Consider the following 115343-nt stretch of genomic DNA (forward strand, 5'->3'; position numbering starts at 1 on the left):
TCAGGGTTCATATCGGCCTGGAGAATGTTGATGATCTCATAGCCGACCTGGAAGCCGGTTTTGTCCGTATCAGGGAGGCGGGTTGATCGCTCAATCACTGAAAGAGGTCTAAAATAGTTTATTAAAATTATCCGATCGGGCGGGCTGTCTAAGACAAGCCGATCTTTTGACGATAAGCTGTAGTGATAAGTTGCAGTACTAAAACGAGATGAGCAGGTTCGAATGGGTGTATTACATGAGATTGTCCGCGCACTTTGGCAACAGGATTTTGCCGCACTAGCCAACCCGCGGGTGATTGGGGTGGTCTATTGCGTGATGTTCACGATGTTGTTTTTAGAAAACGGATTACTGCCGGCCTCATTTTTACCTGGTGACAGTTTATTATTACTTTCCGGCGCCATGGTGGCGAAAGGGGTAATGAGTTTTGTCCCCACGCTGCTGGTTCTTACCGCCGCCGCCGGTCTGGGTTGTTGGTTCAGCTACCTGCAGGGTCGCTGGCTGGGGGATACCCGCATTGTCAGGAGTTGGTTGCTGCATCTGCCTGCACATTATCATCAACGCGCCTATACCATGTTCAACCGCCACGGGCTGATGGCGCTGCTGGTGGGACGCTTTTTGGCTTTTGTCCGTACTCTGCTGCCGACGATTGCCGGTATATCAGGCCTGAGCAATACCCGCTTTCAACTCTTCAACTGGCTGAGCGCGCTGATATGGGTCAGCACCCTGCTGACGCTGGGTTATTCCTTAAGCCATATGCCGCTGCTGAAACACCATGAAGATCAGGTCATGATGATCCTGATGGTGCTGCCGCTGGTATTGCTCTGCAGCGGCCTGGTGGGAACGCTGCTTTTGCTGTGGCGTAAGCGTAAAATCAAAGACACCGCCTGAAATGATTAAATTTGCAGGGAGGGATTGGGACCGGGAGTCCGGATCCGCGCCACGTCGTCCCGGGGCGAAACGCCGAAGTAGCGTTTAAATTCCCGGCTGAACTGAGACGGGCTCTCATACCCCACCCGCATGGCGGCGGTGCCGGCATTCAAACCGTCGTGGAGCATCAGTACCCGCGCCTTATGCAGCCGATAGGTTTTGAGATACTGCAGCGGCGAGGTGCTGGTCACCGCCTTGAAATTATGATGGAACGCCGACAGGCTCATGTTGACATCGGCGGCCAGCTGTTCAATGGTCAGGTTATCGGCGAATTGTCTTTCGATTTTTTTGAGTATCTTGGCAATCTGATTAAAATGCGTTTGCCGATTCGCCAGCGCAAACAGCGCATCGCCGCAGATGTCCTGCAACAGGTAATAGATAATTTCCCGCACGATATTCGGACCCAGCACCCGGGCGTCCATCGGCTTATCCATAATATCCAGCAGGCGCTCCGCCGCGCAGAATAACTCCTCGGTCAATGGCGCCGCATTGATGCCGCTGGAGCGGTGGGTTACCGGCCGAAATTGCGCGTCATCCCCCATATCGATAATCAAATCCTGTAGCATCAGGGTATCCACCCCAATCGCCAACCCCACCAGGGGTTCCTCAGCCGAGGCGAATGTTTCGCACTCAAACGGCAGCGGCACGCTCAGCAATAAATACTTGCTGGCGTTATAATCGAAAATCTTGTTGCCGAGATAGCCGGTTTTACGCCCCTGGAACAGAATGACGATACCCGGCTCGTACATCACCGGCGTCCTGGCACAATAGGCATCGGCAAACAGCAGCCTGACATGGGGTATGGCGACCCGGTTCTTTTGCTGCAGTAATTCCATGGCGCGTATCGATAACCGGGTACAAATGGAGTGGTTCTCTGTCATCGTACGAATTCTCTCTATTGAATGATCCAGCACTTATTTTGCCATTTATAGCAATTTTTCTATAACCTTTAGGATAAATAGGCAAATAGCACGCAGGAATATGCATTGAATCACGACGCAGGGTTAACCACAATAGATGTTAATCACATCGGACGTTAATCAAATAGAAAGCAGGGACTTCTACCCCCTCTCACGGCTTCTACTAGACTAGTGGATACAGATTACCTTCCTGCCGGCCCCTTACCCGCCGGCAACCGGACATAAAGGAGATACCATGTCAACGCAACCTATCGTCACTTTTCATGATGGACGGACCATGCCGCAGTTTGGATTAGGCGTCTGGCAGGCCAGCAATGAAGAGGCCTCGTCATCGGTTCATGAAGCATTAAGACTCGGTTACCGCTCCATTGATACCGCGGCCATTTATCGTAATGAAGTGGGCGTTGGCCAAGGGCTGAAAGCCGCGGCGCTGCCTCGTGAAGAGCTGTTTATCACCACTAAGCTTTGGAATGCGGACCAAACCGTCGCGCCTAAAGCTTTGGAAGAGAGCCTGAAAAAATTACAGCTAGAGTATGTGGATCTCTATTTGATGCACTGGCCGGTGCCGTCGCAGGATACCTATGTCCGGGCCTGGCGGGATATGGTGAAGCTAAAGGAGGAAGGGCTGGCCAAGAGTATCGGGGTGTGTAACTTCCATGCTCCCCACCTGCAACGGCTGTTTGATGAAACCGGTGTGGTACCTGTTATCAATCAAATAGAACTCCATCCGCTGCTGCAACAGCGCGAACTGAGCAAATTCAACGCCGCGCATAATATTATTACCGAAGCCTGGAGTCCGCTGGCCCAAGGCGGCAAAGGGGTATTTGATCAGGCGATTATTCGCCAACTGGCGGAAAAGTACGGTAAGACCCCGGCGCAAATCGTCATCCGCTGGCATTTGGATTCCCATCGGGTGGTGATTCCGAAATCCGTCACGCCTTCGCGCATCAAAGAAAACGCCGAGGTGTTTGATTTCAAGCTGGAACAAAGCGAACTGGACGCCATCGACCGGTTGGATAGCGGCAAGCGCCTTGGGCCGAACCCGGATACCTTTGTAAAACCCTAACAGCATGCTGAATTTCCAAGGAGCAAGGTCGGGACAGGATGCAAGATCGTAAACACGCCGTAAACCCTTCCCTGGGGACTCGATCCGCGCCATCCCTGGCGCGGACGGATTACTCTTCCCGCACCCTGTCCCACCCTTATAGGCTCCGAGTAGTCTGTGCATGCCCAGCCACGGCGTTTGTTTTTATGAGGCAGTTTGCACTGTAAATTGGCCGGCGCAGCCGCGATCAGCCATTTCCAGGATCTGGTTATAATACATAAAGGGAAAATGATCCGAGGAGATCTGGGGATACCACACCATCAGTTCTATTTCCGTTTCCACCCAGACCGTATCTTTCCAGCCCTGGTCTTCCGGCAGCGGCGGATTACCGTTAACGCGTTTAATTAGAAACGCCACGCCCTGGATATGAAAGGGTTGGGGCGTATCGGCATAAATGATCCAACGTTCAAAACTGCCCTGCAACGCATGGAAATCCGTGCGGTTCATATCCCACAGGGCGCCGTTGATTCCCGGCAGGCTTCCCCCCAGGCGAAACTCGCGTGTCCGGCTGATATTGCCGTCGACAAACTGATCCGGCAATAACCGCATGGGCAGATTATCCGTCACCAGCGGCAGCAAGCCGGTTGGCTTTAAGGTCAATACCACAGCGGATATCAGGATGGTGGAAGGCTCGAAAAACCCTCTCACCCTGTCCATCAGTCCCGCCGAGGCGCCGACGGTAAGGGATACTTCTTCCCCCTTGGACATATCAATCAGGATTTCACGGCGTTCGCCCGGCACCAACAACAATTGGGTCACCGCAACCGGCGCCGGTAAAAATCCCTGGTCACCGGACACCACCTGCATTGAGCGGCCGTCGCTGAGCTGCAGTCGGTAATTGCGGGCATTGGAGGCATTAAGCAACCGCAGCCGCACCCAGCCGCGGGAAACTTCGACAAACGGGCTCTGCACGCCGTTGGTCAATAAGGTATCGCCGAGAAAACCGCCGCTGGACGGCGGGTCATATACCGGCGCGCCGAAATTATCCAGACGTTTATCCTGGATAATGACCGGAAAATCATCCACCCCGTAATGATTGGGCAGCGGCAGCGCCTTGCTCACCTCGTCTTCCACCAGCCACAGGCCGGCCAGGCCGTTATAAACGTGCGCCGCCATGCGGTTAGGGGTATTGGCATGATACCAGCAGGTCGCCGCCGGTTGGCGAATAGGCAATACCGGGGACCAGTCGACATTGGGAGACATCATGCGAGGCGCTCCGCCCATTAGCGAGCCGGGTACCTGCAAGCCGCTGACGGTCATGGCCACCGGCTCGTTGAGGCGGTTGTTATAGATAAGTTTGACGTCGTCGCCGTTATACACTCGCACCGTGGGGCCAAGATAACCGCCGTTGATGCCCCAGGTTGCGGTCCTCCGTCCCGGGATAAATTCCCAATGCGCCTGCTGCAGGGTCAAAAACAGCGGCTGGCCTCGACGTGACTCCAGCAACGGCGGCACGGGTAAGGCGGCCGGTTGTCCGGATGCCCCTGCCCTCAGCGGTATGGCGCCGGAACAAAGCGCGATGCCCGAAGCCTGAATGAACTGACGTCGACTGAGTGACATATCTACTCCACAAAAACCCAACTACCCTTGGCAAATTTATCCCGGTCGTCATTGACCATGGGGATAATCCATCCCTTACAGCGTACTTTTACCCGCCTATTTTGCCCGCGCTTCGCGTTCCGCCACTTCCGCATCCAGTTCCGCCAGTTTGGCCGCCATGATGTTGCGGCAATCCTCCGTCAGCACCCGTACCTTATCGCGGCTATAAGCAGCGGTATCCACCGGCGGCAATACTTCAATTATCACCAGCCCGTTCGACCAACGGTTAAGACTGATTTTGTTGGAGGTATTCGACACGCAAATCGGCACAATCGGCACCCCGGCGGCGATGGCGGCATGGAAAGCGCCGGTCTTGAACGGCAGTAACCCGCGGCCCCGGCTGCGGGTCCCTTCCGGAAACATCCAGATGGAGATGTTTTTCTTTTTGATCTGGCGGACAACTTCGTTGATCGTGCCGTGTGCCTTGGAACGGTTTTCACGGTCTATCAACAAGTTACCCGCAATCCAATACAGCTGGCCGAATAAAGGGATCCACAGCAGGCTTTTTTTCCCCACCGTGACGGTTCTCGGCTGCACGGCGCTCGCGGCGGTCACCATATCATAATTATTTTGATGATTAGCAATATAAATGCAGTTTTGCCGGGTCAGCCTGGATGAGGGATAACGTATCTCGACTTTCAGCCCCAACAGCGGCGCCAGGCGTCCAAACATATGACCGAAGGTGGCGACATGGCGAGGATTTCTCGGACTGAAAAGACAATAAATCAACCCAAATACGCAGATACAAATAGACAGCAACACCACCAGAATAGTGCGAATAATCGCTAACATATTAACCTCTTAACCACCAGCCAACGCCAGTATACCGGCTTGATGACAAATTACACGGTTATTACCGGCTCGGATCCGGCCGGCCAGGCCGGACCCACGGTTTTTATTTTTATCCCCGTCATAGGGTATATGCAGTGCGACATGCCCGGCCGCGTCACGGACGGGCATGTCATTCTTAACGTTCCGGCGCGTCCCCCGCCGGCAGGGTCGAGGCAGCCAGCGGATCATCAAGCTCGATGCGATCGATACGCTGCAGGCCGCGGGGCAACAGAGTGCCCTTACGGCCGCGTTCGGCCCGGTATTTCTGTAAATCCTCGGGACGCAAGGTGAGCTTGCGTTTACCCACATAGAAGGTCACCGACGCCTTGGTTGACAGCAACAAAAGCCAGGTCATGCGATCTTTTCCCGCCGCCGCATCCGCCGCCGCAATGGAAATGATTTTATTCCCTTTGCCTTTCGAGAGCTGCGGCAAATCTCCCACCGGGAATAACAGCAGCCGGCCGGCCTCGGTTATCACCAGCAGCAGGGAATCGGCGTCATCGTTAACCCACAGCGGCGCCATGACTTTGGCATTTTCCGGCAGGGCCAGCATGGTTTTGCCGGCCCGGTTGCGGGCCACCAGATCTTCGAAAGTACACAGGAATCCATAGCCCGCATCCGATGCCAGCAGCAGCTTCTGCTCGCCGGCGGCGGTGAGCATCCGATCCACGGTGGCGCCCGGCGGCAGGGTGAGTTTGCCGGTTAACGGCTCGCCCTGTCCCCTGGCGGACGGCATGGTGGAAGGATCAAGCGCATAGCTGCGGCCGGTTGAATCAATAAAGACCACCGGCTGGTTGCTGATACCCCGCACGGCGGAGAGGAACGTGTCGCCGGACTTGTAGTTCAACGAACCCGGATCGATATCATGGCCTTTGGCGCTGCGCACCCACCCCATGGTGGACAGGACAATAGTCACCGGCTCGGAGGGGATCAGTTCATGCTCGCTCAGGGCCTTGGCCTCATCGCGCGCCACCAGCGGCGAACGGCGGGGGTCGCCATAGGCGGCGACATCAGCCTCGATTTCCTTTTTCAGCAGATTGCTGAGCTTGCGTTCAGAAGCCAGAATACCCTGGAGTTTTTCACGCTCTTTCTCCAATTCCGCCTGTTCGCCGCGGATTTTCATCTCTTCCAGCTTGGCCAAATGACGCAGTTTCAACTCCAGTATGGCATCGCCCTGGGTGTCGCTCAGCGCGAAGCGCTGCATTAATACCTGCTTTGGCTCATCCTCGGTACGGATGATGTGAATGACTTCATCAAGGTTGAGATAGGCCACCAGCAGCCCTTCAAGGATATGCAGGCGGCGCAGCACTTTTTCCAGCCGGAAGTTCAGGCGGCGGCGGACCGTATCGCGACGGTAAACCAGCCATTCAGTGAGGATTTCCAATAGGTTCTTCACTGCCGGACGGGCATCCAGGCCTATCATATTCATGTTGATACGATAGCTGCGTTCCAAATCGGTGGTGGCGAACAGGTGGTTCATTACCTGTTCCAAATCGATTCGATTTGAACGGGGCACCACCACCAGGCGGGTGGGATTTTCATGATCCGATTCATCCCGCAGGTCTTCCACCATCGGCAGTTTTTTCGCCCGCATCTGCCCGGCGATTTGCTCCAGTACCTTCGCCCCAGACACCTGGTGTGGCAACGCGGTGATCACCGCATCGCCATCCTCGATATGCCATAAAGCGCGCATGCGCACCGATCCGCGTCCGCTTTGGTAGATCTTAAGGATTTCATCACGGGGGGTAATGATTTCCGCGTCGGTGGGGAAATCCGGGCCCTTCACATGATTGAGCAGTTCTTCCAGGGTGGCGTCGGGATTATTCAGCAGCGCGATGATGGCGCCGCCCACCTCGGCGATGTTGTGAGGCGGAATATCGGTGGCCATGCCGACGGCAATGCCGGTGGTGCCGTTCAACAGGATGTTGGGCAACCGCGCCGGCAGCGTTTTCGGCTCCTGCAGCGTCCCGTCGAAGTTAGGGGCGTAATCCACCGTCCCCTGCCCCAGTTCGCTCAGCAGCAGTTCCGCGTACTTGGAAAGACGGGACTCGGTATAACGCATGGCGGCAAAGGATTTTGGATCGTCCGGCGCGCCCCAGTTTCCCTGGCCGTCCACCAGCGTATAGCGGTAAGAAAAGGGCTGGGCCATCAGCACCATGGCTTCGTAGCAGGCGCTGTCGCCGTGGGGATGGTATTTACCCAATACGTCGCCGACGGTGCGGGCGGATTTTTTGTATTTCGCGTTGGCGTTCAGCCCCAGCTCCGACATTGCATAGACAATGCGCCGCTGTACCGGCTTCAGCCCGTCGCCGATAAAGGGTAAGGCGCGGTCCATGATGACGTACATGGAATAGTTAAGGTACGCATTTTCGGTGAATTTATGCAGCGCCAGGCGTTCCGCGCCGTCATGAGCCAAATCACTCATTGATTGTTCTTCCTCTTACCGCGGTGTGTTCGTGGGCAGATTGTCACACCCTAGGGTATGTTGGTTTCAAGCCAATGATAGTACCTTATCCGGCCTATGGCTGTCACAGGGGTTAATTGCCGTGCCGCCGGCCTTCATATGCAATCATGTCGGAAAGCAACCCCAAATCGAGCAAGACATTATAAAATATCGCGAGCATCTAAGCCGCGTCTTTGGTTAACTAGTGGGCGCCCCCATTTTTATCCAAAGACAGAGGAAGTAATGATCACGGTAATTGCAGAAATCAAGGTGAAACCGGGACGAAGAGAAGCGGTTTTGGCTGCCATCCAGGCACTGCGGCCCAACGTGTTGGCCGAAGATGGCTGCGGTGAATATACTTTGCTGACAGACTACAAAGCGCAAGTGCCGTGGCGCAAAACCGCCCCTGACTCCATCTTCATGCTGGAGCAGTGGAAAAGCATACGTCATCTTGAACAGCATCAACAGGCGCCGCACATGGATGCGCATCGCGCCCACATCAGGAACGACGTTATGGATGTCACTTTTCATATCCTGGAGAAGCGTACCGATTGATTAACGCATGAACCCATAGGCGTTTGCCATACCTAACACTTCCGGCAATCACCCGCACTTTTCCAGGTGATTGCCGGATTATCCCGGGGCAAATAAGATCACATTCATTGATGTGATCATGTTCCAAGAGCAACATCAAAGGCTTTCAATTATATTGAGCTATTTCCAGAATATAGAAAACTATTCTTCATTGACTTATATCATTAACCCTCGCGCGGAATATCAAGAGGATATATCTTGCCAAAAATATTAAAAATATAATTATTTCCTGTGCAAATAGCTTTGATCTACCGTCCATCGCAAGCATTTACTGGCTATTTAAAAAATTTAGCGCTTCGATAATTTACATCATGCCGGCCTCATTGTATTGTTGTGTAGCTGACGCCATGACAGGTTCTCTGTTATTAAGCATTTCAAATTATTGGCATGGATTCATTTCAATAGATACCGTCAGCTTATTGTATAATTCCACCGATGTTGATAATGCAGGTAACGATTAAGATGAAGAGATCCCTAATTTCCAAAAAATAGAAAACAATGATTAAGGATCCCATGCCCATGAATATCGCACGACTCATGACCTGTTATTACACCGAACCTGCGGAAAATAACGAGCGTTTGGGATTACTCAACAGCCCTAAAGCCGACGCATGGCGTAGTTGGGAAAAACAGGCGGCTCATGGCAGCGGTGAATTACGGCAAATAGCCGTCAGTTTGGTGGAGGAGTGCTGGGATAATGACGATAAACATTTATCCCTGGCCTCTCTTAAACTCACCAGTCTTCCCCCCTATTTACCTGATGTTCTGGAAACACTGGATATCCACGATAATAATCTGAAATCGCTGCCCAACGATTTGCCTCCGCTCCTGACAATACTGGACATCCACGACAATAATCTGGAATCACTGCCCAACGATTTGCCGTCACGCTTGCGAAAGCTCGATGTCTGCCATAACCGGCTAAAAAAAATACCGGCGTGGAAGCTTACCGAACTGCGGGAATTGAACGCCGCCGACAATCAATTACACCGGCTGACAAAGCACCTACCCGACTCACTGCGCATCCTCAACGTGCAAAATAATCGTCTAAAGTGCTTACCGAATAATCCGCCGTCTTCATTATGCACGCTTCGCATCAATAACAATTTGCTGAATGAATTGCCGGCGACGTGGGCTTCCCTGCGCGCCGACGTCCTCTCTCCCGTGGCATCCCCGGCGGTGTCCGCCGCACACCGGCATGAACCCGGTGAACATAGCGGGAAAACCGCTGCTTCCTCATCAGCGGTTTCCCCGGATGCGGCTTCGGACAATTCGCGGCGGAAACGCTCCCGCCGCGGCTGGTCGCTGACCTTAGGCGCCGGATGTGCTCCCGATTATTTCAGAATATTTTACAGAAAAATTTAACCTCCCCCGAATCATCGGCGACGTTTTTTTTCCAGGACGGCGATGTCGCTGTTTTATCACTTAGCTTATGCTTTTTACGTCATTGCTAAAGCCGGCGCCATGATGAAATATTCACGATGTCCACTACCCCGCGAATCCTGTTTGAAAGAGAGCTCTTGCGCCAATGGCTACACTACCCCCCCGTCTTGAAATGCGCCGGATATCCATCTCGTTTGCCGGTTTTCAGGCGCTGAAAGACGTTGATTTCGCGCTGGAAGGCGGTTCTATCCATGCATTGGTGGGCGCCAACGGCGCCGGCAAATCCACCCTGATGGCCATTTTGTCCGGCACCTATGGACACTATCAGGGCGACATCATGATTGACGGCGAGCCGGTGGCGATCCGCTCCCCCCGCCAGGCGAAAATGCTGGGTATTCATTTGGTACAGCAGGAGGTGGACGTGGCGCTGGTGCCTACCCTCACCGTGGGGGAAAACATTATGCTGGATCACCTGGCGGATAGGGGGCATATCCTGCGCTGGCCTGCGCTGTATCGGCAGGCGGAAACGTTGCTGGCGCAGTTGCGGGTACGGCTGGACGTCCGCCGGCATATCCAGCGCTGTACGTTGGCGGAAAAACAGCAAATCCTGTTGGCGCGCGCGTTGTCCCATCACTGCCGGTTTTTGATTCTCGATGAACCCACCGCGCCGCTGGACCGGGAAGAGTCCGCGCGCTTGTTTGACGTAACGCGCCGGTTGCGCGACGAAGGTATCGGCGTGGTATTCATTTCCCACCGCATCCATGAGCTGGCTGCCACCTGCGATCGGCTGACGGTGATGCGGGAAGGAAGGCGCGTGAGCGAAGGGGCCATGAAGGGTTTAAACAGCGGCCACATCATCGAGAAAATGCTGGGTCATCCGCTGGCGGCCATCTTTCCGCCGCCCCGCCCGCCCGCTGGCCGGGAAATCCTGCTGCAGGTGGCGGGACTACATGATGCCGCCTTGCTAAAAGATGTCGCCCTCACCTTGCACCAGGGGGAGATCCTGGGTATCGCGGGCCTGGCGGGCGCGGGTAAAAGCGAACTCTGCAAAGCCCTGTTCGGCGCCGCCCCGTCGCGCATCGGCAAGGGCATACTGGCGGGAAAGCCGTGGCGCCCCGGCGCGCCCTATGAACAGGTGAAACTGGGGATGGCGCTGGTGCCCGAGGAGCGCCGGAAAGAAGGCATTTTTATCGATGAAGCCATCCCGATGAACCTGTGCGTCAGCGCCGACGATACGTTTTCCCATTGGGGCTGGTTTAACCGGCGCAGGGCGCGAGATTGGGCGCAACAGGTGGTGTCACGCCTCGGTGTGCGCAGCGCCGGACTGCAGCAGAAACTGTCGCGTCTTTCCGGCGGCAACCAGCAAAAAGTAGCGGTAGGCAAATGGCTACGGGGCCAGGCAAGGATATTCATTTTTGACGAACCCACCAAAGGAGTGGATATCAAAGCCAAACAAGACCTGTTTGCACTGATAAATACCCTCGCGCTGCAAGGGAAAGGCATTATCTATGCCTCGGGGGAGTTTTCCGAGCTGTTGGGCCTGTGCGATCGGATATGTGTCATGTGGGACGGGCGGATCGTCGCGGAGGTAGATGCCCACACCGCCGATGAGGAGACGCTGTTATTGTATGCCACCGGAGGAGCGCCCGCGTGAGTAAAGATCTTTACCTTAAAACCGCCGTGCTGCCCTGGCGCCACCGCCTGTTTGATTTCCTCTACCGCTGGGGCATGCCCCTTACCGTGGTGGCGCTGGTGGCCCTGTTCGGCCTGGCCTCCGATAATTTCCTCGATGCGAACAACATTATTAATATCCTGCGCTCCATCGCCATCGTTACGGTGATTGCAATCGGCGTTTCCCTTTCCCTTGCGGTGGGCGGCTTTGATCTGTCGGTGGGGTCCACCGCGTCGCTGGCCAATGCGCTGGTGATTTCACTCTTTGTCTGGTACGGCTTCGGCACCGTCCAGGCCATCCTGTTAACGCTGCTGCTTTGCACTTTGGTGGGCCTGTTCAATGCCTTTCTGATCGTTGTGTTGAAAATCCCGGACATGCTGGCAACCCTGGCGTCGTTATTCGTGGTGCAGGGGGTGGCGATGACCTACAGTTTTGGCGGTTCCATTACCCAAAATATGGTATTGCCCGACGGCGATATGGCACAAGGCAATATCCCCGCCGTTTTCGCCACCTTGGGTCAGGTGCCGACCATCGTGGTGATTATGCTGGCGGTGACGGTGGTGGTGCAGCTTTACCTGTCCCTGACTAAACATGGCCGCCGGATGTATGCCATCGGCGGCAACCCCGAGGCGGCGAGACTGGCGGGGATCCGCACCGCTCGCTACCGTATGCTGGCCTATGTCTTCTCTTCCCTGCTGGCGGGACTGGGGGGCATTTTACTGGCGTCGCGCATCGGTTCTTCACAGGTAAACGCCGGTGGCGGTTATCTGATGGATGCGGTGGCGGCAGCCTATATCGGCTTTTCCCTGGCCGGTTCCGGCAAACCCAACGCGTTGGGCACGCTGGTGGGCGCGGTAATCCTGGGCGTCTTGCAAAACGGTTTGGTGATGTTGTCGGTGCCCTATTACGCCATGGACATTATCAAAGGTTCGGTGCTGGCCGCCGCGCTGGCTGTGACCTATATCCAGCGGCGCTGACCGACGCCGATAGCCGTCATACTTCAAGCTGCAGGCGCGTTGGCTTTACTCGCTCACCCTAGTCACTTACTACAGTAAGCTCCTAGGGATTGATGAACCTCATCCCTGAGGTTCACCCTGCGGGCCAGCGCAAGCGCTGTTCAAATCTGTTCCAAACAGATTTGTCGCTGCGTTGCCGCCTTCCTGCAACTTGAATTATTTAGGCTATATTTCCCTATCTTTTATAGAGTTGTTGTCAGATTAGGGCAAATTCCTGTCATATATTGAATTCAGCCCCCTTTTGACATCACAGAAGAGGGGTCTTCCCGCGACATGACTTATTTCAACGTTCATACTCCTGCCGACTGGAACCCGCGGGTAGCCCATACTACGACCATACCGGAGATAAGATGTTAAGTTTGTTCAAACCCGCCGCCCACCGGCCAAGGGTATCGGATCAGATAATAGATCCTCTTTATCGCCGTTTGCGCCGGCAATTGTTTATCGGCATTTTTTTTGGCTATGCCGCATATTATCTGGTGCGTAAAAATTTTACCCTGGCGATGCCCCACTTGGTGGAACAAGGATTTTCCAAAGGGGATCTTGGCATGGCCCTGTCCGGCGTTTCCCTGGCTTACGGTATTTCCAAATTTGTTATGGGATCGGTTTCCGATCGATCCAATGCCCGCCTGTTTTTACCCACCGGCCTGTTTCTCGCCGGGGCGGTGATGCTGTTCATGGGCCTGGTGCCCTGGGCGACCTCCAGTATCGCCATCATGTATGTTCTGCTGTTCATTTGCGGCTGGTTTCAGGGCATGGGCTGGCCCGCCTGCGGCAGGGTGATGGTGCATTGGTGGTCCCATAAGGAGCGGGGGCCGGTTGTCTCGGTATGGAACTGCGCCCACAATGTCGGCGGCGGCATCCCGCCATTATTGGCCATGCTGGGCATGGCCTGGATTGGTGATTGGCACAGCAAACTTTATCTGCCGGCGCTGGCGGCCATGGCCATGTCGCTGGTGGCATGGCTGATGGTGCGCGATACCCCTCAATCCTGCGGGCTGCCGCCTGTGGAAGAGTACAAAAATGATTTTCCCGACGGCTACCAGGGTCAAAACACCGAGCGGGAGCTCACCACCCGGGAGATTCTGGTGAAATACGTCTTGCCCAATAAGCTGTTGTGGTATATCGCGCTGGCGAACGTCTTTATCTACTTGCTGCGCTACGGCATCCTCGACTGGTCCCCCACCTATCTGAAAGAAGTGAAACACTTCACCCTGGAAAAGTCGTCCTGGACCTATTTTCTCTATGAATACGCCGGCATTCCCGGTACGTTGCTGTGCGGCTGGATGTCCGATAAGGTCTTTAAAAGAAACCGCGGCGCCACCGGTGTATTTTTCATGGTACTGGTGACCCTCGCCACGGTGGTGTACTGGATGAATCCGCCAGGCAACCCCGGTGTGGACATGCTGTGCATGCTGGTGATCGGTTTCCTGATTTACGGCCCGGTCATGCTGATTGGCCTGCATGCATTGGAACTGGCGCCGAAAAAAGCCGCCGGTACCGCCGCCGGTTTTACCGGCCTGTTCGGTTATCTGGGCGGTTCGATGGCCGCCAGCGCCATTATCGGCTATACCGTGGATTCCTTTGGCTGGGACGGCGGTTTCATTATCATGGTAGGCGGCTGTATTCTTGCGATACTGCTATTGTGTTTGACCATGTTCAGCGAAAAAAGCCCGTGCGAATTTTCCACCACGGCGGCGGAATAGCGCGCCACACCCCGACGGCCATGGCGTAAAACCATGGCCGCGTTATCCAGACAGTCCCTTGCTCCCCGTCTTCCGATTCCATGCCATCCTCTTTCCGGATTTCCTACCTCCTTTTTCTATGTGCATAAATGACTTAAGTTCGCCTAAAATGTCATAAGTGAATATATTCCTTCTCCCCCACCGTCTGGCTATGATGCTGTACAGAGCAAACAGACATCCAGACATAAAACCTCTCCCCGATTCTCATATTGTGAATATTGCCCACCTGACGGAGCCGTTGATGAAAACATGTTTATCCCTGTGGCCGGCGTTGAGCCTGGCTTTTAGCCTGGCGGCTTCCGCCGCCGCGCCCGCGCCGATCCCCGCCGCCATCGCCCACCACAAGGGTCCGATTCGCATCGCGGTTATCCGCAATTTGGGATCCGATGACAACACCACTCAATTTGTTTCCGGCGTCATTGAAGAAGGCAAAAAGCTGGGATTCAAGATCAGCACCTTTCTCAGCAATGGCGACGACGCCCGTTTTCAGGATTTTGTCAATCAGGCCATCAGCCAGAAATATGACGGTATCATCTTATCCCAGGGGCGCGATCCCTATTCCACCGATTTGGTTAAACGCATCACCGCACAAGGTATAGCGGTATCGGTATTCGACACGGCGGTGAACGGCACCGTGCCCGGCGTTACCGTGACCCAGCAGGACGATGCGTCCCTCACCGACGCCTCCGTCGGACAGTTGATCAAGGATTTCAACGGTAAGGCCAATATTATCAAGTTATGGGTGGCGGGCTTCCCGCCCATGGAACGCCGCCAGGCGGCCTATCAGAAGCTGCTCCACGACAACCCGGGCATCCATGAACTGGAATCCATTGGCGCCGTGTCGTCCGATGTGCAGGGGGATACCGCCAACAAGCTGGGGGCGGTGCTGGCAAAATACCCGAAAGGTAAAATCGACGCCATCTGGGGAACCTGGGATGCGTTTAGCCAGGGTGCCTATAAGGCGCTGAAAGAAAACGGCCGTACCGAAATAAAACTCTACAGCATCGATATATCCAATCAAGATCTCCAGTTGATGCGTGAGTCGGACAGTCCCTGGAAAGTCAGCGTGGCGGTGGATCCCAAGCTTATCGGCAAGATAAACCTGCGGCTGGTGGCCAATAAGATTGCCGGTGAGCCGACGCCGGACCACTATGATTTCCACGCCGCCACCATCCCCCAGGCGCTGGTGGTCAGCCAGCCGGGGCCGGTGAATATGGCGTCTCTGGTTAAGATTATTCCCGGCTGGGGCCAGACGGATGATTTTGTCGCCCCTTGGTTCGCCACGTTGGAAGCCGCGCGCGGCGCCAAATAAAATAAGGTCTCTCCCATGACGTCTCGGTTATTGCCCACGCCCGATTACAGCCGCAATATGCGGTTGATTGGCTATAGCGATCAGGGCGGCAAACCTGACGGTGTGCAGATTATGGTGCACCGGGGTTATGCCTATATCGGCCATATGGTGTCTCAGGGGGTCTCCATCGTGGATGTCCGCGATGTGAAACATCCGACACCGGCGGGTTTTATCCCCGCGCCGCCCGGAACCTGGAATGTGCATTTGCAGGCCCATGACGATCTGTTGCTGGTGGTGAATGCCCGGGATTTATTTGCCGATGCGCGTTTCGCCGATGAGAAAGTCTATTATACCCGTTCGGTAACGGATACCGTGGGGGATGAATCCGATCGACGGGGCTGGAGCGCCGGTCTGCGCATCTTTGATATCTCGGTGCCGGACCGGCCCCGGGAGATAGGTTTCCTCAAGCTCAGCGGCATCGGCGTGCATCGCATCTGGTATGTGGGGGGACGTTGGGCCTATGTCTCGGCGCTGCTGGACGGTTTTAGCGATTATATTTTCCTCACCGTTGATTTGTCCGATCCCGCCAAACCGGCGGTGGCCGGACGCTACTGGCTGCCGGGTATGTACAGTGCGGGGGGTGAACAACCGGATTGGCCGGAGGGTAAACGTTACGCGCTGCACCATGCCATTATCAGCGGCAATACCGCCTACGGCAGCTGGCGCGACGGCGGGCTGACCCTGCTGGATATTACCGATCGCACTCGTCCCGCCCTGATAAGCCACCGGAACTGGAGTCCGCCTTTCGGCGGCGGCACGCACACTGCCCTGCCCTTGCCGGATCGTGATTTATTGATAGTCCTGGATGAGGCGGTGCTGGACAATCAGCAGGACGGAGAGAAACTGATCTGGCTGTTTGATATCCGCACGCCGGAAAACCCGGTGAGCATCGCCACTTTTCCGCAGCCCGCCGAAGCGGATTATAAGAATAAGGGCGCACATTTCGGCCCGCATAATCTGCATGAGAACCGGCCGGGCAGTTTTGTCAGTTCCACGCTGATTTTCGCCACCTATCAAAATGCCGGGGTACGGGCCTACGATATCAGCGATCCCTATCGGCCGAGAGAAACCGGGGCGCTGGTGCCCGCCGCCCCGGCCGTGATGATGGATAAACGTCCGGGGCGGCCAAGGGTGATCCAGTCCTGCGATGTATTTGTGGATGCCGGCGGGATTATCTACAGCACCGACTATAACGGCGGCCTGTCGATTATTGAATACCGCGGTTAGTTTAAGGCTGCCGGCGGCCAACCGATTATTGAATAACGCGGTTGGTTTTAGGCTGCCACGGCCTGCCGATTATCGACTGACTGGGATGAATACGCCTGGCAGCCTGAGGGCGTCCGTTTTGTCCTAGAAAATTAATTTAAATACGCCGGTAATGGTCAGCAGGCCGACAATAAAGATAATCGCGATAATCCAGAGAAATATTTTCATTCCGTTTCCTTCTTGTTAGGGGTAGTCATCATCAAAGCGGAGGTAAGTTGATGATATCTCTAAATGAGTATAGAAGAAGAAAATGAAATTGACAGGCGGGGCCGCAGAAAGCGTCCCCGGACCTAACCTTAGCCATTCTGCCGGATACGGGCGATCAACGCCGACGAATCATCAATGTGCGGCGCCGCCAGAATCAACATTTTGCCGAGATTCAAGGCATGATGCTGGCATTCATGGCGCATGGCTGCATCGGCCACGGTATCCAGATCCGTCACATGGGCCAGGCCGATGGTGCGGCGAATCAATTCGGTGCCGCAATAGCCCAGGGCATCGGTCCAGACCTTCCGTAGAAAACGGTGCGCATAACCCGGCGCGGCAAGGGTAAGATCCCGGGTGTTTTCCGCCGCCAGCGCCTGGAAGCCCTCGGCAAAGGCCTGCCATAACTCGCGGATATCCTGTAGCCGCTGTTCCCGTCCGGCGGCGGCCTCGCGCAGTCCCAGCAATCCCGGCAGGCCACAATAGTTCAGCAGCAGATTACCGATGGCGGTACCGATATCAAAACCGATGGGACCGTAAAAACCGAATTCCGCATCGATAACCTTTAATTGACTTGCGGCGACGAAGATCGAGCCGGTATGGATATCACCATGGAGCAACGCTTCCGCTTTGGTGAGAAAAGTATGTTTAAGCGCCGCCACCGCCAGCCTGAGATCCGGATCCGTCCGCAATCCCGCCACCGCATCCTCAAGCGCCGTCTCGTAGGAATTGCGGTCATGGCCGCTGTAGGGATCGGTGAAAAACAGATCTTCGGTTATCTGGCACATTTCCGGGTTGCTGAACCGGCCCACTTCGGCCTTTTTCTCGTGGGGATGCTGGTAAAAATCCGAGGTATAAAACAGAGTCCTGGACAGGTATTCCCCCAGTTGGCGCGCGGCCTGGGGATAATAACGCCCGGCAAGCAGCTCCCGCCGCCAGATGGACATGGCTGACAAATCCTCCTGGATCATCACCGCCAGCCCGGCATCGTGGTGCAGGATTTTGACGGTATGCTGGGGACAATAACGTTCGTGCACCAACAGGGTTTCCGCCTCGATACGGGCGCGATCGAGAGTCAGCGGCCAGCTTTCTCCGACGCAGCGTACGTAGGGCAACGCCTGTTTTACCACCACCCGGCTGATACCGCGGCCGTCGAGGATTTTAAAGACCAGATTGAGATTGCCGTCGCCTACCTCCTCGGCGTTTATCAACGTTTCCGGGTCGCTGAGCCCGGCATAACGGCGGGCATAATCAACGGCATCGGCGGCGGTCAGCGTACGGTAAGCGGACATTTTTCAGCACCTCAAATTAAACGTTTAGACGTCTATACATCTTTACGTCATGTTGGCAGAATAGCCATTTTGATGCAATAACCTAAAAGGATTTAACAAGCGATGCAGAACATTAACGCCACCAGTATGCGGGTGCTGGACAACCGGTTATGGATTTTGGACCAGCAGGCGCTGCCGCAGCAAAAAAACTGGTATCCGGTCTTAACGGCGCAGGAGCTGATTGATCATATACGCGCCCTGCGGGTGCGCGGGGCGCCGCTAATCGGCTTAACCGCCAGCCTGCTGCTGGCCTTGCTGGCTGCCGAGGGCATGTCCCGTGCGGAGCTGACGTCGGCGCTGGCGCACCTGCTGGCGGCACGCCCCACCGCCGTAAATCTGATGAATAACCTGGCGCGGATGCGGGAAGCCCTGGCAACGGCGGATTATATCGATGCCATGGGGCGGGAAGCGCTGCGGCTGGTGGAGGAAGATCGGGGGCTGTGCGATGCCATCGCCGCCCATGGCGCCACGCTGGTAGGTCCCGGCAGCCGCCTGCTGACGCATTGCAATACCGGCGGTCTGGCTACCGCCGGCATCGGCACCGCCCTGGGGGTGATACGCCGGGCGCATCAGCAGGGCAATGTGCGGCGGGTATGGGTAGATGAGACCCGGCCTTTGCTGCAGGGCGGACGCCTCACCGCCTGGGAGCTGGGGGAGCTGTCCATACCCTATATCCTGATCTGTGACGCCATGGCCGCCGGCCTGATGGCCCGTGGCGAGGTTGATGCCGTTTGGGTGGGGGCGGATCGCATCGCCGCCAACGGCGATGTGGCCAATAAAATCGGCACCTATAGCCTGGCGGTGCTGGCGCGTTATCACGGCGTTCCGTTTTATGTCGCCGCGCCCCATACCACCCATGATGCGGCCTGCGCCAACGGCGACGGGATCCCCATCGAGCAGCGGGATGCGGGGGAAGTCACCGGCGTGAGCGGCGGTTTCGGCAGCTGCCGCTGGGCGCCGGAAAACGCCGAGGTTTATAATCCGGCGTTTGATGTGACCCCCGCGGCCTTGATCAGCGCCTGGGTGCTGGATACCGGTGTTATTACCTCCGATCAGGTGGCAGCTGGGGTATTCAGGCAATCGTTGGTTAGCTAATGGCTTATTTAACACCCGAATACCTTGCCGCTTCTCCCTTTAACACGTTTGTTGCACGATCGGTGTTAGCGGGCCTAGCGTGCCATGAGGCGCTCCGGCGGGCGGAAAAACCACGCCCGCTTCGACCTCATTGGCGCGCTCTCCCTTTAACAGGCTCGTTGTACACTCGATGATAGCGGGCCTAGCGGGCCATGTGGCGCTCGGTCGGGCGGAAAAACCACGCCCGATTCGACCCCATTGGCACGGTCTCCCTTTAACACGTTTATTGCACGATCGGTGATCGCGGGCCTACCGTGCCATGTGGCGCTCGGTCGGGCAGAAAAACCATGCCCGATTCGACCCCATTGGCACGGTCTCCCTTTAACACGTTTGTTGCACGACCGGTGATCGCGGGCCTGACGTGCCGGGTCTTAGCGTTCGAGGCGCGGATAGTTATCGGCGATGGTATCGCCGGTAAAGCGGGCTATCCAGCCCTCGGGATTATCGAACAGCCTGATGGCGGTGAAATGCGGCGCGGCGCCCATATCGAACCAGTGGGGGGTGCCCGCCGGTACGGAGATCAAGTCACTTTTTTCGCACAAAATTTGCATGATTTTTCCCGCGATATGGAGGCAAAACAACCCGGAGCCTTCAACAAAAAACCGCACCTCGTCTTCGCCGTGGGTATGCTCGGAAAGAAATTTAGCGCGCAGAGCCTCCCGCTGGGGATGATCGGCGCGCATGCTGATAACGTCCCAGGTTTGATAGCCCTTTTCCGCCACCAGCCGTTGGATGGCGTGTTGGTACGCGGCAATAACCTCTTCCGGTTGTGGGTCGCTGCCCAGTTCGCCGTCCGCCCGCCAGCGTTCGAAACGCACGCCGACCGCATTCAGCTGTTCGCGAATGGCATCGGCGTCATGGCTTTGCCAGAGGGGCCGGCTTGCATCGGAATCGGTGTAAATCGTTAATGCGCTCATAAGGCAAGCTCCTGTAAATCAATCTGCTGAAAATGATTAACCTGGGGATGCAGCCGGGGGCAATTTACCGGATCCCGAATCAGCTGGCAGGTGCGCCAGCCCGCCTCCCGTGCGGCATCAAGCTCTTGGCAAAGGTCGGATAAAAAGAGTATTTCTTGAGGCAAGCACTGCAACCGGGCGGCAATGTTCCGGTAAGATGCCGCCTGTCTCTTGGCGCCTACCCTGGTGTCGAAATAGCCGTCGAACAGGGGACGCAAATCTCCCGACTCGCTGTAGCCAAACAACAGCTGCTGCGCTTCAACCGAGCCGGAAGAGTAGACATAAAGCGAGATCCCCCGCTGCCGCCATTCCGCCAGTTGGGGAGCGACGTCGGGATAGAGATGGCCTTGGAAATCTCCCTTCAGGTAGCCCTCCCGCCAAATCATCCCCTGTATCGTTTTCAGGGCGGTGGATTTACGATCTTCATCCATAAAACCGAACAATGCGGCAATCAGATCGGCGATGGTGGCGCCGGGACGTGCTATTTCCAGGCGCAGCTCCGCCAGGGCCGCCGCCACTTCCGGTTTATGTTCACGCTGGCGCAGGAATTCGGACAACCGTTCCCGGGCATAAGGGAACAAGACCTGGTGCACGAAGCGGATATCGCTGGTGGTGCCTTCGATATCGGTAACGACGGTCTTGATCATTTCGCCTCCAGCAAACGGCGCTGCAACTCGCACTGAAACAGGAATTCCAACCCTTCCAGATGTCGGCTGGCCTCTTTAACATCCCGCCCCCAGCAATAGAGGCCGTGGCCGCGCACCAGAAAACCATGGCGCAGGCCATCCCGCTCGTCCCGGGCCGCCACTCGTTCCGCCAGGGCGGCGATATCCTGATCGTTATCGAATATGGCGATGGATACCGGGGTTAAATGACTTTGCTCGCCGCTGAGGGATTTTTGCATCTCATACCCCTCCAGGATCAGCCAATCACGCGGTTCCACTCGTGAAAGCACGGTGGCATTCACCGAATGGGTGTGCAATATTGCGCCCACGTCCGGATAGCGACGATACATCAGCGCGTGCAGGCCGGTTTCCGCCGATGGCCTGCGGTGGTCCTGCGCCCGTTGGCTCAGGATATCCACCGTCAGAAACTGACCGGCCTCCAGGCTGCCTTTATCCTGGCCCGATTCGCTGATTAAGCAGGTTTGCCCGTCAAGGCGTACCGACATATTACCGCCGGTAGCCGGGCACCAGCCTTTTGCGCCGATCCAATGGCATGCGGCCACCAGCTCGGCTAATTGCTGAGTCACTATCATAAGTATCCTTTCTCCTGAAGCGGGCTGTCTCTCAGTCTGGGGAAATTTAGCCGTTTAACCGTCCGTATGTCTTGACAGCCAGATAGTAACATTGGGCTAACGGGGCGGCAACAGCGTAGCTAAGTATAACCGTGCTTAACTAAACGCTATCGAGAGACAGCGGGCAAAAAGGTTATGATATTTGTATGACAATTAATGCGGAGGGGGGTAAATACGTTATGTCGTCGAGATGACGAGCCACGAAAAAGAACGTTTAGCGCCTGACAAAAGCCGGGCGCGAGAGAGTTATCACACGTCGATTTCAGCTTCGTCGCCTTTTTCCTGCAGCCAGTTGCGCCGGTCTTCCGAGCGTTTCTTCGCTAACAGCATGTCCATCATCAGCAGCGTCTGCTCCACGTCCTCATCATCAATGGTCAGTTGCACCAGCCGGCGGGTGTTGGGATCAAGGGTGGTCTCGCGCAATTGCAGCGGATTCATTTCCCCCAGCCCTTTAAAACGCTGCACGTTGGGCGTGCCTTTTTTGCGTTTAAGCTGTTCGAGCACGCCGGCTTTCTCGCTCTCATCCAAGGCGTAATAGACCTCTTTACCGAGGTCGATACGATAGAGCGGCGGCATGGCGACGTAGATATGTCCGCCTTTGACCACCGAGCGGAAATGCCGCACGAACAGCGCGCACAGCAGGGTGGCGATATGCAAACCGTCCGAGTCGGCATCCGCCAGGATACAAATCTTGCCGTAGCGCAGTTGGCTTAAATCGTCGCTATCGGGATCGATGCCGATGGCCACCGAAATATCATGCACCTCCTGGGACGCCAGAACCTCATCGGAAGAGACTTCCCAGGTATTCAGGATCTTGCCCTTCAGCGGCATGATGGCCTGGTATTCACGATCCCGCGCCTGTTTGGCCGAACCGCCCGCCGAGTCCCCTTCCACCAGGAACAGTTCGGTACGGGCCAGGTCCTGGGCGGTGCAATCCGCCAGTTTGCCCGGCAAAGCCGGTCCGCTGGTGAGCTTTTTACGCACGACTTTTTTCGAGGCCCGCAAGCGCCGCTGGGCGCTGGAAATCGCCAGTTCCGCCAGCTGCTCGGCGATGTGGATATTCTGATTCAGCCACAGGCTGAACGCATCTTTCACCACGCCGGAAACAAAGGCGGCGCACTGCCTGGATGAGAGCCTTTCCTTGGTTTGGCCGGCAAACTGCGGATCCTGCATCTTCACCGACAGCACATAGGCGCAGCGCTCCCAGATATCCTCCGCCGACAGCTTGACGCCGCGGGGCAGGATATTGCGGTATTCGCAAAAATCACGCATGGCGTCCAACAGTCCCTGCCGCAGCCCGTTAACGTGGGTGCCGCCCTGGGGAGTGGGGATCAGGTTGACATAACTTTCGGTTAACAGCTCCCCGCCCTCCGGCAGCCAAAGCAGTGCCCAATCCACCGTTTCGGTATCGCTGGCGAAGCTGCCGACAAACGGTGCTTCGGGCAGGGTAATCAGGCCATTGATCGCCTGATTGAGGTAATCGGTCAGACCGGACTGGTAGCACCAGCTTTGTTCCGTATTATTCACCCGGTCGATAAAAACAATTTCAACGCCGGGACAGAGCACCGCTTTCGCTTTCAGCAAATGGGTCAGGCGCGAGGCGGAAAATCGCGGACTGTCGAAGAACTGCGGATCGGGCCAAAAATGCACGCTGGTGCCGGTATTGCGTTTGGGGCCGGTGCCTTTTATCGACAGATCTTCAACTTTATCGCCGTTCTCGAAGGCGATGCCGTAAATATTGCCGTCACGACGAACCGTCACATCCACCCGGGTGGACAGGGCATTCACCACCGAGATGCCGACGCCGTGCAAGCCGCCGGAAAACTGGTAACTTTTGTTGGAAAATTTACCGCCCGCATGCAGGCGGCACATGATCAGTTCCACCGCCGGCACACCCTCTTCCGTATGAATGTCCACGGGCATACCGCGGCCGTCATCGATCACTTCGAGGGATTGATCGGCATACAAAATCACTTCAATGCGCTTGGCATGGCCGGCTAACGCCTCGTCGACGCTGTTATCAACGACTTCTTGTCCCAGATGGTTGGGGCGCGTGGTATCGGTATACATGCCGGGACGGCGGCGCACCGGCTCAAGCCCGCTGAGCACTTCTATCGCGTCGGCGTTATAGGTTTCTTGTGTCATGGTTTAATCGACTATCGTAACAAATTGTTGGAGAGCCTACCGCAAAGGGCACCGGTTCGGAAAGACTTAATTCGCGTTATGCGGCACACGGGGGATTCAGACAGCGGCGAGCCCGAGGAAATCCACAATGGGTGAGAAATAATGTTCGAACCCGATAAACGCATGATTTCCGCCTGACTCCACTGTTTGACGACAATGAGTGTAGTACTCCTGCGCCTGACGGTAATCAAGGATCTCGTCGCCCGTTTGCTGCAGCAGCCAGATAAGGTCCGGCGATGCCGGTTTTTCAACCAGCATGGACTTCAAGTCGTAGACATGGCGAGACTCTAGCACATAACGTTGACCGGTGTAGGGATTCTCGTTAACGCCTAAAAAACCCGTTAAAAGCTCATAAGGACGTACCGCCGGATTGACCACCACGGCGGGCAGCTTGAAGGTTTGCGATAGCCAGGTGGCATAATAACCGCCCAGGGACGAGCCCACCAGGCCCAGCGGTTCGCCGGCTTTCTCCAGCACCAGCCTTTCGAGCAATTCCGCGGTTTCGGCGGGATACACCGGCAGCTGCGGCACGATCATTTCAATGGCGGGATGGTGTTGACGCAACCAGGCCATCAGGGAAGTCGCCTTGGCGGATAAAGGGGAGCTGTTGAAACCGTGCAGATAGAGCAGAACGGCCATTAATAGCCTTCCGAATCCGTATCCGGCAAATACTCTATGCCCGATAAACGATGGACTTCGGTTTCAAGCCGGCCGTCCGGGTAGAGATCAAGATAACGCCAGCCCGGCCCGACGGAATCGATGGTGAAGTTGGTGCAATGGGGTTTGAACTGCACGCAGGTGGAGGGGGAAGCCAGTACGCGCCGGCCTTGCCAGTCCAAATCAAGCTCCTGGTGGATATGCCCGCATAATAAGGTTTTAACCCGCGGGAAATGACTCAGCACCGCCGACAGCATATGAGCATTGCGCAAGCTGTGTTGATCCAGCCAGATGCATCCCGAGGCGGACGGATGATGGTGCAGGAGCAGCAAGGTATGGCGATCCGGCTGCATCCTGAGGGTTTTATCCAGCCATTCCAATTGGTATTCGCTCAGCTCGCCGTGGGGCACGCCGAATACCTGGCTATCCAGTAAAATCAACTGCCAGTTGTCCCCCAACAGCACATGCTTGGAGGGCGAGATCCCGCACTCTTCAAGCGCCTTGACCATGGCCGGCTGAAAATCATGGTTACCCGGCAGCCAGACGCAGGGCGCGGGCAGACGCGAAATTCCCTCGGCGAAATGCTGATACGCTTCAAGTGAATGATCCTGCGCCAGATCCCCGGTAGCCACCACCAAATCATACCGATGCCGTTCCGCCTCAATCGCGTCCAGTACCGCGCAATAGCTACGGTAGGTATTCACCCCAAGCAGCGCCTCATCCTCACCGGCAAACAGATGAGTGTCTGTGATTTGTAAAATCCTGATTATGGCCCCATTCGCCACAGGAAGTCTCAACAGGCTTTCCAAAGGGTATCCTTGGTTATTAAAATCTGCCTAACAAGCTGGAATCGCCATCGCCCCGTACGCTAAACAATAGCGTAGCCAATCCGCAAGGAATTGGTTGATTTGATGTTTTTCGTCACGTTGATGTAACTTTTTATTAGGGTAATCATACCGTGCCTTGAAACGATAGATCTGCTGACTGGAACACACTTCCGCAACCATGGCGTCGTGATACAGCCGGACGCTCATGGACGGCAGGCTCCAGAAACTGACCAACGGCTCGGTCTGGATAATTTGCACCAGGGTGGTGTAACGGGTCGCTTCCAGAATGGTCAGGCGATAACTGGCGCCGTTCACCTGATAGGCTATCATCTCTCCCACTTCATTGGCACGGGGCAATAGCCGGCGCAGCTGGGCGAAGTTCGTTTCGCACAGGCGCATCATTTCCGGGAAATCAGGGGTATAGCGCTTGGTCATTAATCCGCCCACTCTTTTCGTAAGGATGCATGGTGTAAGGCCAGCCATTGCAGGGCAATGACGGAGGCCGCGTTATCGATAATGCCTTCTTCCACCCAGCGGTAAGCCTGCTCGCGACTCACCACGTGAAGACGTATATCTTCGTTTTCTTCCACCAATCCATGGATACCTTCAGCCAGCCCGGCATTCACTTCGCCCACCATAATGGTCAGGCGTTCACTGGTACCGCCCGGGCTTGCCAAATAGCTTAGCATCCGTTTACAGCGCCCAACTTCAAGCCCCGATTCCTCAACCGACTCGCGGCGCGCCACCTGTTCGAGGGTCTCGCCGGGCTCGATCATACCGGCTACCAGCTCTAACAGCCAGGGGGTCGGACTGCTATCATAAGAGGCAATGCGAATTTGTTCCAATAATACAACTTCGTCACGTATTGGATCATAAGGCAGAAGGACCACGGCGTGCCCGCGCTCAAAAATTTCCCGGGTGACTTCTTCACTCATTTCGCCGTTAAACAGGCGATGGCGGAACCGATACAGCTCCAAAGAAAAAAAACCTTTGTAAAGTTTATCCCGTGCAATAATTTCTACATCTTCTTTACCGAATGTAACGGGTGTGGGTTCGGTTAATGCCATTTTAACGACTCCTAGTCTGTATAATCGGCCATTTCGTGGTTGCTAAAGCAATCACTGTGCCGCAAAGTGCAGGTTTGTGATAAATTTTGTGATACAGAGACAAGATGGCACGTTCAGCCACCTCATACACTCCGCTGACTCTGATAGAATCGGGCGATATTTATCTGTCGACAGCGCTACCATAGCAATTTTGCTGTATCAAAAGGAATGCAAATGAAGAAACTGCTCCCCCTTCTTATTGGACTGAGCCTCGGAGGCTTCAGTACTTTAAGTCAGGCAGAAAATCTGCTTCAAGTGTATCAGCAGGCACGGCTATCCAATCCGGATCTTCGCGCATCGGCAGCTGATCGCGACGCGGCATTTGAAAAGATCAACGAAGCCCGCAGCCCCTTGCTGCCGCAGCTTGGACTCGCGGTGGGTTATAATTATACCAATGGCTTTCGCGATCAAAGGGATATCAATTCCAATCAGGGCAGCGGTTCGTTGCAGCTCACCCAGACCATTTTCGATATGTCAAAATGGCGTGAGCTGACATTGCAGGAAAAAACCGCCGGCGTGCAGGATGTCACTTACCAGACCGCGCAGCAGACGTTGATCCTTAATACCGCTACCGCTTATTTTAACGTATTAAGCGCCATCGACGCACTTTCTTATACCGAGGCGCAAAAGCAATCGATTTATCGGGAGCTGGACCAAACCACCCAGCGCTTTAACGTCGGACTGGTGGCCATTACCGACGTACAAAACGCCCGCTCCAACTATGATACCGTACTGGCCGCCGAAGTGAGCGCCCGCAACACGGTGGATAACGCCCTGGAAAGCCTGCGCCAGATAAGCGGCAGCTTTTATCCGCAGCTGGCCTCCCTAAATATAGAGCATTTTGATGCCGCCCAGCCGCAACCGGTCAACTCGCTGTTGAAAGAAGCGGAAATGCGCAACCTGAGCCTGCTCAGCGCCCGTTTGTCGCAGGATGTGGCGCGGGAAGAGATTCGTTTGGAAGAAACCGGCCATTACCCGACTCTGGCATTAACCGCGTCCTCGACGTTGACCAACACCGATTATAACGGTTCAAGAACCAACGGTAATGCCAATTATACCAATTCAAATATCGGCCAGAACGCCGTCGGTCTGACCCTGAGCGTGCCGATTTATTCCGGCGGCCAGGTGACTTCACAGGTCAAGCAGGCGCAGTACAGCTTTGTCAGCGCCAGCGAACAGTTGGAAAGCGCCCATCGCAGCGTGGTGCAAACCGTGCGGTCGTCATTTAACAACATATCCGCCTCCATCAGCAGCATCGATGCCTATCGCCAGGCGGTGATTTCGGCGCAAAGCTCTCTGGACGCCTCGGAAGCCGGTTATGAAGTGGGCACCCGCACCATTGTCGATGTGTTGGACGCCACCACCACCCTGTATGACGCCAAACGCAATCTTTCCACCGCCCGCTATACGTACGTAATCAATCAGCTGACGCTTAAGAATGCCTTGGGCACTCTTAATGAGGATGATATCCGGACGCTGAACGCCTCCCTTGGGGAACCCATTGCCACCAATCCAGAACAAGTGGCGCCGGTGAATCCCAATCAGGACGCCAACGCCCAGGGCGCTAACCCGGGCCAGACCTCCCGGGTGCCCCGCGGTAATTCGTCCGACGCCGCCCATTCGGCCAGGCAGACGGCCACCCCGGTGAGCGCCACCGTGCCGGCCTCTTCTTCGGTGAAAAAACGCAATCCCTTCCAGCAATAAGCCATATCCAGGCGGGCCCGTTCCCGCCTGGCTTGTTCTCCCTTACATCTCCCTGTCCCCCCTCTCATCGTTATGTATAACTTTGTAAAGTTGTTTCATAAGCGTGGCCGATGCTTCTTATTTGTACGTTTTTCCCCTATCCTTAAGGGGAACTCTGGGTAAGTTAAAACATTAATAAAGCAGGAAAATAATGAAACGGACAAAAGAAATTAACCACGCCGGCTTTCGCAAGCGCTGGCGGGTTTATCGTATGGCGCCGGTCGCGCTGGCGGTCGGCGCGGTATTCGTCCTTGCCGGTTGTGAAAAAAGCGACGAGAACGTGACCTTATATCAAAACAGCGACGACTGTTCCCGCGCCAATCCGTCCATGAGCGAACAGTGCACCACGGCCTATAAGAACGCCTTGCAGGATGCCAAGAAAACCGCCCCCAAATACACTTCCCGCGCCGATTGCGTGGCGGAGTTCGGCGAGGATCAGTGCACCCAGGTGCCGGCCCAGGCGGGCACGGCGGCTGAACCGCAGCAAAGCGGCAGTTTCTGGATGCCGCTGATGGCCGGTTATATGATGGGCCGGATGATGGGCGGCGGCTATTCCCAGCAGCCCCTGTTCACCTCCAGGGCGCCCAATAGCCCGGCCAACGGCAAATTTGTCGATGCCAGCGGCCGTAATTACGGTCCGGTGGCCAGCGGTCGCAGCATGAATGTGCCAAAAACCGCGATGGCGCCCAAACCCCCCACCACCAACACCGTGACCCGCGGCGGCTTTGGCGAAACCGTGGCCAAACAGAACACCATGATGCAGCGCAGTTCCGCCGCCCCCATGCCCCGCCGCAGTATGGGCGGCTAATCGATGAAACGGGTCACTCTGTATGAACGGCCGGACTGGCGTGAAAAAGCCGCCGAATATGGCTTTGATTTCCATACCATGTACGGCGAGCCCTATTGGTGTGAGGACGCCTATTATCAATTTACGCTGGCGCAGATCGACCAGCTGGAGGACGCCACCGCCGATATCCACCGCATGTGCCTGAAGGTGGTTGAAAAGGTGGTGGCCAGCGATGCGCTGATGACCAAGTTCCGCATCCCAAAGCATACCTGGCAATTTGTCCGCAACGCCTGGCACAGCGGCCAGCCCTCCCTTTATTCCCGTCTAGACCTGATTTACGACGGCCGGCAGCCGCCCAAGCTGCTGGAAAATAACGCCGATACCCCCACGTCCCTGTTTGAATCGGCGTTTTTCCAATGGATTTGGCTGGAAGATCAAATCAAAGCCGGACAGCTGCCCCCCGGGGCCGATCAGTACAACAGCCTGCAGGAAAAATTGATCGACCGTTTCCGTGATCTGAAAGAGCGGCATGGCTTCGGCCTGCTGCATTTCGCCTGTTGCCGGGATACCGATGAAGATCGCGGCACGGTGCAATATCTGCAGGATTGCGCGCTGGAAGCCGGACTGGCCAACGAGTTCCTGTTTATCGAGGAGATCGGTCTGGGTGAAAAGGGGCAGTTTACCGACACACAAAACCAGGTGATCGGCAATATGTTCAAGCTATATCCCTGGGAATTCATGCTGAAGGAAATCTTTTCAACCAAGCTGGAAGATGCCGGGGTGCGCTGGCTGGAACCGGCCTGGAAAGCCATCCTGTCCAATAAAGCGCTGCTGCCGATGCTGTGGGAAATGTTCCCCGGCCACCCTAACCTGCTGCCGGCGTATTTCAGCGAAGACAACCCGCCGCCCATGGACAGCTATGTGGTGAAACCTCTGTTCTCACGGGAAGGGGCCAATATCCGCATTGTGGAAAACGGTCAGGAAACCGCCCGCGTGGACGGTCCTTATGGCGAGGAAGGGTATATTATCCAGCAATACTGCCCGCTGCCGCTCTTTGGCGACAGTTATACCGTCATCGGCAGCTGGCTGGTGGACGGCCAGCCCTGCGGCATCGGTATCCGCGAGGATAAAGAGCGTATCACCCAGGATCTGTCGCGGTTTTATCCCCACATCATACTCGGCTGACCGGGTGCGTGGTCCGTTAGCGAGCACCTTATATCCTGGCCCTTTCAGGCGGGTGGGATATCAACCCACCTGGACCGACAGCATGCTCAGCGAGGCCATTTCGATGCCGTCCACCGGGATCGAGATAGGTTCTTTACCGTCCCAGCTCCCCAGAATATAGAGTAACGGCAGGTAATGGTCCGGGGTGGGATTTGACAACGCCGCGCTTTCGTGGCGCATAAAGTCCACCAGCGGGTGCTGCCCCTCACCTTGCCAGGCAACATTGTCACGGACAAATTGATTGAATGACTCTGCCCAGGGATACGGCTCGGCCGTGCCCTGCCAGTTTATCATGCGCAAGTTATGCACCACATTGCCGCTGGCGATAATCATTACGCCCTGGTCACGCAGGGCTGACAGTTCGCGTCCCAGCCGGTAGTGATATTCGGCGGGTTTAGTCCCGTCGATGCTCAGCTGCACCATGGGAATATCCGCCGCGGGATACATTTTTTTCACCACGCCCCAGGAGCCGTGATCAAATCCCCAGGATTGATCGGCGGTCACTTCCACCGGTAACAAAAGTTCCTGAATGGTTTTCGCCAGCGCCGGCGAGCCGGGTGCCGGATAACGTATATCGAACAGCGCCTGGGGAAATCCGCCGAAATCATGGATGGTGCGCGGATTTTCCATGGCGGTCACCGCGGTCCCCCGGGTATACCAATGGGCCGAAACCGCCACAATGGCGCGGGGACGCGGCAGGGTTTGCCCCAGCTGTTCCCAGGCTCGGGTATAACGATTATCTTCCAATACGTTCATCGGACTGCCGTGACCGAGAAACAGCGCGGGCATACGGGATTCGCTCATGGTAATTCCTTAAGGGTATGGCGCTTCTGGCGCTTCATAACCATTAAGGTACGCGATTCGCCCCCCTAATGAACCCGGATAAGCATGATAAAGACATTCAATAAATTTGAATGCTATTCATTTAACGCCAAGCCGTTTCGCCAGCCGATGTAAATTGCCAGGGTCCATGGCCAGTTGGCGTGCGCAGGCTGACCAGTTGTGTCCACAACTGTCCAGCGTCAGGCGGATCAACCGCCGTTGGTAATCATCGGTTCCCTGGCGCAGGCTGACCAGATCAATTGGTTTTAAAAGATACTGTTGATGGTCCACCGCCGGGTGCGGGTGCGCCGCGTCCAGGGCAAAATGCTGCGGTTTTAACAGAATATCGCCGCTACCCTGTTCCGCCCGCGCCAAGACCGTGGCACGATAAATAGCATGCTCCAGTTCCCGCACATTGCCCGGCCAGCGGTTAGCGGTAAGCACAGCCAGCGTGGCAGGGGTCAGTACCAGGCTGCTCAGCCCCATGGCGACCCGGCTGCGCTCGCAAAAAAAACCCGCCAGCAGAGTGATATCCAGCTCCCGTTCCCGTAACGGCGGCACATGCAGCGGGAACACGCTCAGACGATGGAAAAGATCGGCGCGAAACTCACCGGCCACCACCGCATCTTTCAGTACCCGGTTGGTGGCGGCCAGCACACGGACATTGACCCGCAGGTTTTGATCGTCTCCCACTCGCTGCAGGTCGCCATATTGCAGCACTCGCAGCAATTTCGCCTGCAACGTCAGAGATAATTCGCCAATTTCATCTAAAAACAGCGTGCCGTTATCCGCCAATTCGAATTTTCCGATACGATGGTGTATAGCGCCGGTAAACGCGCCTTTTACATGACCGAACAGCTCGCTCTCTGCCACCGACTCCGGCAACGCCGCGCAATTAAGGTAAATCAACGGTTTAGCCGCCCGGGGCGATCCCTGATGGATGGCCCGAGCCACCAGTTCCTTGCCAACACCGGTTTCACCGGTGATCAACACATTCAGATCGGAATTGGCGACGATATCGAGCTCTTTTTTCAGTTGCTGCATCACCGACGACAAGCCGATCATTTCGTCGCCGTCAACCGCCGGAGATAACCTGCCGGTGCTCACCGGCGCGATGACCTGCCTTTCCAGCCGTTCCACCAACAGGGCATTACTGAGCGCCACCGAGGATAACGCCGCCACCAGACGCAGCTCCTCATCGCTGAAATGATCCAACTGATGAGGATCCATGCCGTCGAGTGTCAGCGCGCCGATCAGATTCTGATCGGTAAACAGCGGCAGGCCGATACAGGCATGGACCTTGAACTGCTGGTGGCCTGGAACCAAACCGTCGTAGGGATCCGGCAATTGACTGTCCGCTGGGAAGCGCACCACATCACCGGCACGGGCGATAGCTTCAAGGCGCGGATGTTCGGACAAACGGAACCGCCGACCCAATACATCGGGCGATAACCCGGCGGTGGCAAGCGGCCGGAACAATTGCTGTTCATAACCTAACAACGCCAAGGCGTCGCAGCACAGCAGCCGCCGCAGGCCGTTAATCAACCGCGCAAACCGGTCCTGGCTGGAAATTCCCGACTGCAGCTCAATGGCGATATGACTGAGAGTCTCAATAGATAAGGACATAAAATTTACCGTTATCTGCGTCATTGTCATTATGACATTAATGCTGTCTTATAGACAAATTAATAGCTGAGTCAATTTAACAAAAATTTTTTAAAAAACTCGTAAAAACATACAGATAATGACTGGCACGCTATATGCAGTTTCTTTTCCATCGTTTAAGCCATTGGATCAGGAACCGCTATGAGCATACAGGTAAAAAATAATATTTATTGGGTGGGACAACGGGATTGGGAAGTACGGGATTTTCACGGCACCGAATACAAGACGCTTAAAGGCAGCAGTTATAATAGTTATCTTATCCGTGAAGAGAAAACCGTACTCATAGATACGGTGGATCATAAATTCAGCCATGAATTCGTCCAAAATCTCGCAGCGGAAATCAGCCTGAACGAAATCGATTACATTATCATTAATCATGCCGAGGAAGATCACGCCGGCGCCTTGAGCGAATTGATGGCAAGGATCCCGGACACGCCGATTTATTGCACCTTCAATGCCATTGATTCCATTAATGGCCATCATCACCATCCCGAATGGGACTTTCACGTTGTCAAAACCGGCGACCGCTTGGAGATAGGTAACGGCAAGCAGTTGGTTTTTGTCGAAACGCCCATGCTGCATTGGCCGGACAGCATGATGACCTATATCAGCGGCGATGCGGTACTGTTCAGCAATGACGCTTTTGGCCAACATTACTGCGACGAACATTTGTTTAATGATGAAGTGGATCAAAACGAATTATTTGAGCAATGCTCGCGGTATTTTGCCAATATCTTGACGCCTTTCAGCCGCCTGGTCACCGCCAAGATCAACGAGATCCTCGGCTTCAAGCTGCCGTTATCCATGATCGCCACCTCTCACGGCGTGGTCTGGCGCGACGACCCGACGCAAATCGTCGCTAAATATTTGCAATGGGCGGACAGTTATCAGGAAGACCGGATTACTCTGTTTTACGATACCATGTCCAACAACACCCGCATGATGGCCGACGCCATCGCCCAGGGGATCAATGAAATCGATCCCGGCGTCGCGGTGAAAATCTATAACGTGGCCCGTCATGATAAGAATGAAGTCCTGACGCAAATCTTCCGCTCCAAAGGCGTGCTGGCAGGATCCTCCACCATGAACAACGTCATGATGCCGAAAGTGGCCGCCCTGCTGGAAGAGCTGACCGGCTTGCGTTTTCGCGACAAGAAAGCCTCAGCGTTCGGCAGCTACGGCTGGAATGGCGGCGCGGTGGATCGGGTGCAAACCAGGCTGATGGACGCTGGATTCGACACTACCCTGGCCCTTAAGCTGAAGTGGCGCCCCGATGGCGAAGCCCTGGATATCTGTCGCGAGCACGGCAGAGAGATAGGCCGCCAGTGGGCCTTGCACCCTCTTGATGCCACTGCGGCGAATGACAAGACAGCTAAAATGCCTCCGGCCATTGTCGATGTAGCGATCGGAACCAATGTATCCCTCCCGGTTGCCGCATCAGCGGTAAAGTCCTCCTTCTCCCCGGATACCGCAACCGGCATGCTTTTAACAAACGAAGCCACGACCCTACTCGCGGTAGCCGACGCCGAAACGGGCACAAAGATGCAGTGCAGCGTTTGCCAATGGATTTACATTCCAGCCCTCGGCGAATCGATGCAGGGGATTGAGCCCGGCACACCCTGGTCCGCGGTACCCGACACCTTCCTGTGCCCCGAATGCGGCCTGGGCAAAGATGTGTTTGATGAACTGAAATAAGGACCCATGATGAATCAGGACATTATTATCATCGGCTCCGGTTTCGCCGCACGGCAATTGGTGAAAAATCTGCGTAAGCTGGATGAGGCCCTGCCGATCCGGCTTATCGCCGACGACAGCTGCGACGAATACAATAAACCGGAATTGAGCCATGCCATCAGCCAACAGCAAAGCGCCGACGATCTGACCCGATCTACCGCGGCGCAATTCGCCGAGCAATACCGGCTGGCGCTCCACCGACATTCCCGGGTAAGCCGGATTGATGCCGCCGCTCGCGAGGTCTATTGCGGGGAGACTGTCTATCCCTATCGCCGGCTGATTCTGGCGACCGGCGCCCAAGCTGCTATCCCGGCAATCGAAGGCGGTCATTTATTATTGACGCTCAACAGCCAGCAGGAGTATCGCCGGATAGACTCACAACTACGCCGGGCCCGGCGGATTTTGTTGCTGGGGGCGGGTTTAATCGGCACCGAACTGGCGATGGACCTCACCCAGGCGGGTAAGCAGGTCACGCTGGTGGATAAAGCCGCCAGTATCCTGGCTTCACTGATGCCGGCCGAAGTCAGCGCGCGTTTACAGCACCGACTGGTACAACAAGGCGTAGAATTGATCCTGAATACCGATCTGCTCAGCCTGTATCAAACCACCACGGGCATTGTCGCCGCGCTATCGCGGGGTCGACTTCTGGAGGTGGATGCCGCCATCGTCGTTATCGGCCTTAAACCGAATACCGCCCTGGCGTCGGCGGCGGGCCTGGCAACCGCCAGAGGCATCAAAGTCGACGATCGCCTGCGCACCAGCGATCCCCATATCCATGCCCTGGGGGATTGCGCGGAAATCAACGGCAAAGTGCTCCCATTTTTACAACCGATACAAATGAGTGCCGCCGTACTGGCTAAAAATGTGCTCGGAGGCAGCGCCAATCTGGCATTGACGCCGATGCTGATAAAGGTAAAAACGCCGGATTTACCGTTGCATCTGGCCGGGGAAACCCAGAGAACCGATCTGCAGTGGCAGGTCAATTTCGATTCACAAGGCATGTTGGCCAAAGGCCGTGATGACCAGCAGCGGCTATGCGCTTTTGTCGCCGGCGAAGCACGCATGCAGGAGGCGTTTAAACTGTTACGCCAACTGGGCAATCAATAACGGAGAGTCAAATGCAGGAACTATTGTGTTATCAAACCATGCCGATCTGGACTCGCGAGACTATCCCGACGGCTTTCCGTGAACGTCATAATACCAAAGAAGGTGTGTGGGCCCGGTTGACCGTGCTGCAAGGCAGCTTGACCTTTGACCTGATGAACGAGAACAACGATATTGTGCAAAGCGGGGAATTTTCCGCCGGACGACAGCCGCCGCAGGTGGAACCGCAGCAATGGCACCGCATCGCCGCCGTTTCCGATGATATACAATGCCGGTTGGCTTTTTATTGCCGCCCGGAGGAGTTTTATCATTTCAAATACGGGTTAACCCGCACCCATTCTGAAGTCATCAATGCCGTCAGCTTTTTATCACCCGATATCTCGTTATCGCCCGGTAAAACGTTGGACCTGGGCTGCGGCGGCGGTCGCAATGCGTTATACCTCGATCTGCTGGGCTTCAGCGTAACCGCCCATGATAAAAACCCGCAAAGCATCGCCGCCCTCAATGAGATCATTGCGGCCGAAGAGTTGAAAAATATCAGCGCCTCGACGCTGGATATCAGTGAAGTGTCCATCAGCGGGGAGTATCAGTTTATTCTCTCTACGGTGGTGATGATGTTTTTACCGGCCGACTGTATCAGCCGCCTGATAGGCGATATGCAGCGCAGCACCCTGCCGGGGGGCATCAACCTGATTGTCGCCGCCATGTCGACGCCGGACTTCCCCTGCCCGATTCCGTTTCCATTTACCTTTGGTCCCGGCGAGCTGAAGCGGTATTACGAGGGATGGGAAATTATCAAGTACAACGAAGACCCGGGAGAACTGCATAAAACCGACGCCGACGGCAACCGCATCAAGCTGCGGTTCGCCACCCTGCTGGCCAGAAAGCGCCCACTGGCAGTTTAGTCTCACAATACATCGGGTTGTAACGGTGCCCGGTCGGGACAAGGAGATAGATCGTAAACACGCCGTGAATCCATCCATGGAGGCTCGATCCGCGCCGTCCTGGCGCGGACGGTTTACTCCCTATCACCCTGCCCCTCCCAATTGACTCCAGGCTCGTTTGTTAGCAGTCCTTATTCGAGCTAAATAGCCAAACAGCGTGAGAGCGCGCCGATGTGGTCGAAGCGGGCGTGGATTTTCCGCCCGCCAGAGCGCCACACGGCACGCTAGATACCGCCAACACGAAATCTGAACCGAGCGTGTTCAAGGGAGAGCGCCCCATGGCAGTCCAGGCCCGCTGCGCCCGGGCCGAAATTCAGCTTGCCCGCTGGGCCAAGGCCTGCCGGTAGGCCACCAGGTCATCAATGGTCACTACCGTCATGTCGTGTTCCTTGGCGAACTCAATGATTTCCGGCGCATGGGCCATGCTGCCGTCCTCGTTGGTCACTTCGCACAATACACCCATGGGTTTCAGCCCCGCCAGGGTACATAAATCGATACTGGCCTCGGTATGCCCGCCACGGGTCAATACGCCGCCCGGCTGCGCCCGCAGCGGGAAGACATGGCCGGGACGATTGAGATCGCCAGGTTTGGCGTCATCTTTAATGGCGGCGCGGATCGTGGTCAGGCGATCGGCGGCGGAAACGCCGGTGGTCACCCCTTCCGCCGCTTCAATGGTCACGGTGAAAGCGGTCTGGTAATGGCTGGAATTACGCTCCACCATCATTGGCAATTCCAATTGTTGACGCCGTTCTTCCGTCAGACACAAACAAACGATACCGCTGCCATGGCGAATGGCCAACGCCATTTGCGCAACCGTCATGTTCTCGGCGGCAAAAATCATGTCGCCTTCGTTTTCACGATCTTCATTATCAAGCACCAACACACCGCGGCCATCGCGCAGTGAAGTGAGTGCGTTTTCCACGCGTTCCATCGGTGTACCGAATTTGGAGAGAAGCGTCTGATTCATGGTAAATAAAACCTCATAAAGTATATGGATTACCAGAACCAGGGCGGACTTAGGAGCGAGCCATTTAAGGCTGAAAAATAACGAGAATGGGCGCAAACCCATAGTAAGCCGTTACTCTCTCCCGTCCGGACTATAACCGTCGGCCCCGGAATTACACCGGGTCTGCTGACCTCAAATCAACCAACAACCTGAGCGCTCGCGGGCTTCCCCTGACTATTGCGTGCAATAGTTGCAGAGGTTTACCGCCGGTGGGGAGTTTCGCCCCGCCCTGAGAATAAGCTAAATAACTATAGCGCCAATGAAATAGCAGGGCAATAACGACGAGGGACAAACCGGAAAATTAGCGGTTGTAGGGATATATAATTATTGTGTTGCTGTTTTAGTTTCTTCTCCATCGAACTGGCATTACACTTAACCCTATCTTACGCGCTAGGAAACCACCGATGATCGATACCAAAAAAATTGAACAGCTTGCCCGTCAAATCCATGAATCCCTGCCCAAAGGCATTCGTGAACTGGGTGATGATGTCGAGAAGAAAATCCGTCAGGTGTTGCAAAGCCAGTTTAGCCGCATGGATCTTGTCAGCCGGCAGGAGTTTGATGTGCAGACGCAGGTATTACTGCGCACCCGGGAAAAGCTGAGCCAGCTGGAATTGCGGATCAATGCCCTGGAGACGATGCCGGGAAACGCCGTGGCCCCGACGGTGGCGGCCGACACGGCACCCGCAGTCGCCAAGACGGACATTGATGAGCCGGAAGCCGGCGACGTGGCGGACGACAGGCCGGCCAAACCGAAAAAATGATATACAACCAAACCAACCAGGCAATCGCTGATTGCCGGGTTTTTCACACCTGCACTCCGCTTCAGCCCCGCTTGCCGCTTTTGATCGAATTGATGATGTTGGTGGTGGAACAGCCGTCCTCAAAATTCAGCACCCGCACATCGCCGCCATTGGCCCAGACCTCTTTACTGCCGGCGATTTCCTCGGGTTTATAATCTCCCCCCTTAACCAGCAAATCCGGCAGGATTTCGGCAATCAGGCGCTGCGGCGTATCCTCTTCGAACGGCACCACCCAATCCACCGCCTCCAATGCGCTCAGCACGATCATCCGCTGGGCTAAAGGATTCACCGGCCGGTGTTCGCCTTTCAGCCGTTGGGTGGAGGCGTCGCTGTTAACCGCGACAATCAGCCGGTCCCCCAGCCGCCGGGCATTGGCCAAATAAGAGACGTGGCCGGCATGCAGAATATCGAAGATTCCGTTGGTCATGACCACTTTCTCGCCGCGCTGGCGGGCCTGTGCCACCACCTGCGCCAGCTCCGCTTCGGTCATGATGCCGAAACCGGCATCGGCCCGGCCGTGGATGGCGTTTTCCAGCTCAACGGGGCTGACGGTGGAGGTCCCCAGCTTGCCCACCACCACACCGGCGGCGGCATTGGCCAGGAAACAGCTTTCCTCCAGGGAATTGCCCGCCGCCAGCGCTGCCGCCAGCACACCGATAACCGTGTCGCCCGCGCCGGTTACATCGTACACTTCCTGCGCCTGGGTCGGTAGATGCAATGGCTCCTTGCCGGGTTGCAGCAGGGTCATGCCCTGTTCCGAACGGGTGATGAGCAAGGCCGACAGATCATAATCGGCAATCAGCTTCATGCCCCGGCTCACCAGTTCGCCCTCGTCCCGGCACTGTCCGGCCACCGCCTCGAATTCGGAGAGGTTGGGCGTCAGCATGGTGGCGCCGCGATAGCGGGTAAAATCGGTGCCCTTGGGATCCACCAGGACCGGCACCCCCGCATCCCGAGCCAGGCGAATGATATCCTGCACCCGCGCCAGCGCGCCTTTGGCGTAATCCGACAACACCAGGGCGCCGGCGGCGGGCAACGCCTGGCGGATACGCTCCAGCATCGGAGCGGCGTCAACCCCGTCGAAGCCCTGTTCGAAATCCAGGCGGATCAATTGCTGATTGCGCGACAGTATCCGCAGCTTGGTAATGGTGGGATGGGTGGAGACCGCGACGAAATCACAGGTAACGCTGACCTCGCCCAGTTTATCCGCCAGCGCGCGGGCGGCGTCATCTATGCCGGTCAATCCCACCAGTCGCGTGCCTGCCCCCAGCGCGGCGATATTCATGGCAACGTTGGCGGCGCCGCCGGGCCGTTCTTCGATCGTCTCGACTTTCACTACCGGCACCGGCGCTTCCGGCGAGATACGGTTGGTGGGACCGTACCAATATCTGTCTAGCATCACATCACCCACCACCAACACGCCCGCCCGGCGAAAATCAGGCAACGTTACTTTCATCCATTCGCTCCAGCTTTAACAATTTATTGCGCCGGATAGTAGCATAGGCGGCTTAATTTCTCTCCCCTCCCCGCCGGCGAAAAGCGTTTTTCGGCCGGTGAAAAAAGTCAGTCCAGCCACGTTCGCCAACTGGCGGTAATCAGGGCGCGTTCCTTAAGGAACCGGTCGGCCGGCACCTTGCCCGGCAGGGCCTGCAATGCCAAATGATGAATTTCATCCCGCAGGGTGATATAGGATTGGCTTAATGCCTCCGCCGTCTGCGGGTCGAGGATATCGTGACGGGCCATCAGTTCAAAAATGCGGACATTATCTGACCAGCGGGTCAGATCGGGTATGGCGGCGGCATAACGCAGCACCAGATATTGCGCCAGGAACTCGATATCGGTAATGCCGCCTTCATCCACTTTGATATCGAACATATCGCCGCTTTTGCCGGCCAAATGGTGACGCATCTTCCCGCGCATCTCGCTGACATCGGTGCGTAACGCCGCCGGTGAGCGCTCCCGGCACAACACCGCCCGGCGGATATCGGCAAAGCGCGCGCCCAACGCCGGATCGCCATAGACCATCCTGGCCCGCACCAGCGCCTGATGTTCCCAGGTCCAGGCTTCATTAGCCTGATAATCCTCGAAGGCATCCAGGGTGCTTACCAGCATACCGGCCGCGCCGGAGGGGCGAAGCCTCGGATCGACCTCATACAGAATGCCGTTGGCTGTCCGGGTGCCGAACAGATGCATGACGCGCTGGGCCAGCCGCAGATAAAATTGCCGCCCGTCGATCCGGCGTTCGCCGCCGGTCATGACATCGGGCGGGCAATCATGTAAAAAAACCAAATCGAGATCGGACCCGTAACCCAGCTCCCATCCTCCCAGCTTGCCGTAGCCGATCACCGCGAAGCCCTGCCCGCCCTGCCCGTCCAGATGCTGTGGCCGGCCATAGCGTGAGACCATGGTCCGCCAGGCCTGCCGAACCACGGCGGCAATGATGGCCTCCGCCAGATAGGTGAGATGATCGCTCACCCGCATCACGGGCAGCACGCCGGTAATATCACCGGCGGCGATGCGCAGGTGCTGCGCCTGCTTGAATTGCCGCAGCGCGTCCATTTGTTGCTCTTCATCCTCGTCGGGCACCCGCATCAAATACTGGCGCAGCTCATCGGCATAGGCCCGGGGCGCCGGCGGATTGTACAGCGTGGCGGGATCAAGCAATTCATCCAGCAGCAGGGGATGGAGCGCCAGCTGGCTGGCGATCATTTCCGAGGCGGCGCACAGGCGGATCAAATGCACCAGCGCCTTGGGATACTCCAGCAGCAATTCGAGATAGGTGGTGCGGGAAACGATGCTGAGCAGCAGGGGCGCCAAACGGCTGAAGGCGGTATCGGCGTCCGGGCGCGGGCAGATTTCCCCCAGCAAACGCGGCATCAGTTGATCAAGCACCTCGCGACCGCGCGGTCCGATGGTCCGTTTCGCCACGTCGCGACGAAAGCCGGATAAATGTTCCAGCAGCCGCAGGCGACAGGACGCCGTCAACTGGGGTTCCCAGAAATCCGGTTCCGGTTCTTGCCCCTCATCCACCCACAGAGTACCGTAACGGCCGAAATCCGCCGGATCCGCCGGGTCCGGCGCATCGTCGCCGATGAGTTCGTCAAAAATGTGGCGCACCTGCCGCATATGCGTTCCGAGGGTGCGGTACAACGCCGGCCAATCCGCCTCGTTCATGCCATAGGCCAGGCGGCTTCTGTTCAGTTCATCGGTGGGTAACGTTTGGGTCTGTTCATCGTTGATGGCCTGCAACAGATTTTCCAGCCGGCGCAGATAAAGATAGGCGTGGCTCAATCGTTCGATTTGACCGGAATCCAGCAAACCCAGCTCGCCGATAGCGCTCAGGGTGGGCAATAAGGCGCGGCCTTGCAGACGCGGCTCCCGGCCGCCGCGAATCAATTGAAAAACCTGGGTAATAAATTCAATCTCGCGGATACCGCCGGCGCCCAGCTTGATATTATCCGTCAAGCCCCGGCGCCGCACCTCACGGGCAATCATGCTTTTCATGTTGCGTAATGACTGGATCACGCTGAAATCGATATAACGCCGAAAGACAAACGGGCGCAGCATCCGGTGCAGTTCCCGGCTGTAGGCATCGTCGCCATTGCCCAGCAGCCGGGCCTTGACCATGGCGTAACGCTCCCAGTCGCGACCCTGCTCCTGATAATAATCCTCCAGGGCTGGGAAACTGAGCACCAGGGGTCCGCTATCGCCGAACGGACGCAGCCGCATATCCACCCGGTAGACGAATCCGTCGACGGTGGTCTGATCAAGCACCTTGATCAGGCGCTGTCCCAGGCGGGTAAAAAATTGGGCATTGTCCAGCTCCCGTCGCCCGTCCCGGGTAAGGCCGTTTTCCGGATAAGCAAAAATCAAATCGATATCGGAGGAGAAATTCAGTTCGCCGCCGCCCAGTTTGCCCATGCCCAACACCAGCAGAGGTTGCGGGACGCCATCCTCATTGCAGGGCGTGCCCCAATCCCGGCAGCAGGCTTGATAAAGCCAGTCCCGCGCCGCGCTTACCAGCACTTCCGCCAGTTGGCTGAGCTGTTTCAGTGTCTGCGGGGTGTCGCTGGTGAGCAGCGCCTGCGACCAACCGATACGCACCAGGGCACGGCGGCGAAACAGCCGCAGTTCCCGCATCAGGCCAGCTTCATCCTTCACCGCCGCCAGCCGCTGCTCCAACAATGCCGGATAATGCCGCCACTCATCGGCCTCCGGCGGCTGGCGTCGCAGCTCTTCATACCACTCGGGACGGGCCATCAGCGCCTGGGCGATAAAATCGCTGCCGGCCAACACCGCCTGCCCCTCGTCATCCGCCGCCACGGGAAACGGCATCCCGGCGAGAATGATCTGTACCTGACGGTGTAATATCGGCGGTAACGGCAACGCCATGGTTCTTCTCCCTATATGTGCCTTGAGCATTCAGCGTATTGGAGCGGAACATACCCTAAATACTTCAAGTTGCAGGAAAGCCAACGCATCTGCAGCTTGAAGTATGACGGGTATACAACATTTTACCCGCATCCCGGGATGCCCGGCAGTAAATCATCGCCGGTTCACACTGCGCCAGAATCCTGGTTGTGTGACCGCCTGACGCCGCATATGTTCCACATCGTTGGTGCCGGGCAGCAAAATCGCCTGTTCCAGCGCCTGCCAGTGCAGGATATAGGATAAGACCTTTTGGGTGGGATAGGCACCGGACAAGAGATGAAAGGCCATGATTCTTCGTTCCAGGCGCGGCAACTGCTGAAGATATTCCTCCGGCGACAGCGCGCGACCGAACGCCACCTTCAGCTCGGCGGCACAGCGCGACAGGGTGATATCCGAAAAACGCTTGAATGAACCATTCAATTTCCGGCGGCCGTCGTCGTCAATGCTCTTTTGCCAGCCGGACAGGATAAGCCATGAGGTCAGGGCCAGCTTGCACTGAAGATAGGCGGCCTCGTAACACAAGACCTGGGGATCGCAATCGGCCCGGGCGATAAGGGGCGAGAGATCCGCCAACAAAGCCCGCAGATGAGTGGTGGCCTTGCGCGGAATCATATTACCCATCACCACAAAGGTTTCACGAATCAGGGTAAAGGCGGTGAGGATGGCATCCCGCGACGGCGCCACGCCCCGCAGCCAAATCTCCTCATGATATTGCCAGTGCGCCAGCGCCAGTGAAAGCGCTTCGCTTAACCCCTGCTCTACGGTGGCTTTGGGGTTGGCGCGCAGCAGCGGCAGGGCGCGCACCTCCCGCGGCGGGTTACCCTCGGCGAGATGATATCCCCGCGCCGCTTTGCTCAGGCTGCCCAGCCGCAGGCCACCCTCGGCGGTGAGCGTTTGCGCGTAGGCCAGCAAATCCGCCGTATTGCCTTGCAGCAATTCCAGCTCCAGTTCACAGATGGGTTCCAATAACTCCCCGGCGACAACGTCGCCCCGATCAAAAGCCACTTCAATCTCGCTATCGCCAAACTCCACCACCCATTTTTCACGCCGGTAATCAGTACGAAACAGCGGTTTGAGCTGGTTTTGCAGGTCCTTGATGTCCGTCCCCACGGGCCAGATTTCCGCCGGCAGCAGAGACAGATTCAATTCGGGACCGGATACCGGAATATTATATTCAGGGTGCTGATGCAACCCGCCGATAACTTTGCCGGCGGTTTTGGCGGTCATTTCATAGCGATCATTATTGCCGCGGATACGCAGGCCGATACCATGATGACGCAAATCCAGACCGGCGGTTTCAAAATAGATATTGATCAGACGTTGCGGAGGAGTATGAACACCGCCGCCGGCGGACACCCTTTCCGCCAGCGTGGATACCGCCCCGGAATGAACGATAAATTTTATTTCTATTTCTTCACTCATAGCTTCGGCCACACCCATAGTTTGATGTATGACGTCCGGCGACGCCGCTGGAAAAGGTAAACCCGCCGAAGTCATCATGTTGAAGAGCGTAATCATCACCTTAAAGCATAATTTGAACAAGTATGCTTATAATTTAAATGAAAATTTATGACAAAAAATTAATGGGAAATGGCCCATTTACGCTTCCTTTCACGGGTTATGCCGCCACAAAGCGTTCAAAGCAGTAAAATTATTAACGCTATTCTCTCCACCGGCATTTTTCCCCGGGCTTAACGGCTGAAAATGCAGTAGGCAAAGCCAGACGCGGCCTGATAGTAAGATAGTTCCCATTTTTGTTTAAGCATTGCGCCGTCAAACTTAACCCTTTACTATCCAGCGACATTTGCTGAAAAGACGACGGAACTATGCACAAATTACGCCATATCTGCTTCGCGTTATTGAGTCTAAGCTTCGCCGCTAGTACTCATGCTGATGAGACACGTTACATATCCGATGATCTCACTACCTATATTCATAGCGGGCCGGGCAATCAATTCCGCATTGTCGGCACGCTGAACTCGGGAGAGCAAGTCGCTCTGCTGGGTGTCAATGACAGCACCAATTACGGTCAGATCCGCGACACCAAAGGCCGAACCGCCTGGATCCCGCTGGATCAATTGAGCGACCAGCCCAGCCTGCGCGTGAAAGTCCCGTCCCTGGAACAACAGGTGAAAACCCTGACACAAAAACTCTCCTCCATCGATGCGGACTGGAATCACCGCACCGCCGATATGCAGAAAAAAGTGGCCGAAAACGACAGCGTGCTCCAGGGCCTGCGGAATGAAAACCAGGGGTTGAAAGACCAGTTGACGGTAGCCCGGAAAAAAGCGGACGCCGACGCCCTGCAGCTGGATGACAAGCAGCGGGCCATCATTATGCAGTGGTTTTTGTACGGCGGCGGCGTCGCCGGGGTCGGCCTGATCCTCGGATTGTTGTTGCCTCATATTATTCCCCGCCGCAAAAAGGACAACCGCTGGATGAACTGACCCTCCTTGGGCTTATCCCCCGGGCGCAGCACAATGGGCGGAAACAGTATTGCGTATGCGGCTACAATTAAGACATGATGCCAAGACCGACATTGTCAGGAGTGGATTGTGAAAAAATATCTGGTCGGCGGCGCTGTTCGCGACAGGTTATTACATTTGCCGGTACAGGAAAAAGACTGGGTCGTGGTGGGCGCCGTCCCCGATGAGCTCATTGCGCAAGGTTATCAGCAGGTGGGCAAGGATTTTCCGGTCTTCCTGCATCCGCAATCCCGGGAAGAGTACGCGCTGGCGCGCACCGAACGCAAATCAGGACAGGGTTATACCGGCTTTACCTGTTATTCGGCGCCGGACGTCACCCTCGAGCAAGACCTGCTGCGCCGGGATCTGACCATCAACGCCATCGCGCAAGATGAAGACGGCGAACTTATCGATCCGTTTCAAGGGCGCAGGGATATCGAACAACGCTTATTGCGCCATGTCTCCGACGCCTTCGGGGAGGACCCTTTGCGGGTATTGCGGGTCGCCCGCTTCGCCGCCCGTTTCGCCCATCTGAATTTCCGCATTGCCCCGGAAACCCTGGCATTAATGCGGCAAATGACACTGGCGGGCGAATTGCCGCTTATTTCGACCGAACGGGTATGGAAAGAAACGGAAAAAGCGCTCACCACCCGCAACCCGCAGGTCTATTTTCAGGTCCTGCGCGACTGCGGTGCGCTGGCGGCGCTGTTTCCGGAAATCGATAATCTGTTCGGTGTGCCCGCTCCGGCCAAATGGCATCCGGAAATCGACACCGGTATCCATACACTGATGACCCTCACGGTCGTAGCGCAACTGACCGCCGATGTGGGAGTGCGGTTCGCCACGCTGTGCCACGATTTGGGCAAGGGCCTGACCCCGCGGGAGCAGTGGCCGCATCACCACGGACATGGTCCGGCGGGGGTCAAGCTGGTGCAGGCACTGTGCGAACGCCTGCGGGTACCCAACCAGATACGGGAACTGGCGAAAATCGTCGCCGAATATCATGATTTGATCCATACCGTGGACCGTTTAACGCCCAAGACGCTGATGAAATTATTTCTTGCCATCGACGTCTGGCGCAAGCCGCAACGCCTGGAGTATATGATCATGGCCAGCGAAGCCGATGCCCGCGGCCGCACCGGTTTTGAAAACAATGCTTATCCGCAGGGGGATTATTTGCGGGAAGCGTACCGGGTGGCCGCATCGGTCACCAACCGGGAAGTGATCGAAGACGGCTTCGCAGGCGCCGCTATCGGCGAAGAAATACGCCTGCGCCGCCTGCGCGTCCTGACCTCATGGAAACAGCAAAAGGAACATTCCCGCACGGCGGTCATCGAGGACTAGGCTCACTTCCCCCCGGTGAAATCCGCCGTTGGCCCGTTACATCATCACCCAGTAGACCACCGCCGCCAGAATAAACCGGTAGATGGCAAAGGGCACAAACGAAATACGCTTGATGACTTGCAAAAAGAGTTTGATGGCCAGCAGGGCGACGACAAACGCCGTGACAAAACCCACCGCGAACATCGGAAAGTCATGCCAGGACAGGAACGGCAGGCTTTTATACAAATCCAGCGCGGTGGCGCCGATCATCATCGGCACCGCCAGAATAAAGGAAAATTCGGACGCTGCGTAGCGGCTGACGCCCATCAGCAAACCGCCGCTGATGGTGGCCCCTGAGCGGGAAAACCCCGGCCAGAGCGCCAGACATTGGAAACAGCCGATCAAAAAGGCCTGCAAATAGGTAATATCATCGATACCCTGCGCCCGGGGCAGCTTGGGTTTCAGCCACTCACCGAGCAGTAGCAGCACACCGCCCACCACCAGGGCATACATGACATATTTCGCTTCAAACAGCGCCTTGATTTGCTCATGCAGCACCAGGCCCAGGATCACCGCCGGTACCATGCCGAGGATGATATGCACCAAGGTCAGCCGCCCCTGGCCGATGCCTTCATGTTTGACTTCGCCGAAATGGATACCGATCAAACCAAACAACCGTCGCCAGAACATCACCACCACCGCCAGAATTGACCCCAGCTGGATGATCACTTCAAAGGTCTTAGCCCTGTCATCGGTAAACCCCAGCAACGTGCCCGCCAGAATCATATGTCCCGTGGAAGAGACCGGCAAAAATTCTGTTAACCCCTCAACTATCCCTAGAATAAACGCGACAATTAAATCATGCAGGTCTGTCATACAAAACCGTCCCCTCAATCAACCGACAACAAAAAAGCGGCAGTTCAAAGAACTCAGGCCGCTAACAATTCGGAAAATGAGAGATAACATACGGTATCCCCGTGTCCGTTGCATGAATATTAGCTTAAGAAACCTTTTTTTCAGACTTTTCAGCGATGACGCTCGATAATGACGCCGACGCTCTCGGCCTGGGGAACCGCCCCCGGTTTGCTAAGGGTAATCCGCACCCAGGGCAGGGCAAAACGCTGTTGCAGCAGGTCGGCCACCTCCTCCGCCACCCGTTCCACCAGGGCGAAGCGGCCGTCGGCGACATAGGTCAGCACCGCTTCGCTGACATCGGCGTAGCTCAGGCAATCCGCCACATCGTCGCTGCGGGCCGCCGAGCGGTTATCCCATCCCATTTCAATATCGAAAACCAGTTTTTGTCGGCGCTGCTGCTCCCAATCGTAAACGCCGATAAACGCCATCACCGTTAATGCTTTTATGAATACAATGTCCATGTGCCATACTCGGTTTTTGTGGATGTCGGATATCACTTATCACGGAATATGCGTATTATCCACAGTTAGTCCATGAAAAACGATGATGACGGGATGGAACTTGGTTATGAATGCTCATTCGATCGGCATGATAATCTTCGCCTATCTTTGCGGCTCGGTGTCCAGCGCGATCTTGATCTGCAGGATTGCCCGCTTGCCCGATCCCCGCACTCACGGCTCCGGCAATCCGGGGGCCACCAATGTCTTGCGCCTGGGCGGCCGCCTTGCCGCCGCCGGCGTCATGGTGTTCGACGTGCTGAAAGGGATGCTGCCGGTTTGGCTGGGTTATCACTTGGGGATACAGCCGTTTTACCTGGGATTGGTGGCCATTGCCGCCTGTGTCGGGCATATCTATCCGGTCTTCTTTCACTTCCAGGGCGGCAAAGGCGTCGCCACGGCGTTCGGCGCCATCGCCCCCATCGGCTGGGACCTGACCGGGCTGATGGCCGGTACCTGGCTGCTGACGGTGCTGTTAAGCGGCTATTCATCCCTCGGCGCCATTATCAGCGCCCTGATAGCGCCGTTTTATGTCTGGTGGTTCAAACCGCAGTTCACCTTCCCGGTGTCCATGTTGTCGTGCCTGGTATTGCTACGCCATCACGACAATATCCAGCGCTTGTGGCGTGGCCAGGAAAGCCGCCTGTGGCGCAAGCGCAAAAAGGATCTGGACATCGATGATAAGCAAAATCATAAAAACGATCGGCAGGATCATAAAAGCTGAGAACGGAGCTTGTTGACAAAGTACCCGGTCGTGACAGGCTGCCAGATCGTAAACACGCCGTGAATCCATCCATGGAGGCTCGATCCGCGCCATCCTTGGCGCGGACGGTTTACTCTTCTGGCAGCCTGTCCCTCCTTATTGGCTCCGAGTACGTTTGTCAGCAGTCTGACGGCGGTTATAGCGCCGGTAATTCCGCCAGCGGCCAGCGCGGCCGTACGGTAATCGCCAGATCCCCCATGATCCCGCTTTGCAGACGCACCATCCCGGCATAAGCGATCATGGCGCCGTTATCGGTACAAAATTCCGGACGCGCATAAAACACCTGGCCGCCCCGGCTTTGCATCATCGCCGCCAGGCGTTCGCGCAGGGTCTGGTTGGCGCTGACCCCTCCGGCGATCACCAGCCGTTTCAGCCCGGTCTGCTCCAGCGCCCGCCGGCATTTGATAAGCAGCGTATCCACCACCGCGTCCTCAAACGCCCTGGCGATATCCGCCCGGGTCTGGGCATCACCCTCATTGGCGCGCACGGTATTGGCGGCAAAGGTTTTCAAGCCGGAGAAGCTGAAATCCAGTCCGGGGCGATCGGTCATCGGGCGGGGAAAGGTAAAACGCCCGGCAATGCCCTGCCGCGCCAGCCGCGACAACAGCGGACCGCCGGGATAATCCAGTCCCAGCAGCTTGGCGGTTTTATCAAATGCCTCGCCGGCGGCATCGTCGATGGACTCCCCCAGCAGTGTGTATTGGCCGATGCCCGCTACCTGAATCAGTTGGGTATGGCCGCCGGACACCAATAACGCGACAAAGGGGAACGCCGGCGGATTCGCTTCCAGCATCGGCGCCAGCAAATGGCCTTCCATATGATGTACCTCAATGGCCGGCACGCCCCAGGCATAGGCCAGCGCTCGTCCCACCGTGGCGCCCACCATCAGCGCACCCACCAGGCCGGGACCGGCGGTATAGGCCACGCCGTCAATATCCTTGGCTCCCATGCCGGCTTCCCGCAGCGCCGCCTGGATCAGCGGGACGGTTTTGCGCACGTGATCACGGGAGGCAAGCTCGGGTACCACGCCGCCGTAGTCGGCATGCAGCTTCACCTGGCTGTATAACTGATTGGCCAGCAAGCCCGCCTGTTGGTCATAAATCGCCACACCGGTTTCGTCGCAGGACGTTTCAATACCCAATACACGCATAATTTTTTACCAGCTCCACTCAAAGCGGCGCACAGTCTATCATAATCTCCGCCCGCGGGAGGTCGCCCTGCCGGTCCCCCGATGAAAATTCAGTGTCTTTCTTGCCCGCGCCATGCTACAAGTATGCCCCTTGCTTTCCGTAACGATCCCGGATCGGCCTGCAGGATCCTAATTTGCAAGGTCCAGCCGCTTAATGTTACCTTCTTTGATTGCCAAGACCAATCAAATGCGGCAATTTTGAGCTATTTGCGCTATAATGCTGTGTATGAAATAGCCGGATACGCGGCGGATGAAGCATTCTCCGTAAGAGAGTTGTCCGTGGCGCTTTACAAAGCAGCTGTGCTTGAAGTAAAATTCCGCACCATTTTGAAATGGCTGACAACAGGTCAGCAGCAAAAACCGAATTCTATCGAGGTGAGAGTTACATGCCGGTAATTAAAGTACGTGAAAACGAGCCGTTCGACGTAGCACTGCGTCGCTTTAAACGTTCCTGTGAAAAAGCAGGTGTTCTGGCCGAAGTTCGTCGTCGTGAGTTCTATGAAAAACCGACTACCGAACGCAAACGCGCCAAAGCGTCCGCAGTAAAACGTCATGCTAAAAAATTGGCTCGCGAAAACGCACGCCGCACTCGTCTGTATTAATATTTCGGGGTGAAAACCCCAATCGCGTGATTAATCCGCAGACTTTGAAGTTGCATACGACTTAGTAGTTTCATACCAAGAGTTGCATACGAAGGCCGTGCGATCCGGAAGGATCTCACGGCTTGTTCTCGTTTATAGGCTAACCAATCAGGGCTTATGGCTGGACGAATCCCACGCGTATTTATCAATGACTTGCTGGCGCGCACCGACATTATCGACTTGGTCGATGCCCGCGTGAAGCTGAAAAAGCAAGGCAAAAATTATCACGCCTGTTGTCCGTTTCACCATGAAAAAACCCCGTCATTTACCGTCAATGGCGAAAAGCAGTTCTATCATTGCTTCGGCTGCGGGGCACACGGTAACGCAATTGATTTTTTGATGAATTTCGACCGGCTGGAGTTTGTCGAATCCATCGAAGAACTGGCGACCATGCACGGTCTGGAGGTTCCCTATGAAGCGGGAGCCGGCCCCAACCAGCAGGAACGTCACCAGCGCCAGAGCCTTTATCAGGTCATGGAGCAGTTGAGCGCTTATTACGCGCAGGCCCTTAAGCAGAACACCGCCACGGCCCCGCAGCAATATCTGGCCAACCGCGGATTGAGCGCGGAGGTCATCGGTCATTTCGCCATCGGCTACGCCCCGCCGGGCTGGGACAATGTTCTAAAGCGTTTCGGCCGCTCGGCGGAAGAAAAAGAAGCATTGAACGATGCCGGAATGTTGGTGACTAACGATCAGGGAAGAACCTATGATCGCTTTCGCGAACGGGTGATGTTCCCCATTCGCGACCGCCGGGGTCGGGTTATCGCCTTCGGCGGGCGTATTCTGGGCGAGGGCCAGCCCAAATACCTGAACTCGCCGGAAACAGAGATTTTCCATAAGGGCCGCCAGCTGTACGGCCTTTATGAGGCGCAGCAGCAGCATCCGGAACTCTCGCGTTTGCTGGTGGTGGAAGGGTACATGGATGTCGTGGCGCTGGCGCAGTTCGGCATCGATTATGCCGTGGCCTCGCTGGGTACCGCCACTACCGCCGAGCATATCCAGCTGTTATACCGTGCCACCGAGCAGGTCATTTGCTGTTACGACGGCGACCGCGCCGGCCGCGAAGCCGCCTGGCGGGCGCTGGAAACGGCATTGCCTTATCTCAGCGACGGGCGCCAGCTGCGTTTTATGTTTTTGCCGGACGGAGAAGACCCGGATACCCTGGTACGCCAGATTGGCAAAGAAGCGTTCGAACAGCTTATCGAGCAGGCGCAACCCCTGTCGGTTTTCTTGTTCGAAACGCTGATGCCGCAGGTGGATCTGAGCAGCCAGGACGGGCGCGCCAAGTTAAGCACCCTGGCCCTGCCCCTTATCGGACAAGTGCCGGGAGAAACACTGCGTATGTACCTGCGCCAGCAATTAGGCAATAAATTGGGCATTTTGGACGATAGCCAGTTGGAAAAGCTGCTACCCCAACAAGCGGGCAATACAAATATTTCGCCCCAGCCCCGGATAAAACGCACAACCATGCGTATACTTATAGGATTGCTGGTACAAAACCCGCGCCTCAGTGCGCTTATCCCGCCTATTGCGGGTTTAGAGCAGGCAAATCAGCCGGGTGTACCTTTATTTATCGAGTTAGTACAGACCTGTCAGGCACAACCAGGCATCACCACGGGACAGCTGCTCGAGCATTATCGGGATAATAAATCCAGCCGACAGCTTGAAACCCTGGCAACCTGGAACCACATGATCATAGATGATATGGTCGAAGCGCAATTTATCGATACCCTGACGAGCCTGTACGACTCCATACTTGAACAGCGTCTGGACACGTTGATTGCACGCGAAAGAACGCACGGTTTAACGGCCGAAGAACGAAAAGAAGTTTCGTCTTTGAATACGGCTTTGGCTAAAAAAAAATGAATGACGAGGCTTTAATGCCTATAAATGTCAGGGCAATGCCCTGTGCGATGCCGTAGTAGGCTGCGGCGTTAAATAATGGCCTGATCTCTTGTTGGTGATGAAATTTCACCGACCAACACCGAAATTACTCTGAAGTGTGGATACCGTCTTATGGAGCAAAACCCGCAGTCACAGCTCAAGCTACTTGTCACTCGTGGTAAGGAGCAAGGCTATTTGACCTTTGCCGAGGTCAATGACCATCTGCCGGAGGATATCGTCGACTCCGATCAGATCGAAGACATCATCCAGATGATAAATGACATGGGCATCCAGGTGATGGAAGAAGCACCCGATGCCGATGATCTCCTGTTGGCGGAAAATACCTCCGACACCGACGAAGACGCCGCCGAAGCGGCAGCCCAAGTGCTATCGAGTGTCGAATCCGAAATAGGACGCACCACCGATCCGGTGCGCATGTACATGCGTGAAATGGGCACAGTGGAACTGCTGACCCGTGAAGGCGAAATCGACATCGCCAAGCGCATCGAGGACGGGATTAATCAGGTTCAATGCTCCGTTGCGGAGTATCCTGAGGCTATCACCTACCTGCTGGAACAGTACGACCGCGTCGAAGCGGGGGAAGCTCGCCTGTCGGATTTGATCACCGGCTTTGTCGATCCCAACGCCGAAGAAGATTTGGCCCCCACCGCTACCCATATCGGTTCCGAGTTAACCACTGAAGAGCTGGCGAACGACGACGACGACGACGAGGAAGACGACGAAGACAGCAGCGACGATGACAACAGCATCGATCCCGAGCTGGCCCGCCAGAAATTCGTCGAGCTGCGCGAGCAGTATGAAGCGACGCGTACCGTGATTAAAACCAACGGTCGCAGCCACGCCAAATCAACGGATGAAATTCTGAAGTTGTCCGAGGTGTTCAAGCAGTTCCGACTGGTGCCCAAGCAGTTCGATTACCTGGTGAACAACATGCGTTCCATGATGGACCGCGTGCGTACCCAGGAACGCTTGATCATGAAGCTGTGCGTCGAAATCTGCAAAATGCCGAAGAAAAACTTCGTCACGCTGTTCTCCGGCAATGAAACCAGTGAAGCCTGGTTCAAGGCCGCGCTGGCCATGAACAAGCCCTGGTCGGAAAAACTGCGTGAAGTGGACGAAGACGTCCATCGCAACCTGCAGAAGCTCCGTCAGATCGAAGAAGAAACCGGTCTGACCATCGAGCAGGTGAAGGATATCAACCGCCGGATGTCCATTGGCGAAGCCAAAGCCCGTCGCGCCAAGAAAGAGATGGTGGAAGCGAACCTGCGTCTGGTGATATCCATTGCCAAAAAATACACCAACCGCGGCCTGCAATTCCTGGATTTGATCCAGGAAGGCAACATCGGTTTGATGAAAGCGGTAGACAAGTTTGAATACCGCCGCGGCTATAAGTTCTCCACCTATGCCACCTGGTGGATACGGCAGGCCATCACCCGTTCTATCGCCGACCAGGCGCGTACCATCCGTATACCGGTGCATATGATTGAGACCATCAACAAGCTCAACCGTATCTCCCGTCAAATGCTGCAGGAAATGGGCCGCGAGCCCACCCCTGAAGAACTGGCGGAACGTATGCTGATGCCGGAAGATAAAATCCGTAAAGTGCTGAAAATCGCTAAAGAGCCGATTTCCATGGAAACCCCCATCGGCGACGATGAAGATTCCCATTTAGGTGATTTTATCGAAGATACCACCCTGGAGTTGCCGCTGGATTCCGCCACATCGGAAAGCCTGCGTTCGGCAACCCATGACGTATTGGCCGGTTTGACCGCCCGTGAAGCGAAAGTGCTGCGCATGCGTTTCGGTATCGATATGAATACCGACCATACGCTGGAAGAAGTGGGTAAACAGTTCGATGTCACCCGCGAACGTATCCGTCAGATAGAAGCGAAGGCGCTGCGCAAGCTGCGTCATCCTAGCCGCTCCGAAGTGCTGCGCAGCTTCCTGGACGACTAGTTAGACGTTGTGGCCCGAACGTTCTTGCCTTATTGATGTCATGAATGAGGCGAGGACGTAACCGCCGTTTAGATGCTTTTATCATAAAAGCCCCGCTATACCAGCGGGACTTTTTTATGCCCGACAAACCCCGGGGCAGACTCAATTTATATAGACCTTGATGTTCCCGCGACCCCCAGGCTTTTAAATGCCTTCAATCCTCCGTGGCGCCGGCCGGCTTTTCCAAGCCTAAATCCTTCGCGGTACCGACGGGCTTCTCCAAGCGTGCATCCTTTTTCGCTTCGGCGGACTTCTCCATGCCTGCATACTTTGTCGCGCCGAGGTTTGGTAAGACGGAGTCCCTCAGCGGCGCCAGCGCCATATTCAATTCACGATAGGATTTAAGCAGTGTGCCGAAGCTCATGCGGTTCAGGCCGCTGGGATTGGGCAGCACCCAGATTTCGGTATTACCGATGGTGGTATCCTGCTTACCCCATATCACGTCACGCACCCGAAAGGCCTGCCGATAGACTTGCTTGCCTAACACCGCCAGCGCCTTAGGCTGATAAAACTCTATTTTTTCAATTAAGCGCGGGCCCCCTTCTCGAATCTCTGATAGCGTTACCTCCGCCGCTTCCACCGTGGGCCGTTCCACCAGCACGGTGAGGCCGCAACCGCTGTCCAATAGCTCAGGCCCCTCCTCCGGCCTGAACTGGCGCTCGGTGAAACCCGCCTGATGGAGGATCTTCCAAAAACGATTATTAGGGTTGGCGAAATGAAGGCCTTTATGGGCGCTGGACAACCCCGGATTGATACCGCAAAACACAACCCTCAACCCTGGCGACAGAATATCCTCAAGCATCTTCTCGGCTCCTTTATGATGCCTCGCTATTGTTATGCAAACATAATAGCTGGGATTTGGCGATAAATCAGCCATCTAGTGCGCCCCCCTATGGATCTGTTTGTGCCGTTCCTCTATAATCAACGCCCACTCGGCCCCTTAGCTCAGTTGGTTAGAGCAGGCGACTCATAATCGCTTGGTCGCTGGTTCAAGTCCAGCAGGGGCCACCAAGAAAAGCCTTTAAAATCAATAATTTAAGACCACCCTTCTCTGCCTCAGTTTTCCCTGTTTTAGCAAAGTGTCGCAAAAGTGTCTCACCAGAAAATTTTGTGACTCATTCGTGACGCATTTTAGGCTTCAAAAATAGGCAAGTTTCAGGCATAAAAAAACCTGCTTTCGCAGGTTGGGTTATCCTAAATCCACATCACTTGCTGTTGGTTTCGGGCTGGATGAGGGGGGGCGGGTTTGACCATTTTTGGCAGGACAATGGAATCGGTCACCGTCTCCAATGTTTTAAATGTATGGCTGCAATTTATATTCTGGCATTGATGATAACGCTCTTTGGTACTTTCACTAAGGTAGCGGCTTGAGCGGGCATGTGCGGCGTTAACCGGTGACCGCCAGATCAAATCTGAGCTAATATATTTCTATTGGTACTCTATCAGCGGGTCCGGCTGTTAGGCCGCGACACTCGCAACCAGCATAATATGCCCCCTACCCACCGTAGCCATCCGCTGCCCGTAGAAACGCGGCACAGTCTGGCTGAGCCCTGGATGTTTAATTATTTTTCACCCGAAGCTCAATATTTTTTTCGTGCAATAAGAAATCTGCCTTGACTGGTTGGTAGATCAAAGCTGAAAACAACAGCATGCATTTTCTGACTGAAATGATGTATACATATTCCATGACATCTCAGGGAAGTGTTGAGAATTGAAAAAATACGCACTGTTTGTCTTTGTTTCTCTTGGTTCTTTTTGTGCCCATGCAGGAAGCCTGGAGGATTGTCGGAATGTTTTTGCTCCCGGCGCGATCTCGGGAAATTCGGAGGTACTTTGCCGGAAGTCAGCAATTGATGGGAATGCCCGGGCACAATACTACCTCGGACTTATGTTCGACGTAGGCAGGGGCGCGAAGCAAGATGTCGGCAAGGCAGTGGAATGGTACACCTTGGCCGCAAAGAATGGAGATGCTTACGCGCAGGCAAACCTCGGCTTGATGTACGCCAATGGTAGAGGTTTGAGTCGAGATGATCGTAAAGCGGTAGAGTGGTTCACCCCGGCCGCCGGTCAGGGACTCGCACCTGCACAGTTCATGCTTGGTTTTATGTACGCTGAGGGACGCGGGGTAAGACAGGATGATGGCAAAGCAGTTGAGTGGTACACCCTGGCCGCCAGGCAGGGTCTGACAACTGCACAATACAATCTCGGATTAATGTACGAATATGGACACGGGGTGACGCAGGATGATGGCAAAGCCGCTGAGTGGTACACCTTGGCTGCCAGGCAAGGCGATGCCCAGGCACAGGGACACCTTGGGCTGATGTACACAAAGGGTCGAGGCGTGGAACAAGACGATGGCAAAGCCGTTGAATGGTACACCTTGGCTGCTAAACAAGGCTATGCCCCCGCACAATTTAACCTCGGCTTAGCCTATACACATGGACGCGGAGTGAAGGTGGATCCTGTTGCAGCTGAAAGGTGGTATACCCTTGCGGCTAATCAGGGGCTTTTGGATGCACAGTTTAACCTCGGGCAGATGTATGCAAAGGGTTTAGGGGTGAAACGGGACGATAATAAGGCTGTAGAATGGTTCACTTTGGCGGCAAAGCAAGGAGATGCGTTCGCGCAGGCAAACCTCGGAATGATGTATAACGAGGGACGAGGCGTAAAACAGGATGTTGGTAAAGCGGTGGAGATGTACCGGTTGGCAGCCAGACAGGGCAATGCGGCAGCGCAGTCGAGCCTTGGCTTAATATACGCAGAGGGACGCGGGGTTCAACAAAACCAAGCGTTGGCTAAAGAATGGATTGATAAGGCATGTAAGAATGGAAGTGACAGTGGTTGCAACGAAAAAATCAAATTTAAATTTTGAACGGGAAATTTCCCAAGAAAGCGACACCCTGGTGCTGTGCCTAGTGCAACAGGGCTAAAACTCTTTGCTGGGCTAAGAGAAAGCGGATGACGACTTTATGGCCGATCGCCCGGACATTAAAATAACCTCGGCGGCGGCCGGCATGCTGTTTTGCGTCGCGGGCGGGAGTTGCGACGGTTGTAACGCCATTCTGCGCCGATGTCGATGTCGTGACCCAGACTTTTTGGGCAGCCCTTCATGACCCTGGATGTTTCACCGATATTGTGAGTGCTTATTTCCCACTGTGTCAGAGTAGTTGTCGCCTTATTTTTTCAGGAATAAAGAACGGCTCAAACTGGGCGCGATGTTCCACTACGAATAGCTTAATATGGCGTTCTAAGCATCCCATACTGAGCTAGGCAAGCCCATATTAAAAAAGTATTATTAAGGGAACGTAAATTGATATAGCAGTCGCACCAAATCATTTTTGTTATCGGTTTTAGATATTCAACATAGTTAGCAGTTATATAATGCTACTATCTTTTACATAATTAAATATATGACAATGTGGACGGTTTTTCCCTGAGCTGATCTTTGCTGTGCCGCTGTGAGTAGTATACATTTTAACCACAGAGGTTAACGATTTCTATAACCTAACTATACCTAAAATCGTTAACCAGAACAAATCTTGGCACTCCTTAGACCCTGTAATGTGTTTTCAGTAATCAACTTATCGCACAACTGCTCTGACACAGCGGGTTTCGCAGGCGGCTATAACCTAAATCCACATCACTAGCTGTTGGTGTCGGGCCGGATGCGGCGAGGTAATACGCGGCAATTGGTCCTAAATCGGCCTTGCCGCTTCTTACAGATAAAATGTTGAAACGAAAAATGATACACATTAGGCTTATATAGCCCTGTCACCGCTAAAAATATTAAAGGACAGGCTTCGTCTCTACGGGAGAAGTACACCATGCCTGAGAAGATTAAAGTCCTACTTGCCAGTGATGCACCGCCTCGCATTAAACCGAGTAACTACCCCGAGCCGTTCGCCTCATTAATGGCGGGGAGAGTTAAACGGCCACTAGGCGACCTGTTTTCCTTGACTCATTTTGGCGTCAATCTGACCAGCCTTCCTCCTGGCTCGGTCTCAGCTCTGCATCATCGGCATTCCCGACAAGACGAGTTCATTTATATCATCGAGGGCGAACCTACGTTGCTAACCGACGAAGGCGAGATCCAAATGAGGCCGGGAATGGTCGCTGGCTTCGCCGCGAACGGCACGGCTCATCATCTTGAAAATCGCACCGACAAGGCATGTATTGTCCTGGAGGTAGGGGATCGTTATGAAGGCGATGAGGTCTCTTACCCATCGGATGACATCTCAGCAGCCAGAGGCGCTGACGGGAAATGGCATTTCACACACAAGGACGGAACATCTTACTAGATCGACCTCATATGATTTTGTCATTGTTTCAAAAGATAGATGGCATTGCTAAACCGGGTAGGGTCATTTGGGCAGGCTTTCTCATTTGATCTATAGGCCGGGAATGTCCACGATCCCAGGGGTAAGCGGCATTGCCATGCATCATCCCGATGGCCTTACCCATCCTGGCATCCGCCAACGCGCTGATCCACCCGCAATTATCGCCGTTAACCTGATCCAAAGCAGAGCGCAGCACCTGGACGAGAAGGATGTCGGCAAGCCTGTCGGTGAGGACAGCCGCGCCGATCTGCGTTCCCCTGATTTCAAGGTCGAGGATCTCAAGCGTGGAGCGAATGACGGACGCCGACGGAATGTGCGCCGATATCAGCAGAAAACGCGGCAGTGAGTCGAGAAGCAATGCCGCGTCGGATTCTTCAAAACTGAAGCTGCCGGCAAGCAAAACGGTGTCGTCGCCCTCATGACGCGCCACATCCGACTGCGACCAATCGAATGCCGCTACCCCGTCTTCAGGAGTCGTGTGTTCGTCATTGGCCAGAACATAGGTCGGTGCGTTGGAAGGCAAGGTAATCACCATTACCGGGGCAAGCAGCGACATCAGCGATGCTACCGCCCGGCTTCTCGCGGAGCGGGGAGCTGTCGTTTTACTTGACGCAAGGCGTCCGGACAGGCTCGCGGCGCTGTGCGAAGCGATTGTGGCCAAGGGTGGAAAGGCGTCCTGACTTGTCACCGACGTCAAGCAACGCGACAATGTCAGCCGGCTCGTTGAACACGCGGTTGAACACAACGGGAAGCTGGACGTTTTGATCAATAATGCGATGATCGCCCCGATTTCCCCCCTCGACTCCCTGAGAGTCGGCGACTGGGAGGAAATGATCGATGTGAATGTAAAGGGCAGGAATTGAGATTACGATCGTTGATTTCGGTGATGCCACTCGCGCTTCTTACGTAAATCGGTGTTCGTACTGGGTCCCTTGGCGTCAACACTAATACTACCTACCTCATCAAAAAACTCTTTTACTGAAAGTAAATTTGGCGAATTTCATGTCATATGCTGCAGATTTTTATCAACAGCAGGAAAATCCATGCCAAATACCATCACAACAACACCATTCTCTTTAGCAGCCGGTCTTTATAAAACCAAGGGCTTTTCAGAACCAGAGGAAAAGGACATCTGGTTTGATGCCATTGACCAGGTTGACATGGACGACACCTGGTTTGATGCGAGGAATGAATTCGCATCTGGGCAAATCTCCGCGGAAAAATATGCGGAATCGCTGGTCCCGTTCACGGAAGACTGTCGCCGTTGTATCCAACAGCTGATCAAAGCACTGGGAGAGTATAAGCAGAGCGAATTGCTTTCTACCGGCCTTGCAAGAATGCTTCCCGGACTCCCCGTCAACATAGTAATGGCGGCTGACAGCTTGTACATAGCCATTACTGAAAGACGAAATATCGACAGCGCCGTGTTGCATTCACTCGGGCTGGCATCATGCTGTCTGCCCGATAACCTGAATATGATTGCCCGGCTGGCCGGTTTTATCCGGGAAACGGTTCTCAACTGGACCGACGCTTCTTATCTGAAGCCGAATGAGTGGAGCCCCACCACAGAGTACCTGTTTACGGCCCTGGCTATAACGGCGATAGCCGCCAGGTACTGGATGACTGATGAAGGCGCTCCGCAGCGTGGATTCCTTCGGTTGCCCGCCTTTATGGCAAACCTTTTGATACGTGCCGACAGTTACTGGCGGGCTCTCGGCAATATGGCCCGGAACGAATCTCCCCCGGAAGAACCCGCACCACGAATACCTGCTTTCGAAGTCGATACCTGCATGGAAACGGTGCGGAAAATCTATGGGGGGACGGGCTGTGACATGATGGCAAGCCTTTCAGAACCTTCAATTACCGCCTTTTCATCGAATTCAACAGCTCATCCTGCCGCCTTTACCAAAGCAACGGTACAAAACCGGGCGGTGATGGCACAGCAGAAAAGTCACGGCATCGCTGACAAAGCACACACTCTGGCGACTGAGAGGCTGAAACAGGCAAGCGGGCTGTCAGACCTGCTGTACTGCGTTACACGCAAAACAGAAACCCGGCAGCGTCAGAGCGAAAGGCTTATCACCAGCACATATTTTAATACGAAATGTGATGCCGCGATGTATCCGGCTCCCCTTGAGAAAGCGCATGCATATCCTTCCGCCGTCAATCCGGTGATAGCGTCGCCAGAAGCTCCTGTGTTCCCGGCAGCAGGCCGGCGCGTAGAAAAGGCGGTTCTGTCTGTGGAGGCTTTCGGTCCTGCGGCAGATCATTACGGCATAGTCAATCTGGCTGCTAATGCATTGCATAAAATCGGGCAGTTTATATACCGCTATGACCCGCTTACGCTAAGAATTCCCCTCACAGATGCATTGCCTGCGGGGGGCCGGCAAAATACCAGAGGATTTGCTGAATTAAATCAGCAATCCACGAGTAATAGAAAACACCGTTTGCATCTTCCTCTCGTCATAAGGCGGGCAAATAAAAGGATTATTCGGCATTTTCATAAAAAAAATCTCCTGAATACAACCTCTGCCAGTAAAGAAACACTGCTTTCCGTCCTCGCGGGATATCTATTTGACACAGAGAAGGGTGGCATCGCGGGACACACAAACGAAGTTAAATTAGTAGCCAGGCAAGTCCTCGCGGCGGCAGGACTGTATGGCGCAAAAAAACACGAAGAACTTTCCACCGATCGGGCGGAGTCAATCATCCGTTATTGGGTGTTCAGTAATATTTTGGGAATGAGTCCGGAAGAATACATCGCAAGGAAAGTGGCGGCCGATGCGCATCCTCTTTATTATACCGTGAGCAGTATCCATCATGCCTTGTCATTGCAGAAAATTCATGAAAGTAAATTACTACATTTACCAAACATACCGAACGAACGGTGGGGCGATTTTAATGCAATGTGGTTTTCCTTCCTTATGAAGGAGATGCCCATCCTTAAATTCGAGGAAAAATCAGTTAGAAGCATGACTCTCAGCGACTACAATTTTGCTTCTCTATATACCGGCTCCCGATTTCTGGAGGACGTCAGTCTGGTGGCCTATACCCGGAAAGAAGCAATAAAAGTCGGAAGAAAAATGTGGAAGTTAGCCGCCAATGACGGAATAACAGAAGATAAAATAGTTTATTTCCACGCTCCGTCACTTTTTTTTACGGCCGCTCATTCACCAGACCGAGTTAATCAAGAACGAAATCTCCGGAATATCAGAGTAGAAGTCATCAACGATTATAGTCAATATAGAAAAATGGTTGAGGAAATGCATCAAGTTATAATCCGAAGATATAATGATTACCAGACCTCACTCAGGGCTTGGCTCAGCAAAGGAAAACTGGCTGATAAAATTATAGACCGGTGCCCCACTGTAGAACTCCCCGTACTGGCTGATTTAGCCGATAGCATCCGCTCTAAGGAGCAGCGCCGTGTCAAGGCAGCGTTGAGCGCAAAACAGTATTATCTGAATGGCATGATAAAACCCTGTGACAGCGCACCGGAGAGTTTAAACGATGAATATCAAAAGCTCACTTCAGAGGTTGCCGACCGCTTTTATGAACTCGATAAGTACTTGGTGCGCTCAGCATTCAGTGGATTGACAAAAGATGAATATAACGTGATTTTCACCCCCGATTCCATTATACGTCCCGTACATTTTAGTATGAGAACAAACAGGCCGGTCCATTCTGCATATGGCGTACCCTTTGATAATAACATTCATGTGGAACTGAAAAATACCGATCTCATATCGGTAAATCACAGGGGTGAAGAAAGAATTTATGCCTTGCAGGGTGTTCATGGTAACCGCACGGAAGGATATAAACTGATTCAGGTTGATCGTGATATCCGCAGGTATATAGAAGAGGGGCTTTTGAATTATGAACAGTTCGGTGGTAATTATAAAATTGTGCATAATAAAGTGATGAGCAATGGTGACAATTTTCATTACTCAATAATCAACGATAGAAGTACCGTCATATGTAATGGCGAGAAGGAAAAACCCCTTATTGAATTTTTTGCTCAAATACATCGTGACAACATTTATAATTATCTATACGAATCAGGCAATGACAAATCAAATATCCAGAAGATATGGAGCCTGGTCAAGAACATGATTCCTTTTTATGATTGCATAGATGGGATAATAGATAACAATCCTATAGAGGCAGTTCCTTCATGCCTTATGGATGCTGTTTCATTTATCCCTGTTTTCGGGCAGGCTGCACGTCTGAGCGGGAAGTTTGGTATGAGGATTGCGAGGGGGCTTCATATGGGAAAAATGGCGTTAAATACGGGCTCCCTTGGGTCAGCGGCTAAAACCGCGCTAAAAGAAATCCGCCTTCCTGCTACCTCTGAACTGGCTTCCCTTGGGAAAGATACACTCAGAAGCATTGATCCCGGATTTGAGCTGATGACCGGGCTCAGCAGGAAATTAGGGAATGAATTAATAAACTTTTTGGCATCCAATAAAAAAACAGCTGGTTTAGCCAGGGGGATTATTTCATCCGGTGTAATTGACAAACTGCCTCTTGCACCATCAGGTGTTTTGAAAATGGCCCTTTTACCCCGTACGAATATAAATGTTCCTATAAAAATAATAGGCTATAACAGAGTACAGGAAATTTATGCACGGATTAATCCTGAGACAGGCGAAGCATTCGGAAAACGCTATTTGTTGGACAATGGCAAGCTCACACTTTTGAGGAAAAAGGTTAACAGCATGAATAATCTGTCTAAATTCCCGGATAATCTTTGTGCTCTTGGCAGATTAAAAAGAAGTCCTGGTAATATCTGTATGGTGAACGCGGGTGAGTGGAGAACGGCCCATGATTCCGTTTCCGTGTTGTCTACTGATGGATTGATGGATTGTTCCGCGCTAGCAGTATTATCTGGCTGGAATGGAAATTTTTATGAATATCGCGCCCTTATTCACATTTATGGCAGCAACGTTTCGTCTGGTTTAGTACATTTTCAGGATGCCAGTGAATTGATCTATAAAATTCGACAGCAACTCATCGGTGATAATGCCAAGATCATTTTAGTTGGGGGAATGAACAGTGAATCTGATATTGGATTGAGTCTATTTATAGGCCAATCTCATTTTTCAGGAACAAGGCCCATACTTGAACTCATCAATATGCCGGACGTTTCGACAGTCATTGCCGGCTCCAGTGGAATTTCAATCAAGCCTAATGGCGCTTTCTCACTCAAGGATGATGATGGCTGCAGAGGGGTTTTGACTGAGGAACAAGCGCGTGCCGTAATGTTTGATGCGTAAGGCATTAATTTAAAGAACTTTTAAACAGTCTGCTAGTGTAAAGCTCCGGCATCATTTTGAATGATGGAACAATACGTAATACCATGTTCACCTGGGAGCTGACGCTCCACCCTGCTTCATGTGCGGTTTGGCGTCAAATCCCTAACTATCCCCGCAGGTACGAAACACGCCGTGCTGATTGACATCGCTAATTACCGATATTAAGACCGCTGAAATCCCATGTGTTATATCATGGGGGATGGAACGATCGTTATCATGAGAATGGAACATTTTTTCGACTAAGGGACAACACTTATGCTGCAAATATGGGGAAGAAAAACATCCTCCAATGTCCAGGCGCTGATGTGGTGTATCGGGGAACTGAGTCTGGACTATCAGCGTTACGACATAGGCCACAAGTACGGCGGTAATGATACTCCGGCGTTTTTATCCATGAATCCTAACGGTACCGTTCCCGTGCTTAAGGATAATGACGGTCCGGCGTTATGGGAAACCGGCGCCATACTTCGATATCTGGCTTCACGCTATGGCGATGCGACCTTTTGGCCGCGGGATTTGAACGCGAGAACGCAGGTGGATATGTGGGCGGAGTGGTCAAAAATGAATGTGGCGCTAAGTTTCACCGCCCCGATATTCTGGCGGGTGGTGCGTACTGCCCCTAAAGACCAGGACAAACAAGCGATCGCCGGGGCCGTCCATAGGCTGACCTCAATCTTTGCTATCGCCGAAAAGCAGTTATCCTCTCGCCCCTATTTAGCCGGTGAATATTTTACCCTGGCCGACATTCAGTTCGGCCACCTCCTTTACCGCTATTTTGACATCGATATCACCCGCCCGAAGCTGCCTGTGCTGCAAGATTATTATCGACGATTGAGCCGCCGGCCGGCCTATAAAGAACATGTCATGGTCCCTTATGATGAATTAAGGGTTAAGTGACTAATCCTGCGAAGTATTGTTTGGCTGAAAGATACAAGGAAAATACAAATATCCTTGACACTCTCTTCAGGTAAAGTCCATTATCCGGCTTTCCAAAGGAGGCTATAGTGAGTTTTTAAGGAGAGAGTATGGATCGAGTCAACAAAACGCTTTTACGTTGGAGCGCTATAACATTTATTTCTGCCTGCTATCTCCTGGCTCATCTTTGGTTAGACTTTATGTATTATATGACAAAAAAAGATCTGGAAGAGCAAATTCACGGGGAATCAGCGCCCTCGGCGTCCTGTATTGAAGCTTTGGGAATCCTGGCAAAACAACATGACTATGGGATGGACGTGGGATTTTATGGTTTTTTCATAGGCATACCGCTGATACTGTTACTATTCAAAAATGTAAGGTGACTCCACTAACTCCCCAAGGACTACCCGAGAAAATTTTTTCCCCTTAGGTGTAGCATCAAAGGCATCGGCCAACCGAAAGGCGATAAGAGTAGTGCGTTGACGGGTGGTTTTCTTCTTATACCGACCTCTATTATCTATTGCCAAATCAGCACAGTTTTCTGATAATTACCTAGATCATGCTTTTTTACAAAAAATACATCCATTCGACCACAAATTTCTTTATCTTCTACACCGTACTTTAGCGTGTCTGGTCGGATCTATGGGCCAATAAAGCACAGTTAAAGGACGTATCGAAATAGAAAGTGATGACATAACCTTTTGATTTGTGTCAATTTAAATATCTACCTACCGGGATAGACGGTTGAAATTCGGAGAAGTTATGGGTCAGTCGAAGGTCGTGTTATTGTCTTCAGTTCTTTTTATCGGGGCGCTGCCCTTCGTTTCTTCCGCCCATGCTGAAGATGGACAGGGCGTCGGCGTACCAACGCCGCCTAGCATTTCGTCACAAACACCGCCTACCGGTTCAACACAAAATCCACCTACTGATTCGTCACAAACTCCACCTGCCGGTTCAACACAAAATCCGCCCGCCGATTCGACGCAAAATCCGCCCGCAGGTTCAACACAGAACCCGCCTGCCGTCCATTCCTATGAGATTCAGTCGTTCTATCTTGATTCCAAGCAATACAAGTTAGGCGATATCGTGCCCGACCTGTATCGCACCAAGCCTTATGAGATAGTGCAATGGAATATCAGAAACCTTCCGGCGCCGGAAGAGGGCAGTCATTGGACCTATATGGGTGGGAATTATGTTCTTATCACCAACGATGACGGCAAGATATTAAAAGCCGAGACTGGTGATATCTTCTTCCAGATGTGATGGGATAAAAACGGGAATCTAACTAAGAGTTGATTTCCGTTTTAGTTATTAGAGAATTTAAAAGCAGCCAAACGCAATGGGATTTTATCGCGGCCAAAGAGGAGAACTATGCTATTCCGTGTTGTTTGATACCCTTATGAGCCACAAAAAACTCTAATGTCGTAACACGGCTTAATCCTTCTTGCGTATGTGCATCATTTTGCACTTCCCATATATCCACATTTGTCTGCAAATTCAGCCAGAAATCTACGGTAGTGTCAAAGACAGCCGCCAGCCGGAATGCCATATCCGTAGTAAGTTTGCGATTATTATTAACAAGAGCACTGACCGTGTTTCGATGTACATTTAGCATGTCAGCCAAATCGTTGATTTTAAGACCTAACGGCTCTAAATATTCATATTGTAAAACATCGCCTACAGATGTGGGTTTGCGAGTTGCTTGTTTCATACGCCAGCCTCGGTTACACGTTCAAAAATCATTGTTGACCAGTCATTCCAGACCAGCCTGTTAATTATTATTTTATAATGAATATGAGTGCGGATCTAAGTATAGGTCAACAGCCTTGCTATCCATCCATTTAAAAATCAACCGATATTGAATGTTAACCCTTATTGAACAATAAGCTTCCAAGGGGGAATTCAATGTTTCGTAACGATTCCCAGGCGGCGATCGCAAATCTTTATATGACACCGCCGCATTGATAATATCGAGTTTTCGAGCCAATGCTGCCTCTATATTTGAGGGGATTTTTTTATGCTTTTTATTGTAAAGAAAAAATTCCTCAAGCCACTGATCCCGAAAGCTTTCGATCTTGTTGAGCATCTGCATCCCCGCTGCCCAGAAGCATACTAAGGAGGGATCATACCGCACTCATGCACTGTGCGCAAGTGCATTTAGCATCCTCAGGATCATCATCTATACGATCAGCCTGAAGCAACAGAGGGGACTCGGCTGAGTCCCCCGGCCCTCTTCTCAAATATCTTGAATCTCGTCCATCTTCATCCCATAAATATCCAGAGCGGCACTCAGCGATATCCGGTCTTCCTTAAGATCACGCAACACCAGGGCGCGATCGCGTTGTTTCGGATCGCCGAAACCACCACCGCCGGCGGCAATCATATCCACGCTTTCACCCGGTTGCAGCACGCCGGCGCGGCGGTGCAGCGGCGGAGCGCCTTCCGGCAGGTCGACGCGGGCCGGTAATCCCGACAAGCCGCCCGAAAGGCCGAAGGGTGCAATCAGACTGTTGGTGCCGCCGGCGGAGATGGTGGCGACATGGTCGAGCACCCTGACCCGCCGGCGCATGGTCATGCCGCCGCGAAACTGGCCGGGGCCGCCGGAATCACGCACCAGTTCGTAACGTTCAATCAGGATCGGATGCTCGCTTTCCAGCGCTTCAATGGGCAGGTTGGCGGTATTGGTGATATTCACCTGCACGCCGTCCAGACCGTCTTTGCCGGCGCGGGCGCCCATGCCGCCGCCCTGCATTTCATTGTAAACATAGAAACGTCCGGTGCGGGGATGCATGCCGCTGGTGGTCAGCAGCGTACCGCCGGTGGAACCGGCGGCCACGCGTTCGGGAATCACCGGCGCCAGCGCGGCGAAAATCATATCCACCAGTCGCTGCGCGATATCCGTCCGGCTGTATACGGCGGCGGGCGGCAGGGAATTCAGCACGCTGCCCTCGGCGGCGTTTACGTGAATCGGACGATAAAAGCCTTCATTCACGGCGATATCGGGATCGATAAGGGCTTTAACGGCAAAATAAATGGTGGCCAGCAACGCGGTGTAGACCATGTTGATGGGGGCGGGCATCTGCGGCGGCGCGTCGGGAAACTCAAAGAAGATCTCGTCGCCGCGCACGGCTACCCGTACCTGCAGGTCGAGAATGCCGTCGATAAGGTTGGTGTCGAAATCATGGCGGAATTCATACACGCCGTCGGGGATTTTGGCTATGCCTGCTCGGGTCCGCCGTTCCGTGGACAGTAAAAATTCCCGCGCGGCGTTGGCCATCAGTTCCGAGCCATACTTGTCGCACAGGCTCTGGACCCGTTGCACGCCCAGTCGGTTGGCGGCCATCTGCGCGCGCAAATCGTTAATCCGTTCTCTCGGCACCTGGCAGTTCAGCAAAATCAGGGCCTGGATATCCTGTTGCAATACTCCGGCGCGATAGAGACGCACCGGCGGGATGCGCAGACCTTCCTGGAAGATATGTTTGTGGCTGCGATCAACGAAATCGGAATGGTGGGCCAGGTTCGCCACCCAGGCCACCAGCTTCCCCTTGTGAAATACAGGTTCCATTAACACGAAATCGTTTAGATGCGTGCCGCCGCCGGTATAGGCGTCGTTACCGATAAAAGCATCCCCCGGACGCAGATCCGAGAGATCGTTATGATCGAGCACGTATTTGGCGATACCCAGCAGTGAGCCGAGGTGGATGGGAATATGTTCCGCCAGCGCAATAGTGCGGCCTTCCGGGTCGAAAACCGCGGTGGAGCAGTCCTGGCGTTCCTTGATATTGGTGGAATAGGCGGAACGGATAACCGATTTCCCCATTTCCTCAGCAATGGTGGACAAGGCGCTGGCGATCACCGCCACGGTAATGGGATCGCATGTTCTTTGATACGCTGCCTGCGCCGGTAATGAGACGTTGCTATCGGACATGGCCTAGGCTTCCTCAATAATAATATTCAAATAACTATCGATCGTGGCGTTCTGGCCCGGCAGGATAAGCGTCGTGGAGTCCATCTGCTCGATAATGGCCGGTCCGGAGAGGCAATGGCCTGGCCCCAGGCGCTCGCGATCGTATACCGGACAAAGGGTAAAACCGCCCATTTCCGGTAACCACACCTGCCGCTCCCCTTGCAACGCCGCCGACACGGGGGTGGCGACGTTATCCAGCGGCTTAAGATCCGCTTTAGGCACCCGGCCTATGACCTCCAGGCGGAGGGTGGTGAGATGGATGGGTTCCCCTTCAGCAATGTAGCCGTACATTTGCTGATGATAGGCCGCAAACTCTTTCTTCAGCGCCTCCACGGCGGCGGCGTCAATCACTTTGGCGGGACAGGGAATATTCAGCTCATAGCCTTGTCCGCCGTAACGGAGATCCACGGAACGCATCATGACGCGATTTTCCGGGGCAATCTTCTCATGGGTAAACCACGCGCCGGCCCGTTGCTCCAGGTCAGTGAACGCCGCTTCCATCGCACCGGTGCTGCTCTCTTCCAGGTGCATCAGCCTGGAGGTGGAAAAGTTGGTACGTAAGTCGGTGAGCAGCAGACCGATGGCGCACATAATGCCCGGGTGTTTAGGGATCACCACACGGGGCATATCCAGCGCGCGCGCAAGCCTGGAGGCATGGATCGGGCCTGCGCCGCCAAAGCCGAACAGGGTATAATCCCTGGGATCGTAGCCTCGCTCCACCGATATCACCCGGATGGCTTTGGCCATATTGCTGACGACAACGCTGATAATACCCTGCGCCACCGACATGACATCCATGTTGATGCGCTCGCCGAGCCGCTTTATGGCTTTTTTCGCCTTGGCTTGATCAATGGGCAGACGTCCGTTTAACAGATGGGTCGGATTGAGCACCTGCAACACCACATTGGCGTCGGTGACGGTGGGGTTATCCTCGTTGCCCAGACCGTAGCAAATAGGTCCCGGATCGGCGGCGGCGCTCTGCGGCCCGACCTGCAACAGGCCGCCGGCGTCTATGGAGGCGATGGATCCGCCGCCGGCGCCCACGGCGTGAATATCCAGCATCGGCAATTTCAGCGGGTAGCCGTGCACTACCGATTCGTTCGCCATTTGCGGCCGGCCGTCGGAAATCAGCGAGACATCCGTTGAGGTGCCGCCCATATCGAAGGTAATAATATTATCAAAACCCGATAGCGTGCCGATGGTGGTGGCGCCCATCACCCCCGCCGCCGGTCCGGAAAGGACGGTACGCGCCGGGAATTGCTGCGCCGTATCGGCGGAGATCACGCCGCCGTTGGACTGCGTGAGGTGCGGGTGGGCCGCGATGCCGATGGCCTCCAGACGGGGCTGAAGCCGCTGCAGATAGCGCTGCATGATGGGGCCGAGATAAGCGTTCACTACCGTGGTGGAAAAGCGCTCGTACTCGCGAAACTCCGGGTTCACCTCATGGGAGACGCTGATAAAAGCACCGGGAATCTCCTCCGCCAGGATCGCCTTGATACGCTGTTCATGGCGGGGTTCAAGATAGCTGAACAGACAACACACCGCGATGGCGCGGATACCCTCGCCGCCCAGCCTGCGGGCCGCCGAACGGACTTCCTCCTCGTCCAGGGGGATCATGATGCTGCCGTCGAACAGCACCCGCTCATTCACTTCCAGCCGCTGATTGCGCAGGGCCAGGATGCGCGGTTTTTCGGTTTGCACATCATAAAGGCCGTCACGCTTTTGCCGTCTTAATTCAATAATATCGCGAAAACCCGCCGTGGTAATCATGCCGGTTGCCGCCCCGCTGCCGACGATCAGGGCATTGGTGGCGACGGTGGTGCCGTGTCCGAGATAAGTCACATTGACGGACTCACCGGGCTCCAGCCCTAAGGACGCGATGCCCTGCGCAATGCCGTCGGCGATGCCGATGGAGGGATCCGCCGGCGTACTGCTCACTTTCCAAACGTGAATGGAACCATCGGCCACATCATAGATACAGATGTCCGTAAAGGTACCGCCGGAATCGACGCCGATTCTGACATGACGCTGCGCTACGGCAGTGGAGGCCATAGTCATTCTCTCCGTTAAAAAATCCTGACATCGAATGGGCTGTAGCGTCCCGGGTGCATCACGCGGTATCTACAGACCGTTATGTAATGGCATGGCGCCCGGTGGGACGACATGCGGGGCAAAGCGCCGGACAAGCCGTTAAAGCGGCGTCACATCCATGCCGAAAGTCGCTTCGGACAGTTTTTTAATGGTGCCGTCGGCCTGGGCCTCTTTGATGGCTTTATCGAACATGGCTTTTAGTTCGGTGTCATCTTTACGCAAGCCGACCCCGGAGCCTTCCCCCACGACGCCGCCCTGGAAGCAGGGACCGGAAAGGGCGATATTCTGGCTGCCCTGTTTTTTAATCACCCCCAGCATGGCGTCTTTCGAGCCGACAATCACATCCACCCGATCCGAGACCAAATCAAGATCCCGCGCTTCGGGGGTTTTATACTGGCGAACCTGCACCGCATCTTTCAGGTAAGTATTGACGAAGGTGACGGAGGTGCCGGCGGATAGCGTTCCGATGGTTTTACCTTTAAGGGCGGCAATGACTCTCTTCATGGCATCGGACGACGCGGCGTTGTCATCCAGGGAAATCACCTTGTCTTCCGGCGGCAGAGATTTGGCGATATCGCTGTTCTTGCCGGTGGCGAAGGTATAGCACAGGGAAGCGTAAGGCACGGAGAACGCGATGGCTTCTTTACGCTTAGGCGTAATGGCCACGTCATCGATAATGGCATCGAATTTTCCGGCGTTCAGGGCCGGGATCATGCTATCGAACGCCTGGGCGGTAATGGTGCAGCTCACTCCCATGCGTTTGCAAAGATTATTGGCCAGATCAATTTCAAAGCCACCCAGGCTGCCGTCCGGCTTGGTGTAATTCCACGGGAAGAAGCCGCCTTCCGTGACGATTTTTACATTGGTCCATTTCTTGGCGTCGGCATGGGCGCCGATACATCCCATAAGCGTAATGGCGGTAGCGCAAGCGACCCGGGTAGCAACAGACATCTTCATGTAACTTTTCCTATATGGTTGAATGTTGGCACTGCAAAAGGGAAGTCTAGTTGTGGTCGTACGGAGACTCCTTCAGAATGATATTCACCGGAGGCGGACGCAGATGGGGTGTTAGCCCGTGTTCAATGGCCTGGATAATGCGGGTCAGGATAAAATTGATCAGCAGATAGATAGCCCCGGCGGCGATAAACACCGGGATGGGCCGGTAAGTTTCCGAGGCAATATCGGTGGCGATGCCGGTAATTTCCATTAATGTCACCAGCGATACCAGCGAGGTGGCTTTTATCATGGCAATCACTTCGTTGCTGAACGCGGGCAGGGCCTGGCGAACGGCAATCGGCAGAATAATGCGCCGGTACAACAACAGACCGGACATGCCGCAGGCCCTGGCGGCCTCGATTTCATTTCGGGGCACGGACAGCAGGCCGCCGCGAATGATCTCGGCGGCATATCCCGAGCTGTTGATCAGCAACGCCACCAGCGCGCAATAATAGGGTTCGCGCAGGAACGGCCAAAACATGCTGTGGCGAATGGCCGGAAACTGGCCGGGGCCATAATAAATCAGGAACAGCAATACCAGCAGCGGCGTGCTGCGTATCACCTGAACATAAATCCAGCCGAACGCGGCCACCAACCGATTACCAGACAGGCGGGCAAAGGCAATCAACAACCCCAGCAATGCCCCGCACAGCAGCGAGATGGTGGCCAGCTGCAACGTCAGCGGAACGCCGGCCAGCATGCGCCGCAGACAATCGACAATAAAAGAGAGATCCATTATGTCCTCCTGGTGCCGCGTGAATAGTGGCGTTCAGACAGGTGGACCAGCACACCGGAAAGGGACGCAAGGATGATATACAGCGCGGCGGCCGCCAGAAAGAAGTTGAACGGCAAGCGTGTGGAACCGGACGCCACCTGGGCCTGTCGCATCAGCTCCGCCACCCCGGTGACCGACAATAAAGAGGATTCCTTCAGCAGCCCCAGCCAGACATTACTGATTCCGGGCAGGGCGTGACGCAGGGTCAAGGGGGTGATTATCCGGCGAAACCGCAGGAAAAACCCCATGCCGAACGCCCTGGCCGCCTCCAATTCACCCTTGGATACCGCCTGAAAAGCGCCGCGCAACACTTCGGTACTCAAGGCACCGGCGATGACGGCGATGGCGATGGTGCCCGCAATGAAACCCGGCAAGGCGAAAAAACCCTTGCTGCCGAAGTAACCGGCGATGGCGGTAAGGATGGAGCTGCTGCCGAAATAAAACAGGTAAATCACCAGAAGATCGGGCACCCCCCGCAGCAGAGTGGTATAGGCATCGGCTAAAAATCGGATGGTTTTGCCACCGGAAATTTTGGCCCAGGCCCCGCAAATACCGATGAGCAGTCCGAGCACCAGGCCGCTTACGGCCGCCGCCAGGGTGACCGCTACGCCGGAGAGCAGGATGGCGCCCCAGCCGTTCGCGCTAAAGCCCACCAGCGTAAAAAAACTCTCGTTATTCACTCACCGTCTCCAGCCGTACAAATCTCAACCACTTAAATCAATCTAAAGTATGTGAATAATAAATGCAATAAAAAATTAATAAGAAAAAAGCTATTCATTCCCTGTCAGGAAGGCATTACCGAAGGGGTATGGCAAAGGAAAATCCGGGGAGAAATTGAGGTGAATTAACGCACATCGTCATCCGCTGAGCTTATCCGGCAGACCGCCGCGACGATGACACGGAGTGTGAATGGCCGTACGTTGCCTAGAGGCGATAAAGCTGGATAAAAGATCACGCCGGTTGTTTTCCGGCGTGGTCATTTAGGCGTGAACGTGCGGTCTATGCAGCGGTTCGATAACGGGACGCGGCCTCTGTGCAGCCTGCCAGAGTTCATATTCAGACTGCATATCCACCCACATTTCCGCACTGGTGCCAAGCAGACTGGATAAACGCAGCGCCATGTCAGCAGTAATCGCCGCATGTGCATTCAGGATACGGGACAGTTGCGTGCGCGTTATCTTTAGCGACGCCGCGGCGTCGGTCACGCTAACCCCTTCCAGGTAATCACGCAAAACCTCACCGGGGTGAGGCGGATTAAACATACGCATAATTGCCTCCATTAATGATAGTCACGATAATCGACAAGAACGGCGTCGCCATCAGCATCAAAACGAAACGTCATACGCCAGTTACCGTTAACCGACACAGACCAAACGCCAACCTCGTTCCCTTTCAAGGGATGGAGATCCCATCCCGGAGCGCCCATATCACAAGGCTTTTTAGCCTTGCTTAAGGCAAACAGCTGCCTGCGTAATCGCGAAGTGTGAGCAGTTTGAATGCCGGCGGCAGATCCCGTTTTATAAAACTTTTCCAATCCTTTGTGCTTGAAACTTTTAATCATCTGCGAGCGCACCCTATCCGTATAGCATAACTATACGGAATGATTGGGCGCTGCACAAGTCAACAAACATCAAACAAATACAACCGGCGCCAAAATGCAGCCTTTGGTATCTTACGGCCTGGACACAGATTGATATCAAGCCGACGCGCCGTTGCCGGACAGCCGGGGCATAAACTCGGCGGACACGGCGGCATGCAGGGCGCCGGTTAATACCAGCTGCCGGGCTTTTTCCAGATCGTCGGCCATATACCGGTCCACTTCAAGGGAAGGGACAACGGCGCGCACGGCCTCTACGGCGCGGCTCAGCTCAGGACTGGTGGCCACCGGGGCGCGTAGCTCAATACCCTGGGCGGCGGCCATGGCTTCAATGCCGATGATGCCGAACAGATTATCCGTCATCTGCAACAGGCGGCGCGCCCCATGGCAGGCCATGGAAACATGGTCTTCCTGATTGGCGGAGGTGGGGGTGGAATCCACCGACGCCGGATGGGACATCTGTTTGTTTTCCGACATCAGCGCGGCGGAGGTCACTTCGGCTATCATCATGCCGGAATTCAGGCCGGGATTTTTAGCCAGAAACGCGGGCAGACCATAAGACAGCGACGGATCCACCAACAATGCAATGCGCCGCTGGGCGATAGCGCCAATTTCGCACACCGCGATAGCGGTTTGATCGGCGGCGAAGGCCACCGGCTCGGCATGGAAGTTGCCGCCGGAAATCACCGTACCATCCGACAGAATCAGCGGATTATCGGTCACCGCATTGGCCTCGGTTTCCAGGGTATGGGCGACGGAGCGCAAAAGATCGAGACAGGCGCCTGCCACCTGCGGCTGGCAGCGGATACAATAGGGATCCTGCACCCGTTCGTCATTTACCGCATGACTGGCGAGGATAGCGGAATCCTTCAACAGTGCCCGCAGAGCCGCCGCCGCGTCAATCTGACCGCGATGGCCGCGCAGCGTATGGATGTCCGGATGGAAAGGCGCAGCGGATCCCATGGCCGCCTCGGTGGACATGGCGCCGGTAATCAGCGAGGCCTGGGCGGCGCGATAGGCCCGGAACAACCCTGCCAACGCCAGCGCCGTGGAAGCCTGGGTACCGTTAATCAGCGCCAGTCCTTCTTTTGCCGCCAGGATGATCGGCGACAGACCGGCCTGCGCCAGCGCGTCGGCGCCGTTCATTCTTTCCCCGCCGAAAAAGGCTTCCCCCTCTCCCAGCATCACGGCGGCCATATGCGCCAGCGGCGCCAAATCGCCGGAAGCCCCTACCGAGCCTTTTTCAGGAATAACCGGGATCACCCCTTTGGACAGCATGTCTTCGATCAATCGCACCAGCTCAAGCCGGACGCCGGACGCGCCGCGACCCAGCGAAATCAGTTTCAACGACATAATCAGCCGCACGATATTCTCAGGCAGCGGCGCACCCATGCCGCAACAGTGGGACAGAATAAGATTACGCTGAAGCGTAACCACATCCTTCCCGTTAATTTTTATCGAGGCGAGTTTGCCAAAGCCGGTATTAACACCATAAACAGCCGCACTCCCCTGGGCTATTTCAGCGATACGATCGGCACCCGATGTAATGGCGTTATCAAAGCCGCGATCCAGGCATGCTATTTCACCTGTCCAATAAATGGACTCGAGCATGGCAAGAGTCACGTTACCGGGTTTTAATATAATGCCCATAATAGTCTCACAATCACTTGTTCAGATAAAAGAAGCCCTACGGCGGGTAAAGTCTTTCGCCATATCAGGATGAATTATTTTGCCGATACACGGCTGTATTTAAAAAAGTCAGTCGGCCTAACGCTAGCCGGTAAATACCTTGCGCTTGCGCGAAGAGTGATCAAGGTGATCCAGACGACTTTCCGCCTCGTTTTTCATATGATTACACATCGCGTCCAGCAGCACTGACACAATGACGGCAGGGGCGGAATAGGAATCAAATACCAGGCTGGTATTGATCGGCACCTGCAGCAATCTATCCGACCAGCGGGAGTAATCCGCCAAACCGGCATCCGCCACCAGGGCGACGGACATGCCGATTTCCCGGGCGAACTCCATGGCCCGCACCGTTTCCCGTGGATACAACGGCATCATGAAGACCAGCACGGTTTTGCCGCCGGCGGCTTTTACCTGCTCAAGCTGGTCTTCATTAATGGATCCCCCGCCGGTCAGCAGCCGGACATCGGGATGTACCTTCGCGGCGAAATAGGAAAATTGCGCCGCCAGGCCGCTGGAAGCACGCAGTCCGAGGACAGCCAGGGGCCGGGATGAAGCAAGGGCCTCGCCGAAGGAATCAATCAGGCCTTCGTCGGCAAGCATTTTCCCCAGTTCTTCAAGGTTGTGCATTTCCGCCTGCGCCGCCGCCTGATAGCGATTGGTCAGGGTTTCCGGCCGGGCTTCGGTGACGCTCAGGCCGGAGCGCAGATGCCGGCGCATTTCAAGATAGCCGCCAAAACCAAGAGACGTGGCAAAACGGGTCACGGAGGGCTGGCTGACATTGGCCAGCTTTGCCAGCTCCAGGCTGGAAAGAAAGCCGATCTCATTGCTGTTTTCGATCAGGCATTGGGCAATCCGCCGCTGTGCCGGCGTGAGACGCTGGCCCTGGGCACGCCGCTCCAGCTCGGCATAAATGGCCTGCCGCTCATTTTGTGAGCTGATAGCGGTGACGCCTGGCATATCAGGAATAGGAATGTTGATGTCTTTGTTAAACTCACTGTCAGCCATTGTTATTCCTGTGCGAAGAGTATCGACGTGGTGGACGAATACACTTTCAGCCATGCTAATCACCCTTTAATTCAGCCTGCAGTCTATACAAATTTAGTATCAACTGCTACCGGACTGCACCCCTTCGTTAACCACATTTTTTGTACCCTAAGATACAATACTCTGAATTTCAGGGTAAATTAAATCACCGGCAGCACTTTGGCCATGGCCAGCAACTCCTCCGGCTTGCGGTGCGGGAAAGCCACGCCGAGGTTCCACGGGAAAATGTAATGGATCCAGCGATGCATGCGAATAACATAGGTCATCATCGCACCGGTAAGCTCAATGTATTCCTCTTTGCTGGCCAGGGTATCCAGTGCATCGGAATACATCTGCCCCATGGCATGCATATTGGTCAGACCGAGATCGGTCATGAATTCAAATACGTTAAACGTCGCGGTTAAAAATTCCCGGGTAATACGATTGAGCGTAGGCAACTGCATATCGTCGTATTGAGATATTTTCAGGAAACGATACATTACATCGGCGCCCACCAGCATCAAATAGGCCTCAAGGTGCACCAATACCGAAAAGGACTGTTCGCCGCTGCCAGCGCCGCTGTCGATAATACCCCAGCGAATTTTTTGTATTTCTTCCGGTTCATGCAGCCAGACACGATCGATTTCTTTCTCGATAATGGCTTTTGCGTCACGCCAATGACCTTCAAATTTCGTGATGTTAGACATCAGGCAGCCTTCCTCACAATGATTTCAACGGTATTGCGCCGTGGTTGCGCAACGGTATGTTCCCAGACGTGAGCGCCAAGCCGCTGTAGCGCAGGCAGATCTTCCGCAAAGACCTCACCGAATTTATTCACCCGCGCGCTCTCGGTAATGCGGCCATAGGTCAGGCAGATCGATTGCCCGGGCGCGTAGAGATACACCGCTCCCGGAGAGCGCGGCACCATATTGCTGCGGCCGAGATGCACAATGCGGGTCGGCATCCAAACGGCCTCGCCGGAAATGACCACATGGCCCAACATGCTGTGCAGCGGCAGCTGCGCCAGCACTTGCTGGACCACATCGGGGTTTTCATCGGTCAGAAGTTTTACTCTGAACGTCAGCTCCAGCTCAGGTACATGAAACTCAAGCGTATCCTTTGAAGACATCGTGCCCTCCGGTAGTATTGTTTATTTCAGTTTTTTTATTATGAATAATTTTATACTTAGTGTAAATGAATAAAATGATTCTTTTATCGGCTTAGCCAACCAGTACCGAGAAAGAGATCACGCCATAGTAGTTATGAGCATGTTCAGGAGATCAGGCCTAAGAGAGGATTTGGATGAAACGTATCCAGCGCCGTAAGTCCATCGATAACGCATATGGGAACGGGGATCTATAATGCCGGGGGCAGTTTTTGCGGGCGGGAAAACACTGAAAAAAAAAGCCGATGTGATTCACATCGGCTCGCGTTGAAAGCAACGGTGTAGATGGTGAGAAATTAATTATTTAAGGCATTGCCGATAAGAATGGAGGTGATAATCCCCGTCGCCACGGCAACCAGCACATAGTTACCGTTCACGTAAGCCCATTGTTCGCCGCGAGGCGGTTCATACAAGCCACGTTGACGCCAATCATGGACACGATAATGCTCGTTACGATATTCAGGGGGTAACGGGCGTCCGCGTCGGAAGTCGTGGCCGTTGGCGGCAAAATGATCCCGTTCGCGGCCATGAAAATTACCATGCTGAGGCCCACCGTGTCCGTCATGACCCTGAGGTCCTTCATGGCCCCGTTGTCCTTCATGGCCTTTTTGATGCCATTGCTGATCCTGCGGACCGCCGCCATGGTCATCGGCGAAGGAAGCAATGGGAAGACAGGAGCTGGTAGCGATCAGCGTCATCACCATTGCCAATGTTGTTTTTTTCATATTCATGTTCCCCATGACAAACTGCTTGTATAGCCAGTAATGCAATAATAATAGATAAAATAGGCGCGATATGGATCACGAAATATCTTAAAAACCGCTATTTGACAAACATTTACCGTCGTTAGCAATTCCTTAACATAACCCGAAAAAGCCAGGACGACACAAAGCGATCAAAACACAGCCATCAAGATATACATAAGCAAGAGTATAGCCTTATTAAGGGACCAAGAGCTGGTTTATGACAACACCTATCTGCCGTATGGCATTTTCAATTTCGGCGGTTAATGTGTGGGAATAATTTATCCGCATGCAGCTGTGAAATTTTCCGGCGGTGGAAAACACCGCTCCGACGGCTATGCTGATGTTCCGCTCCGCCAACAGGGCGTTCAAATGTTGGGTGTCAATGCCATTATCCAGCTCGACCCACAGCAAACATCCCCCTTGAGGGCGGCTGATACGGGTGCCGCAGGGAAAATATTTTGTTATCCAGCCGGTCATGATATCAAGATTGCGCTGATACTGGCCGCGCATACGTCGGACATGTTTCAGGTAATGGCCCTGTTTGATAAAATCCACAATGGCCAGCTGCGTCAGGCTGGCGGTGGACCCGGAGCCGGTATATTTCATATGGACGGCGCGCTTCATATAACTACCCGGCGCTATCCAGCCCACCCGCAGGCCCGGGGCCAGCGTTTTGGAAAATGAGCTGCATAACAATACCCGACCCTCATCATCCATGGAGGTAATCGTGGCGGGCCGGGGATAATGGTAAGAGAGTTCGCCGTACACATCGTCTTCAACGATGACCACATCATAACGTTGGGCCAGCTTTAACAACGCTTTCCTGCGCTCGAGGGGCATGTTGTAACCCAAGGGATTATGGGCGGTGGGCGTCACCATAATGGCTTTAACCGGCCACTGATCCAGCGCCAGTTCCAGCGCTTCGACGCTGATGCCGGTCACCGGGTCGGTGGGGATTTCCAGCACCTTCATACCCAACCCGTGCAGAAGCTGTAAACTGCCGTGAAAACTCGGACTCTCCACCGCGACGATATCCCCCGGCGCGCAGACGCAACGAACGGCGATGGACAGCGCTTCACGGCAGCCATTGGTAATCATGATATTGCTCGCATCCATATGGCTGCCGCTGTCGATAAGCAGCCGGGCGATTTGCTCACGCAGTTCGATAGACCCCATGACATCATCATAACTGAGGGTGCGGAGATCGTGCCGCTGGCTCAAATGGCTTAATGCCCGCGTCAGCGGCTTCAGGCTGCTGACGCTGACATCGGGGGCGGCCGACACGAAGGTGATTTCCCCGTCCTTGAGCGGGGCCACCATCTCCAGCACCTGATCCCACTGCGGAATCGACAGCGAGCACTGACACATCGAGCATATCGCGGGCAGTTCGGGACGGGTTTTCAACGGCGAAACAAAATAGCCGGATTTGGGGCGCGCCTCCACCAACTGCTGGTCTTCCAACTCGCGGTAGGCCTGCTGCACGGTGGTGATGCTGACCCCGTGTTCCTTGCTAAGCACCCGGATGGACGGCAGCCGGACACCGACGGGATACAACCCTTGTTCAATACGTTGGCTCAGTATGGAAGCCAGATTTTGGTAACGCGTCATAGCCATAAGCGGGTATCAACTCACCACCGGTAAAGGTGTAATAAAAACTGAAAAGAGTACAGATTACCCCTATAAATAACACAATGTGTCATGGTTGTGCCATCTGTATCTATTAAAGCACTAATCAATTGAATCTACTCTCTTTTGTCCAAAAGATTCATGCTATTGACATCGATTCCGAGTGGACAACAGCCATGAAAAATTCATTGCAAAAGAATTATTTAACCCGCTATGACGCCGACAATATCGCCGATAAAGCCGAAAGCATCGGCAGCGACCATATCGTCGATAAAGCAGATAACAGCGACGGCATTTTCGACAAAGCCGCCAGCGGCGGCAAAGTAACGCCCATCACCGTAAAATGCTTTGCGTACTGGGCTGCGTTATTTCACCGCTATAAATTTTGGCGGGCCCATAGGCGCGATCGCAAGGCCTTGATGGCGATGCACGATGGTCAATTACGGGATATCGGGCTGACCCGGAGTGACCTGCCCTACCGGGATGAGAGAAAATTCTAACTCACCACCCGTCAGGTTAGGGGTAAAGCAGGTTTACCCCCGCCCTTCTCATTTATCAAGGCGGTTATTTTATGCCTCCGGGTTTGGCGTCAATCGCGGTATGGCATATGCGCACTTATGCCCACTTGCCACGTGCCTGCGCTGGGGCGCGCGAAACATCACCCTCGCTTAATACTACGCAGACTTAAAAATTTAATTGATACTCATATTCACAATTCAATTCAAAATCCGAACTAAACCCCGCACGAAAAATACAATAAAACTATTCACATTTATTTTGTGAAAGAGTAGTTTCTATCTTATTCTTTTAGGTCAGAAATACTTGCTACCGATAAGCCCCTTGGCGCCGTTAACCAACGGCATTAAATATTGAATGAAACATTAATAATAATTAGGCTACTAACAGCCTGGTATTTTACATATAGGTACATAATGAAAGTGTTAGTAATTTGCAGGGATAATATTGGTGACACGATCCTTACAACTCCGCTGATGAGCGCTTTGTCGGAAACTTTGCATTGTCAAGTCGATGTGCTGGTAAACAGCTACAACGCCGAGGTCCTAAAAGGTAATCCTCATATATCGAAAACATATTCCTATACAAAGACCCACCATAGAAACAGTAAATTTTCTGTAATAAGGATAATACTTTCGCGTATCAAATTACTCTTTGAAATAAAGAAGGCTGGATATGATGTAGCCATTATCGGTAAAGGGACCTGGGATAAACGTGCATTACATTGGGCCGCTTTCTCAAAAGCGAAACGTATAATCGCCTTGGGTAAACGGACACATCCCAAAATCACCGATTTGATCCCCCAGTCTCCTTCTCCTTATGTGCATTTTGTCGATTTGTTCCATCATATGCTGGAGCCTTTGGATATCTCGTCACGTCCCGGAAGATTGGAACTGTATGCAGATGCCGCGCTGATCGCCATGTATCGGCAGCGTTACGGCGTCTCCAGTGAAAGAGTAGTGATAGCCTTGCAAATCAGTTCGCGTAAAGTGACGCAGCGTTGGCCGGCGGAAAGCTTTATTCAACTGGCGGTTCGCATCGCAAAAGCCATACCCTGCCAGTTGCTTTTATTATGGTCTCCAGGACATTCAGACAACCCACGCCACCCTGGCGACGATGAAAAAGCCCATCATATCGCTGAGGCATGCAAGGATTTACCCATCATTCCCATCCCGACTGTAACGCTGTCTGAACTCTTCGCCGCCATGTCTTTATGCGATCTCCTTGTCAGCAGCGACGGCGGCGCAATGCATGTCGGGGCCGCCTTGGGCAAGCCGACCGTGGCCCTATTCGGCGATAGCGATCCCGGCCACTGGGCGCCGTGGCACGTTCCCCACAAAATCTTGCAAAACAATGATCAAGACGTGCGCTCAATCAGCGTCGATACGGTATTTATAGCACTGGAGAACTTGCTGGAGCAGTCATCCATCAGTCTCAAGCAAATTAGCCTGGACAGAGGCTAAGAGTTTATCACCATAAAGGTAACAGTAGTGTGCTTGGCTGTATTTCTGAGGGAATAAAGCCCCAATGCCGATAAAAAGCGTGGGCATCATCAGACAACGCATGAACCAACAACGCTTTGGTGCCAACCTGCTCAGCGACTTGCCGGGCGCGTAAAACTGCGTCTTTTAGCAATCCCACGCCAAGACCCAGTCTATGGTAACGTTCATCTACCGCCAAACGCCCCAAGACTAAGACGGGGATAGGCTCGGGCATATTACGCCTCAACGCTCCGGATAGGGTTTGTCGCTGCACACTACCGGTTGCCAGTGCGTAAAAACCAATGACCTGCTTGGTGCCCAATTCGCAGATGATAAAGGTCCTGGATGCGCCAATGGTCTGGTTTTTTAGCGCTTTCCGTTTCAGCCATTCATCCAATGACGGCTCTGAACAATGAAAATCCACAATAATATGCTGGGAAGCCAGCAATTCGGGTACAGCTATTCCCACGGCGATTTCCTATCCAGCAGTGCATGTAATCTCTCATTGACAGAAACAGGCTTTTCAATGGCGTCAATGAAAGCGCTGAATCGCTCTTCGTCAATCACAAATAATCGTTGATCCAGTAACACTTCCTGCGCCTCCCGGCATGCCGCATCAAGAACAAAATCAGTGCGTGATTTTGACAGCAAATTGGCTGCCATATCGATAAGTTCCCGCTGTGACGCTTTTGCCCTGATATTGATGGGCGTTTCTTTCACATCTGTTCTCGCTATTCTCATCACTCATTCACCCCGTATAGCGGATTGCTATACAAACATCATAACCTAACGTATATCAAATTGCTATACACGGGCGGAGCGAGTGCTGGGCTATGGCGTATAACGTAACTTCTCTATCAGCCGGCAGCTGCCTTGAGCTGGCGGGCAATACCGCGAGGGACATCAGGAAGGACGAGGTGAGATTAGCCGCCAGCACCACCCCCCAATCTTCCGGCATGATATCCTGCCAATCCTGCACCTTGGCAATACCGGCGTTATTCACCAGGATATCAACTTCACCCAATGCCGCCCGGGTTTGCAGCACGATCGACGAAGGGAAAGCCATCAGAGAGCAATTTTCTCTCTCGCCAATTCAGACAGAAACTGGCTACGGCTCTTGTAATGGCGGCTGGTGGTAATATACCTGTCAATTGCCGTGAGTAAATTCTGCGGCATGGTGAGGTTGAATTTCACCGCCTTACGCTCATATTTCGCCGGATCGATGTCCACAAATCCCAAGATGCCGCTCTCCTCGGCCAACCTTGCATCCCCCAAATAACATTGTGCATCTTTAGGCGGTGCGGGAAGCGGATAACCTTCTTCGATCAAAGCCTCCATATGGACCGCAAACGCTTCTTCCGCATCTCTGCTGACGCCTGCCAATGTATCACTGGCGAAAAAGCAGCCCTCAATGCCGGGGAAGTAGCCGTCGAAACCATGATCAGTTTTGAAGATAAAAATAGGATAAATCATTGAACCCTCCCATAAAACACATCCCACCGCTTTGTCATATAAATGCGATACCGGATATCTGTTGCACCTGCTTGATAAGCCCTTTCGATACGTCCTTGCGTGGATGAGAGATAGTAATAATTTTGATCCACCCAGGTTTGGTCAGCGTAACATGGCTTCCTTTCACTTTTCTTGGACCCATTTTTCTGATAATCCATCCGTCCTCGTGTAAACGCTTAATCAGTTCTCCGCTGGTCATCTGACTTCCTTGCCTTCCATGGTGGGTATAATACCTACCGTTGTGATTTTAGTCAATTATGGACCAAGGAAAATTTATCTAATAATAAATTGCTCCATTAAATTGGGTAACTGCGTGGGTGAACGCATTAATTCAGTTTTTATGAAAATAAAGAACGCCAAATCATTTTTATGAAAAAATAATACTAGTTGCATGAGTATTTAAATGATGTAATAACATTATTAATTGAAAGTCGAATGAATATTTACTTAAATTTACTCACGGAAAAATGTCGATAATTAATACAGGCATATATAATTATAGAAAAATAATTTATTACTTGTACTTAACCCTTTTCAGATCTAAAAACAATATAACCTATTGATTATATTAACTTAGCAACTAATATTTTTGTTAATTCTCCCTTGCCATCTTCAAATTAATTCCGTTATTATAGCCCGGCATTACTTTTTTAATGTAGGGACTCTCACTCCCTGGTTGGCTTACGGCGGCATAATATGCTGGTTGTATTATGTCGTCTTCTAGGTAATCATTGAACAGCAAGCCAGAGCTTGTTGTAACATCAATGGTGGCTCAGGTCGGGCAGCTTTAGGGCTGGCCGAGAAATAGTAAGCCCCGGTTGTGAGAACCCGATTTGGGCCACCGCCATTGATTGTATTTTTTGCGGTGGTACTCGCAACTGAGGTCACCGTATCTGTTTTCTTGCCTCTCATGAAACATCTACGCTGCACCTCACTTTTATCAGGTGTTTACCATGGAAAACCTTATTGATCCCGCCAACCTGTGTTTCGACGACGTACAGTGTCAATGCCGGGCGCTAGCCTTTGCCGCGTATAAAATCGAAGACGAAGACGTCCGGGAGCTGCTGTTATATACCCTTATGGAAAAACAGCAGCAGTTGGATATGCTGCTACCGACTAACCTACCGATAAAAATCGACGCCGCGCTTTAAGGCAGTATTTTTTTTATGCCCTTGCAGACCGATAATGAGAGGGGAGGAATACAGCCCCCGGCTAAAAAAAGAAGCGGCAAGGTGAGAAGTTTTTACCGGTCAACGGCTAACCCTAAGACGAATTCGCCACCAGGCCCTTCGAGAGCTAGCTAATTGCATCCAAAAATTCGCGGACCAGTCAAGGTGCTTAAGGTCGTCAGGCTAAAAAAGAGCAAGAGGCTGATTTTACTTATCTACACTTATATGATCCGCCACGGGAATATCTGAGTTCAGGATCTTGAAGATTGTTTTTCCAGCCGCGACCACTATTTGCGTCCTGCCCTCCTTGCCAAGAAATAGCGCGCTTAAACCGGTAAGTATGACTATCACAGCCATTGAAGCGATAAGCCCTGATAAACCGCCATCAAGCCATTTACCAAATTTCACCCAGGGTGGAGTGATTATTCTCTGGTACTGCTCAACCTTTTCCTGATATGCAGACACAGCATCTCTTTTGATCCTTTCCTTCGTCTCGATAACGAATTTTTCAGACAATTCCCTCGTCTGCTGATAGAAATGTTGCCGCATACCTTCCTGTTGAATTACCGAATCATGCAGGCTTTTCAGCTGTAACGCAAGTTGAGGATCACTCCATAGTTCGTGCCGAGCCCGTTTAATAACGCTGTTTTTATGCACTTTGTAAAGAGCATATGCAAGAATATGTTCAGGTTCTCCTTGTATAAGAATTAGCGAATTATACACATATTGCTTTGTAGACGATTTTAAACTCAATGACATTTTTCACCCGCGAAAATTAGGCATGCCTTACCAAGCTTATATTAATCATAATAACTATTATTTTGCTTAATGATCTTTGAAAATGCAGCCTGAAATATCTTTTTGTTTTCAATATACTCTGCCATCTTCCTATCATTGAAAATCCACTTACGAATGAAGGCATGGCACACAGTGAACCCTGCGCGACAATGAATCTTAAAGCATCGCATCTAAAAGACGTTCAGTCTGGTTTATTATGCGCTCTTGTCCGCACCAATGATGATTGACACAAAGGACCTGCCACAAAGTCGAGCTGTCACACAATGTGTAAAGTCTTGACTGGAAGATATCAAACAACAAGGTTACAAATAAACCATTTAAATAATATTCCCCGAGCCACTATTTGATTTTATTTATTTTCGAACCCTGGATTTATCACTCGTTTATGCTCTTTCAATTATATTATTTACAATGCAATGATCTCTTTATTCAAACGTTGCCATTGTTTCACCGCCAATTGTGAACCGTCCGCAGGTGGCGGGGCTGGTTTATATTGCCGCCTTCCCGCCGGGAAAAAGAGAAACCCTAGTCACTCTGGCTGGAAAGATTCCGGCAGCCAGTAAAGGCATTACCACAACCTCCGAACATTTCCTCTAACTGGACCCGAAGGTTTATCACGCAGATTTCGCCGCCGATGTATCCAGCAGCCAGACCGGTTTTATGGCCCGTTCCCAGGTGATGCCCGCCGCGGCCATTTTCGGCACGCCCGCATGGAAGACTAAGCCAAGCTGGACACTGGTTGCCACCCAGGACAGATCCATCAACCCCGATCTGGAACGTTATATGGCGAAGAGGGCCAAAAGCCAGGTTGTGGAAGTTAAAGGCAGCCATGCGGTGTATATTTCGCAGCCAGGCAAGATCGCCGCGCTCATTGAAAAAGCCGCCAATAGCATATCAGATGATTAAATCATCACCGCCTGCGCGCCTGGATTCGGCAGGCGCCATTCACGCCCCGATAGGTAAATATCCTTGCCAGGCAGGCTTGGCCGGCTCGCCGTTGGGGTTCTCATGAAGATGCAGATAAAATCCACCCACCTTATCCAATAGCAGGCAGTCATCGACGTCTTTGAGGTTATCCTTGTGCTGTTGGTCGGTGCCCCGCAACAGCGTTTCCAGCGCCCGGCTTTTGGCGGCGTCGGCATCTTCGGCCACAAACAGATCAAACTCATGCAATTCCGCCAGAGAATCCGGACGGTATCCGCCGGCATTAACAAAATAGAGCTTCTGTTTGCCTTGGTAGGGTTCGGTGGACAACGTTACATCATAGCCATCGGTCCAATTAATGATTGTGTAGCCGTCAAGATGGATCTTGTCTTTGTCGCCATACCAGGCTTCCCGTAAAAGCGGCCAGGCCAGTTCAGGCGTATCCACTGCGGCAAACTGCACGTCGTGAACTTCAATATTAGACCTACCTGCGTTACCGCCCAAATAAAACATAAATAAATTCATGTCGTTACGCTCCAGCATCAATCATTGTTTACAACCTCACATAACGCATGATGCTATACATGTTGAACATGTTTTGGAAGAAAATATGCCATATGAACACGATTGAAAGCGAAGATGCCGTGTCCTTGGCAAAAATATTGTTTGGTCATTTTTATATTACAAATAAACCTAGGGCTTGTTTATGTTGTCGCTTTTCTCAATTTTATCCATCTGTTGTTGTGCGAGAAGATTTTCGCTTTCTTGGGCTTCAGTTATAATATCTTCATCTATTTCCACAACGTTCCCTTGATGATCTCTGCCGGAAAGTAAATTCCAGCAGGCAATAAAGAGGGAAGCTATCAATGGGCCAATGATAAATCCATTAAGACCGAAGAATGCCATGCCGCCAAGAGTGGAGATGAGCACCACGTAATCAGGCAATTTAGTATCTTTACCCACAAGTAATGGCCTGAGGATATTGTCTACTAGACCAATGATGACGACGAAAAATGCGACGAGAAAAAAACCTTTCCAGGCAACACCTGCAAAGAAGAAATAAATAGCAACCGGGGCCCAGATGATGGCTGAACCAATAGCGGGAATAAGTGAAAGAAATGCCATCAGCGCGCCCCAGAGCATAACCCCTTTAACACCAACGATATAAAATGCCATGGCGCCAAGAGCCCCTTGGACAAGAGCGACAATAACAGTTCCTTTTACCGTTGCTTTTGATACTGCGGCGAATTTAACAAAGAGATGATGTTTTATGTGTTTAGATAACGGAATTGAATCGAGGATCAGTTTGATGAGATGGGAGCCATCTTTTAAAAAGAAAAATAATAGATATAACATAATACCAAAGCTGACCGTGAAGCTGAAAGTACTTTCTCCAATCAAAAGCACGCTATTGGCAAGCGTTTGACTTCCTCGCATAAATACATCTGATAATTTTTGTTGCAGTGTATTGGTGTTGCTTAAATCATGTGAGGAAACAAATTCCTGCATTCTTTTAGGAAGATGGTCTAATGCGCCATTAAAAATGGTGGCAAAAGGTATTTGGTTGTGTTGAACGGCGTTAAATAAATCATTGCATTCCATTGCAAGCGAAGTTGTGATTAAAGAAAGGGGTATGAAAACAATCAGACAGATGAGAATAATGGATATAAAAGAGGCCAGCCCATTTTTATCTTTCAGCATCTCTCTTATCTTCGTTTTTAAAGGATAAAATAGTAGTGCAAGTATTGCGGCCCAGAGAATTGCCGAATAATAGGCTTTGAGGACAAGAATAAAAGCCACTGTACTGATCGCTAACAATAAAACAAAAAAACCTTCATTCATTCCCTTAAGTTTCATTTGAAGATCCCAGCATATTAGAAGAATTATTTACAATTAGTGTAGTAAAAATAGTACTTTTTGCAATAATTCGCTTCTTTAATCCTCAATAGAGGGTTATTTGCAGGGCGCGGCACCATGAATATCATTAAAGGCGCTTATGATAGAGATCAATCCTTCCTATGGACTGAAATGAAGCCATCGTCATTGAAAAACCCACTTCCACCCTAACCCGGCCCTAAGACCGGGTATCGACGACACTGTGGTTAACCCAGGCAGAGTTTAAAAGGTTTGCCAGTTCGCGTCCGGCCCCAGGTTTTGCAGCTTGCCGACGACGGACGGGGCTTTTTTAGCCGGCGCCCTGCGTTGTGTTTGTCCGGTCGAGCCGGTGGTTTGGGTTCTTGAGGTTGTTTGCCCCGCAGAGGCATCGTTCAGGCTATTGGCCCGCTGGGCTATAGGCGCCGCCGTCGATGTCCTGGCCCGAACCTGAGGCTGAGGAAACGGCTCAACTTTAGATGTTCTGGCACGGTTTTGCGGAGTCTGTACGTCATAGACAGACTGTCCTTGTGCCCTGGGCGAAACGGTGGATGACCTGCCGCGGCCTTCCTGGGCCTGTGCACCAAGGCGCGACCGCCCTTGTGCCATAGGCTCAACGGCCAATGTCTTGGCACGGCTTTGCATGGCCTGTTCACCCATCCGCGAACGGTCCTGGGCCACCAGCTCACCCACCAGCGCCTTGGTCCGTCCCGGGGAGACTGTTGCCGGCGCAAGCTGGAATACCGCCACCATTTCCGTGAGATAATGGGCCTGCTCTTCCAGCGAAGCCGAGGCGGCAGCGGATTCTTGTACCAGAGAGGAGTTCTGCTGTGTGACGCTGTCCATTTCCGTCACTGCCTGGCCGATCTGGCTGATACCCTTGCCTTGTTCATCAGAGGCCGAGGCAATCTCTCCCATAATGTCCGTCACGTGGGTAATGGCCTTGACGATATCCCCCATGGTGGCTCCCGCATTGGCAACCTGTTTAGAGCCGATACCGACACGCTCCACCGATTCGCCAATCAGGGTTTGAATCTCTTTCGCGGCCTGGCCGCTGCGCTGCGCCAGGCTGCGTACTTCCCCCGCCACCACGGCGAATCCCCGGCCCTGTTCGCCGGCCCGGGCCGCTTCCACCGCCGCATTGAGCGCCAGAATATTGGTCTGGAAAGCGATGCCGTTAATCACATCGATAATTTCGACGATTTTCTTTGAACTGGCGGCGATGCTGCCCATGGTAGCCACCACTTCCTCGACGATCACGCCGCCTTTTTTGGCGGTTTCCGAGGCGTCTTGCGCCAGTTTACTGGCCTGGTGGGCATTTTCCGTATTGTGTTTTACCGTGGAATTAAGCTGTTCCATGCTGGCGGCGGTCTGTTCCAGGGCTGAAGCCTGCTGTTCCGTGCGCGAGGAGAGATCGGTGTTGCCCTGGGAAATCTCGCTGGCCCCCTGGTAGATGGATTCCGCGCTGCCGCGGATTTGCGTGACCGTATTAACCCAATTGGTTTGCATGTCGCGCAGGAAAGGGATCAGTTCGCCGACACAGTTGCGGCCCATATCGGTAATGGTGAAACCGAGCTGACCGGCGGCCAGCGCCCGAAAATGCCCTTTGATGGCATTCAGGGGCCTGACCAGATGGCGCACCAGATAACGATCGGTAAACAGCAAAATCACGACTCCGGCCAACAACGCCGCCAGCAATGCCCGCTGGCTCAAGGTGACCAATAGGGCGATACGGTCGTTGGACGCGTTCTTTATACTGTCCACCGCTCCATTGTATTCCTGCATCACCGAGGTGAATTGATTGCGCAGCGGCAGATAGGTCTCATGCAGGCCCTGGTTGAAATCGTCATAACGTCCATCCTTTACCGCCTGCAGAAGCGGCTGCATGCCGAGGGTGCGCAGCTGCAGCGAGCTGTTGTAAATTTTATCCACCAGCAGCGGATCAAGCTGACCGTGATCGATGTTTTTGAACTGCGTCAACCCCTGGTCGATAAGCTCCAGCTCAGACGCCACCGCGCCCAGCTCCATCTCGGCATCGGCCCGGGCCCCGGATTGTCCGGCGCGGGCCGCACGCTCCAATGTCGTCACGATGCGATAATAATGGTCATTGGCGCCATTGATGATGTCGCTGTTTAACTGTTCGTTATTGCTCAGTTGCAAGGTCTGATTGACTTGATTAAGGGAAAACAGTGTGTACGCGGAAACGCCAAGCCACAGCAAAGAGAAGAAAATAAGGATAGCCATCAACGCCGTTCTTATCTTTATATTTTTTATAAAATTCATAAATGCACCCTTGCAATGTCACTTTGCTGTTGTTTTACCCTGACAGCACATGCCCATGTTAAATCCCCTTCCCGTTGGCGTTCTGCAACGGCAACGGTTAAACAAAGTCCTACCATGGGGAAATATGCCTGGCGAAAATGGCAATGGCTGTATTATCGGCAATTTATGAAGGAATATTATGCTTAGAAGCAGAAATAATCGTAGGTGTGGAGCAAAAAATGATTCACCGGATGTTCTTATGTACAGAAGCCATCGTGATTATTTATAGATTTGTATGCTGAGCCGGTAAGGATGAATGAAAAAACGTATTAAAATGAACCAATTATGCGGGTAAGCCTCGGCCGGGAAGGCGTGGCTGCCCGCATGTTTTTGCCCTGTCTATTCTCTTTCATGGCGGGCCGACTCTAGGGGCGCCATTTCAATTTCAACACCGTATAAACATCCCAAGGGCAGAAAGGCGGCCAATCTTCGCGCAATGTCCATAGCGGGATCCGGCTGGGCCGGAAAGATCATTTTATCCCGGATGCGCTGCCATAACCGGCCTGTTGCGGTTGAACCTGATGTGTTTTTCATAAAAAGATCCTCGCTTTTCGCATCGGACAATCAATGCAGTATCCAGTTAAGCGCAAATCCTTCCATTTCTGAAACATCGATTTGTGCTGACAATATCTGAAAAAACGATAACGGCCCCATAGCCGTTTCGTCGGTCTGCCTGCAGTGATCTATGCATCTCGCCAAAAACAGTGAATGACTTATTCACATCACTTCCCATTCCCTGTTTGAGTCCGTTCTTTTAAAGTGTTTTTTTCAAAAAATCCGATGCCGGTAAATGCACTGCTTAACATCAAGCTTTTACACCTTTAGCTAATCTCATTTAAATTTTCATAAAGATTTAATTAATAATTAAATCAGGTATTGAAAATATACTTAAAATAATTATTCCAAGAGGTCAGTATGCTCACCCTTAACAAAAATCCCTCTGCATTCCCTAAAACCCATTCTTTTGATTTTGGCTCACCCGCGGTTGAAACGAGACTAATCAATAAGTTCGATGATGTTGATATAGCCTCAAAGGCGGATATCATTACCGAGCTTTGGCAAAAATGTCATTCAGCATCGGCGGGCGCCCCCCTTCAGACTGATGTCAGCGAACCTGTCGCTTTGGGTATGAAATTATATGATTGTATGGATAGCGCGGCGCAATTGCTTTTAGTCCAAGACAGGATTAACGAAAGTGCAGCACAGATTTTTTATGCCGCCGTACGCCGGCAGATTCAATTTGAACAGTTGGACAAGCAACTAAAGGCCAGGCTCTGCACCATGACGCTGTCCTTTTTGGAGAGATCAAATGCAGTGGATGATGCAACATTAATGGATTTCTATATGAATATCGTCCATCTCCTGAAGATTCCCCAAGAACTGACAGAGATGATATTTACCAATGTTTTTATGCATAGCCATCGTCTTATGGAAAAGTCGTTGCTGGATACCGCAATCCAATTGCTCGCTAACAGTAGAGAGGGGTTTTTCACCACCAGCACGCTGCTGTATAATCCAGATGATTTTGCATATCCCTTTAATGTTGCAAGCTACATTAAAGAGATATCGGATCTATGGCGAAACAATGCGATTAAAAAGTTACGCCTGTTGATGCCGGGTCAAAAGCTGATGATCCCCATCCAGTCCACATCCATTGATAACAAGACTCTATTTGCGATGGATGGGCATTTCTGCGCGATCCTCGCCATGAGAGCCAAGAAGAGTTACAGGATTTATATTTTTGATAGTAATAGCTCTCCCAACACAAAGGATAATATCCCAGAATTGATCATGAACCTTATTGAGGAAAATGAAAAACCTCAATGTTTCTATTTTCGCCAACCCTTTCAAGACAATAATGATTGCGGCTTTCATACGTATAATTTTTTCAAGCTATGCCTCGCCGCACCCGCCGGGGCCTTTGACAACGACCCCCGCGCTTTAAGGAAAATGTTCGACGATTATGTTCAACCTTTAGACAGCCGTAATTATCTGTTTGACCAGGACAGCAAGTTCATCAGCTATCGGCTGCGTACGCAATTTGTTCTGGATTGCATTAAAAATGGTTATACCGACGGTTTGCAAAATGCCGAGTATATGATTAGCCTGCTTCGTCAGCCTCCGGACAGCAGCTGGCCCGTTATGCCTAAAAGACAGGACTCCCGCCGTACGGTCATGCTTTGGAACAACCTGCGGTCAAGGCTAGAGAACGTGTTTTCCCTTAAGCGCTCAAACTCAAATACAAAGGTAAAAAATAACTCAGATGACATTCAGAAAGAGGAATGGGTAGCAATCTATAACGCCGATCGGGGAAATGCCGAGTGTCATAAAGAGATGCCGGAGTGATGTCACATACGGCATGATTGATGAAAAGCCGCGGCATCCCTTGCCAGCGCATCAATGTGCGCACTGAGGATTTTGATCTTATGGATTAGCGGGTTGCGATCGGGTGAGCTGTCGAGATTATTGAGCTGGCTTACCAGCAGCGCATTTTGCTCACGCAGCTTCGCCTCTCGCCTCATGCTGAGATCCAATTGCTGTTGCAATGCCTCATGATCCAGCCGCCACTGCTGCTGGTGTCGCGCAAAGCTTTGCTCAAGCTCTGTTAAGGCAATATTCATACGTGCTTCAAACTCTTGCAACAACATTATGGTTCCTTAAAATTTACCTTGAGCGAAGTATAACGATTGGCCGGCGAACCGACAAACCTTATGGTACCGGCGCGGGCAATTGCGGCCCGTTTGGTGACGATATCCAATAGAGTACAAGATGCAGTGCATTTTAATCCGACTTTGCGCCGCTGCCCTATAGGATTTGTCGACAAATTACGCCTGCACTTGAGGATGAGGGTAATATTGGCCTGATTTGGTTAGCATGATAATCTAAGGTATCCAAATATTGCGTAGGGTAAAAATTAGGTATGATTCGCTTCGCTGTGATAGGTACCAATTGGATCACTCGACAATTTATCGATGCCGCCCATGAGAGCGGTAAACTGAAATTGACCGCTATTTATTCCCGGGATATCGCTACAGCGCAAAAAATGGGGGTGGATTATCCCGTTGAACAGTATTTTGATTCCCTGGAAGCCATGGCGGTTTCCGATGCCGTGGAAGCGGTTTATATCGCCAGCCCCAATTCTTTCCATTGTTCCCAGGCACTGCTGTTTATGCGCAATAACAAGCATGTCATTTGCGAAAAGCCCCTGGCCTCGAACCTGCGGGAGGTGGAACAGATGATAGCCTGCGCGCGGGAGCATCAGGTTGTGCTGTTCGAAGCGTTTAAAACCGCCAGTTTGCCCAATTTTCTGGCATTGCAGCAGGTGTTACCCCGCGTCGGCAAGGTTCGCAAGGCCCTGCTGAATTATTGTCAATACTCGTCCCGCTACCAGAAGTATCTGGATGGCGAACTGCCGAATACCTTTAATCCAGCCTTCTCCAACGGTTCGATCATGGATATCGGTTTTTATATGCTGGCCGCCGCCGTAGCGCTGTGGGGCGAACCTCATTCGCTACAGGCCGGCGCTACGCTTTTGGCCAGCGGCGTAGACGCACACGGCACGGTTTGCCTGAATTACGGCGATTTTGACGTCACGTTGCTGCACTCCAAAGTCAGCCAAACGGTTTTGCCGTGCGAAATCCAGGGTGAAGAGGGCTCCTTGGTTATCGAGAAAATGTCTGAATGCCAACAGCTTTTCCTGGTGCCGCGCAACGGCAACAAGCAGGATTTAAGCCAGCCGCAGCATATCAATACCATGTTGTATGAGGCGGAGCGGTTCGCCACGCTCGTGGAGAACGGCGAGGTCGACCATGCCGGCCTGTCGGTCTCGCGCATTACGGCTAAAGTATTGACCGAGATACGACGCCAAACCGGGGTTATCTTCCCCGCCGACCGGTCCGGTGCGGATACGGTGGCATAATGGCGCTCTCCCTACCGATATTGATTCTGCAAACCGGCGATGCCCCGGAGGATGTCAGCCAGGCCAACGGTAATTATGACCGTCTGTTTCTCTTAGCCGCCGGCCTGCGACCGGAGCAGGCGGCGGTGGTGCATTTACCGTCGGGCGAACGGCCGGACGTGCCCGGCGCCTACGGCGGCGTGCTGATTACCGGCTCATCGGCAATGGTGACCGACCGTTTGCCCTGGAGCGAATTCGCCGCCGCTTGGCTGCGCCAGGCCATGGCGGAACAGGTGCCGATCTTCGGTGTATGTTATGGTCATCAGTTGTTGGCTTACGCCCTGGGCGGCGAAGTAGATTATCATCCCGGCGGCATGGAGCTGGGCACCTTTGATGTCGAACTGTTGCCGGCGGCTGAGGGGGATCCTTTACTGACGCCGCTGCCCCACCGCTTCCCGGCGAATCTTATCCATTCACAAACCGTGCTGACGCCGCCGCCGGGGGCGGTGGTATTGGCCCGTTCCCAGTGGGATCCCCATCAGATACTGCGCTATGGCGAAAATACCCTAACCGTGCAGTTTCATCCGGAGTTCACCGCGGAAGTCATGCACGGTTTCCTGCAGTCCATGGAACAGGAACAGCCGGAACGGGGGCAGGAACTGGCCCGGGTGGAAAGCGGGATTAGCGGTACGCCACAAAGCCGGGATCTGATGGCGCGTTTCGTTCGCCGCTACATGTTGCCCGGCGGGTAAGTTGACCGTCGCAAATATTTACATTATTGTTGCCCTAGCAAAGGGGAGTAACTTCTTCGTCGGTTTGCCGTCATTACGATGCTTGCGCATCCGGCTACCGGGCAACCAGAATAGACAGATTCATCTGCGTTGTAAGTGAGACCTTGCCGGAAGGCAAGGTACGTTTACAGCCCGGAATGGTAAAAACGGCTGGCACCTTCCGATGTCAGCCGTTTTTTTTATGAAGGATATCGCAAATGAATACCGTTGGCACACCCCTGCTGTGGGGCGGTTTTATTCTGGTGGTGGTGATTATGCTGGCCGTGGATCTGTTGCTCCAGGGCCGCACCATGACGCTGAAACGGGCCGCCTGGTGGTCGGTGGTTTGGGTCACGCTGTCGCTGCTGTTCAACGCCGCCTTGTGGTGGTATCTCTCCGCTACCCAGGGAAGGGCCGTCGCCGATGCCCAGGCGCTGGCTTTTCTCACCGGCTATCTTATCGAGAAAGCCCTGGCAGTGGACAATGTGTTTGTCTGGCTAATGCTGTTCGGCTATTTTGCCATCCCAAGCCAGATGCAGCGCCGGGTATTGATTTACGGGGTGCTGGGGGCCATCGTGCTGCGTACCCTGATGATTTTCGGCGGCAGCTGGCTGGTGACGCAATTCCAGTGGTTACTTTATCTGTTCGGGGCGTTTTTGCTGCTGACCGGCATCAAGATGGCATTTTCAAAAGAGGATGACGCCGTCTTGGGAGAGAAACCGGTGGTCCGCTGGCTTCGCGGGCATTTACGCATGACCGATCAATTACAGGGAGAACGCTTTTTTATCCGGCGCGAGGGTCTGCTATTTGCCACCCCCTTGATGCTGGTGCTAATCCTGGTGGAGTTCAGCGACGTGATTTTTGCCGTGGACAGTATCCCGGCCATTTTTGCCGTGACCACCGATCCCTTTATCGTTTTGACCTCCAACCTGTTTGCCATCCTCGGCCTGCGGGCGATGTATTTTATGCTGGCCGGGGTAGCCGAACGCTTCTCGCTGTTGAAATACGGGCTGGCGGTGATACTGGTTTTTATCGGCGTAAAAATGATGATAGTGGATTTTATCCATATCCCGATTTCTGTTTCGTTGGGGGTGGTGGCGGCAGTCCTGGCCGGGACGCTGGGGATTAACGCCTGGATCAATCACCGTCGAGAGTCCAATCGGAACGGGTAACGCCTGGACCATGCATCGGTGCTGTCAGGCTGACAGGAAATACCCGCGCGCAGGACAGTGTGGCAATTTCTGCCGTGAGAAAATCCCATAGACTGGCGCATACCCGTAAAGACTACCGGGTACTGACCGCCGTGTGCTCATCCTTGAACGGATCGATGCCGCGCAATTGCATGCGGCGAAAACGTATGATGGCGATGGCGTTGACGATAAGGAAACTGCCTTCGGTCAATGAACCGCCGATGGATCCCAGCCAGATATTGTGGGTCACCCAGCCGGCGGTGGAACACCACATAATACAGCGGGTGGTGAGTCCCCGGGTACGGAACAACGCCCAGGTGCTGGCCACCGTGCCGATTACCGGCAGCAGTTCGACCCAGTGCTTGACCTCGCCCAGGCCCAGCGCCGTGGTCAGGATGATAAAGACAAACATCACCATGATACTGCGGGTGCGGGTGGCTATCAGGGTACGGAGCGCATTGAGCTCCGCGCTTATACCCGCGGCGTTGGCGCCCATTAAAAAGAAGTGGCAACCGATGATCGCGCTGTATAACGACAGCTGAAGTTTGAATTTACGGTCATCACGCTTGATAAACATGGTGATACCGACGATAAAAGCCAACCCCCCCACAGCCTGGGCTACCCAGTAAAGGCTCATGGCACGGCATTCCTTTTTTTGGCCGACAATAAAAAAACAAAACGACGCTTCAAAATTGAAACACCGTTTTTATACTAAAGCCGGACGTAGGTATTTACAATGTTACGCCGCTTTTAAAAATGGCCAGTTCGCGAAAATCATTCACTTCGTTACGCGCATGCTTGCCGCTGGCGATTTCCACGATTAAATCGATAAACTGACCCAGCACTTCTTCCATGGACATGCCGTGTATTAAGCGGCCGGCGTCGAAATCAATCCAATGCGGCTTTTTATTCGCCAGTTCGCTGTTGGTGGCCAATTTAACCGTCGGCACGAAACCGCCGTAAGGCGTGCCGCGTCCGGTGCTGAACAACACCATATGACAACCGGCTCCCGCCAGCGCACTGGTGGCCACCGCATCGTTGCCCGGCGCGCTCACCAGGTTTAGCCCTGGCACATGCAAACGTTCGCCATATTTCAGCACGTCCATGACCTTGCTTTGACCGGCTTTTTGCGTACATCCCAGGGATTTCTCCTCCAGGGTGGTGATGCCGCCGGCCTTGTTTCCCGGCGATGGGTTTTCGTATATCGGCTGTTCATGGGCAATGAAGTATTTTTTGAAATCATTAACCATGTTGACGGTCTTGGTGAATGTCGCTTCGTCCCGGCAGCGGCTCATCAAAATCCGTTCGGCGCCGAACATTTCGGGCACTTCCGTCAGCACCGAGGTGCCGCCGTTGGCGATGACATAATCCGAAAAACGTCCCAGCAGCGGGTTGGCGGTAATACCGGACAGTCCGTCGGAACCGCCGCATTCCAAACCAAACTTCAGTTCACTGAGTTTGCCCGGCTGACGTTTGTCTTCCCGCATGGCCAGATAAAGGCCGCGCAGGCATTCCAGCCCCGCTTCCACTTCATCGTCCTGCTGTTGGCAGACCATAAAGGTCACACGGTCGGGATCGTATTCGCCCAGGGTTTTGCGGAATACATCCACTTGGTTGTTTTCACAGCCCAAGCCAATCACCAGCACCGCGCCGGCATTGGGATGGCGCACCATATTCTGCAACATGGTACGGGTGTTTTCATGATCCTGTCCCAGCTGCGAGCAGCCGAACGGGTGCGTGAACAAATGCACGCCGTCGATATCCTCCGCCCCGTACGTCTCTTTAAGGAAACGCTGCTGGATTTGCTTGGCGATCCCGTTAACGCAGCCGACGGTAGGCAGGATCCACAGTTCATTACGGATCCCCACTTGGCCATTGGCGCGCCGGTAGATTTGGATCTCACGATCCGGCATTTGCGCCGGCAAGGTCCGAAACGCCGGCTGGTATTGATATTCATCCAGATCGCTAAGATTGGTCTTGGCGTTCTGGGAGTGAATATGCTGTCCCGGCGCGATGTTGCTCAGAGCATGGCCGATGGGCAGACCGTACTTGACAATCATCTCCCCTTCGCCGATGGGCACCAGGGCAAACTTATGCCCCCGGGCGATGGGTTGCGGCAGGGTGATGGTCCCGCCGTCGATATCCACCGTTTCATTTGCGTCGAGGTCTTGCAGGGCGACCGCCACATTGTCCAATGGATGTATTTTAATAATTTGCATGAAATAACCTTTATGCGTTTAGCTGTAGGCGGTAACCGCAGCGCGCATGCCATTGTCAAGAATGGCCTGCAACTGCTGTTCCACCTGTTCCGCCAGACCGGGAACCTTGAGCAGATCCTGCTCCCAATGCCCGGTATCACCGAGTACGTCATTCACTAATGTGCTTAACGCGATATCACCACTGTTCACACCGCTCCAAAGCGATTTGTAACGGGTGAGCCATTTTTCATCGTCCTGCAGCGGGTAACTTTCGCCATCACGTTCACCACGATAAAACGCAATCAGCGCGGCCAGGGCAAAAGTCAGTCGGGCAGGCAGCTCGCCGTGTTGTTCACGGTAGGCCAACAATTGCGGCAGAATACGGGTACGGAATTTCGTCATCCCGTTGAGCGCAATGGATAATAATTGATGCTGAATAAAGGGATTGCGGAAACGGCTTAATACCGCCTGGGCAAACGACGTCAGCTCGTCGTGGGGCAGATCCAGTACCGGCACAATGTCTTCGGCAATGGTTTTTTCCACGTAAGCGCTGATCAATTTGTCGTTCATGGCCTCGCCGACGGTATTCAACCCGGACAGAAACGCCACCGGCACCAGGGCGGTATGGGCGCCGTTAAGAATGGCCACTTTACGTTCTTTATAGGGCTTAATGTCGTCGACAATGCGAACGTTCAGATCAAGCTTGTCCAGGCGCAGTTCTTTCGCCAGCCATTGCGGCCCCTGGATAACAAACAGATAAAAATATTCGGCGGTATCAAGGAAGGTATCCTGGTAGCCCAGTTCCGCCTGCAACGCATCCACTTCACCACGGGGGTGCCCGGTAACGATACGGTCTACCAGCGTTGAGCAGAACGTGTTGTGTTCGTTCAGCCAGGTGGTGAACTCAGCCGGCAACGCCCATTGCTGCGCGTAACGCAATACCAGCTCTTTCAGGGCCTTGCCGTTATAATCGATTAATTCGCAAGGCAGCAATACCCAGCCTTTATCCGCAGCGCCGTCAAAATGGCTGAAGCGTTCAAAGAGCAGGCGGGTCAGTTTGGCCGGATAGCTGGCGGGCGGCGTATCGGTCAGTTTATCCGCGGCAACGTAACTGATGCCGGCTTCGGTGGTATTGGAGAAGACAAAACGAATATTGGCGTCACGGGCCAGCGCCAGATACTCGTCGAACTGCTTGTAAATGTTGATTTCCCGATTTACCGAGCGGATTAGGCGCGGTTCACGCACCGCTTCACCCTTTTCGTTCAGGCCGCGGATAATAGTGGTATATAAACCGTCCTGGGTATCCAGCGACGGGGGGAAATCGGAATTAATGGGACGGACTATCACAACTCCGGCATCCAGGTCGGTGTGCTCATTGAGCAAATCAAGCTGCCAGTCAACAAAAGCACGCAGGAAATTCCCTTCGCCGAATTGAATCACGCGATCCGTATATTGACGACCCGGGAAGTTTTGACGGTTTAACGTTTTCATTCTGAATTTACCTTAAAAATCACCCGCTGCCGGGCAATAAAAAATCGCTTAATCACTTAAACCGGACAGGCCGTCGGGCCTGCCCTCATCATTATTAAAGCCCAACGTCAAAGTAATTTTTCGCGTTATCGAAACAGATATTCTTCACCATTTCACCCAGCAGCTTGATGTCCGCGGGCGCTTCGCCATCCTGTACCCAATGGCCGATCATCCGGCACAAAATGCGACGGAAATATTCATGGCGGGTATAGGACAAGAAACTGCGGCTATCGGTAAGCATGCCCACAAAGCGGCTCAGCAAACCGAGAGTGGCAAGCTGGGTCATCTGACGTTGCATGCCGTCTTTCTGATCGTTAAACCACCAGCCGGAACCGAACTGCATTTTGCCCGGCATGCCCGCACCCTGGTAATTGCCGATCATGGTGCCGATGACTTCGTTATCCGACGGATTCAGGCAATAAATGATGGTTTTCGGCAACGCGTCGTCTTTAGCCTGGGCATCCAGTAAACGGGACAGCGCCATGGCCACCGGCTGATCGTTGGTGGAATCGAAACCGACATCCGGCCCGAGCAGCTTGAACATACGGCTGTTATTGTTGCGCAGCGCGCCGATATGGTATTGCTGTACCCATCCGCGGCGGGCGTATTCGCCGCCGAGGAAAACCAATACGGCGGTTTTGAATTGGGCGATTTCTTCCTGGGTCGGCAGCGTGCCGCTCAGGCGACGGCTCAAAATGCCGTTAAGGGTATTTTCATCCGCTTCGCCATATACCACGACGTCCAGCGCATGGTCGGACAGTTTACAGCCATGGGCGGCAAAGTGATCCAGACGTTTGGTCAACGCGGTGCGGAAGGCGCCGAATCCGCTGATGGCGGTGTCGGAAACTTCTTCCAGACGTTTCAGGTAATCGTTAAAACCAGCCGCCTCAATATTAAAGGCTTTATCCGGGCGCCAGGCCGGCAATACCTTGGTCTTGAAGCTGCCGTCGGCCGCGATGGCGGTATGGTGTTCCAGGGAATCCACCGGATCGTCTGTGGTACAGATAACTTTGACGTTCATCTGCGAAATGATGCCGCGAGCGGTAAAGTTATCCTGAGCCAACAGCGCGTTGCAGCGATCCCAGGTCTGGCGGGCGGTTTCACCGGAAAGCAGCGTATCGGTAATACCGAACGGACGGCGCAGTTCCAGATGCGTCCAGTGATAAAGGGGATTACCTATCGTGTGCGGTACCGTTTGCGCCCAGGCTTCAAATTTTTCCCAATCGCCGGCATCGCCGGTGCAAAAACGCTCAGCCACACCGTTGGTGCGCATGGCGCGCCATTTATAATGATCACCCTTCAACCAGATATCATACAGATTTTTAAAACGGTAGTTTCCCGCGATTTGTTCCGGCGGCAAATGGCAATGATAGTCAAAAATCGGTTGATCAACGGCATATTCGTTATACAAACGGCGAGCGAATTCGCTATCCAGTAAAAAATCTTCAGTCAAAAACTGGGACATTTCAGGCTCCTCACCTTCATTTCTCATGAGTTATGTTTCTAAATTGTTGGAAGGTGTTATACCAATTTAGCAGAATTTAGCGTTTCTGCCTGAATCGTTATAGCTTTTCCTGTCAAAAGTAACAAAAACTCACTATCTATTGGTCAGCTCAGGGCTTACGCCCCCGCTAACGGGACGAATTGATTATCCCCTAAATAAAAAATGGTTTTTGTGATGGCTCTCAACTTTTAAATCTGTATGACAAGTTATCGTAGCGCCACATTGAGTCTGGACTCAATCATTTTTGATGCAATGACTGCATTTTGGGTCATTGTTTCATCCGGCAGGTCGGGGTGCAGGATTTCCGCCGAGGTTTGGACGGTGATTCGCAGCGGTAGGCGGCAACGTTGGCAAGGCGTTTGTCGGCAAGGTTAGCCACGACCCGCCAGACTATAACAACACCCGGAGGGAGAGTCCTCCGGACTGGCTCAGTATCCGTCATCCCATCAGATCTGGGAAATTGAGATGACGGCTCATACTCATCGGGAGAAGTGGTAATGCGTAAAATAAAAGGGTTACGCTGGTATATGATCGCCCTGGTCACCATCGGTACGATACTAGGTTACCTCACGCGTAACGCCGTTGCCGTAGCGGCTCCTACCCTCATGGGGCAGCTGCACATTAGCACACAGCAATATTCGTATATCATCGCGGCCTATTCCGCCTGTTATACCATCATGCAACCAGTAGCCGGATATGTCTTGGATCTGCTGGGTACCAAAGTCGGTTACGCGGTGTTTGCTATCGTCTGGGCGCTGTTCTGTATGGCAACCGCGTTGGCAACCAGCTGGGGCGGCCTGGCAATTGCCCGCGGCGCGGTAGGTATGGCGGAAGCGGCAATGATTCCTGCCGGCCTGAAGGCCAGTAGCGAATGGTTCCCTGCTAAAGAGCGTTCCATCGCGGTAGGCTGGTTTAACGTGGGTTCGTCAATCGGCGGGATGATTGCTCCGCCATTGGTCGTATGGGCCATCATGATTCACAGCTGGCAGCTGGCGTTCGTGCTGGTAGGGGCGTTAAGCCTGGCCTGGGCAATTTCCTGGCTGATTTTCTATAAACACCCGAAAAACCAGACCAAGCTCAGCGACGAAGAACGCGACTATATACTTGGCGGTCAGGAAGCACAGCACCAGGTTAACAATACTAAAAAGATGTCCGCCTGGCAGATCATTCAAAGACGTGATTTCTGGGGTATCGCCATTCCGCGTTTCCTGGCGGAACCGGCCTGGGGTACCTTTAATGCCTGGATCCCGCTGTTCATGTTCAAAGCCTACGGCTTTAACCTGAAAGAAATCGCGATGTTTGCCTGGATGCCGATGCTGTTCGCGGACCTCGGCTGCGTACTGGGTGGTTATATGCCCCCGTTCTTCCAGCGCGTATTCGGCGTGAACCTGATCATTTCCCGTAAACTGGTGGTAACGCTGGGTGGTTTCCTGATGATTGGCCCAGGCCTTATCGGTCTGTTTACCAGCCCTTACGTGGCAATTGGCTTGCTGTGTATCGGTGGTTTTGCCCATCAGTCCCTGTCCGGCTCGCTGATAACCCTGTCGTCAGACGTCTTCGGTCGTAACGAAGTGGCTACCGCCAACGGTTTGACCGGTATGGCCGCCTGGACCGCCAGTACATTGTTCGCCCTGGTGGTTGGTGCATTGGCCGATACCATTGGTTTCAGCCCGCTGTTCGCCGTACTGTCGGTGTTCGATTTGCTGGCGGTATTCTTTATATGGGTCCTGTTGCGCAATAACCCGGTACAGCCGCCGATTGCCAATATCGAGCCGCTTAAACCAGCGCACGGCTGATACCCATGCTTGCCGCGACAGAACGCGGCAAGTATCAACCCCTTGTTTCAAAGGTTATATCCCCGGCAAATGCCTAAAGCACCGCCGGGGATTTTTTTCCTTAACGGAAAAATAAACCGGTTAAAAGTACGATCGGGGACACAGTTGCCATCTAGGCGCTGACAAGGGAAAGTGGTATAACAAATAATGGCTTCTCGTCAGTTCCATAGTGAATGGCGACGGACTGAACGCGAGCGGATGATACGTTTACCTACCTTTAAGAGCACGCATTATGGAATTCACAGAAACCCGGCGATTATATCAACAGCTGGCCGCTGAACTGAAAAAGCGGATTGAGTCCGGTGTCTATCGCGTTGGTGAAAAACTGCCCGCGGAACGTTTTATCTCGGAAGAAATGAATGTCAGCCGCACCGTGGTGCGCGAAGCCATAATCATGCTTGAGGTAGAGGGTTACGTTGAAGTACGTAAAGGCTCGGGCATTCACGTCGTGTCCAACCAACAAAAGAATTTACTGGTTCCCAGCGGCGAAGTTCTGTTTACCACCCCGGGGCCATTCGAGTTGCTGCAGGCGCGTCAGCTGATTGAAAGCAATGTCGCCGAGTTTGCCGCCACCCAGGTCACCCGGCAAGATATAGTGCTACTCATGGATATCCAGGAAAATGCCAGGCAGGAAGACAGGTTCCGCGATTCTAAATGGGATCTGAAATTTCATGTCCAGGTGGCGCTGGCGACGCAAAACACCGCCATGGCCACCATCGTCGAGCAAATGTGGAGCCAGCGTCTGCATAACCCTTACTGGCGCAAATTGCATGAACATATCGACGATAAATCCATAGAGAGCTGGTGCGAGGATCACGACCATATTCTCAAGGCGTTGATCCGCAAGGATCCGTACGCAGCCAAACTGGCCATGTGGCAACATCTGGAAAACACCAAGCAGATGCTGTTTCATGCCACCACCGATGATTTCGAATTTAATGTCGATCGGTATATGTTTACCGAGAATCCGGTGGTTCATCTGGACAATGTCGCCACCGGCACAAAATAGCGCTGCTGGTTTGCTGTTCCGGCTTCCCCGCGGGGAGGGCGGGACAAGTCAATAAATGTTCTCTTTCTGTCAGGTCAGGTAAAAATAACCTCGATTGCCTTTTTTCGTGCAAAAAAATCCTCCCATCTCTGGCATTCTCACGTATATTCCTCTGTCTCAGCCCGTTTAATTTTGTTACAGTGAAGTCGTCTTTATTACAATTTTGAGCATGTCGGCAGCAACATCCCGCACGCTGCCTGCCAAGCGTCCTACAAAGCACAGCCCGCAAAGTCCGGCTGAGCGCTTGCCAGACTGACCATGCTCCCCACCCCGCCGATGGGTGAATTCGTTACAACGACTTTATTCTGCTACGCCGCTCCCGGTCCTGAACAATGCTTAAACGGCTCAGGCCCCGGGAAGCAGTCAACTGCTGTTACATGTTAGGAATGCTGCATGGATATACTGAAAGACCTGGTTCATGCCCTCTGGCAACAGGATTTTGTCACCTTGTCCGATCCGACGCTGGTTTGGACTCTTTATCTGGTGCTGTTTGTCATTCTATTTTTGGAAAACGGCCTGCTGCCGGCGGCCTTTTTGCCAGGGGATAGCCTGCTGATACTGGTAGGTGTGCTGGTATCGAAAGGGGCGATGAATTTTCCCCTTACGCTGCTGGTTTTAACCGCCGCCGCCAGCCTGGGATCCTGGGTAAGTTATATCCAGGGCAAGTGGCTGGGCAACACTCGGCTGGTGCAAAGCTGGTTGTCCCATTTGCCGCAGCATTATCATGAGCGTGCTCATTTGATGTTTCATCGCCATGGCCTGTCCGCGCTGCTTATTGGCCGGTTCGTGGCGTTTGTGCGGACCCTGCTGCCCACCATCGCCGGGTTATCCGGGCTGAGCGACGCCCGATTCCAGTTTTTTAATTGGATAAGCGCATTAATATGGGTTTTTTTATTAACCGCGGCAGGTTTTGCGCTGGGTAAAACCACCCTGTTCCAGTACTACGAAGATGAGCTGATGTTGTGCCTGATGCTGTTACCTTTGGTATTCCTGGTCATCGGCCTGGCGGGATCCCTGATGATACTGTGGCGCAAGAAAAACGCGCCCGACATCGGTAAAGGACTGTAATGTTGACTTGGCTGCAAAACAAAATTTCCTGGCGGTCGGGACTTACCGCGCTGGTGGCTTTGCTGTTTGTGCTGATATTGTTGCCGGTGTTGTTCACAAAAGAAACCGCGCTGCAAATTACCCTTGCCAGCGAGCGCGGGTCTCTGCCTGACGGTTTTTATATTTACCAACGGTTGGATGAACGCGGTATCAAAATAAAAAGCATTACTCCCGCCAAAGACAGCCTGATTATTCTGCTGGACTCGCCGGAACAGGCTTCGGCGGCACAAACCGCCCTCGAGGAGCTATTGCCGGATACCTATCAGATATCCCATAGCCGGCAGTACCCACGCTGGCGGTGGCTTTATTGTCTTAACCGGGATATGGCCACTCTTTGACCCCTCAACGGCGCGGGGCAAACCATGGTCATCATCTGCCGCCTTGCCGGGATAAAATTAAGCCCGCGTAAACGCTATAAGTTTTTGCGGTTTGTTAAATCCGGGGCTACGCTTTAAACATGCATTAAATATCAGTGGATAAGCTGATAGTAAGCATTCTTCTGCCGACCAGGAAGGCTAACGGGATATCTCCCCAGGCCGCCATTATTCGTAAACGTCTAAGGAGTAAAAAAATGGCTAAAGACACTACCTCTGAACATTTACGCGCTGAATTGAAATCATTGGCAGATACGCTGGAAGAAGTGCTGCGCGGTTCTTCCCAGAAATCAAAAGCTGAATTTGATAATTTGCGCACCAAAGCGGAAAGCGCGCTGAAAGAAACTCGCACCCGTCTGGGAGACAGCGGCGAGCGCCTGGCCGAACAGACCAAGGTCGTGGCGGGCAAGGCTGATGAATATGTCCATGAAAATCCCTGGGCGGGGATCGGCGTGGGGGCCCTGGTAGGGTTTGTCCTTGGCGCATTGTTCATGCGGCGCTGATTATGATTGAATCGCAGACTCAAGGCCCGGGAAAGGGTGTATTCGCCATAGGCCAGCGCATCATTACCATTCTTGTCAGTATGGTTGAAACCCGCCTGCGCCTGGCGGTGGTTGAACTGGAGCAAGAAAAATCCAACATTATCACACTGTTGATGATGGCCGGTATTACGTTGCTGCTGGCCGCATTCGGGCTCATGAGCCTGCTGGTGCTGCTGATTTGGGCCATTGACCCGCAATACCGGCTGACGGCGATTGCCACCACCACAGGTGTGCTTTTTCTGTTGGCCGTCATCGGCGCGTTTTGGACGCTGAGCAAAGCGCGCAAATCGACGTTATTGGGTTCCAGCCGGGAAGAGCTGCTGGCAGACCGCAATATTCTGGAAAAAGTCCAGGACCAGATACAAGAAGAGGAACGGGAGCGTAAACGAGAAAGGGAGGCCAGATAATGCCGAATCCCCGCAAGACCAAAGCTGAACTTTTGCGACGCATTCAACAGCAACGACTGGATCTCTCCATGCAAAAACGGGAGTGGACATACGCCACGTCCCGTTACGATCGCGGCTGGATTCGCCTGGTTCACCTGCGTAAATACCTGATCGCCGGCTCCAGCCTGCTGGCGCTTTACAATATCCGCCATCCCAGCCGGATAATCCGCTGGACCAAACGGGCCATTGGAATACTAGGTACGCTGAAATTGATCCGCTCCACCCTGCAATCACGCTAATAGCCGAAACTGCCGCCAGGCAGTTTTATTTTATTGATCAATTTTTTTGATAAAAATAGACAATTTTACTTGCTATCACCTTGTTAGACCGCCGGATACTATTCCCCCCATCGAACACATCAGGTTTTTTAAGCTACATAACTCCGCTTAAAACCTGGCGTTTACCGGCTTTCGTCATGAACGCCATCATTATAATATTGGGTGGGAATACAATGAAAAAATTAGATGATACGGCCATTCTCGCAGCGCGTATTTTAATGCCGATACTGTTTGTCGTCTCGGGCTTCGGCAAAATGGGCGGCGGCTATGCCGGCACACAGCAGTACATGACGTCCATGGGCGTACCCGGATTCCTGCTGCCCCTGACCATTTTGTTGGAGTTTGGCGGCGGATTGGCGATTCTGTTTGGTTTCCTGACCCGAACCGTCGCGCTGGTGACCGTGGTCTTCGTGCTATTGACCGCGTTTATCTTCCACAGCGACTTTTCCCAGACGGCCAACCAGATAAACTTTATGAAGAATTTGTCGATATCCGGTGGTTACCTGCTGCTGGCGGTGCTCGGCGCCGGTTATTTCAGTATCGACCGCATCCTGAACAAAAAATGGTAAACCGCGTATAATTAAGCGGGTATATTCCTGACTTAACCAAGGAACCATCATGGGACTGCTCGTGGAAGGCCAATGGCAAGACAAATGGTACGACACCAAATCCACCGGCGGGCATTTTGAACGCTCGGCCTCGCAGTTCCGTAACTGGATAACCGCCGACGGTTCAGCCGGCGCCTCGGGCCATGGCGGCTTCCCGGCGGCGTCAGACCGCTACCACCTGTACGTTTCCCTGGCGTGCCCCTGGGCGCACCGTACGCTGCTGATGCGGAGCCTGAAAGGACTGGAGCAGATGATACCGGTTTCGGTGGTACATCCGTTGATGCTGGAAAACGGCTGGACGTTCGGCACCGATTTCCCCGCCGCCACCGGCGATCCGCTTTACCATAAAGACTTTCTCTATCAGATTTATCTCCAGGCGGACGCCGCCTATAGCGGACGCACCACCGTGCCGGTGTTGTGGGATAAAGAACAACAGACCATTGTCAGCAATGAATCAGCGGATATTATCCGCATGTTCAACAGTGCGTTTGATGCCGTCGGCGCCCGTGCCGGCGATTATTACCCGAAGGATCTGCGTTCGCAGATCGACGAGATCAATGGCTGGGTTTACGATCAGGTGAACAACGGCGTCTACAAATCCGGTTTCGCCACAACGCAGGGGGCTTACGACGAGGCGGTAACCGGCGTGTTCAACGCGCTGGACAGACTTGAGGAGATCCTGGGACGGCATCGTTACCTGACGGGCTCCCGCCTGACCGAGGCTGACCTGCGGCTGTGGACCACACTTATCCGGTTTGATCCGGTGTATGTCACCCATTTCAAATGCGATCGCCGCAGGATCGAGGATTATCTGAATTTGTCCGGCTTTTTGCGCGATATTTACCAGATGCCGGGAGTGGCGGATACGGTGAATTTTGACCATATTCGCAACCACTATTACCGCAGTCATGCCGGTATCAACCCGTACGGCATTATTTCCATCGGGCCGGAGCAGGATTTGAATGAGCCTCACGGCCGTGATGATCGTTTCGGCCCGGCGACGGACGACTGATTGGCTTAGGCGAACAGCCGCGGGATTTCACGCAAGAACCAGGATTTGGCCTCCCCCATGCTGTCGCGGCGCCAGGCCATGATAATATCGCTTTCCATGCTGTACTCCGGACTGACCACCCGCAGACGGCCGGCGGCAATATCCTCCGCCACCAGCGAATATGGCATGGTGGCCACCCCGAGCCCCGCCAGCAGCGCCTGTCGTTTATCGTGCATCGAACTTACCGTTAACCGTTGCTGTTTATCCAGCAATTGCACGGTCAACACCGGCCGCTCCCGGGCGGTATCGGCGATGGCGATGCCGCGATATTTCACCCGGGTCGCTTCGGATAACGGCTCGGGCTCCTGATGTATCGGGTGATCGGGACTGGCCACGTACACATTCAATATGGAATAGAGTTTGCGGCTGTTGATCTCCGACGACGCGCGAAAATGCAAATCGGGTGCGATAACGATATCCGCCCGTCCCTGTTCCAGGCGTTCCCATGCGCCCGCCAGCACTTCGGTGGTAATGGAGACCTGGGTATTGGCCTTGTGCGCCAGTTTTTCGATCAGGGGAAACAGCTTTTCGGTAGGCACCAATGCCTCGGTGACCAGGGTGATATGGGTTTCCCAACCCCGCGCCAAGGCCTCGGCATCGGTGGTGAGCTTGTCCGCCGCCTCAAGCAGTATCCTGCCGCGCTCAAGCAGCATTCGCCCGACGTTGGTGAATTTTGTGCGATGGCCAGAGCGATCGAACAGGACCACGTCCAACTCTTCTTCAAGTTTTTGCATGGTGTAACTCAACGCCGAGGGCACGCGGCCAAGCTCATCCGCCGCCGAAGCAAAGCTGCCGCGCCGATCGATAGCATCCATCACCCTTAATGCTTCCAACGTTAAAGCCCGTTCTTTTCCCATCGGGGTCTCATTCAGAAATTTTGAATATGGAGACCAGATTAACTTGCTAACATTCCGCCGTCCAGGCCCTTACAATTTATACAGTGAATTTTTTGGTGTCGCTGTTTCATAAACGCCACGGAGCAATGAGCAACAGGTCTCCCCCTACAAAAAAATGAGCGATGCTCATCAAATTAAGCAGAACGCACCATGATTACTTATCGAACAGCCAAACAATGCGGTCATGCGGATTACGGCTGGCTACAGGCACGCTACACCTTCTCATTCGGGCACTATTTCGATCCCGACATGCTGGGTTACGCCTCCCTGCGGGTCCTTAATCAGGAAGTATTGAGCGCCGGCGCCGTTTTACAACCCCGTCCCTACCCGCGAGTGGATATCTTTAACCTGATTTTGCAGGGGCGGGCTGAATACCGTGACAGTGAAGGCCATCATATCCAGGCCGGCGCCGGGGACATTTTGCTTCTGTCCGCGCAGCCCGGCGTCAGTTACAGCGAGCGAAATATCGGCACAACGCCCCTTACCCGAATGCAGCTTTGGCTGGATGCCTGTCCGGCGCGGGAAAATCCGTTGATCCAGCATGTCTCTCTGTGTGAACGCCCGTTGACGCTGTTGGCCTCACCCGATGGCGAAGAAGGCAGCGTGCTGTTGCGCCAGCAGGCGTGGATCCGACATGTGGAACTGGCGGCGGGCCAAAGCATGACGCTGAAAATCAAGGGGACGCGATCTTATCTGCAATCCATCCACGGCGGCATGGAAATCGATAATCACCAGACAAATTTGATATCGCTGGCCTGTGGCGACGGTGCGTTTATTTACGATGAACAGCAAATCAGAGTCCGGGCCCATTCACCGCTGCGGGCGCTGCTGATTGATTTGGCGGAATGACTGCCTGTTCAACCACTGGTCTATCACCCTCCGGATACGTGGGCATCGGCACGAGCCCATTCCTCGCACCACTGTATTCATCGGCTATCTACAGGGTGCGAAGCTGTCAACCGCTTACCAGGGAACGGCGGCGCCCAGGTGTTCAAAGCGACCTGTTCGGCTATTGGCCGGCAAGGTGGCGAGTTCAACTATCGTTACTACGCCTTCGTCAATAGACATTTCAGCGTGTTCAGTGCCAAGGTCTGTGCGAACCCAGCCTGGATAGGCGCTGTTAACTTGAATCCCAAGAGGACGACCCATTTCCGCCAAGTGAGTCGTGAAGGTATTGAGCGCAGCCTTACTGGCGTCAACCTGAAGCAAAAAAAACCCCATGCCATTAACGGGCATGGGGTTAACGCAATGTCGGAGATGACCGGTAAGCCGGGTTCTGTCGTGGACAGTCATTCATCTAGGCCAGCGCTCGCGCGCTGGCTCAAGCAGCCTACCCGGGTTCAGTACGGGCCGTACCTTGTGAACCCCTATTTGGCCTTGCTCCGGGTGGAGTTTACCGTGCCGCAGACTGTTGCCAGCCGCGCGGTGCGCTCTTACCGCACCCTTTCACCCTTACCTGATCCCGCATGCGGGCCATCGGCGGTTTGCTCTCTGTTGCACTTGTCGTGGGTTTGCACCCCCCAGGCGTTACCTGGCACCCTGCCCTATGGAGCCCGGACTTTCCTCCCCGTAACTGTTGTTCCCGAAAGATGTTCTTCCCGAGAAAAACCGGTTACGCGGCGACTGTCTGGTCAACTCCGGCGCGGAGTATAAGGGCTTTTCAATCAATTGTCATCCCCAAGCTGGTCCAAGGCATAACGATAGAGCGCATTTTTCTTCACGCCGTGGATTTCAGCGGCCAGCGCGGCGGCTTTATTCAGCGGCAGTTCTTTTTGCAGCAGGGCCAGGGTACGCAGCGATTCCGGCGGCAACGCGTCTTCCTGGGAGTGAAATCCTTCTACAATCAGCACCATCTCGCCCCGGGAGCGGTTTCCATCTTCCAGGACCCAGGCCAGCAATTCCCCCACCGGGGCGCCGTGAATATTTTCCCAGGTCTTGGTAAGTTCCCGCGCCAGCACCACGTACCTTTCCGGCCCCCACACCGTCACCATATCCTGCAGGCTGTCCAGTAACCGATGGGTGGATTCGTAAAAAATCAGGGTGCGCGGTTCGTGCTCCAAGGCTAACAGACTATCTTGCCGGCCTTTGCGTTTAGCCGGCAGAAAACCCTCGTAACAAAAACGATCGGAAGGCAGCCCGGCGGCGGACAGAGCGGTAATGGCGGCGCAAGGCCCGGGCAGCGGCACCACGCGGATACCGGCGTCACGACACCGGCGCACCAGATGATAGCCCGGATCGTTAATCAGCGGCGTGCCGGCGTCTGAAACCAGCGCTATACTCTGTCCTTCTTGCAGCTTCGCCAGCAATACTTCCGCTTTTTGCTGTTCGTTATGATCATGTAACGCGAACAAGCGCGCATTTATGGCAAAATGTTGTAACAATAAGCCGGTATGACGGGTATCTTCGGCGGCAATCAGGTCAACACGCTGAAGTATCGACAACGCCCGTTGGGTGATGTCTTCCAGATTACCAATGGGAGTCGGTACCACATAAAGCGTTGATGCGGAAATATCCGCTTGCTGGTGTTGATTCATTGTCTCATCCGGATTGCCGATTTAATATTGAGCATCTTGAAAAAAACATCACTGGACACAGTATGCTTTCCTCATATGTCATGAGTTTTAAAACAGGGCGTCTTATACCCGCCGTGCTGGTCGCACTTATCCTGGCCGCCTGTTCCGGCCAGGCACCGCAAACCCCGTCCGGCACAGCTCAAACCAAAACCGGCGCCAACGCCGATTATTATTTGCAGCAAATGCAGCAGGCAGGCAATGATACCAAGACCGACTACCAATTACTCGCCATACGGGCATTAATCAACGAAGGCCGGCTCGATCAGGCGCAGCAGCAGCTCGGCACGCTACCCCAACCGCTGAGCGATGTCCAACAACGTGAACAACTCCTGCTGTCCGCCGAACTGGCGGTGGCGCAAAAACGTCCCCAGGACGCCGCCGCCATCACCCAGAAAATGGACAGCAGCCAGCTGACCCCGGATCAGCAGGCGCGCTATTACCAGGTGCAAATCGCCGCGGGCCAGTCGCAACCGTCCATCGATGTGATCCGCGCCTATATTGCACAGGAACCTTTGCTCAAAGATCAGGCGCATCAGCAAAATATCGATCAGACCTGGCAAACGCTGTTGGCCATGTCGTCGCAATCCCAGGCTAATCTGGTGATCAACGCCAATGAGAACGTTCTTCAGGGCTGGCTGGATCTGCAGCATGTCTACCAGGACAGCAAGCAGGATCCCGCGCTGCTGAAAGCCGGCATCAAAGACTGGCAAACCCGTTATCCACAGAACCCCGCGGCCAAAACCCTGCCGACCCAGCTCACCCAGGTCCTTAATTACCAACCCACGTCCACCGGGCAAATTGCGTTGTTTTTACCCATGACCGGCCAGGCGCAGGTGTTTTCCGACGCTATCCAGCAGGGTTTCAACGCCGCCAGAAACGGCATGCCGGCGACGGGAGCCGCTCAACCGGCCAACGGGCAATCGCCCACCGCCGACGGCGCGGCGGCCCAGCCGCAGGGCGCCGTCACCGCGGCCACACCGGCCGGCGCGACGCCACAGCCACAGGGTGTCGTCACCTCGGCCACACCGGGTGCCGCGGCCGCCGCCAACCCGGCCATGACGACGGCGGCAACAGCCCCCGGCCCGCAAATAAAAATTTACGACACCTCCTCGCAGCCGCTGCCGGCGTTACTGGCCCAGGCACAGCAGGACGGCGCCACCGTCATTGTCGGCCCGCTGCTGAAAAACGAGGTGGAACAGCTTTATACCAGCCAGAATAACTTGAATATCCTGGCGCTGAACCAGCCTGAAAACCTGCAAAACCGGCCGAACATCTGCTATTTCTCATTATCGCCGGAAGACGAAGCCCGCGACGCGGCGAACCATATCTTTCAGCAGCACAGACAGCAACCCCTGCTGCTGGTGCCCACCGGCTCGCTGGGAGATCGGATTGTCAAGGCATTCGCCGACGCCTGGAGCAAAGCGGGCGGCGGTACGGTACTCGAACAGCGCATCGGCTCGATGGGCGACTTGAAACAGGCCATCAACAGCGGGGGCATCCAGCTTACCGGCCAGCCGGTCTCAACCTCTCCGACAGCCCCGGCATCCGCCGCCCAGCCGCAGGCGGTCACCATTGCCGGCCTGACCATTCCGGCTCCGGCCAGCGATGCCGTGGTCTCCCCTTCCGCCACCGGCGGACCGGTGGACGCGGTTTATATCATCGCTACCCCGTCCGAACTGGCGTTGATCAAACCCTCCATCGATATGCGCGTCAGCTCGCGGTCGCAATTAGGGCTCTATGCCAGCTCACGCAGCTATCAGGCCGATGCCGGTCCGGATTACCGTCTGGAAATGGAAGGGCTGGAGTTCAGCGATATCCCGCTGCTGGCGGGAACGAACCCGACCTTGCTGCAGCAGGTCAGCGCCCAGTTCAAGGATGATTATTCCCTGGTGCGTTTGTATGCCATGGGGATGGATGCCTGGACATTGGTAAACCATTTCTCACAAATGCGTCAAATTCCTGGTTTCCAGGTCGCAGGCGACACCGGCGTGCTGACGGCGACGTCGGATTGTGTTATTAACAGGAAGTTATCTTGGCTGAAATATCAACAAGGACAAATTACACAGATAATGTAAATCGACAGCAGCTTGGGGCGCGGGCGGAAGACCGGGCGCGCCGCCATCTTGAAAACGCGGGATTGCGTTTTGTCGCCGCC

Annotated in this window: 108 protein-coding genes, 1 tRNA gene, 1 other RNA gene, 1 pseudogene and 1 riboswitch (2 of these 112 cut by a window edge); of the genes and pseudogenes, 52 read left to right on the plus strand and 59 right to left on the minus strand. The window is 53.8% G+C overall.

What is annotated here, in order from left to right; all coding sequences use genetic code 11:
- Positions 1-86: the end of a cystathionine beta-lyase gene (gene metC / locus HB631_RS08725; protein ID WP_213990758.1), read on the plus strand. 1111 nt of this gene lie to the left of the window's left edge; only the last 86 of its 1197 coding nucleotides appear in the window; its start codon lies off the left edge, out of view; the stop codon is at positions 84-86.
- A gap of 136 nt (positions 87-222) precedes the next feature.
- Positions 223-888: a DedA family protein gene (locus HB631_RS08730; RefSeq protein ID WP_213990759.1), complete on the plus strand. Its 666-nt coding sequence runs from the start codon at positions 223-225 to the stop codon at positions 886-888.
- A 5-nt stretch (positions 889-893) separates the two neighbouring features.
- Here the strand turns inward: HB631_RS08730 and HB631_RS08735 are convergent, their stop codons facing one another.
- Entirely contained in the window at positions 894-1763 is an 870-nt protein-coding gene (locus HB631_RS08735) for an AraC family transcriptional regulator (RefSeq protein WP_255556909.1), read from the minus strand.
- Between the two features lie 319 nt (positions 1764-2082).
- Here HB631_RS08735 and dkgA point away from each other — a divergent pair, with 319 nt between their 5' ends.
- The gene (gene dkgA / locus HB631_RS08740) at positions 2083-2913 is read left to right on the plus strand and encodes a 2,5-didehydrogluconate reductase DkgA (protein ID WP_213990761.1); all 831 of its coding nucleotides are present in this window, start codon (positions 2083-2085) and stop codon (positions 2911-2913) included.
- Positions 2914-3096: 183 nt separating this feature from the next.
- Here the strand turns inward: dkgA and ftsP are convergent, their stop codons facing one another.
- From ftsP to parC, 3 genes are all read right to left on the minus strand, one after another.
- Positions 3097-4512 (minus strand): cell division protein FtsP, encoded by a 1416-nt coding sequence (gene ftsP, locus HB631_RS08745; protein WP_213990762.1) that lies wholly within the window; start codon positions 4510-4512, stop codon positions 3097-3099.
- A gap of 96 nt (positions 4513-4608) precedes the next feature.
- Positions 4609-5343 carry a 1-acylglycerol-3-phosphate O-acyltransferase gene (locus HB631_RS08750; protein ID WP_213990763.1) on the minus strand — a complete coding sequence of 245 codons (735 nt, stop codon included), beginning with the start codon at positions 5341-5343 and terminating at the stop codon, positions 4609-4611.
- Positions 5344-5518: 175 nt separating this feature from the next.
- Positions 5519-7807, minus strand: a complete 2289-nt coding sequence (parC, locus tag HB631_RS08755; RefSeq protein WP_213990764.1) for a DNA topoisomerase IV subunit A — start codon at positions 7805-7807, stop codon at positions 5519-5521.
- Between the two features lie 261 nt (positions 7808-8068).
- On the opposite strand from parC, the gene HB631_RS08760 reads away from it, so the two are divergent.
- The 7 genes from HB631_RS08760 (at position 8069) to HB631_RS08790 (ending at position 16813) form a co-directional block, all read left to right on the plus strand.
- Positions 8069-8380 carry a putative quinol monooxygenase gene (locus HB631_RS08760; RefSeq protein WP_132923461.1) on the plus strand — a complete coding sequence of 104 codons (312 nt, stop codon included), beginning with the start codon at positions 8069-8071 and terminating at the stop codon, positions 8378-8380.
- Positions 8381-8938: 558 nt separating this feature from the next.
- The gene (locus HB631_RS08765; protein ID WP_213990765.1) at positions 8939-9784 is read left to right on the plus strand and encodes a hypothetical protein; all 846 of its coding nucleotides are present in this window, start codon (positions 8939-8941) and stop codon (positions 9782-9784) included.
- Between the two features lie 163 nt (positions 9785-9947).
- Positions 9948-11456 carry a sugar ABC transporter ATP-binding protein gene (locus HB631_RS08770; RefSeq protein WP_213990766.1) on the plus strand — a complete coding sequence of 503 codons (1509 nt, stop codon included), beginning with the start codon at positions 9948-9950 and terminating at the stop codon, positions 11454-11456.
- The gene (locus HB631_RS08775; protein ID WP_213990767.1) at positions 11453-12451 is read left to right on the plus strand and encodes an ABC transporter permease; all 999 of its coding nucleotides are present in this window, start codon (positions 11453-11455) and stop codon (positions 12449-12451) included. The genes HB631_RS08770 and HB631_RS08775 overlap by 4 nt, the downstream gene beginning before the upstream one ends.
- Before the next feature lie 389 nt (positions 12452-12840).
- Positions 12841-14196, plus strand: a complete 1356-nt coding sequence (gene glpT, locus HB631_RS08780) for a glycerol-3-phosphate transporter (RefSeq protein WP_213990768.1) — start codon at positions 12841-12843, stop codon at positions 14194-14196.
- A gap of 280 nt (positions 14197-14476) precedes the next feature.
- The gene (locus HB631_RS08785; protein WP_213990769.1) at positions 14477-15547 is read left to right on the plus strand and encodes a sugar ABC transporter substrate-binding protein; all 1071 of its coding nucleotides are present in this window, start codon (positions 14477-14479) and stop codon (positions 15545-15547) included.
- Positions 15548-15562: 15 nt separating this feature from the next.
- Positions 15563-16813 (plus strand): LVIVD repeat-containing protein, encoded by a 1251-nt coding sequence (locus HB631_RS08790; protein WP_213990770.1) that lies wholly within the window; start codon positions 15563-15565, stop codon positions 16811-16813.
- A gap of 335 nt (positions 16814-17148) precedes the next feature.
- Here the strand turns inward: HB631_RS08790 and mtnK are convergent, their stop codons facing one another.
- The gene (gene mtnK / locus HB631_RS08795; protein WP_213990771.1) at positions 17149-18348 is read right to left on the minus strand and encodes an S-methyl-5-thioribose kinase; all 1200 of its coding nucleotides are present in this window, start codon (positions 18346-18348) and stop codon (positions 17149-17151) included.
- 102 nt (positions 18349-18450) lie between these two features.
- Here mtnK and mtnA point away from each other — a divergent pair, with 102 nt between their 5' ends.
- On the plus strand, positions 18451-19482 hold the full coding sequence (mtnA, locus tag HB631_RS08800; protein ID WP_213990772.1) for an S-methyl-5-thioribose-1-phosphate isomerase: 1032 nt from the start codon (positions 18451-18453) through the stop codon (positions 19480-19482).
- A gap of 410 nt (positions 19483-19892) precedes the next feature.
- Here the strand turns inward: mtnA and HB631_RS08805 are convergent, their stop codons facing one another.
- The 8 genes from HB631_RS08805 to nudF all read right to left on the minus strand — a co-directional run bounded on the left by HB631_RS08805 (position 19893) and on the right by nudF (position 26509).
- Positions 19893-20438, minus strand: a complete 546-nt coding sequence (locus tag HB631_RS08805) for an acireductone dioxygenase (RefSeq protein ID WP_213990773.1) — start codon at positions 20436-20438, stop codon at positions 19893-19895.
- Positions 20435-21124 (minus strand): acireductone synthase, encoded by a 690-nt coding sequence (gene mtnC, locus HB631_RS08810; RefSeq protein WP_213990774.1) that lies wholly within the window; start codon positions 21122-21124, stop codon positions 20435-20437. Before mtnC ends, HB631_RS08805 begins: the two co-directional genes overlap by 4 nt.
- Entirely contained in the window at positions 21121-21735 is a 615-nt protein-coding gene (locus HB631_RS08815; protein WP_213990775.1) for a methylthioribulose 1-phosphate dehydratase, read from the minus strand. The genes mtnC and HB631_RS08815 overlap by 4 nt, the downstream gene beginning before the upstream one ends.
- 288 nt (positions 21736-22023) lie before the next feature.
- On the minus strand, positions 22024-23919 hold the full coding sequence (gene parE / locus HB631_RS08820; RefSeq protein WP_213990776.1) for a DNA topoisomerase IV subunit B: 1896 nt from the start codon (positions 23917-23919) through the stop codon (positions 22024-22026).
- A gap of 96 nt (positions 23920-24015) precedes the next feature.
- Positions 24016-24597, minus strand: coding sequence for an esterase YqiA (gene yqiA, locus HB631_RS08825; RefSeq protein WP_213990777.1), 582 nt, complete (start codon positions 24595-24597; stop codon positions 24016-24018).
- On the minus strand, positions 24597-25424 hold the full coding sequence (gene cpdA, locus HB631_RS08830) for a 3',5'-cyclic-AMP phosphodiesterase (protein WP_213990778.1): 828 nt from the start codon (positions 25422-25424) through the stop codon (positions 24597-24599). The genes yqiA and cpdA overlap by 1 nt, the downstream gene beginning before the upstream one ends.
- Before the next feature lie 27 nt (positions 25425-25451).
- The gene (locus HB631_RS08835) at positions 25452-25877 is read right to left on the minus strand and encodes a DUF1249 family protein (protein WP_213990779.1); all 426 of its coding nucleotides are present in this window, start codon (positions 25875-25877) and stop codon (positions 25452-25454) included.
- A complete protein-coding gene (gene nudF / locus HB631_RS08840) occupies positions 25877-26509 on the minus strand; it encodes an ADP-ribose diphosphatase (protein WP_213990780.1) in 633 nt (210 codons plus the stop codon). Before nudF ends, HB631_RS08835 begins: the two co-directional genes overlap by 1 nt.
- A 207-nt stretch (positions 26510-26716) precedes the next feature.
- Between nudF and tolC the strand changes: the two genes are divergently transcribed.
- The 3 genes from tolC (at position 26717) to HB631_RS08855 (ending at position 30263) form a co-directional block, all read left to right on the plus strand.
- Entirely contained in the window at positions 26717-28252 is a 1536-nt protein-coding gene (gene tolC, locus HB631_RS08845) for an outer membrane channel protein TolC (RefSeq protein ID WP_213990781.1), read from the plus strand.
- A gap of 190 nt (positions 28253-28442) precedes the next feature.
- Positions 28443-29099: a DUF1190 family protein gene (locus tag HB631_RS08850; protein ID WP_213990782.1), complete on the plus strand. Its 657-nt coding sequence runs from the start codon at positions 28443-28445 to the stop codon at positions 29097-29099.
- A 3-nt stretch (positions 29100-29102) separates the two neighbouring features.
- The gene (locus HB631_RS08855) at positions 29103-30263 is read left to right on the plus strand and encodes a glutathionylspermidine synthase family protein (RefSeq protein WP_213990783.1); all 1161 of its coding nucleotides are present in this window, start codon (positions 29103-29105) and stop codon (positions 30261-30263) included.
- A 60-nt stretch (positions 30264-30323) separates the two neighbouring features.
- On the opposite strand, the gene ygiD is transcribed toward HB631_RS08855, so the two are convergent.
- Both ygiD and norR read right to left on the minus strand, forming a co-directional pair.
- Positions 30324-31106, minus strand: coding sequence for a 4,5-DOPA dioxygenase extradiol (gene ygiD / locus HB631_RS08860; protein WP_213990784.1), 783 nt, complete (start codon positions 31104-31106; stop codon positions 30324-30326).
- Between the two features lie 117 nt (positions 31107-31223).
- Entirely contained in the window at positions 31224-32750 is a 1527-nt protein-coding gene (gene norR / locus HB631_RS08865) for a nitric oxide reductase transcriptional regulator NorR (protein ID WP_213990785.1), read from the minus strand.
- A gap of 180 nt (positions 32751-32930) precedes the next feature.
- Between norR and norV the strand changes: the two genes are divergently transcribed.
- The 3 genes from norV to tehB are packed head-to-tail and all read left to right on the plus strand — an operon-like array spanning position 32931 to position 36532.
- Positions 32931-34484, plus strand: a complete 1554-nt coding sequence (gene norV, locus HB631_RS08870) for an anaerobic nitric oxide reductase flavorubredoxin (protein WP_213990786.1) — start codon at positions 32931-32933, stop codon at positions 34482-34484.
- A gap of 9 nt (positions 34485-34493) precedes the next feature.
- Positions 34494-35630, plus strand: coding sequence for an NADH:flavorubredoxin reductase NorW (gene norW / locus HB631_RS08875; protein WP_213990948.1), 1137 nt, complete (start codon positions 34494-34496; stop codon positions 35628-35630).
- Between the two features lie 11 nt (positions 35631-35641).
- Positions 35642-36532 carry an SAM-dependent methyltransferase TehB gene (gene tehB, locus HB631_RS08880; RefSeq protein ID WP_213990787.1) on the plus strand — a complete coding sequence of 297 codons (891 nt, stop codon included), beginning with the start codon at positions 35642-35644 and terminating at the stop codon, positions 36530-36532.
- 352 nt (positions 36533-36884) lie between these two features.
- Here the strand turns inward: tehB and ribB are convergent, their stop codons facing one another.
- A complete protein-coding gene (gene ribB, locus HB631_RS08885; protein ID WP_213990788.1) occupies positions 36885-37538 on the minus strand; it encodes a 3,4-dihydroxy-2-butanone-4-phosphate synthase in 654 nt (217 codons plus the stop codon).
- Positions 37539-37647: 109 nt separating this feature from the next.
- Positions 37648-37818: riboswitch (FMN riboswitch) on the minus strand.
- A gap of 163 nt (positions 37819-37981) precedes the next feature.
- On the opposite strand from ribB, the gene HB631_RS08890 reads away from it, so the two are divergent.
- The gene (locus tag HB631_RS08890; RefSeq protein WP_213990789.1) at positions 37982-38341 is read left to right on the plus strand and encodes an accessory factor UbiK family protein; all 360 of its coding nucleotides are present in this window, start codon (positions 37982-37984) and stop codon (positions 38339-38341) included.
- A 61-nt stretch (positions 38342-38402) separates the two neighbouring features.
- On the opposite strand, the gene hldE is transcribed toward HB631_RS08890, so the two are convergent.
- From hldE to HB631_RS08905, 3 genes are all read right to left on the minus strand, one after another.
- The gene (gene hldE / locus HB631_RS08895; RefSeq protein WP_213990790.1) at positions 38403-39836 is read right to left on the minus strand and encodes a bifunctional D-glycero-beta-D-manno-heptose-7-phosphate kinase/D-glycero-beta-D-manno-heptose 1-phosphate adenylyltransferase HldE; all 1434 of its coding nucleotides are present in this window, start codon (positions 39834-39836) and stop codon (positions 38403-38405) included.
- A gap of 107 nt (positions 39837-39943) precedes the next feature.
- Positions 39944-42715 (minus strand): bifunctional [glutamate--ammonia ligase]-adenylyl-L-tyrosine phosphorylase/[glutamate--ammonia-ligase] adenylyltransferase, encoded by a 2772-nt coding sequence (gene glnE / locus HB631_RS08900; protein WP_255556911.1) that lies wholly within the window; start codon positions 42713-42715, stop codon positions 39944-39946.
- Positions 42716-42925: 210 nt separating this feature from the next.
- On the minus strand, positions 42926-44233 hold the full coding sequence (locus HB631_RS08905) for an inorganic triphosphatase (protein ID WP_213990792.1): 1308 nt from the start codon (positions 44231-44233) through the stop codon (positions 42926-42928).
- 404 nt (positions 44234-44637) lie between these two features.
- On the opposite strand from HB631_RS08905, the gene HB631_RS08910 reads away from it, so the two are divergent.
- Entirely contained in the window at positions 44638-45258 is a 621-nt protein-coding gene (locus HB631_RS08910; protein ID WP_213990793.1) for a TIGR04211 family SH3 domain-containing protein, read from the plus strand.
- Positions 45259-45366: 108 nt separating this feature from the next.
- The gene (locus HB631_RS08915; RefSeq protein ID WP_213990794.1) at positions 45367-46620 is read left to right on the plus strand and encodes a multifunctional CCA addition/repair protein; all 1254 of its coding nucleotides are present in this window, start codon (positions 45367-45369) and stop codon (positions 46618-46620) included.
- Positions 46621-46656: 36 nt separating this feature from the next.
- Here HB631_RS08915 and bacA read toward each other — a convergent pair whose 3' ends face one another.
- The gene (gene bacA, locus HB631_RS08920; RefSeq protein WP_275955685.1) at positions 46657-47475 is read right to left on the minus strand and encodes an undecaprenyl-diphosphate phosphatase; all 819 of its coding nucleotides are present in this window, start codon (positions 47473-47475) and stop codon (positions 46657-46659) included.
- Between the two features lie 149 nt (positions 47476-47624).
- Positions 47625-47975, minus strand: coding sequence for a bifunctional dihydroneopterin aldolase/7,8-dihydroneopterin epimerase (gene folB, locus HB631_RS08925; RefSeq protein ID WP_213990795.1), 351 nt, complete (start codon positions 47973-47975; stop codon positions 47625-47627).
- A 106-nt stretch (positions 47976-48081) separates the two neighbouring features.
- Here folB and plsY point away from each other — a divergent pair, with 106 nt between their 5' ends.
- Positions 48082-48735 (plus strand): glycerol-3-phosphate 1-O-acyltransferase PlsY, encoded by a 654-nt coding sequence (gene plsY / locus HB631_RS08930; RefSeq protein WP_213990796.1) that lies wholly within the window; start codon positions 48082-48084, stop codon positions 48733-48735.
- Positions 48736-48910: 175 nt separating this feature from the next.
- On the opposite strand, the gene tsaD is transcribed toward plsY, so the two are convergent.
- Entirely contained in the window at positions 48911-49924 is a 1014-nt protein-coding gene (gene tsaD / locus HB631_RS08935) for a tRNA (adenosine(37)-N6)-threonylcarbamoyltransferase complex transferase subunit TsaD (protein ID WP_213990797.1), read from the minus strand.
- Between the two features lie 81 nt (positions 49925-50005).
- Here tsaD and HB631_RS08940 point away from each other — a divergent pair, with 81 nt between their 5' ends.
- From HB631_RS08940 to rpoD, 4 genes are all read left to right on the plus strand, one after another.
- A complete protein-coding gene (locus tag HB631_RS08940) occupies positions 50006-50359 on the plus strand; it encodes a hypothetical protein (RefSeq protein ID WP_213990798.1) in 354 nt (117 codons plus the stop codon).
- A complete protein-coding gene (gene rpsU / locus HB631_RS08945) occupies positions 50350-50565 on the plus strand; it encodes a 30S ribosomal protein S21 (RefSeq protein ID WP_001144069.1) in 216 nt (71 codons plus the stop codon). The genes HB631_RS08940 and rpsU overlap by 10 nt, the downstream gene beginning before the upstream one ends.
- A 156-nt stretch (positions 50566-50721) precedes the next feature.
- Positions 50722-52470 carry a DNA primase gene (dnaG, locus tag HB631_RS08950; protein ID WP_213990799.1) on the plus strand — a complete coding sequence of 583 codons (1749 nt, stop codon included), beginning with the start codon at positions 50722-50724 and terminating at the stop codon, positions 52468-52470.
- Between the two features lie 150 nt (positions 52471-52620).
- Entirely contained in the window at positions 52621-54465 is a 1845-nt protein-coding gene (gene rpoD, locus HB631_RS08955; protein ID WP_132923488.1) for an RNA polymerase sigma factor RpoD, read from the plus strand.
- Between the two features lie 349 nt (positions 54466-54814).
- On the opposite strand, the pseudogene mug reads toward rpoD, so the two are convergent.
- A pseudogene (gene mug / locus HB631_RS08960) lies at positions 54815-55306 on the minus strand (G/U mismatch-specific DNA glycosylase); the annotation flags it as partial.
- Between the two features lie 132 nt (positions 55307-55438).
- On the opposite strand from mug, the gene HB631_RS08965 reads away from it, so the two are divergent.
- Positions 55439-55515: transfer RNA gene (locus tag HB631_RS08965), tRNA-Ile, on the plus strand.
- Between the two features lie 183 nt (positions 55516-55698).
- Here the strand turns inward: HB631_RS08965 and HB631_RS08970 are convergent.
- Positions 55699-55911, minus strand: coding sequence for an ogr/Delta-like zinc finger family protein (locus tag HB631_RS08970; protein ID WP_213990950.1), 213 nt, complete (start codon positions 55909-55911; stop codon positions 55699-55701).
- Positions 55912-56215: 304 nt separating this feature from the next.
- On the opposite strand from HB631_RS08970, the gene HB631_RS08975 reads away from it, so the two are divergent.
- Together HB631_RS08975 and HB631_RS08980 are read left to right on the plus strand one after the other, a co-directional pair.
- Complete coding sequence (locus HB631_RS08975) at positions 56216-57376, plus strand: SEL1-like repeat protein (RefSeq protein ID WP_213990801.1); 1161 nt, start codon at positions 56216-56218, stop codon at positions 57374-57376.
- A 952-nt stretch (positions 57377-58328) separates the two neighbouring features.
- Entirely contained in the window at positions 58329-58802 is a 474-nt protein-coding gene (locus HB631_RS08980) for a cupin domain-containing protein (RefSeq protein WP_213990802.1), read from the plus strand.
- A 28-nt stretch (positions 58803-58830) separates the two neighbouring features.
- Here HB631_RS08980 and HB631_RS08985 read toward each other — a convergent pair whose 3' ends face one another.
- Together HB631_RS08985 and HB631_RS26975 are read right to left on the minus strand one after the other, a co-directional pair.
- A complete protein-coding gene (locus tag HB631_RS08985) occupies positions 58831-59397 on the minus strand; it encodes a cupin domain-containing protein (protein ID WP_255556896.1) in 567 nt (188 codons plus the stop codon).
- A gap of 46 nt (positions 59398-59443) precedes the next feature.
- Positions 59444-59734 carry a hypothetical protein gene (locus HB631_RS26975; protein WP_255556897.1) on the minus strand — a complete coding sequence of 97 codons (291 nt, stop codon included), beginning with the start codon at positions 59732-59734 and terminating at the stop codon, positions 59444-59446.
- Between the two features lie 150 nt (positions 59735-59884).
- Between HB631_RS26975 and HB631_RS09000 the strand changes: the two genes are divergently transcribed.
- The 4 genes from HB631_RS09000 (at position 59885) to HB631_RS27230 (ending at position 66334) form a co-directional block, all read left to right on the plus strand.
- Complete coding sequence (locus HB631_RS09000; RefSeq protein ID WP_213990805.1) at positions 59885-64117, plus strand: hypothetical protein; 4233 nt, start codon at positions 59885-59887, stop codon at positions 64115-64117.
- Positions 64118-64411: 294 nt separating this feature from the next.
- Positions 64412-65053: a glutathione S-transferase family protein gene (locus tag HB631_RS09005; protein WP_213990806.1), complete on the plus strand. Its 642-nt coding sequence runs from the start codon at positions 64412-64414 to the stop codon at positions 65051-65053.
- A 128-nt stretch (positions 65054-65181) separates the two neighbouring features.
- Complete coding sequence (locus HB631_RS09010; RefSeq protein ID WP_213990807.1) at positions 65182-65454, plus strand: hypothetical protein; 273 nt, start codon at positions 65182-65184, stop codon at positions 65452-65454.
- 379 nt (positions 65455-65833) lie between these two features.
- Complete coding sequence (locus HB631_RS27230; RefSeq protein WP_213990808.1) at positions 65834-66334, plus strand: RcnB family protein; 501 nt, start codon at positions 65834-65836, stop codon at positions 66332-66334.
- Positions 66335-66440: 106 nt separating this feature from the next.
- Here the strand turns inward: HB631_RS27230 and HB631_RS09020 are convergent, their stop codons facing one another.
- From HB631_RS09020 to HB631_RS09090, 15 genes are all read right to left on the minus strand, one after another.
- Positions 66441-66782 carry a HigA family addiction module antitoxin gene (locus HB631_RS09020; RefSeq protein WP_213990809.1) on the minus strand — a complete coding sequence of 114 codons (342 nt, stop codon included), beginning with the start codon at positions 66780-66782 and terminating at the stop codon, positions 66441-66443.
- A 72-nt stretch (positions 66783-66854) separates the two neighbouring features.
- Positions 66855-67163, minus strand: a complete 309-nt coding sequence (locus HB631_RS09025) for a type II toxin-antitoxin system RelE/ParE family toxin (RefSeq protein WP_213990810.1) — start codon at positions 67161-67163, stop codon at positions 66855-66857.
- A gap of 144 nt (positions 67164-67307) precedes the next feature.
- On the minus strand, positions 67308-68999 hold the full coding sequence (locus HB631_RS09030; RefSeq protein WP_213990811.1) for a hydantoinase B/oxoprolinase family protein: 1692 nt from the start codon (positions 68997-68999) through the stop codon (positions 67308-67310).
- A 3-nt stretch (positions 69000-69002) separates the two neighbouring features.
- Positions 69003-71090, minus strand: coding sequence for a hydantoinase/oxoprolinase family protein (locus tag HB631_RS09035; RefSeq protein WP_213990812.1), 2088 nt, complete (start codon positions 71088-71090; stop codon positions 69003-69005).
- A gap of 138 nt (positions 71091-71228) precedes the next feature.
- Complete coding sequence (locus HB631_RS09040; RefSeq protein WP_213990813.1) at positions 71229-72086, minus strand: transporter substrate-binding domain-containing protein; 858 nt, start codon at positions 72084-72086, stop codon at positions 71229-71231.
- Between the two features lie 46 nt (positions 72087-72132).
- Positions 72133-72861: an ABC transporter permease gene (locus HB631_RS09045; RefSeq protein WP_213990814.1), complete on the minus strand. Its 729-nt coding sequence runs from the start codon at positions 72859-72861 to the stop codon at positions 72133-72135.
- A complete protein-coding gene (locus tag HB631_RS09050; RefSeq protein WP_213990815.1) occupies positions 72861-73580 on the minus strand; it encodes an ABC transporter permease subunit in 720 nt (239 codons plus the stop codon). Before HB631_RS09050 ends, HB631_RS09045 begins: the two co-directional genes overlap by 1 nt.
- A 300-nt stretch (positions 73581-73880) precedes the next feature.
- The gene (locus tag HB631_RS09055; RefSeq protein WP_132923503.1) at positions 73881-74168 is read right to left on the minus strand and encodes a HigA family addiction module antitoxin; all 288 of its coding nucleotides are present in this window, start codon (positions 74166-74168) and stop codon (positions 73881-73883) included.
- Between the two features lie 11 nt (positions 74169-74179).
- Positions 74180-74461 carry a type II toxin-antitoxin system RelE/ParE family toxin gene (locus tag HB631_RS09060; RefSeq protein WP_213990816.1) on the minus strand — a complete coding sequence of 94 codons (282 nt, stop codon included), beginning with the start codon at positions 74459-74461 and terminating at the stop codon, positions 74180-74182.
- A 135-nt stretch (positions 74462-74596) separates the two neighbouring features.
- Entirely contained in the window at positions 74597-76147 is a 1551-nt protein-coding gene (gene hutH / locus HB631_RS09065) for a histidine ammonia-lyase (protein ID WP_218626969.1), read from the minus strand.
- 123 nt (positions 76148-76270) lie between these two features.
- Positions 76271-77191, minus strand: a complete 921-nt coding sequence (locus HB631_RS09070; RefSeq protein WP_213990817.1) for a MurR/RpiR family transcriptional regulator — start codon at positions 77189-77191, stop codon at positions 76271-76273.
- Positions 77192-77370: 179 nt separating this feature from the next.
- Positions 77371-77916, minus strand: a complete 546-nt coding sequence (locus HB631_RS09075; RefSeq protein ID WP_213990818.1) for a hypothetical protein — start codon at positions 77914-77916, stop codon at positions 77371-77373.
- The gene (locus HB631_RS09080; RefSeq protein WP_213990819.1) at positions 77916-78338 is read right to left on the minus strand and encodes a DUF3830 family protein; all 423 of its coding nucleotides are present in this window, start codon (positions 78336-78338) and stop codon (positions 77916-77918) included. Before HB631_RS09080 ends, HB631_RS09075 begins: the two co-directional genes overlap by 1 nt.
- A gap of 332 nt (positions 78339-78670) precedes the next feature.
- Positions 78671-79099 (minus strand): RcnB family protein, encoded by a 429-nt coding sequence (locus HB631_RS09085; RefSeq protein ID WP_213990820.1) that lies wholly within the window; start codon positions 79097-79099, stop codon positions 78671-78673.
- Between the two features lie 216 nt (positions 79100-79315).
- Entirely contained in the window at positions 79316-80728 is a 1413-nt protein-coding gene (locus tag HB631_RS09090; protein ID WP_213990952.1) for a PLP-dependent aminotransferase family protein, read from the minus strand.
- 194 nt (positions 80729-80922) lie between these two features.
- Here HB631_RS09090 and HB631_RS09095 point away from each other — a divergent pair, with 194 nt between their 5' ends.
- Both HB631_RS09095 and HB631_RS09100 read left to right on the plus strand, forming a co-directional pair.
- Complete coding sequence (locus HB631_RS09095) at positions 80923-81246, plus strand: DUF1127 domain-containing protein (RefSeq protein ID WP_213990821.1); 324 nt, start codon at positions 80923-80925, stop codon at positions 81244-81246.
- Positions 81247-81678: 432 nt separating this feature from the next.
- Positions 81679-82725: a glycosyltransferase family 9 protein gene (locus HB631_RS09100; RefSeq protein ID WP_213990822.1), complete on the plus strand. Its 1047-nt coding sequence runs from the start codon at positions 81679-81681 to the stop codon at positions 82723-82725.
- Positions 82726-82732: 7 nt separating this feature from the next.
- Here the strand turns inward: HB631_RS09100 and HB631_RS09105 are convergent, their stop codons facing one another.
- The 5 genes from HB631_RS09105 to HB631_RS09125 are packed head-to-tail and all read right to left on the minus strand — an operon-like array spanning position 82733 to position 84454.
- Entirely contained in the window at positions 82733-83212 is a 480-nt protein-coding gene (locus tag HB631_RS09105) for a GNAT family N-acetyltransferase (protein ID WP_213990823.1), read from the minus strand.
- Entirely contained in the window at positions 83203-83484 is a 282-nt protein-coding gene (locus tag HB631_RS09110; protein WP_213990953.1) for a DUF1778 domain-containing protein, read from the minus strand. The genes HB631_RS09105 and HB631_RS09110 overlap by 10 nt, the downstream gene beginning before the upstream one ends.
- A 55-nt stretch (positions 83485-83539) precedes the next feature.
- A complete protein-coding gene (locus HB631_RS09115; protein WP_213990824.1) occupies positions 83540-83809 on the minus strand; it encodes an SDR family NAD(P)-dependent oxidoreductase in 270 nt (89 codons plus the stop codon).
- Complete coding sequence (locus tag HB631_RS09120) at positions 83809-84216, minus strand: type II toxin-antitoxin system HicB family antitoxin (RefSeq protein ID WP_213990825.1); 408 nt, start codon at positions 84214-84216, stop codon at positions 83809-83811. The genes HB631_RS09115 and HB631_RS09120 overlap by 1 nt, the downstream gene beginning before the upstream one ends.
- A gap of 34 nt (positions 84217-84250) precedes the next feature.
- Positions 84251-84454, minus strand: a complete 204-nt coding sequence (locus HB631_RS09125; RefSeq protein ID WP_213990826.1) for a type II toxin-antitoxin system HicA family toxin — start codon at positions 84452-84454, stop codon at positions 84251-84253.
- Positions 84455-85208: 754 nt separating this feature from the next.
- Here HB631_RS09125 and HB631_RS09130 point away from each other — a divergent pair.
- On the plus strand, positions 85209-85406 hold the full coding sequence (locus HB631_RS09130; RefSeq protein WP_213990827.1) for a hypothetical protein: 198 nt from the start codon (positions 85209-85211) through the stop codon (positions 85404-85406).
- A gap of 225 nt (positions 85407-85631) precedes the next feature.
- Here HB631_RS09130 and HB631_RS09135 read toward each other — a convergent pair whose 3' ends face one another.
- Entirely contained in the window at positions 85632-86183 is a 552-nt protein-coding gene (locus tag HB631_RS09135; protein WP_213990828.1) for a hypothetical protein, read from the minus strand.
- Positions 86184-86882: 699 nt separating this feature from the next.
- On the opposite strand from HB631_RS09135, the gene HB631_RS26985 reads away from it, so the two are divergent.
- Complete coding sequence (locus tag HB631_RS26985) at positions 86883-87128, plus strand: alpha/beta hydrolase (protein ID WP_255556898.1); 246 nt, start codon at positions 86883-86885, stop codon at positions 87126-87128.
- Between the two features lie 39 nt (positions 87129-87167).
- On the opposite strand, the gene HB631_RS09145 is transcribed toward HB631_RS26985, so the two are convergent.
- The 4 genes from HB631_RS09145 to HB631_RS09160 all read right to left on the minus strand — a co-directional run bounded on the left by HB631_RS09145 (position 87168) and on the right by HB631_RS09160 (position 91874).
- The gene (locus HB631_RS09145; RefSeq protein ID WP_213990829.1) at positions 87168-87671 is read right to left on the minus strand and encodes a DUF1543 domain-containing protein; all 504 of its coding nucleotides are present in this window, start codon (positions 87669-87671) and stop codon (positions 87168-87170) included.
- Positions 87672-87839: 168 nt separating this feature from the next.
- Positions 87840-89003 carry an AI-2E family transporter gene (locus HB631_RS09150; RefSeq protein ID WP_213990830.1) on the minus strand — a complete coding sequence of 388 codons (1164 nt, stop codon included), beginning with the start codon at positions 89001-89003 and terminating at the stop codon, positions 87840-87842.
- A 261-nt stretch (positions 89004-89264) separates the two neighbouring features.
- Positions 89265-91301, minus strand: coding sequence for a methyl-accepting chemotaxis protein (locus HB631_RS09155; protein ID WP_213990831.1), 2037 nt, complete (start codon positions 91299-91301; stop codon positions 89265-89267).
- Positions 91302-91679: 378 nt separating this feature from the next.
- The gene (locus HB631_RS09160) at positions 91680-91874 is read right to left on the minus strand and encodes a hypothetical protein (protein ID WP_213990832.1); all 195 of its coding nucleotides are present in this window, start codon (positions 91872-91874) and stop codon (positions 91680-91682) included.
- Positions 91875-92255: 381 nt separating this feature from the next.
- Here HB631_RS09160 and HB631_RS09165 point away from each other — a divergent pair, with 381 nt between their 5' ends.
- Complete coding sequence (locus HB631_RS09165; protein WP_213990833.1) at positions 92256-93686, plus strand: hypothetical protein; 1431 nt, start codon at positions 92256-92258, stop codon at positions 93684-93686.
- Between the two features lie 2 nt (positions 93687-93688).
- Here HB631_RS09165 and HB631_RS09170 read toward each other — a convergent pair whose 3' ends face one another.
- The gene (locus tag HB631_RS09170) at positions 93689-93988 is read right to left on the minus strand and encodes a hypothetical protein (protein WP_213990834.1); all 300 of its coding nucleotides are present in this window, start codon (positions 93986-93988) and stop codon (positions 93689-93691) included.
- 272 nt (positions 93989-94260) lie between these two features.
- On the opposite strand from HB631_RS09170, the gene HB631_RS09175 reads away from it, so the two are divergent.
- The 3 genes from HB631_RS09175 to HB631_RS09185 all read left to right on the plus strand — a co-directional run bounded on the left by HB631_RS09175 (position 94261) and on the right by HB631_RS09185 (position 97180).
- Positions 94261-95259 (plus strand): Gfo/Idh/MocA family oxidoreductase, encoded by a 999-nt coding sequence (locus tag HB631_RS09175; RefSeq protein WP_213990835.1) that lies wholly within the window; start codon positions 94261-94263, stop codon positions 95257-95259.
- Positions 95259-95990, plus strand: coding sequence for a glutamine amidotransferase (locus HB631_RS09180; protein ID WP_213990836.1), 732 nt, complete (start codon positions 95259-95261; stop codon positions 95988-95990). The genes HB631_RS09175 and HB631_RS09180 overlap by 1 nt, the downstream gene beginning before the upstream one ends.
- A gap of 236 nt (positions 95991-96226) precedes the next feature.
- On the plus strand, positions 96227-97180 hold the full coding sequence (locus HB631_RS09185; protein WP_213990837.1) for a TerC family protein: 954 nt from the start codon (positions 96227-96229) through the stop codon (positions 97178-97180).
- Between the two features lie 112 nt (positions 97181-97292).
- On the opposite strand, the gene HB631_RS09190 is transcribed toward HB631_RS09185, so the two are convergent.
- The 4 genes from HB631_RS09190 to uxaC form a co-directional block, all read right to left on the minus strand.
- Positions 97293-97835 carry a YgjV family protein gene (locus HB631_RS09190; RefSeq protein ID WP_213990838.1) on the minus strand — a complete coding sequence of 181 codons (543 nt, stop codon included), beginning with the start codon at positions 97833-97835 and terminating at the stop codon, positions 97293-97295.
- Between the two features lie 94 nt (positions 97836-97929).
- Positions 97930-99417 (minus strand): altronate dehydratase family protein, encoded by a 1488-nt coding sequence (locus tag HB631_RS09195; protein WP_213990839.1) that lies wholly within the window; start codon positions 99415-99417, stop codon positions 97930-97932.
- 18 nt (positions 99418-99435) lie between these two features.
- Complete coding sequence (locus tag HB631_RS09200) at positions 99436-100887, minus strand: tagaturonate reductase (protein WP_213990840.1); 1452 nt, start codon at positions 100885-100887, stop codon at positions 99436-99438.
- A 94-nt stretch (positions 100888-100981) separates the two neighbouring features.
- The gene (uxaC, locus tag HB631_RS09205) at positions 100982-102391 is read right to left on the minus strand and encodes a glucuronate isomerase (protein WP_213990841.1); all 1410 of its coding nucleotides are present in this window, start codon (positions 102389-102391) and stop codon (positions 100982-100984) included.
- 536 nt (positions 102392-102927) lie between these two features.
- Here uxaC and HB631_RS09210 point away from each other — a divergent pair.
- The 9 genes from HB631_RS09210 (at position 102928) to HB631_RS09250 (ending at position 109680) form a co-directional block, all read left to right on the plus strand.
- Positions 102928-104226 carry an MFS transporter gene (locus HB631_RS09210; RefSeq protein WP_213990842.1) on the plus strand — a complete coding sequence of 433 codons (1299 nt, stop codon included), beginning with the start codon at positions 102928-102930 and terminating at the stop codon, positions 104224-104226.
- A gap of 271 nt (positions 104227-104497) precedes the next feature.
- Entirely contained in the window at positions 104498-105274 is a 777-nt protein-coding gene (gene exuR, locus HB631_RS09215; RefSeq protein ID WP_132923532.1) for a transcriptional regulator ExuR, read from the plus strand.
- Between the two features lie 432 nt (positions 105275-105706).
- Positions 105707-106381, plus strand: a complete 675-nt coding sequence (locus tag HB631_RS09220) for a DedA family protein (RefSeq protein WP_213990843.1) — start codon at positions 105707-105709, stop codon at positions 106379-106381.
- Positions 106381-106758 (plus strand): EnvZ/OmpR regulon moderator MzrA, encoded by a 378-nt coding sequence (gene mzrA, locus HB631_RS09225; RefSeq protein ID WP_213990844.1) that lies wholly within the window; start codon positions 106381-106383, stop codon positions 106756-106758. Before HB631_RS09220 ends, mzrA begins: the two co-directional genes overlap by 1 nt.
- 233 nt (positions 106759-106991) lie before the next feature.
- Positions 106992-107297 carry a YqjD family protein gene (locus HB631_RS09230; protein ID WP_213990845.1) on the plus strand — a complete coding sequence of 102 codons (306 nt, stop codon included), beginning with the start codon at positions 106992-106994 and terminating at the stop codon, positions 107295-107297.
- Positions 107298-107299: 2 nt separating this feature from the next.
- Complete coding sequence (locus HB631_RS09235) at positions 107300-107743, plus strand: phage holin family protein (protein WP_213990846.1); 444 nt, start codon at positions 107300-107302, stop codon at positions 107741-107743.
- Positions 107743-108021 carry a YqjK-like family protein gene (locus HB631_RS09240; protein ID WP_213990847.1) on the plus strand — a complete coding sequence of 93 codons (279 nt, stop codon included), beginning with the start codon at positions 107743-107745 and terminating at the stop codon, positions 108019-108021. The genes HB631_RS09235 and HB631_RS09240 overlap by 1 nt, the downstream gene beginning before the upstream one ends.
- A 212-nt stretch (positions 108022-108233) precedes the next feature.
- The gene (locus tag HB631_RS09245) at positions 108234-108629 is read left to right on the plus strand and encodes a DoxX family protein (protein ID WP_213990848.1); all 396 of its coding nucleotides are present in this window, start codon (positions 108234-108236) and stop codon (positions 108627-108629) included.
- A 49-nt stretch (positions 108630-108678) separates the two neighbouring features.
- Positions 108679-109680: a glutathione S-transferase family protein gene (locus HB631_RS09250; RefSeq protein ID WP_213990849.1), complete on the plus strand. Its 1002-nt coding sequence runs from the start codon at positions 108679-108681 to the stop codon at positions 109678-109680.
- Positions 109681-109685: 5 nt separating this feature from the next.
- Here HB631_RS09250 and HB631_RS09255 read toward each other — a convergent pair whose 3' ends face one another.
- Positions 109686-110576 carry a LysR family transcriptional regulator gene (locus tag HB631_RS09255; RefSeq protein ID WP_213990850.1) on the minus strand — a complete coding sequence of 297 codons (891 nt, stop codon included), beginning with the start codon at positions 110574-110576 and terminating at the stop codon, positions 109686-109688.
- A gap of 189 nt (positions 110577-110765) precedes the next feature.
- Between HB631_RS09255 and HB631_RS09260 the strand changes: the two genes are divergently transcribed.
- Positions 110766-111464, plus strand: coding sequence for a pirin family protein (locus HB631_RS09260; protein ID WP_213990851.1), 699 nt, complete (start codon positions 110766-110768; stop codon positions 111462-111464).
- 400 nt (positions 111465-111864) lie between these two features.
- Here the strand turns inward: HB631_RS09260 and rnpB are convergent.
- Both rnpB and rsmI read right to left on the minus strand, forming a co-directional pair.
- Positions 111865-112254: RNase P RNA component class A (gene rnpB, locus HB631_RS09270), an RNA gene on the minus strand.
- A gap of 25 nt (positions 112255-112279) precedes the next feature.
- The gene (rsmI, locus tag HB631_RS09275; protein WP_213990853.1) at positions 112280-113149 is read right to left on the minus strand and encodes a 16S rRNA (cytidine(1402)-2'-O)-methyltransferase; all 870 of its coding nucleotides are present in this window, start codon (positions 113147-113149) and stop codon (positions 112280-112282) included.
- Between the two features lie 62 nt (positions 113150-113211).
- Here rsmI and HB631_RS09280 point away from each other — a divergent pair, with 62 nt between their 5' ends.
- Together HB631_RS09280 and HB631_RS09285 are read left to right on the plus strand one after the other, a co-directional pair.
- Positions 113212-115263 carry a penicillin-binding protein activator gene (locus tag HB631_RS09280; protein ID WP_213990854.1) on the plus strand — a complete coding sequence of 684 codons (2052 nt, stop codon included), beginning with the start codon at positions 113212-113214 and terminating at the stop codon, positions 115261-115263.
- Positions 115221-115343: the start of a YraN family protein gene (locus HB631_RS09285; protein WP_213990855.1), read on the plus strand. Its footprint extends 273 nt past the window's final position; only the first 123 of its 396 coding nucleotides appear in the window; its start codon is at positions 115221-115223; its stop codon lies beyond the right edge, outside the window. Before HB631_RS09280 ends, HB631_RS09285 begins: the two co-directional genes overlap by 43 nt.

The sequence above is a fragment of the Sodalis sp. dw_96 genome, assembly GCF_018449575.1.
Classification (GTDB): Bacteria; Pseudomonadota; Gammaproteobacteria; order Enterobacterales; family Enterobacteriaceae; genus Acerihabitans.

Excerpts from the sequence above, each read along its gene's own strand:
- HB631_RS08730 (WP_213990759.1), top strand. The coding sequence starts at position 223 with ATGGGTGTATTACATGAGATTGTCCGCGCACTTTGGCAACAGGATTTT.
- HB631_RS08735 (WP_255556909.1), bottom strand. The coding sequence starts at position 1,763 with ATGGAATTACTGCAGCAAAAGAACCGGGTCGCCATACCCCATGTCAGG.
- dkgA (WP_213990761.1), top strand. The coding sequence starts at position 2,083 with ATGTCAACGCAACCTATCGTCACTTTTCATGATGGACGGACCATGCCG.
- ftsP (WP_213990762.1), bottom strand. The coding sequence starts at position 4,512 with ATGTCACTCAGTCGACGTCAGTTCATTCAGGCTTCGGGCATCGCGCTT.
- HB631_RS08750 (WP_213990763.1), bottom strand. The coding sequence starts at position 5,343 with ATGTTAGCGATTATTCGCACTATTCTGGTGGTGTTGCTGTCTATTTGT.
- parC (WP_213990764.1), bottom strand. The coding sequence starts at position 7,807 with ATGAGTGATTTGGCTCATGACGGCGCGGAACGCCTGGCGCTGCATAAA.
- HB631_RS08760 (WP_132923461.1), top strand. The coding sequence starts at position 8,069 with ATGATCACGGTAATTGCAGAAATCAAGGTGAAACCGGGACGAAGAGAA.
- HB631_RS08765 (WP_213990765.1), top strand. The coding sequence starts at position 8,939 with ATGAATATCGCACGACTCATGACCTGTTATTACACCGAACCTGCGGAA.
- HB631_RS08770 (WP_213990766.1), top strand. The coding sequence starts at position 9,948 with ATGGCTACACTACCCCCCCGTCTTGAAATGCGCCGGATATCCATCTCG.
- glpT (WP_213990768.1), top strand. The coding sequence starts at position 12,841 with ATGTTAAGTTTGTTCAAACCCGCCGCCCACCGGCCAAGGGTATCGGAT.
- HB631_RS08785 (WP_213990769.1), top strand. The coding sequence starts at position 14,477 with ATGAAAACATGTTTATCCCTGTGGCCGGCGTTGAGCCTGGCTTTTAGC.
- HB631_RS08790 (WP_213990770.1), top strand. The coding sequence starts at position 15,563 with ATGACGTCTCGGTTATTGCCCACGCCCGATTACAGCCGCAATATGCGG.
- mtnK (WP_213990771.1), bottom strand. The coding sequence starts at position 18,348 with ATGTCCGCTTACCGTACGCTGACCGCCGCCGATGCCGTTGATTATGCC.
- mtnA (WP_213990772.1), top strand. The coding sequence starts at position 18,451 with ATGCAGAACATTAACGCCACCAGTATGCGGGTGCTGGACAACCGGTTA.
- HB631_RS08805 (WP_213990773.1), bottom strand. The coding sequence starts at position 20,438 with ATGAGCGCATTAACGATTTACACCGATTCCGATGCAAGCCGGCCCCTC.
- mtnC (WP_213990774.1), bottom strand. The coding sequence starts at position 21,124 with ATGATCAAGACCGTCGTTACCGATATCGAAGGCACCACCAGCGATATC.
- HB631_RS08815 (WP_213990775.1), bottom strand. The coding sequence starts at position 21,735 with ATGATAGTGACTCAGCAATTAGCCGAGCTGGTGGCCGCATGCCATTGG.
- parE (WP_213990776.1), bottom strand. The coding sequence starts at position 23,919 with ATGACACAAGAAACCTATAACGCCGACGCGATAGAAGTGCTCAGCGGG.
- yqiA (WP_213990777.1), bottom strand. The coding sequence starts at position 24,597 with ATGGCCGTTCTGCTCTATCTGCACGGTTTCAACAGCTCCCCTTTATCC.
- HB631_RS08835 (WP_213990779.1), bottom strand. The coding sequence starts at position 25,877 with ATGACCAAGCGCTATACCCCTGATTTCCCGGAAATGATGCGCCTGTGC.
- nudF (WP_213990780.1), bottom strand. The coding sequence starts at position 26,509 with ATGGCATTAACCGAACCCACACCCGTTACATTCGGTAAAGAAGATGTA.
- tolC (WP_213990781.1), top strand. The coding sequence starts at position 26,717 with ATGCAAATGAAGAAACTGCTCCCCCTTCTTATTGGACTGAGCCTCGGA.
- HB631_RS08850 (WP_213990782.1), top strand. The coding sequence starts at position 28,443 with ATGAAACGGACAAAAGAAATTAACCACGCCGGCTTTCGCAAGCGCTGG.
- HB631_RS08855 (WP_213990783.1), top strand. The coding sequence starts at position 29,103 with ATGAAACGGGTCACTCTGTATGAACGGCCGGACTGGCGTGAAAAAGCC.
- ygiD (WP_213990784.1), bottom strand. The coding sequence starts at position 31,106 with ATGAGCGAATCCCGTATGCCCGCGCTGTTTCTCGGTCACGGCAGTCCG.
- norR (WP_213990785.1), bottom strand. The coding sequence starts at position 32,750 with ATGTCCTTATCTATTGAGACTCTCAGTCATATCGCCATTGAGCTGCAG.
- norV (WP_213990786.1), top strand. The coding sequence starts at position 32,931 with ATGAGCATACAGGTAAAAAATAATATTTATTGGGTGGGACAACGGGAT.
- norW (WP_213990948.1), top strand. The coding sequence starts at position 34,494 with ATGAATCAGGACATTATTATCATCGGCTCCGGTTTCGCCGCACGGCAA.
- tehB (WP_213990787.1), top strand. The coding sequence starts at position 35,642 with ATGCAGGAACTATTGTGTTATCAAACCATGCCGATCTGGACTCGCGAG.
- ribB (WP_213990788.1), bottom strand. The coding sequence starts at position 37,538 with ATGAATCAGACGCTTCTCTCCAAATTCGGTACACCGATGGAACGCGTG.
- HB631_RS08890 (WP_213990789.1), top strand. The coding sequence starts at position 37,982 with ATGATCGATACCAAAAAAATTGAACAGCTTGCCCGTCAAATCCATGAA.
- hldE (WP_213990790.1), bottom strand. The coding sequence starts at position 39,836 with ATGAAAGTAACGTTGCCTGATTTTCGCCGGGCGGGCGTGTTGGTGGTG.
- glnE (WP_255556911.1), bottom strand. The coding sequence starts at position 42,715 with ATGCCGTTTCCCGTGGCGGCGGATGACGAGGGGCAGGCGGTGTTGGCC.
- HB631_RS08905 (WP_213990792.1), bottom strand. The coding sequence starts at position 44,233 with ATGAGTGAAGAAATAGAAATAAAATTTATCGTTCATTCCGGGGCGGTA.
- HB631_RS08910 (WP_213990793.1), top strand. The coding sequence starts at position 44,638 with ATGCACAAATTACGCCATATCTGCTTCGCGTTATTGAGTCTAAGCTTC.
- bacA (WP_275955685.1), bottom strand. The coding sequence starts at position 47,475 with ATGACAGACCTGCATGATTTAATTGTCGCGTTTATTCTAGGGATAGTT.
- folB (WP_213990795.1), bottom strand. The coding sequence starts at position 47,975 with ATGGACATTGTATTCATAAAAGCATTAACGGTGATGGCGTTTATCGGC.
- plsY (WP_213990796.1), top strand. The coding sequence starts at position 48,082 with ATGAATGCTCATTCGATCGGCATGATAATCTTCGCCTATCTTTGCGGC.
- tsaD (WP_213990797.1), bottom strand. The coding sequence starts at position 49,924 with ATGCGTGTATTGGGTATTGAAACGTCCTGCGACGAAACCGGTGTGGCG.
- HB631_RS08940 (WP_213990798.1), top strand. The coding sequence starts at position 50,006 with ATGAAAATTCAGTGTCTTTCTTGCCCGCGCCATGCTACAAGTATGCCC.
- rpsU (WP_001144069.1), top strand. The coding sequence starts at position 50,350 with ATGCCGGTAATTAAAGTACGTGAAAACGAGCCGTTCGACGTAGCACTG.
- dnaG (WP_213990799.1), top strand. The coding sequence starts at position 50,722 with ATGGCTGGACGAATCCCACGCGTATTTATCAATGACTTGCTGGCGCGC.
- rpoD (WP_132923488.1), top strand. The coding sequence starts at position 52,621 with ATGGAGCAAAACCCGCAGTCACAGCTCAAGCTACTTGTCACTCGTGGT.
- HB631_RS08980 (WP_213990802.1), top strand. The coding sequence starts at position 58,329 with ATGCCTGAGAAGATTAAAGTCCTACTTGCCAGTGATGCACCGCCTCGC.
- HB631_RS08985 (WP_255556896.1), bottom strand. The coding sequence starts at position 59,397 with ATGTCGCTGCTTGCCCCGGTAATGGTGATTACCTTGCCTTCCAACGCA.
- HB631_RS09000 (WP_213990805.1), top strand. The coding sequence starts at position 59,885 with ATGCCAAATACCATCACAACAACACCATTCTCTTTAGCAGCCGGTCTT.
- HB631_RS09005 (WP_213990806.1), top strand. The coding sequence starts at position 64,412 with ATGCTGCAAATATGGGGAAGAAAAACATCCTCCAATGTCCAGGCGCTG.
- HB631_RS09010 (WP_213990807.1), top strand. The coding sequence starts at position 65,182 with ATGGATCGAGTCAACAAAACGCTTTTACGTTGGAGCGCTATAACATTT.
- HB631_RS27230 (WP_213990808.1), top strand. The coding sequence starts at position 65,834 with ATGGGTCAGTCGAAGGTCGTGTTATTGTCTTCAGTTCTTTTTATCGGG.
- HB631_RS09020 (WP_213990809.1), bottom strand. The coding sequence starts at position 66,782 with ATGAAACAAGCAACTCGCAAACCCACATCTGTAGGCGATGTTTTACAA.
- HB631_RS09025 (WP_213990810.1), bottom strand. The coding sequence starts at position 67,163 with ATGCAGATGCTCAACAAGATCGAAAGCTTTCGGGATCAGTGGCTTGAG.
- HB631_RS09030 (WP_213990811.1), bottom strand. The coding sequence starts at position 68,999 with ATGTCCGATAGCAACGTCTCATTACCGGCGCAGGCAGCGTATCAAAGA.
- HB631_RS09035 (WP_213990812.1), bottom strand. The coding sequence starts at position 71,090 with ATGGCCTCCACTGCCGTAGCGCAGCGTCATGTCAGAATCGGCGTCGAT.
- HB631_RS09040 (WP_213990813.1), bottom strand. The coding sequence starts at position 72,086 with ATGAAGATGTCTGTTGCTACCCGGGTCGCTTGCGCTACCGCCATTACG.
- HB631_RS09045 (WP_213990814.1), bottom strand. The coding sequence starts at position 72,861 with ATGGATCTCTCTTTTATTGTCGATTGTCTGCGGCGCATGCTGGCCGGC.
- HB631_RS09055 (WP_132923503.1), bottom strand. The coding sequence starts at position 74,168 with ATGCGTATGTTTAATCCGCCTCACCCCGGTGAGGTTTTGCGTGATTAC.
- HB631_RS09060 (WP_213990816.1), bottom strand. The coding sequence starts at position 74,461 with ATGATTAAAAGTTTCAAGCACAAAGGATTGGAAAAGTTTTATAAAACG.
- hutH (WP_218626969.1), bottom strand. The coding sequence starts at position 76,147 with ATGGGCATTATATTAAAACCCGGTAACGTGACTCTTGCCATGCTCGAG.
- HB631_RS09070 (WP_213990817.1), bottom strand. The coding sequence starts at position 77,191 with ATGGCTGACAGTGAGTTTAACAAAGACATCAACATTCCTATTCCTGAT.
- HB631_RS09075 (WP_213990818.1), bottom strand. The coding sequence starts at position 77,916 with ATGTCTAACATCACGAAATTTGAAGGTCATTGGCGTGACGCAAAAGCC.
- HB631_RS09080 (WP_213990819.1), bottom strand. The coding sequence starts at position 78,338 with ATGTCTTCAAAGGATACGCTTGAGTTTCATGTACCTGAGCTGGAGCTG.
- HB631_RS09085 (WP_213990820.1), bottom strand. The coding sequence starts at position 79,099 with ATGAAAAAAACAACATTGGCAATGGTGATGACGCTGATCGCTACCAGC.
- HB631_RS09090 (WP_213990952.1), bottom strand. The coding sequence starts at position 80,728 with ATGACGCGTTACCAAAATCTGGCTTCCATACTGAGCCAACGTATTGAA.
- HB631_RS09095 (WP_213990821.1), top strand. The coding sequence starts at position 80,923 with ATGAAAAATTCATTGCAAAAGAATTATTTAACCCGCTATGACGCCGAC.
- HB631_RS09100 (WP_213990822.1), top strand. The coding sequence starts at position 81,679 with ATGAAAGTGTTAGTAATTTGCAGGGATAATATTGGTGACACGATCCTT.
- HB631_RS09110 (WP_213990953.1), bottom strand. The coding sequence starts at position 83,484 with ATGAGAATAGCGAGAACAGATGTGAAAGAAACGCCCATCAATATCAGG.
- HB631_RS09115 (WP_213990824.1), bottom strand. The coding sequence starts at position 83,809 with ATGGCTTTCCCTTCGTCGATCGTGCTGCAAACCCGGGCGGCATTGGGT.
- HB631_RS09120 (WP_213990825.1), bottom strand. The coding sequence starts at position 84,216 with ATGATTTATCCTATTTTTATCTTCAAAACTGATCATGGTTTCGACGGC.
- HB631_RS09125 (WP_213990826.1), bottom strand. The coding sequence starts at position 84,454 with ATGACCAGCGGAGAACTGATTAAGCGTTTACACGAGGACGGATGGATT.
- HB631_RS09130 (WP_213990827.1), top strand. The coding sequence starts at position 85,209 with ATGGAAAACCTTATTGATCCCGCCAACCTGTGTTTCGACGACGTACAG.
- HB631_RS09135 (WP_213990828.1), bottom strand. The coding sequence starts at position 86,183 with ATGTCATTGAGTTTAAAATCGTCTACAAAGCAATATGTGTATAATTCG.
- HB631_RS26985 (WP_255556898.1), top strand. The coding sequence starts at position 86,883 with ATGGCCCGTTCCCAGGTGATGCCCGCCGCGGCCATTTTCGGCACGCCC.
- HB631_RS09145 (WP_213990829.1), bottom strand. The coding sequence starts at position 87,671 with ATGAATTTATTTATGTTTTATTTGGGCGGTAACGCAGGTAGGTCTAAT.
- HB631_RS09150 (WP_213990830.1), bottom strand. The coding sequence starts at position 89,003 with ATGAAACTTAAGGGAATGAATGAAGGTTTTTTTGTTTTATTGTTAGCG.
- HB631_RS09155 (WP_213990831.1), bottom strand. The coding sequence starts at position 91,301 with ATGAATTTTATAAAAAATATAAAGATAAGAACGGCGTTGATGGCTATC.
- HB631_RS09160 (WP_213990832.1), bottom strand. The coding sequence starts at position 91,874 with ATGAAAAACACATCAGGTTCAACCGCAACAGGCCGGTTATGGCAGCGC.
- HB631_RS09165 (WP_213990833.1), top strand. The coding sequence starts at position 92,256 with ATGCTCACCCTTAACAAAAATCCCTCTGCATTCCCTAAAACCCATTCT.
- HB631_RS09170 (WP_213990834.1), bottom strand. The coding sequence starts at position 93,988 with ATGTTGTTGCAAGAGTTTGAAGCACGTATGAATATTGCCTTAACAGAG.
- HB631_RS09175 (WP_213990835.1), top strand. The coding sequence starts at position 94,261 with ATGATTCGCTTCGCTGTGATAGGTACCAATTGGATCACTCGACAATTT.
- HB631_RS09180 (WP_213990836.1), top strand. The coding sequence starts at position 95,259 with ATGGCGCTCTCCCTACCGATATTGATTCTGCAAACCGGCGATGCCCCG.
- HB631_RS09185 (WP_213990837.1), top strand. The coding sequence starts at position 96,227 with ATGAATACCGTTGGCACACCCCTGCTGTGGGGCGGTTTTATTCTGGTG.
- HB631_RS09190 (WP_213990838.1), bottom strand. The coding sequence starts at position 97,835 with ATGAGCCTTTACTGGGTAGCCCAGGCTGTGGGGGGGTTGGCTTTTATC.
- HB631_RS09195 (WP_213990839.1), bottom strand. The coding sequence starts at position 99,417 with ATGCAAATTATTAAAATACATCCATTGGACAATGTGGCGGTCGCCCTG.
- HB631_RS09200 (WP_213990840.1), bottom strand. The coding sequence starts at position 100,887 with ATGAAAACGTTAAACCGTCAAAACTTCCCGGGTCGTCAATATACGGAT.
- uxaC (WP_213990841.1), bottom strand. The coding sequence starts at position 102,391 with ATGTCCCAGTTTTTGACTGAAGATTTTTTACTGGATAGCGAATTCGCT.
- HB631_RS09210 (WP_213990842.1), top strand. The coding sequence starts at position 102,928 with ATGCGTAAAATAAAAGGGTTACGCTGGTATATGATCGCCCTGGTCACC.
- exuR (WP_132923532.1), top strand. The coding sequence starts at position 104,498 with ATGGAATTCACAGAAACCCGGCGATTATATCAACAGCTGGCCGCTGAA.
- HB631_RS09220 (WP_213990843.1), top strand. The coding sequence starts at position 105,707 with ATGGATATACTGAAAGACCTGGTTCATGCCCTCTGGCAACAGGATTTT.
- mzrA (WP_213990844.1), top strand. The coding sequence starts at position 106,381 with ATGTTGACTTGGCTGCAAAACAAAATTTCCTGGCGGTCGGGACTTACC.
- HB631_RS09230 (WP_213990845.1), top strand. The coding sequence starts at position 106,992 with ATGGCTAAAGACACTACCTCTGAACATTTACGCGCTGAATTGAAATCA.
- HB631_RS09235 (WP_213990846.1), top strand. The coding sequence starts at position 107,300 with ATGATTGAATCGCAGACTCAAGGCCCGGGAAAGGGTGTATTCGCCATA.
- HB631_RS09240 (WP_213990847.1), top strand. The coding sequence starts at position 107,743 with ATGCCGAATCCCCGCAAGACCAAAGCTGAACTTTTGCGACGCATTCAA.
- HB631_RS09245 (WP_213990848.1), top strand. The coding sequence starts at position 108,234 with ATGAAAAAATTAGATGATACGGCCATTCTCGCAGCGCGTATTTTAATG.
- HB631_RS09250 (WP_213990849.1), top strand. The coding sequence starts at position 108,679 with ATGGGACTGCTCGTGGAAGGCCAATGGCAAGACAAATGGTACGACACC.
- HB631_RS09255 (WP_213990850.1), bottom strand. The coding sequence starts at position 110,576 with ATGGGAAAAGAACGGGCTTTAACGTTGGAAGCATTAAGGGTGATGGAT.
- HB631_RS09260 (WP_213990851.1), top strand. The coding sequence starts at position 110,766 with ATGATTACTTATCGAACAGCCAAACAATGCGGTCATGCGGATTACGGC.
- rsmI (WP_213990853.1), bottom strand. The coding sequence starts at position 113,149 with ATGAATCAACACCAGCAAGCGGATATTTCCGCATCAACGCTTTATGTG.
- HB631_RS09280 (WP_213990854.1), top strand. The coding sequence starts at position 113,212 with ATGCTTTCCTCATATGTCATGAGTTTTAAAACAGGGCGTCTTATACCC.